Annotated in this window: 97 protein-coding genes, 1 pseudogene and 1 riboswitch (1 of these 99 running past the window's edge); of the genes and pseudogenes, 39 read left to right on the plus strand and 59 right to left on the minus strand. The window is 72.9% G+C overall.

The features are described 5' to 3' along the window. On the minus strand, window positions 1-144 hold the 5' end (the start) of the coding sequence (locus AAH979_RS21705; RefSeq protein WP_346259943.1) for a VOC family protein. Its footprint begins 246 nt before the window's first position; only the first 144 of its 390 coding nucleotides appear in the window; it begins with the start codon at window positions 142-144; its stop codon lies beyond the left edge, outside the window. Window positions 145-402: 258 nt separating this feature from the next. Here AAH979_RS21705 and AAH979_RS21710 point away from each other — a divergent pair, with 258 nt between their 5' ends. Then, window positions 403-2,631: a transporter substrate-binding domain-containing protein gene (locus AAH979_RS21710; protein ID WP_346259944.1), complete on the plus strand. Its 2,229-nt coding sequence runs from the start codon at window positions 403-405 to the stop codon at window positions 2,629-2,631. A 92-nt stretch (window positions 2,632-2,723) separates the two neighbouring features. After that, window positions 2,724-3,512: a hypothetical protein gene (locus AAH979_RS21715; protein WP_346259945.1), complete on the plus strand. Its 789-nt coding sequence runs from the start codon at window positions 2,724-2,726 to the stop codon at window positions 3,510-3,512. 50 nt (window positions 3,513-3,562) lie between these two features. On the opposite strand, the gene AAH979_RS21720 is transcribed toward AAH979_RS21715, so the two are convergent. Beyond that, the gene (locus AAH979_RS21720) at window positions 3,563-4,327 is read right to left on the minus strand and encodes a CDP-alcohol phosphatidyltransferase family protein (protein ID WP_346259946.1); all 765 of its coding nucleotides are present in this window, start codon (window positions 4,325-4,327) and stop codon (window positions 3,563-3,565) included. Window positions 4,328-4,506: 179 nt separating this feature from the next. On the opposite strand from AAH979_RS21720, the gene AAH979_RS21725 reads away from it, so the two are divergent. From AAH979_RS21725 to AAH979_RS21745, 5 genes are all read left to right on the plus strand, one after another. Further along, complete coding sequence (locus AAH979_RS21725) at window positions 4,507-5,481, plus strand: zinc-binding alcohol dehydrogenase (protein WP_346259947.1); 975 nt, start codon at window positions 4,507-4,509, stop codon at window positions 5,479-5,481. A gap of 43 nt (window positions 5,482-5,524) precedes the next feature. Further along, window positions 5,525-5,923 (plus strand): 6-carboxytetrahydropterin synthase, encoded by a 399-nt coding sequence (locus tag AAH979_RS21730; RefSeq protein ID WP_346259948.1) that lies wholly within the window; start codon window positions 5,525-5,527, stop codon window positions 5,921-5,923. A gap of 50 nt (window positions 5,924-5,973) precedes the next feature. Next, window positions 5,974-7,155, plus strand: a complete 1,182-nt coding sequence (locus AAH979_RS21735) for a glycosyltransferase family 4 protein (protein ID WP_346260030.1) — start codon at window positions 5,974-5,976, stop codon at window positions 7,153-7,155. Continuing rightward, a complete protein-coding gene (locus tag AAH979_RS21740; protein WP_346259949.1) occupies window positions 7,148-8,008 on the plus strand; it encodes a class I SAM-dependent methyltransferase in 861 nt (286 codons plus the stop codon). Before AAH979_RS21735 ends, AAH979_RS21740 begins: the two co-directional genes overlap by 8 nt. 143 nt (window positions 8,009-8,151) lie before the next feature. After that, on the plus strand, window positions 8,152-9,279 hold the full coding sequence (locus AAH979_RS21745) for a lysylphosphatidylglycerol synthase transmembrane domain-containing protein (RefSeq protein ID WP_346259950.1): 1,128 nt from the start codon (window positions 8,152-8,154) through the stop codon (window positions 9,277-9,279). Window positions 9,280-9,374: 95 nt separating this feature from the next. Here the strand turns inward: AAH979_RS21745 and AAH979_RS21750 are convergent, their stop codons facing one another. Next, window positions 9,375-10,067, minus strand: coding sequence for a dihydrofolate reductase family protein (locus AAH979_RS21750; RefSeq protein WP_346259951.1), 693 nt, complete (start codon window positions 10,065-10,067; stop codon window positions 9,375-9,377). A gap of 227 nt (window positions 10,068-10,294) precedes the next feature. On the opposite strand from AAH979_RS21750, the gene ribA reads away from it, so the two are divergent. After that, on the plus strand, window positions 10,295-11,002 hold the full coding sequence (gene ribA / locus AAH979_RS21755; protein ID WP_346259952.1) for a GTP cyclohydrolase II: 708 nt from the start codon (window positions 10,295-10,297) through the stop codon (window positions 11,000-11,002). A 94-nt stretch (window positions 11,003-11,096) separates the two neighbouring features. Here ribA and AAH979_RS21760 read toward each other — a convergent pair whose 3' ends face one another. The 5 genes from AAH979_RS21760 to AAH979_RS21780 are packed head-to-tail and all read right to left on the minus strand — an operon-like array spanning window position 11,097 to window position 13,363. Continuing rightward, the gene (locus AAH979_RS21760) at window positions 11,097-11,714 is read right to left on the minus strand and encodes a suppressor of fused domain protein (protein WP_346259953.1); all 618 of its coding nucleotides are present in this window, start codon (window positions 11,712-11,714) and stop codon (window positions 11,097-11,099) included. Continuing rightward, window positions 11,680-12,126, minus strand: coding sequence for an HNH/ENDO VII family nuclease (locus AAH979_RS21765; protein ID WP_346259954.1), 447 nt, complete (start codon window positions 12,124-12,126; stop codon window positions 11,680-11,682). The genes AAH979_RS21760 and AAH979_RS21765 overlap by 35 nt, the downstream gene beginning before the upstream one ends. Further along, window positions 12,119-12,601, minus strand: coding sequence for a hypothetical protein (locus AAH979_RS21770; protein WP_346259955.1), 483 nt, complete (start codon window positions 12,599-12,601; stop codon window positions 12,119-12,121). Before AAH979_RS21770 ends, AAH979_RS21765 begins: the two co-directional genes overlap by 8 nt. A gap of 10 nt (window positions 12,602-12,611) precedes the next feature. Then, window positions 12,612-12,947, minus strand: coding sequence for a hypothetical protein (locus AAH979_RS21775; protein ID WP_346259956.1), 336 nt, complete (start codon window positions 12,945-12,947; stop codon window positions 12,612-12,614). Then, window positions 12,944-13,363, minus strand: coding sequence for a YbaB/EbfC family nucleoid-associated protein (locus AAH979_RS21780; protein WP_346259957.1), 420 nt, complete (start codon window positions 13,361-13,363; stop codon window positions 12,944-12,946). The genes AAH979_RS21775 and AAH979_RS21780 overlap by 4 nt, the downstream gene beginning before the upstream one ends. Before the next feature lie 342 nt (window positions 13,364-13,705). Here AAH979_RS21780 and AAH979_RS21785 point away from each other — a divergent pair, with 342 nt between their 5' ends. The 6 genes from AAH979_RS21785 (at window position 13,706) to AAH979_RS21810 (ending at window position 20,633) form a co-directional block, all read left to right on the plus strand. After that, window positions 13,706-14,686: an acetylxylan esterase gene (locus AAH979_RS21785; protein ID WP_346259958.1), complete on the plus strand. Its 981-nt coding sequence runs from the start codon at window positions 13,706-13,708 to the stop codon at window positions 14,684-14,686. Further along, the gene (locus AAH979_RS21790) at window positions 14,679-15,401 is read left to right on the plus strand and encodes a hypothetical protein (protein ID WP_346259959.1); all 723 of its coding nucleotides are present in this window, start codon (window positions 14,679-14,681) and stop codon (window positions 15,399-15,401) included. The genes AAH979_RS21785 and AAH979_RS21790 overlap by 8 nt, the downstream gene beginning before the upstream one ends. Window positions 15,402-15,572: 171 nt before the next feature. Continuing rightward, window positions 15,573-17,210: a S8 family peptidase gene (locus tag AAH979_RS21795; RefSeq protein ID WP_346259960.1), complete on the plus strand. Its 1,638-nt coding sequence runs from the start codon at window positions 15,573-15,575 to the stop codon at window positions 17,208-17,210. A gap of 27 nt (window positions 17,211-17,237) precedes the next feature. Next, entirely contained in the window at window positions 17,238-18,563 is a 1,326-nt protein-coding gene (locus AAH979_RS21800; RefSeq protein WP_346259961.1) for a hypothetical protein, read from the plus strand. 141 nt (window positions 18,564-18,704) lie between these two features. Further along, window positions 18,705-19,223, plus strand: a complete 519-nt coding sequence (locus AAH979_RS21805) for an ATP-binding protein (RefSeq protein ID WP_346259962.1) — start codon at window positions 18,705-18,707, stop codon at window positions 19,221-19,223. Between the two features lie 90 nt (window positions 19,224-19,313). Continuing rightward, window positions 19,314-20,633, plus strand: coding sequence for a phosphodiester glycosidase family protein (locus AAH979_RS21810; RefSeq protein WP_346259963.1), 1,320 nt, complete (start codon window positions 19,314-19,316; stop codon window positions 20,631-20,633). Window positions 20,634-21,030: 397 nt separating this feature from the next. Here the strand turns inward: AAH979_RS21810 and fusA are convergent, their stop codons facing one another. The 8 genes from fusA to AAH979_RS21850 form a co-directional block, all read right to left on the minus strand. Continuing rightward, complete coding sequence (fusA, locus tag AAH979_RS21815; RefSeq protein ID WP_346259964.1) at window positions 21,031-23,130, minus strand: elongation factor G; 2,100 nt, start codon at window positions 23,128-23,130, stop codon at window positions 21,031-21,033. 534 nt (window positions 23,131-23,664) lie between these two features. Beyond that, window positions 23,665-24,507 (minus strand): carbohydrate ABC transporter permease, encoded by an 843-nt coding sequence (locus tag AAH979_RS21820; RefSeq protein ID WP_346259965.1) that lies wholly within the window; start codon window positions 24,505-24,507, stop codon window positions 23,665-23,667. After that, window positions 24,497-25,450: a sugar ABC transporter permease gene (locus tag AAH979_RS21825; protein ID WP_346259966.1), complete on the minus strand. Its 954-nt coding sequence runs from the start codon at window positions 25,448-25,450 to the stop codon at window positions 24,497-24,499. Before AAH979_RS21825 ends, AAH979_RS21820 begins: the two co-directional genes overlap by 11 nt. After that, complete coding sequence (locus AAH979_RS21830; RefSeq protein WP_346259967.1) at window positions 25,443-26,747, minus strand: sugar ABC transporter substrate-binding protein; 1,305 nt, start codon at window positions 26,745-26,747, stop codon at window positions 25,443-25,445. Before AAH979_RS21830 ends, AAH979_RS21825 begins: the two co-directional genes overlap by 8 nt. A gap of 263 nt (window positions 26,748-27,010) precedes the next feature. Beyond that, window positions 27,011-27,979: a superoxide dismutase gene (locus AAH979_RS21835; RefSeq protein WP_346259968.1), complete on the minus strand. Its 969-nt coding sequence runs from the start codon at window positions 27,977-27,979 to the stop codon at window positions 27,011-27,013. 89 nt (window positions 27,980-28,068) lie between these two features. Next, the gene (locus AAH979_RS21840; RefSeq protein ID WP_346259969.1) at window positions 28,069-28,737 is read right to left on the minus strand and encodes a hypothetical protein; all 669 of its coding nucleotides are present in this window, start codon (window positions 28,735-28,737) and stop codon (window positions 28,069-28,071) included. A gap of 46 nt (window positions 28,738-28,783) precedes the next feature. Next, window positions 28,784-29,575 (minus strand): response regulator transcription factor, encoded by a 792-nt coding sequence (locus tag AAH979_RS21845; protein WP_346260031.1) that lies wholly within the window; start codon window positions 29,573-29,575, stop codon window positions 28,784-28,786. Further along, the gene (locus AAH979_RS21850) at window positions 29,563-30,888 is read right to left on the minus strand and encodes a histidine kinase (protein ID WP_346259970.1); all 1,326 of its coding nucleotides are present in this window, start codon (window positions 30,886-30,888) and stop codon (window positions 29,563-29,565) included. The genes AAH979_RS21845 and AAH979_RS21850 overlap by 13 nt, the downstream gene beginning before the upstream one ends. A gap of 129 nt (window positions 30,889-31,017) precedes the next feature. On the opposite strand from AAH979_RS21850, the gene AAH979_RS21855 reads away from it, so the two are divergent. The 4 genes from AAH979_RS21855 to AAH979_RS21870 are packed head-to-tail and all read left to right on the plus strand — an operon-like array spanning window position 31,018 to window position 34,847. Continuing rightward, entirely contained in the window at window positions 31,018-31,608 is a 591-nt protein-coding gene (locus AAH979_RS21855; RefSeq protein WP_346259971.1) for a PH domain-containing protein, read from the plus strand. Beyond that, window positions 31,605-33,236, plus strand: a complete 1,632-nt coding sequence (locus AAH979_RS21860; protein ID WP_346259972.1) for a PH domain-containing protein — start codon at window positions 31,605-31,607, stop codon at window positions 33,234-33,236. Before AAH979_RS21855 ends, AAH979_RS21860 begins: the two co-directional genes overlap by 4 nt. After that, on the plus strand, window positions 33,218-33,988 hold the full coding sequence (locus AAH979_RS21865; protein ID WP_346259973.1) for a DUF998 domain-containing protein: 771 nt from the start codon (window positions 33,218-33,220) through the stop codon (window positions 33,986-33,988). The genes AAH979_RS21860 and AAH979_RS21865 overlap by 19 nt, the downstream gene beginning before the upstream one ends. Window positions 33,989-33,998: 10 nt before the next feature. Next, window positions 33,999-34,847: a hypothetical protein gene (locus AAH979_RS21870; RefSeq protein ID WP_346259974.1), complete on the plus strand. Its 849-nt coding sequence runs from the start codon at window positions 33,999-34,001 to the stop codon at window positions 34,845-34,847. 324 nt (window positions 34,848-35,171) lie between these two features. Here AAH979_RS21870 and AAH979_RS21875 read toward each other — a convergent pair whose 3' ends face one another. From AAH979_RS21875 to AAH979_RS21915, 9 genes are all read right to left on the minus strand, one after another. After that, window positions 35,172-36,173: a hypothetical protein gene (locus tag AAH979_RS21875; protein WP_346259975.1), complete on the minus strand. Its 1,002-nt coding sequence runs from the start codon at window positions 36,171-36,173 to the stop codon at window positions 35,172-35,174. A 16-nt stretch (window positions 36,174-36,189) separates the two neighbouring features. Next, window positions 36,190-37,161 (minus strand): hypothetical protein, encoded by a 972-nt coding sequence (locus AAH979_RS21880; RefSeq protein WP_346259976.1) that lies wholly within the window; start codon window positions 37,159-37,161, stop codon window positions 36,190-36,192. 46 nt (window positions 37,162-37,207) lie between these two features. Then, window positions 37,208-38,188 carry a phosphoglycerate dehydrogenase gene (locus tag AAH979_RS21885; protein ID WP_346259977.1) on the minus strand — a complete coding sequence of 327 codons (981 nt, stop codon included), beginning with the start codon at window positions 38,186-38,188 and terminating at the stop codon, window positions 37,208-37,210. Next, on the minus strand, window positions 38,185-39,690 hold the full coding sequence (gene xylB / locus AAH979_RS21890) for a xylulokinase (RefSeq protein WP_346259978.1): 1,506 nt from the start codon (window positions 39,688-39,690) through the stop codon (window positions 38,185-38,187). The genes AAH979_RS21885 and xylB overlap by 4 nt, the downstream gene beginning before the upstream one ends. A gap of 3 nt (window positions 39,691-39,693) precedes the next feature. Beyond that, complete coding sequence (locus AAH979_RS21895; RefSeq protein WP_346259979.1) at window positions 39,694-40,701, minus strand: ABC transporter permease; 1,008 nt, start codon at window positions 40,699-40,701, stop codon at window positions 39,694-39,696. Continuing rightward, entirely contained in the window at window positions 40,701-42,251 is a 1,551-nt protein-coding gene (locus AAH979_RS21900; RefSeq protein WP_346259980.1) for a sugar ABC transporter ATP-binding protein, read from the minus strand. Before AAH979_RS21900 ends, AAH979_RS21895 begins: the two co-directional genes overlap by 1 nt. 20 nt (window positions 42,252-42,271) lie before the next feature. Further along, window positions 42,272-43,309, minus strand: coding sequence for an ABC transporter substrate-binding protein (locus AAH979_RS21905; protein WP_346259981.1), 1,038 nt, complete (start codon window positions 43,307-43,309; stop codon window positions 42,272-42,274). A 32-nt stretch (window positions 43,310-43,341) separates the two neighbouring features. After that, a complete protein-coding gene (locus tag AAH979_RS21910; RefSeq protein ID WP_346259982.1) occupies window positions 43,342-43,938 on the minus strand; it encodes a glucose-6-phosphate isomerase family protein in 597 nt (198 codons plus the stop codon). A 604-nt stretch (window positions 43,939-44,542) separates the two neighbouring features. Beyond that, complete coding sequence (locus AAH979_RS21915; protein ID WP_346259983.1) at window positions 44,543-45,334, minus strand: GntR family transcriptional regulator; 792 nt, start codon at window positions 45,332-45,334, stop codon at window positions 44,543-44,545. A gap of 99 nt (window positions 45,335-45,433) precedes the next feature. Here AAH979_RS21915 and AAH979_RS21920 point away from each other — a divergent pair, with 99 nt between their 5' ends. Continuing rightward, complete coding sequence (locus AAH979_RS21920; protein ID WP_346259984.1) at window positions 45,434-45,805, plus strand: VOC family protein; 372 nt, start codon at window positions 45,434-45,436, stop codon at window positions 45,803-45,805. Window positions 45,806-45,874: 69 nt separating this feature from the next. Here the strand turns inward: AAH979_RS21920 and AAH979_RS21925 are convergent, their stop codons facing one another. Both AAH979_RS21925 and AAH979_RS21930 read right to left on the minus strand, forming a co-directional pair. Next, window positions 45,875-48,127: a beta-L-arabinofuranosidase domain-containing protein gene (locus AAH979_RS21925; protein WP_346259985.1), complete on the minus strand. Its 2,253-nt coding sequence runs from the start codon at window positions 48,125-48,127 to the stop codon at window positions 45,875-45,877. A gap of 324 nt (window positions 48,128-48,451) precedes the next feature. Further along, window positions 48,452-49,225: an IclR family transcriptional regulator gene (locus AAH979_RS21930; protein ID WP_346259986.1), complete on the minus strand. Its 774-nt coding sequence runs from the start codon at window positions 49,223-49,225 to the stop codon at window positions 48,452-48,454. A 184-nt stretch (window positions 49,226-49,409) separates the two neighbouring features. Between AAH979_RS21930 and AAH979_RS21935 the strand changes: the two genes are divergently transcribed. Continuing rightward, on the plus strand, window positions 49,410-49,697 hold the full coding sequence (locus AAH979_RS21935; protein ID WP_346259987.1) for a hypothetical protein: 288 nt from the start codon (window positions 49,410-49,412) through the stop codon (window positions 49,695-49,697). Between the two features lie 235 nt (window positions 49,698-49,932). Here AAH979_RS21935 and AAH979_RS21940 read toward each other — a convergent pair whose 3' ends face one another. Next, window positions 49,933-50,406 carry a GNAT family N-acetyltransferase gene (locus AAH979_RS21940; RefSeq protein ID WP_346259988.1) on the minus strand — a complete coding sequence of 158 codons (474 nt, stop codon included), beginning with the start codon at window positions 50,404-50,406 and terminating at the stop codon, window positions 49,933-49,935. Window positions 50,407-50,587: 181 nt separating this feature from the next. Between AAH979_RS21940 and AAH979_RS21945 the strand changes: the two genes are divergently transcribed. Continuing rightward, window positions 50,588-51,592: a M20/M25/M40 family metallo-hydrolase gene (locus AAH979_RS21945; RefSeq protein ID WP_346259989.1), complete on the plus strand. Its 1,005-nt coding sequence runs from the start codon at window positions 50,588-50,590 to the stop codon at window positions 51,590-51,592. On the opposite strand, the gene AAH979_RS21950 is transcribed toward AAH979_RS21945, so the two are convergent. The 5 genes from AAH979_RS21950 to AAH979_RS21970 form a co-directional block, all read right to left on the minus strand. Then, a complete protein-coding gene (locus AAH979_RS21950; RefSeq protein WP_346259990.1) occupies window positions 51,585-52,241 on the minus strand; it encodes a hypothetical protein in 657 nt (218 codons plus the stop codon). The two genes, AAH979_RS21945 and AAH979_RS21950, sit on opposite strands and share 8 nt — an antisense overlap. A gap of 352 nt (window positions 52,242-52,593) precedes the next feature. Beyond that, window positions 52,594-53,133, minus strand: a complete 540-nt coding sequence (locus AAH979_RS21955) for a hypothetical protein (protein ID WP_346259991.1) — start codon at window positions 53,131-53,133, stop codon at window positions 52,594-52,596. 250 nt (window positions 53,134-53,383) lie between these two features. Next, the gene (locus tag AAH979_RS21960; RefSeq protein WP_346259992.1) at window positions 53,384-53,911 is read right to left on the minus strand and encodes an O-acetyl-ADP-ribose deacetylase; all 528 of its coding nucleotides are present in this window, start codon (window positions 53,909-53,911) and stop codon (window positions 53,384-53,386) included. Between the two features lie 96 nt (window positions 53,912-54,007). Beyond that, on the minus strand, window positions 54,008-55,027 hold the full coding sequence (locus tag AAH979_RS21965) for a hypothetical protein (RefSeq protein WP_346259993.1): 1,020 nt from the start codon (window positions 55,025-55,027) through the stop codon (window positions 54,008-54,010). Window positions 55,028-55,030: 3 nt separating this feature from the next. After that, a riboswitch (cyclic di-AMP (ydaO/yuaA leader) is annotated at window positions 55,031-55,164 on the minus strand. A gap of 253 nt (window positions 55,165-55,417) precedes the next feature. Next, window positions 55,418-56,446: an SDR family oxidoreductase gene (locus tag AAH979_RS21970; protein WP_346259994.1), complete on the minus strand. Its 1,029-nt coding sequence runs from the start codon at window positions 56,444-56,446 to the stop codon at window positions 55,418-55,420. Window positions 56,447-56,655: 209 nt separating this feature from the next. Between AAH979_RS21970 and AAH979_RS21975 the strand changes: the two genes are divergently transcribed. Beyond that, entirely contained in the window at window positions 56,656-57,366 is a 711-nt protein-coding gene (locus AAH979_RS21975; RefSeq protein WP_346259995.1) for a polysaccharide deacetylase family protein, read from the plus strand. A 76-nt stretch (window positions 57,367-57,442) separates the two neighbouring features. On the opposite strand, the gene AAH979_RS21980 is transcribed toward AAH979_RS21975, so the two are convergent. Together AAH979_RS21980 and AAH979_RS21985 are read right to left on the minus strand one after the other, a co-directional pair. Beyond that, window positions 57,443-58,564 (minus strand): glycosyltransferase, encoded by a 1,122-nt coding sequence (locus AAH979_RS21980; RefSeq protein WP_346259996.1) that lies wholly within the window; start codon window positions 58,562-58,564, stop codon window positions 57,443-57,445. 174 nt (window positions 58,565-58,738) lie between these two features. Continuing rightward, window positions 58,739-59,284: a hypothetical protein gene (locus AAH979_RS21985; RefSeq protein WP_346259997.1), complete on the minus strand. Its 546-nt coding sequence runs from the start codon at window positions 59,282-59,284 to the stop codon at window positions 58,739-58,741. Window positions 59,285-59,622: 338 nt separating this feature from the next. Here AAH979_RS21985 and AAH979_RS21990 point away from each other — a divergent pair, with 338 nt between their 5' ends. Then, window positions 59,623-59,934 carry a hypothetical protein gene (locus tag AAH979_RS21990; RefSeq protein WP_346259998.1) on the plus strand — a complete coding sequence of 104 codons (312 nt, stop codon included), beginning with the start codon at window positions 59,623-59,625 and terminating at the stop codon, window positions 59,932-59,934. A gap of 40 nt (window positions 59,935-59,974) precedes the next feature. Here AAH979_RS21990 and AAH979_RS21995 read toward each other — a convergent pair whose 3' ends face one another. The 3 genes from AAH979_RS21995 to AAH979_RS22005 all read right to left on the minus strand — a co-directional run bounded on the left by AAH979_RS21995 (window position 59,975) and on the right by AAH979_RS22005 (window position 62,644). After that, the gene (locus AAH979_RS21995) at window positions 59,975-60,448 is read right to left on the minus strand and encodes a ribose-5-phosphate isomerase (protein ID WP_346259999.1); all 474 of its coding nucleotides are present in this window, start codon (window positions 60,446-60,448) and stop codon (window positions 59,975-59,977) included. Window positions 60,449-60,628: 180 nt separating this feature from the next. Then, window positions 60,629-61,903, minus strand: a complete 1,275-nt coding sequence (locus AAH979_RS22000) for a DUF1015 family protein (RefSeq protein ID WP_346260000.1) — start codon at window positions 61,901-61,903, stop codon at window positions 60,629-60,631. 111 nt (window positions 61,904-62,014) lie between these two features. Beyond that, on the minus strand, window positions 62,015-62,644 hold the full coding sequence (locus tag AAH979_RS22005) for a disulfide bond formation protein DsbA (RefSeq protein WP_346260001.1): 630 nt from the start codon (window positions 62,642-62,644) through the stop codon (window positions 62,015-62,017). Window positions 62,645-62,863: 219 nt separating this feature from the next. On the opposite strand from AAH979_RS22005, the gene pepN reads away from it, so the two are divergent. Together pepN and AAH979_RS22015 are read left to right on the plus strand one after the other, a co-directional pair. After that, window positions 62,864-65,416, plus strand: a complete 2,553-nt coding sequence (gene pepN, locus AAH979_RS22010; protein ID WP_346260032.1) for an aminopeptidase N — start codon at window positions 62,864-62,866, stop codon at window positions 65,414-65,416. Between the two features lie 166 nt (window positions 65,417-65,582). Continuing rightward, window positions 65,583-66,146: a Uma2 family endonuclease gene (locus tag AAH979_RS22015; protein ID WP_346260002.1), complete on the plus strand. Its 564-nt coding sequence runs from the start codon at window positions 65,583-65,585 to the stop codon at window positions 66,144-66,146. Between the two features lie 40 nt (window positions 66,147-66,186). Here AAH979_RS22015 and AAH979_RS22020 read toward each other — a convergent pair whose 3' ends face one another. From AAH979_RS22020 to AAH979_RS22035, 4 genes are all read right to left on the minus strand, one after another. Continuing rightward, window positions 66,187-66,552 (minus strand): DUF5130 family protein, encoded by a 366-nt coding sequence (locus AAH979_RS22020; protein ID WP_346260033.1) that lies wholly within the window; start codon window positions 66,550-66,552, stop codon window positions 66,187-66,189. Between the two features lie 64 nt (window positions 66,553-66,616). Continuing rightward, window positions 66,617-66,895, minus strand: coding sequence for a hypothetical protein (locus AAH979_RS22025; protein ID WP_318395077.1), 279 nt, complete (start codon window positions 66,893-66,895; stop codon window positions 66,617-66,619). Between the two features lie 204 nt (window positions 66,896-67,099). Continuing rightward, window positions 67,100-68,380 carry a kynureninase gene (gene kynU, locus AAH979_RS22030; protein WP_346260003.1) on the minus strand — a complete coding sequence of 427 codons (1,281 nt, stop codon included), beginning with the start codon at window positions 68,378-68,380 and terminating at the stop codon, window positions 67,100-67,102. A 101-nt stretch (window positions 68,381-68,481) separates the two neighbouring features. Further along, on the minus strand, window positions 68,482-69,384 hold the full coding sequence (locus AAH979_RS22035; RefSeq protein WP_346260034.1) for a tryptophan 2,3-dioxygenase family protein: 903 nt from the start codon (window positions 69,382-69,384) through the stop codon (window positions 68,482-68,484). 180 nt (window positions 69,385-69,564) lie between these two features. On the opposite strand from AAH979_RS22035, the gene AAH979_RS22040 reads away from it, so the two are divergent. From AAH979_RS22040 to AAH979_RS22050, 3 genes are all read left to right on the plus strand, one after another. Further along, window positions 69,565-70,017: an Lrp/AsnC family transcriptional regulator gene (locus AAH979_RS22040; RefSeq protein ID WP_346260004.1), complete on the plus strand. Its 453-nt coding sequence runs from the start codon at window positions 69,565-69,567 to the stop codon at window positions 70,015-70,017. A gap of 152 nt (window positions 70,018-70,169) precedes the next feature. Next, window positions 70,170-70,691, plus strand: coding sequence for a hypothetical protein (locus AAH979_RS22045; protein WP_346260005.1), 522 nt, complete (start codon window positions 70,170-70,172; stop codon window positions 70,689-70,691). Window positions 70,692-70,705: 14 nt separating this feature from the next. Next, complete coding sequence (locus AAH979_RS22050) at window positions 70,706-71,533, plus strand: class F sortase (RefSeq protein WP_346260006.1); 828 nt, start codon at window positions 70,706-70,708, stop codon at window positions 71,531-71,533. 114 nt (window positions 71,534-71,647) lie between these two features. Here the strand turns inward: AAH979_RS22050 and AAH979_RS22055 are convergent, their stop codons facing one another. Next, window positions 71,648-72,181, minus strand: coding sequence for an HNH endonuclease (locus tag AAH979_RS22055; RefSeq protein WP_203861391.1), 534 nt, complete (start codon window positions 72,179-72,181; stop codon window positions 71,648-71,650). Window positions 72,182-72,561: 380 nt separating this feature from the next. Between AAH979_RS22055 and AAH979_RS22060 the strand changes: the two genes are divergently transcribed. From AAH979_RS22060 to AAH979_RS22070, 3 genes are all read left to right on the plus strand, one after another. Then, a complete protein-coding gene (locus tag AAH979_RS22060) occupies window positions 72,562-73,581 on the plus strand; it encodes a mechanosensitive ion channel family protein (RefSeq protein WP_346260035.1) in 1,020 nt (339 codons plus the stop codon). Window positions 73,582-73,957: 376 nt separating this feature from the next. After that, on the plus strand, window positions 73,958-75,334 hold the full coding sequence (locus AAH979_RS22065) for an MFS transporter (protein ID WP_346260007.1): 1,377 nt from the start codon (window positions 73,958-73,960) through the stop codon (window positions 75,332-75,334). Between the two features lie 91 nt (window positions 75,335-75,425). After that, window positions 75,426-75,857: a globin gene (locus AAH979_RS22070; RefSeq protein WP_346260008.1), complete on the plus strand. Its 432-nt coding sequence runs from the start codon at window positions 75,426-75,428 to the stop codon at window positions 75,855-75,857. A 25-nt stretch (window positions 75,858-75,882) separates the two neighbouring features. On the opposite strand, the gene AAH979_RS22075 is transcribed toward AAH979_RS22070, so the two are convergent. The 4 genes from AAH979_RS22075 to ettA form a co-directional block, all read right to left on the minus strand. Beyond that, window positions 75,883-76,506 carry a YbjN domain-containing protein gene (locus AAH979_RS22075; protein ID WP_346260009.1) on the minus strand — a complete coding sequence of 208 codons (624 nt, stop codon included), beginning with the start codon at window positions 76,504-76,506 and terminating at the stop codon, window positions 75,883-75,885. A 131-nt stretch (window positions 76,507-76,637) separates the two neighbouring features. Continuing rightward, on the minus strand, window positions 76,638-77,396 hold the full coding sequence (locus tag AAH979_RS22080; protein WP_346260010.1) for a hypothetical protein: 759 nt from the start codon (window positions 77,394-77,396) through the stop codon (window positions 76,638-76,640). A 47-nt stretch (window positions 77,397-77,443) separates the two neighbouring features. Further along, window positions 77,444-77,947 carry a thioesterase family protein gene (locus tag AAH979_RS22085; protein ID WP_346260011.1) on the minus strand — a complete coding sequence of 168 codons (504 nt, stop codon included), beginning with the start codon at window positions 77,945-77,947 and terminating at the stop codon, window positions 77,444-77,446. Beyond that, window positions 77,940-79,616: an energy-dependent translational throttle protein EttA gene (gene ettA, locus AAH979_RS22090; protein ID WP_346260012.1), complete on the minus strand. Its 1,677-nt coding sequence runs from the start codon at window positions 79,614-79,616 to the stop codon at window positions 77,940-77,942. Before ettA ends, AAH979_RS22085 begins: the two co-directional genes overlap by 8 nt. Before the next feature lie 330 nt (window positions 79,617-79,946). Between ettA and AAH979_RS22095 the strand changes: the two genes are divergently transcribed. Next, window positions 79,947-81,347 (plus strand): trehalose-6-phosphate synthase, encoded by a 1,401-nt coding sequence (locus tag AAH979_RS22095; RefSeq protein WP_101367673.1) that lies wholly within the window; start codon window positions 79,947-79,949, stop codon window positions 81,345-81,347. 11 nt (window positions 81,348-81,358) lie between these two features. Beyond that, on the plus strand, window positions 81,359-83,953 hold the full coding sequence (gene otsB, locus AAH979_RS22100; RefSeq protein WP_346260036.1) for a trehalose-phosphatase: 2,595 nt from the start codon (window positions 81,359-81,361) through the stop codon (window positions 83,951-83,953). Window positions 83,954-84,074: 121 nt separating this feature from the next. Here the strand turns inward: otsB and AAH979_RS22105 are convergent, their stop codons facing one another. The 4 genes and pseudogenes from AAH979_RS22105 to cobC all read right to left on the minus strand — a co-directional run. After that, the gene (locus tag AAH979_RS22105) at window positions 84,075-85,298 is read right to left on the minus strand and encodes a WD40 repeat domain-containing protein (RefSeq protein WP_346260013.1); all 1,224 of its coding nucleotides are present in this window, start codon (window positions 85,296-85,298) and stop codon (window positions 84,075-84,077) included. Window positions 85,299-85,511: 213 nt separating this feature from the next. Beyond that, complete coding sequence (cobA, locus tag AAH979_RS22110; protein ID WP_346260014.1) at window positions 85,512-87,026, minus strand: uroporphyrinogen-III C-methyltransferase; 1,515 nt, start codon at window positions 87,024-87,026, stop codon at window positions 85,512-85,514. A 2-nt stretch (window positions 87,027-87,028) separates the two neighbouring features. Beyond that, window positions 87,029-88,111: a nicotinate-nucleotide--dimethylbenzimidazole phosphoribosyltransferase gene (gene cobT / locus AAH979_RS22115; RefSeq protein WP_346260015.1), complete on the minus strand. Its 1,083-nt coding sequence runs from the start codon at window positions 88,109-88,111 to the stop codon at window positions 87,029-87,031. Then, window positions 88,111-89,208: pseudogene (gene cobC / locus AAH979_RS22120) on the minus strand (Rv2231c family pyridoxal phosphate-dependent protein CobC); the annotation flags it as partial. The gene cobT and the pseudogene cobC, both read right to left, overlap by 1 nt. Here cobC and AAH979_RS22125 point away from each other — a divergent pair. Both AAH979_RS22125 and AAH979_RS22130 read left to right on the plus strand, forming a co-directional pair. Continuing rightward, on the plus strand, window positions 89,131-89,601 hold the full coding sequence (locus AAH979_RS22125) for a hypothetical protein (RefSeq protein WP_346260037.1): 471 nt from the start codon (window positions 89,131-89,133) through the stop codon (window positions 89,599-89,601). The pseudogene cobC and the gene AAH979_RS22125 overlap by 78 nt on opposite strands. Beyond that, window positions 89,598-91,763: a transglycosylase domain-containing protein gene (locus tag AAH979_RS22130; RefSeq protein ID WP_346260016.1), complete on the plus strand. Its 2,166-nt coding sequence runs from the start codon at window positions 89,598-89,600 to the stop codon at window positions 91,761-91,763. Before AAH979_RS22125 ends, AAH979_RS22130 begins: the two co-directional genes overlap by 4 nt. A 20-nt stretch (window positions 91,764-91,783) precedes the next feature. Here AAH979_RS22130 and AAH979_RS22135 read toward each other — a convergent pair whose 3' ends face one another. Together AAH979_RS22135 and AAH979_RS22140 are read right to left on the minus strand one after the other, a co-directional pair. Continuing rightward, window positions 91,784-92,365 carry a GNAT family protein gene (locus tag AAH979_RS22135; RefSeq protein ID WP_318394962.1) on the minus strand — a complete coding sequence of 194 codons (582 nt, stop codon included), beginning with the start codon at window positions 92,363-92,365 and terminating at the stop codon, window positions 91,784-91,786. Between the two features lie 266 nt (window positions 92,366-92,631). Further along, window positions 92,632-95,154: a cobyrinate a,c-diamide synthase gene (locus AAH979_RS22140; protein WP_346260017.1), complete on the minus strand. Its 2,523-nt coding sequence runs from the start codon at window positions 95,152-95,154 to the stop codon at window positions 92,632-92,634. A gap of 202 nt (window positions 95,155-95,356) precedes the next feature. Here AAH979_RS22140 and AAH979_RS22145 point away from each other — a divergent pair, with 202 nt between their 5' ends. After that, window positions 95,357-96,193, plus strand: coding sequence for an SURF1 family protein (locus AAH979_RS22145; RefSeq protein WP_346260018.1), 837 nt, complete (start codon window positions 95,357-95,359; stop codon window positions 96,191-96,193). Between the two features lie 216 nt (window positions 96,194-96,409). Continuing rightward, window positions 96,410-97,030, plus strand: coding sequence for a hypothetical protein (locus tag AAH979_RS22150; RefSeq protein WP_346260019.1), 621 nt, complete (start codon window positions 96,410-96,412; stop codon window positions 97,028-97,030). Window positions 97,031-97,050: 20 nt separating this feature from the next. Here the strand turns inward: AAH979_RS22150 and uppS are convergent, their stop codons facing one another. The 3 genes from uppS to AAH979_RS22165 all read right to left on the minus strand — a co-directional run bounded on the left by uppS (window position 97,051) and on the right by AAH979_RS22165 (window position 100,060). Next, the gene (gene uppS, locus AAH979_RS22155; RefSeq protein WP_346260020.1) at window positions 97,051-97,827 is read right to left on the minus strand and encodes a polyprenyl diphosphate synthase; all 777 of its coding nucleotides are present in this window, start codon (window positions 97,825-97,827) and stop codon (window positions 97,051-97,053) included. 50 nt (window positions 97,828-97,877) lie between these two features. Next, on the minus strand, window positions 97,878-99,776 hold the full coding sequence (locus tag AAH979_RS22160; protein ID WP_346260021.1) for an ATP-dependent DNA ligase: 1,899 nt from the start codon (window positions 99,774-99,776) through the stop codon (window positions 97,878-97,880). A 77-nt stretch (window positions 99,777-99,853) separates the two neighbouring features. Next, window positions 99,854-100,060, minus strand: coding sequence for a hypothetical protein (locus AAH979_RS22165; protein ID WP_346260022.1), 207 nt, complete (start codon window positions 100,058-100,060; stop codon window positions 99,854-99,856). Between the two features lie 184 nt (window positions 100,061-100,244). Between AAH979_RS22165 and AAH979_RS22170 the strand changes: the two genes are divergently transcribed. Continuing rightward, the gene (locus tag AAH979_RS22170; RefSeq protein ID WP_346260023.1) at window positions 100,245-101,942 is read left to right on the plus strand and encodes a hypothetical protein; all 1,698 of its coding nucleotides are present in this window, start codon (window positions 100,245-100,247) and stop codon (window positions 101,940-101,942) included. 182 nt (window positions 101,943-102,124) lie between these two features. Here the strand turns inward: AAH979_RS22170 and AAH979_RS22175 are convergent, their stop codons facing one another. The 3 genes from AAH979_RS22175 to AAH979_RS22185 form a co-directional block, all read right to left on the minus strand. Continuing rightward, window positions 102,125-103,486, minus strand: coding sequence for a dipeptidase (locus tag AAH979_RS22175; protein ID WP_346260024.1), 1,362 nt, complete (start codon window positions 103,484-103,486; stop codon window positions 102,125-102,127). A 52-nt stretch (window positions 103,487-103,538) separates the two neighbouring features. Continuing rightward, the gene (locus AAH979_RS22180; protein WP_346260025.1) at window positions 103,539-104,702 is read right to left on the minus strand and encodes a M48 family metallopeptidase; all 1,164 of its coding nucleotides are present in this window, start codon (window positions 104,700-104,702) and stop codon (window positions 103,539-103,541) included. A gap of 105 nt (window positions 104,703-104,807) precedes the next feature. Further along, entirely contained in the window at window positions 104,808-105,410 is a 603-nt protein-coding gene (locus tag AAH979_RS22185) for a hypothetical protein (protein ID WP_346260026.1), read from the minus strand. Window positions 105,411-105,458: 48 nt separating this feature from the next. Here AAH979_RS22185 and AAH979_RS22190 point away from each other — a divergent pair, with 48 nt between their 5' ends. After that, a complete protein-coding gene (locus AAH979_RS22190; protein WP_346260027.1) occupies window positions 105,459-105,869 on the plus strand; it encodes a rhodanese-like domain-containing protein in 411 nt (136 codons plus the stop codon). Window positions 105,870-105,970: the final 101 nt, after the last annotated feature.

Raw genomic sequence — 105,970 nt, forward strand, 5'->3', positions numbered from 1 at the left:
GAATCCGTACTCGCCCGGCGCGGAGACCGCCTCGGTGGCGGCGTCGCCGACGCCGAACCGCCAGCCGAAGAGTTCACCGTAGTAGCTGCGGAGCGCCGCCGGATCGGCGCCGATGATCTCGAAGTGCACCACCTGCTGTCCCATGATCTTCCTTTCCAGGTCACGATGTCGCGCCCTCGGTCGTCGGCGCGGCGGCACCCTTGGGGCACCACGCAGCAGAGGTCGGAGCCGCCATCCCGTTCTCGACCTCCGTCGCCGGAACCCCGTCCTCGCCGACGGCGCCACGACCGCGACAGCGCATCAGGCCGGGACGGCCGGGGACTTCCTCGGCCGTCCCGGCGTCGGGGACGTCCGGCGCGGGCCGGACGTCCCCGGCCATCGACGGCCGACTAGGCTGCCGGGGTGGCGGACGGAGGGTTCCGGCTGAGTGTCGACTACGGCACGTCGCACACCGTGGCTGTGCTGCGCTGGCCGGACGGGCGTACCCGTCCGCTGCTGTTCGATGGGTCGCCGCTGCTCTCCTCGGCCACCTGTGTCGAGGACGGCGGCACGGTCCTGTCCGGTCAGGACGCCACCGGCGCCGCCCGGCGGTGGCCACAGGGCTTCGAGCCGTACCCGAAGCGGCGCATCGGCGACGGCACTGTGTGGCTCGGCAACCGGGAGGTCTCCGTCACCTCGCTGGTGGTCGCCACGCTGGCCCGGGTCGCCGACGAGGCCGCCCGGGTCGCGGGGCCGGGCTGGCCCGGATCCGCGCTGCTCACCGTGCCCGCCACCTGGGGGCCGACCCGGCGGGCGCTGCTGGTGGCCGCCGCCGTCGAGGCCGGCCTGCCCGAGCCCCGGCTCGCCGCCGAGCCGGTCGCCGCCGCGAGCTACCTGGTGGGGGCCGGTGAACTGGCCGTGCCGGCCGGTGGTCACGTCGCCATCTACGACCTCGGCGCGGGCACCTTCGACGCGACCGTGGTCCGCCGCACCGCGACGGGCGGCTTCACCGTGCTGGCCACCGACGGACTGCCGCAGACCGGCGGGCTTGACCTCGACGCGGCGCTCGTCGGGTACGTCGGTCGACTGCTGGCGGACCGCGATCCGGTCCGGTGGCGGCGGCTGACCGCACCGGACGACGACACCGACCGCCGCGCCGCACTGACCCTCTGGGACGAGGCCCGCCGGGCGAAGGAGAGCCTGAGCCGGACCTCGGTCGGTTACCTGCACGTCCCGCTCTTCGACGAGTCGGTGCCGGTCGGCCGGGAGGAGTTCGAACGACTGGCCCGGGTGGTGCTGGACCGGACCGTCGAGGTGACGGTGGCGGCGGTCCGCTCGGCCGGCCCCGGAGCGGGACCGGCCACGATCGTCCTGGTCGGGGGTGCGAGCCGGATCCCGCTGGCGGCCACCCTGCTGCACCGGGCCCTCGGGGTGGCGCCGGTCGTCACCGAGCAGCCGGAACTCGTGGTGGCCGAGGGTGCCCTCTCGGTGCCGCCGGACGACATGCTGCCGGCCGGCCCGGCCACACCACCGCCCGGCCCACCGGCCCCATCGCCGCCCGGCCCACCACCGACCACCCCTCCGGCCCCATCGCCGCCCGGCCCACCACCGACCACCCCTCCGGCCCCATCGCCGCCCGGCCCACCACCGACCACCCCTCCGGCCCCACTGCCCAGCACGTCCACTCCGGTATCGGGGGCCGATCCGTCGACCGCCGTCACGGTCCGGTCGGTGCCTACGGGCCGGTCGGTGCCGTCCCGGGGACGCGGCCGGGTCCTGCTCGCCGGGGTGCTCGTGCTGGCCGTGCTGACCGTGCTGGCCGTCGCCGTGGTACTGCGCCCGTGGGACCGGCCCGGCGGTCGGGCCGCCGACCCCACGCAGCCGACGCCGACCTTCGCCGACGGCACCACGATGCGACGATTGCAGGAGGCGCGGCGGATCACGATCGGCAGCAGGTTCGACCTGCCCGGCACCGGTTACCGCGAACCGGACGGGACCATGACGGGATTCGACGTGGAGATCGGCCGGCTGATCGCCACCGAACTCGGCCTCGACCCCGCCGACGTGCAGTGGACGGAGGCTCCGTCGACGGTCCGGGAAGAGCTCATCGAGCAGGGCCGGGTCGACCTCGTCATCGCCACCTACACCATCACCGAGGCCCGCACCCAACGGGTCGCGTTCGCCGGGCCGTACCACCTACCGGGGCAGCGACTGCTGGTACGCGCCGACGAGACCACGATCACCGGCCCGGAGTCGCTGCTCAAGGGCCGCCGGACCTGCACCGTCACCGGAACTCCACACGGCAGCCAGCTCGAAGATCAGCTCGGTGGCCAGTCGTTGGCGCTGACGTCGCTCGGCACCTACCAGGAGTGCGCGGAGCGGCTCGCCGCCGCCGGGGTCGACGCGATCGCCGGGGACGGACCGACCCTGGTGGGCCTGGTCGCCGGCAACACCGCGCGGTTCCGGCTGGTGGGCCCGGCGTTCGCCCCGCAGCCGTACGGGATCGGCCTGCGCCGGGGTGACGAGCCGTTCCGGGCCTGGCTCGCCGAGACGTTGCAGCGGATCATCGCCGACGGTCGCTGGCGGGCCGCCTGGCAGGGCACCCTCGGCCGCTACGACGAGCAGGAGCCGACCGTTCCCGAGGTCCGCTGAGCGTCCCGGTGCCGGACGCGCCGGAACATTTCCGGCGACCGCTCCGGGCGAGCCGCGACCGCCGGAGCGGATCCCGGCCGAGAATGCAGGACATGTCGACGGTATCCGCGAGGCCGGACGGTGCGACCTGGTTGCCGCCCCGAGCCGGATCCCGGCCGGGGTCGGCCGCGAGGCCGCTCGCCGCCGGCTCGAACCTGGACTACTACCTGGTCCAGCCCGACAACCGGGACTTCGCCGGCCCGGCGGGGATCCTCGTCGAGGAGTTCCGGTTGGACGAAGACCATTCGGCGGTCCGGCTCGACAGCACCGGGTGGACGGCAGGCGGCTCCCGCTGGCAGGGCGCCTCGGCGTTCAGCCGGGGCATACGTACCGACGCCGCACTGCGTGACCGGGTCGTCGGCGCCAACCGGCAGGAAGTCGAGTTCGTCTACCGCCATCTCGGCGGGGGCGAACTGCCGGGCGAGGAGGTGCTGCGCGGATACTTCGACGCCGGCATCCGGCTGCCCACCTCCGCACCGCTGCGGCTGAACCCGGGCCCGGCCACCGCCGGCTTCGCCGAGACCCGGGTCTACCGGGTCTTCTTCACCGCCGGGCTCGACGCGGACGGCCTGACCGGACTGCTCGCCACTTGGCGGATGACGCCCGGGCACGGCACCACCGGCGTCCTGACCGGAGTCGCCGGCACCGCTCGACGCCGGATCGGCGCCGACGCCTTCACCTGGGAACTGCGCCGGATCGGTGCCGGCGCCGCCTGGTGCCTGGACCTGACGGCCGACCTGGCCGGCAGCCGCGACGACGCCGTCGGTCCGCTGCTGCGCGAGCTGACCACGGCGGCCAGGATGGCGGGGCTGATCCCGGTGACGACCGAGCGCCTCCGCTGACCGTCCGTCACCTGCGGCCACGACGGACCGCGCGGACGGGTGGGAGATGTTCAGCGGAAACCGGCCGGCGCCGGGTCTCGGTGGCGGGCCCGCCACAGCCAGCCGACGTCCCGGCCGAAGGACCAGCAGAGCAGCGCCAGCGCCAGCCCGACCGAGGCGTACGCCAGCGACCCGGGCAGCAGGCCGGAACTCGCCACCGCGAGCACGATGCCCTGCATCGCGGCGACAGTCTTCCGGGAGAACCGGTGCGGCAGGGCCGCCTTGAGCCACGGCAGCGCCCAGGCGGCCGCGACGAAGGCGTACCGGAGGGCGCCGATCGCGAGTACCCAGGCGCCGAGGGACTGCGCGAGATAGGCGCTGAGCACCAGGATGAGGAAGGCGTCGACCTCCATGTCGAACCGGGCGCCGAGCGCGGAGGTCGTGCCGGTACGCCGGGCGACCTGACCGTCGACCCAGTCCAGCGCCAGCGCCACCCCCGCCACGGCGACCAGCAGCCCCACCGGGGCCGGCGACCAGAAGGAGGCCGCCACCAGCGCGGTCACCCCGCCGACCAGGGTGGCCCGGGCCAGGGTCACCTGGTTGGCCGCGCCGAGCATCCGGGCGCCGGACCGACGCATTCCACGGCCGAGCAGCAGCCAGGTGACCACCGCGTACGCCGAACCGGCCAACCAGCCGGCGGGGCCCAGCCCGACCGTGGCGGAGAGCGCCGCCAGCAGGACGAACTGGACGGCCAGCCCCACCGCCGGCCCGTCCACCTCCGCCGCCGAGCCCACCTGGACCGGTACGGGGCGGCCGCCGACGAGCGGCGGGGACACTGTCCGGTGCCGCGCGGGACGCAGACGGACCAGGGATGTTGCGATCGGGTGATCACTGACAGTCAACGTTCCTCCGTCACGGTTTGGCACGATCAACGTGCCGCGTATCGTTGCCGCTGCCCACCCCCGTGGAAACGGAAAACGTCCGCGTTCGGTTCATCGCGCCGGGAAAGGAGTTGATGACAGTGCGTGCCCGGGCCTTCTGGCTTGCCGCACCCGGCAGGGGCGAGATCCGGCCGGTGCCGCTGGCGCCGCCCGGTGCCGACGAGGTGCTGGTCCGCACCCTCCACTCCGGGCTGAGCCGGGGCACCGAGACGCTGGTCTTCGCCGGCAAGGTGCCACCCAGCCAGTACGCGACGATGCGCGCCCCGTTCCAGGACGGCGACTTTCCCGGCCCGGTGAAGTACGGCTACCTCAACGTCGGGCTCGTCGAGGCGGGACCGGAGCACCTGGTCGGCCGTACCGTCTTCTGCCTCTACCCGCACCAGACCCGGTACGTCGTGCCGGCGTCGGCGGTCACCGTCGTACCGGACGGGGTGCCGGCGGCCCGGGCGGTGCTCGCCGGCACCGTGGAGACCGCGGTGAACGCGCTCTGGGACGCCGCTCCCCTGGTCGGCGACCGGATCGCGGTCGTCGGGGCCGGGATGGTCGGCAGCGCCGTCGCCGGGGTCCTCGCCCGGTTCCCCGGCGCCCGGGTGCAACTGGTCGACGCGGATCCCGGCCGGGCGGGCGTCGCCGCCGCGCTCGGCGTCGACTTCGCGCTGCCCGCCGAGGCGGCCGGCGACCGTGACCTGGTGGTGCACGCCAGCGCCACCTCGGCCGGGCTGACCCGATCGCTGGAGCTGCTCGCCCCGGAGGGCACCGTGGTCGAACTGAGCTGGTACGGCGACCGCCAGGTGAGCGTGCCGCTCGGCGAGAACTTCCACTCCCGCCGACTGGTCGTTCGGAGCAGTCAGGTGGGCACGGTGTCACCGAACGTACGCGGACGGCGTACCTTCGCCGACCGGCTCGGGCTCGCCCTGGAACTGCTCGCCGACCCGGCCTTCGACGCCCTGATCACCGGCGCGTGCGACTTCGAGGAGCTGCCGGAGACACTCCCCCGGCTGGTCAGCGGCGAGCTGCCCGCCCTGTGCCACCGGGTCGACTATCCGTAGCTGCCACCGCGCATCCCGAGCGGAAACACCAGGAGGAGAATCCTTGTTCAGCATCACCGTCCGTGACCACATCATGATCGCGCACAGCTTCCGGGGTGAGGTCTTCGGCCCGGCGCAGAAGCTGCACGGGGCGACCTTCGTGGTGGACGCCACGTTCCGCCGTCCCGAACTCGACGCGGACAACATCGTCGTGGACATCGGGCTGGCCTCCGCACAGTTGGCCGAGGTGCTGGGCGAACTCAACTACCGCAACCTGGACGACGAGCCGTCACTGTCCGGGATCAACACCTCGACCGAGGCGCTCGCCCAGATCATCGCCGACCGGCTGGCCGACCGGGTGCACGCGGGCTCGCTCGGCGCGGGGGCGCGCGGGCTGACCGGGATCACCGTCACCCTGCACGAGTCGCACATCGCCTGGGCCAGCTACGAGCGGACCCTGTGACCGAACCGGATCCCGGCTGGCCGGGTGCGTCCGGAGACGGCGCCGGCGCGGTGAGCGCCGGGACCGCGTACGTGGTGCTGCCCGGTGACATCGACGATCCGGGCACCCCGAGCGGCGGCAACCACTACGACCGGCAGGTCATCACCGGGCTGACCGGGCTCGGCTGGCAGGTACGCGAACTCGCCGTACCGGGGAGTTGGCCCCGGCCCGCCGAGGCCGAGCGGGTGGCGCTGGCCGCCGCGCTCGCCGGCGTACCGGACGGCGCGGTGGTGCTGCTGGACGGGCTGGTCGCCTGCGGGGTACCGGAGGTCGTCGGTCCGGCAGCCGTTCGGCTCCGGCTGGCGGTGCTGGTGCATCTGCCGCTGGCCGACGAGACCGGGCTGCCGCCCGAGGTGGCGGCCCGGCTCGACGAGTGGGAACGGCGGACCCTGCGGGCCGCCCCGGCGGTCGTGGCGACCAGCGCCGGCACCGGGCGCCGGCTGGTGGAGCGGCACGGGCTGCCCGCCGCGCGGGTGCACATCGTGCCGCCCGGGGTCGCGGCCGCACCGCTGGCACCCGGTACGGACGGCGCCGCGAGCCTGCTCTGCGTCGCCTCGGTCATCCCGCGCAAGGGGCACGACGTACTGGTCGAGGCGCTGGCGGCGATGCCGGACCGGCCCTGGACCTGCCGCTGCGTCGGCCCCGTCGACCGCGATCCGGACCACGTCGACCGGCTGCGCCGGCTCGCCGGGGCGGCCGGGCTGGCCGACCGGATACGGTTCGTCGGGCCGCGTACCGGCACCGAGCTGGCCGCCGACTACGCCGCCGCCGACCTGCTGGTGCTGGCGTCCCGGGCCGAGCCGTACGGCATGGTCGTCACCGAGGCGCTGGCCCGGGGCATTCCGGTGCTGGGCAGCGCGGTGGACGGGCTGCCCGAGGCGGTCGGGCGGACGCCGGACGGCGCCGTACCCGGGCTGCTGGTGCCGCCCGGTGACCCGGCGGCGCTGGCCGGGGCGCTGCGCCGCTGGTTCGACGAGCCGGAGCTGCGGCACCGGCTCCGGGCCGCCGCCCGGGATCGCCGGGCCGACCTGCCCGGCTGGGAGGTCACCGCCGCTCGCCTCGGCGGGGTGCTGCACGCGCTGGCCAGGCAACCGGGACCGCCGCGGCAGCCAGCACCGGCCGGGGACGATCCGTCACCACGGGCCGGGGACGATCGTGGGAGGACCGCAGAAGTGAAGGGAAACCATGACTGAGCGCGGCGAGGGAACCGGGCAACCCGACGGCGGGGGCGACGATTCGCCGTACAGCCTGGCCTGGCTCGGCCTGCGGGAGCCGGCCGACGCCCGGGCCCGGGCCAGTGAGCTGGTCGAGCCGCTGCGCGGCCTGCCGACCGGCACCGGTCCGACGGTGATCCGGGACCTGGGCTGCGGCAGCGGTTCGATGGGGCGCTGGCTCGCCGGCCGGCTGCCCGGTCCGCAGCACTGGGTGCTGTACGACCGGGAAGCCGGGCTGCTCGACCACGCCCGGGACCACCTGCCGGCCACCGCCGCCGACGGCTCGCCGGTCAGCGTCCGGACCCGGGAGTGCGACCTCACCCGGCTGACCGCCGACGACCTCGCCGGGGCGTCGCTGGTCACCGCGTCCGCCCTGCTCGACCTGCTCAGCCTCGCCGAGGTGGAACGGCTCGTCACGGCCTGCGTCGACGCCGGCTGCCCGGCGCTGCTGACCCTCTCCGTGCTGGGCGAGGTGGAGTTCTCCCCGGCCGACCCGCTCGACGCCGAGATCACCGCCGCGTTCAACGCGCACCAGCGGCGCAGTACCGGCGGCCAGCGGCTGCTCGGCCCGGACGCCGTGCAGGCGACCGCCGAGGCGTTCCGCCGGCTCGGGGCGGAGGTGCGGGTCCGGCCCAGCCCGTGGCGGCTCGGCCCGGCGGAGGCGGAACTGACCGCGCAGTGGCTGCGCGGCTGGGTGGCGGCCGCCGTCGAGCAGCGGCCGGAGCTGGCCGCCCCGGCCGCCGGCTACCTGGAGCGTCGGCTCGGCGCCGCGACCGCCGGTGAGCTGCGGGTGGTCGTCGGGCACGCCGACCTGCTCGCCACGTACCGATGACCCCGTACCGAGCCGCTCGCCGCGAACGGATGAACCGCAGCCCCGGTTGCCTCGTATAACTGGCGAGAACCGACCGAAGGAGGCTGGCGGATGTGCAGGGCGAGGACGGCACGGCGGGGAGTTCCGGCGGACCGGGCGGCGTCGTGAGGCGTACGTGCTGGGCCTGGGCCCGACTGCTCGGCGGTGCCGCCATCCTCGGCTTCCTGCTGTGGCGGCTCGGCACCGGGGCGTTCCTGGACGGGCTGCGGGTGATCGACGCCGGCACCCTGCTCGCCGCGCTGGGGATCGGACTGCTGACCACGGTGTTCAGCGCCTGGCGCTGGTGCCTGGTGGCCCGGGGTCTCGGCATCCGGTTGCCGCTGGGCAGGGCGATCGCCGACTACTACCGGGGGCTCTTCCTCAACGCGGCCCTGCCGGGCGGCGTACTCGGGGACGTGCACCGGGCGGTGCGGCACGGCAAGGACGTGGACGACGTCGGCCGGGGTGTCCGGGCCGTGGTGCTGGAGCGCTCCGCCGGGCAGATCGTGCTGCTCACCGTCGGAGTGGTGGTGCTGCTGCTCGCCTATCCCGCCCCGCTGCTGGCCCGGGCCGGGCTCGGCCGGACCGGACCGCTGGTGGCCGCCGTCCTGGGGGCGGCCGGGGTGCTCGGTCTCGCCGGCTGGCTCGTCCTGCGGTCGCGACGGCGGCTCGACCGGCTCCGCCGCCGGGACGGGCAGCCTCCCGTCGCCCGGCGGGACGGTCCCGCTCCGGACGGCACCGACCCGGACGAGGCCCGGCTCGCGGGCTCGCGGTGGGTCCGGGCGTGCCGCACCGCCGTCTCCGACGTACGGCTCGGGCTGCTCGCCCGGCACAGTTGGCCGGGGGTCGCGCTCTCGTCCGCCGTGGTGCTGGCCGGACATCTCGGCACGTTCGTCGTCGCGGCCCGGGCCGCCGGGTCGTCGGCGCCGCTCACCCGGCTCGTACCGCTGATGTTGCTCGCCCTGATCGCGATGGCGCTGCCGCTGAACGTCGGCGGTTGGGGGCCCCGGGAGGGCGTCACCGCCTGGGCCTTCGGCGCCGCCGGGCTGGGCGCCTCGCTCGGCCTCACCGTCGCCGTGGTGTACGGGGTACTCGCCTTCGTCGCGAGCCTGCCCGGCGCGGCGGTACTGGTCGCGCGCTGGATCGGCCGGCTCCGCACGACCAGGACACCCGCCGCCACCGGTACGCCCGCCGCGACCGTGCCTGCCAACCGGGCGGCGCCCCGGCTCCGGCTACCCCGAGCGGTCGCGTGACCGGCGGCACGACCTGCCGCACGCCCTGCGCCGCCCCGGCCGGCCAGGCGGCTGTGCCCGCTCGCGGCCGGGTCGCTGCGCGCCGCGCTGACCGGTCACGTCGCGGCGAACCGTTCCGAGAGGGCGTAGCGCAACAGCACCACGTCGCCGATCTGGCAGACCTCGGCCAGCTCCGCCCGGCGGTCGGGTCCCCACGGGAACCGGCCGTCGCCGACGAAGCGCGGCGCCCGGGAGTCACCGACGAAGAAGGGCGCGACCACCAACTGCAACTCGTCGGCGAGTCCGGCGGTGAGGAACTGGGTATGGATCGTCCCGCCACCCTCGACCATCAGCCGAGCCACGCCCCGGGCGTGCAGGTCGGCCAGCACCAGTTCGAGGTCGACGGGATCGCCGCTGTCCACCACGGTCGCCACCTCGCCGAGGCGCTTGCGCGCTTCGTCCAGGCTGGCGCTCGCGCAGTAGACGAGCTTGTCGATGTCGCCGGTGACGAAGAACCGGGCGGTCGGGTCCAGGTCGGCCCGGCCGGTCACGGTCACCTTCATCGGGGTCGGCCGCAACCCCCGGGTCACCCGCTCGGCCCGGCGTTGCGGCGACCGGACCAGCAGGCGCGGATTGTCCTGCCGGACCGTACCCGCACCGACCAGGATCGCGTCGCATTCCGCCCGTACCGCGTCGACCCGGTCGAAGTCGGCGTCGTTGGAGAGCAGCAGCCGCGCCCCGGTGGCGTTGTCCAGGTAGCCGTCGATTGACATGCCGCAGCTGAGCAGTACGTACGGCCGGTCGCCCACTGATCGCACCTCTCCGTCGATGAACAGCCCGCGCGGTGGATCAGTCTTCCGCATCGTCGGCGCCCGTCCCCGCCGGCCTCGCCCCGATGCCCGTCGGGTGGCCCGCATCGGATGACCACGCACCGGGTACCAGCCTCCGCGCTCTTTCGATGCGCTCGCGGGCAGACCTCCGACAGAGGCACCCTAGATCGTCAGGGCGTACGCACCGACCCCAAGAGGGAGAACTGATGCCGCACACACCGCCCCAGGTAACCACCGCCGAGGCGCCCGAAACGCTCACCGCGCCCGGGCCGTTTCCGGCCGCCGCCGTGCGCCGGCAGGTGACCGTACCGCTCCGCTTCGCCGACGGCTACACCGCCACCGCGCGGGTCTTCACCTTCGACGGGCTGGTGGACGGCCGGGAGCATCTCGCGCTCGGTCTGGGCGACTGGCGGGGCAGGCTCGGCCAGTCCGTCAACGGCGCACCCGCGCCGCTGGTGCGGCCGCACAGCGAGTGCATGACCGGTGACGTGTTCGGCAGCCAGCGGTGCGACTGCGGCCCGCAACTTCGGGAGGCGGTCGAGCGGATCAGCGACCATGGCGGGTTCCTGCTCTACCTGCGGCAGGAGGGCCGGGGCATCGGGCTGTACGCGAAGCTCGACGCGTACGCCCTGCAGGACGTGGGGCTGGACACCTACGAGGCCAACGTGGCGCTCGGGCACGGCGAGGACGAGCGCGACTACACGGTGGCGGCGCAGATGCTCCGTACGCTCGGCGCGGACCGGATCGCGCTGCTGAGCAACAACCCGGACAAGGCGGAACAACTCGGCCGGCTCGGTGTGCAGGTCGCCGAGCGGGTCCCCACCGGGGTGCATCTGTCCGCCGCCAACGCCCGATATCTGAAGACGAAGGCCAACCACACCGCGCACACCATCGACCTGCCGCTCGCCGACTGAGCGGCGGTCCCGGGCTGGCCGGGGCACACCCCGTCCGGCCACCTGCCGACCGCGGGTCCGCCCCGGCCGGGAGGGCCCGGTCGCGGCCGGCGGCTCAGACCACCGGGGCCCGGTCGAGGTCGGTGATGTCGATCTCGTGCCGTTCGAAGAGTTCCTCCAGGGCCTCGGGACCGTTCTCCTCGGCGAAGTCCGCCTCGCTCTCGCTGACCGGTACGGCGAGCAGCCAGGCCACCGTCCTGCTGCCGACCACCATCGAGCCGAACTCCCGCTCCCAGAGATAGGGGTCGGTGAGGAAGAAGTGCGGTAACCGGGTGTCCGGCAGGTGCATGCGCAGCACCTCGCGGAAGCAGGCGCCCGGCTCCGGCTCCCAGCCGTCGTTGATCCAGAAGAACGCGGCGGTACTCAGCGCCTCGGCGAACTGCGGATGCAGGGCCGAGTCGGCGACGGCGAGCAGCTCGACGCCGAGCGGCGGGTCGACGTCCCTGGGGATGGCGACCTCGGAGAGGCCGATCGTGCAGTAGGCCGTGGTGTCCGGCCAGGGGTGGTCGGTGGAGTGCAGGATCGCCACCCTGCTCGCCCCGTCGGCGTCGAGGTATTCGACGACCCGTGGGCTGCCACCGAAGACCGCCGCGACGGTCTTCGCGATCACCTTGTTCTCGTTGCTGACGTTCGGCATGTCACGGCCCCAGGTAGTCGTCGGTATGGTCCTCACCTGCGTGACCTCGGTTCGACGATGGTAGCTCCGGCCGATAGTGCGACGGGTCGTTGTGCTCGTCGAGGAACTTCTTGCGGCCGATCCGCCGCCGGCGTGCGCTGGCCTGGTGCTTGCGGAACTCGTACCCGGGCTTGTGCCCCATGTCCCAGCGTGCCCACCGACGGATGACCTTGCCGGTCAACGGGTCCCGGACTTTGCCGTCCGGGCCCTTGTTCGCCTGCCACACCTTGTCGCGTACGCCCCGGCGGAAGGTCTTCGGCCGGCGGTAGGGATCCCGGCGCAGCTTGGCGCGTACGCTCTTGGCGACCGGCGGCAGCTTCTCGCCGTCCCGGACGACCGACCGGAGCGACCGCATCACGCCCTTGGCGGCGGCACCGGCGAGTCGCCGGCGCACCCGGCGTCTAACCATTGGCGATCTTCATGATCGCCTCGTTGAGCAGCCAGTCCAGGGCTCGTCGCAACGCCTCGCGCAGCAGGGCGACCCCGGCGGCGGCCAGACCACCGGTGGCGATCGCCGCCGCGATGGCCAGCACGGTCAGGCTGGCCTGGGCGATGATGTTGAGCTTGAGCGCCAGGACGATGGCGGCGCAGGTCAGCAGCCCGGCACCGACGATGTCCGCCCCGGTGGCACCGCCGGCCAGCCGCTGGGCCGGCGCGGCGTCCCTGGTCCAACTGGTCCGGAACACGTCCGCCGCCTCGGCCTGGGTCGCCGTCCAGACGCCGGCCGCCGCGCTGTTGGCGGCCTTCACCTCGGTGTCGAGTTGGCTCGACAGGCCACCCCAGGCCCGGCCCAGCTCGAACAGCTTGGTCTCGTCGCTCTCCGGCCAGTGGAAGCCGATGGTGGCGAGGAGCTCCACCAGGCTGGGCGGCAACTGGATCCCCATCGCGGGCTCCCTAGGGCTGGGGCCACCCCTGGCTGTCCAGGAGGGCGCGGGCTGCTGCCTTACTGTCCTGATCGGACTCTTCGAAGAGGAACGCCACGATGTCCAGCCGCTCGACGTACCCGTCGATGGTGTCGAGGTTGGAGGTGTAGCAGTTCATCACCATCGCGTGCGCGCCCTGGTAGACGTCGGCGATGGTGGCGCCCAGCTCGTCGTTGCCCCACGGCGCGCCGATGGAGTCCAGCCGCTGCTGGAACGTCTGGAGCAGGGCGTCGGTCCGTTCGACGACCCCGGCGAGTTCGTCGGCGGCGTTGCGCAGCCCCTCCGGCGAGACCTCGGTCGTCGTCACCGGGTCCGCCGCTCGATCCGGGCCATGGCGTCGCTCAGCGAGTCGGTGATCGCCCGCATGTTCCGCATGCCCTCCTCGCGGACCTCGCGGAGCTGTTCCGCCAGGGCCGCCGGGTCCACCGCGAGGGCCGCGGCGGCCGTCTCGTCGTCGGAGCGTGCGGCGAGCCATGCCTGGTTGAACGCCCGCGCGATGCCCTCGGCCAACTGATCGGCCCGCAGCCCCATGGCGTCGTCGGCCAGCCGGATCTCGTCCACCCGCCCGTCGGCGGCGAGCCGCACCCGTACCCGGCCGTCGAGCGCGCTGCCGGTGGTCGGCTCCCGATTCGCCTGCTGCCGGTCACGGGCCGCGTCCGCCTCGCGCTGGACGGACTCCATCAACCGGTCGAGGTCACCCAACACCTGCCACAGATCAGACAATCCACGCCTCCCCACCCGTGCCGGCGATGGAGGCAAGGCGCGTGCTGCCTCCACCGGGACCTCGAACCTAACGGGCCATCGATACCGGGGCAATCGTCAATACCGGCGCTTCGCACCCGGAGGCGGCGCCCGGTCCATCCCGGGCGGCGGACGCGGGCGGCGGCCGGCTCCGCTCCCCGGCGGGCGGGTCCGCTCCCGGGTACGCCGGCCGGGACACGGCCGACCAGCCGGTGGCCGGCACCGGCCCGGACGTTACCCTCCGGCTTCGGGACGCCCCGGCTCGCGGCCGGGGCCGCCGGCCGGGCCGCACCCCCGGCCCGCGACAACGAGAGGAGACGGGCCATGCTTGTCGACTGGCCGCTGGACCGGTTGCGCGACTACCTGCCGGAACGCGACGAACCGGCAGACTTCGACGCCTTCTGGGCGAAGACCCTGGGTCAGGCGCGGGACGCCGGCACCCCGGCACGGTTCGAGCCGTACGACGCCGGTCTGTCCACGGTGGAGGTCTTCGACATCACCTTCTCCGGCTTCGCCGGCCAGCCGGTACGCGGCTGGTTCCTGCTTCCCCGGCACCGTACCGGCCGGCTACCCTGCGTCGTCGAGTACATCGGGTACGGCGGCGGGCGCGGGCTGCCGCACGAGTGGCTGACCTGGAGCGCCGCCGGCTACGCCCACCTGGTGATGGACACCCGGGGCCAGGGCAGCAACGGTTACCTGGTCGGCGACACCCCGGACCCGGACCCGGTCGGCCTGCCGCAGACCCCCGGCTTCATGACCCGTGGCCTCAGCGATCCGTCGGCCTACTACTACCGCCGGGTCTTCACCGACGCCGTCCGCGCCGTGGAGACCGCCCGGGCACATCCCCGGGTCGACCCGGACCGGGTGGCGGTGGCCGGCACCAGCCAGGGCGGTGGGATCAGCATCGCCGTCTCCGGCCTGGTCGACGGGCTCGCCGCGGTGCTGCCGAACGTGCCGTTCCTCTGCCACTACCGGCGGGCCACCGAGATCACCGACGCCCTGCCGTACCACGAACTGGTGACGTATCTGCGGACCCACCGGGGCGACGTCGAGCAGGCGTTCCGGACCCTCAGCTACTTCGACGGGGTCAACTTCGCCAGCCGGGCCGACGCCCCGGCGCTCTTCTCCGTCGCCCTGATGGACGCGGTCTGCCCGCCGTCGACGGTCTACGCCGCCTTCAACCACTACGCGGGCGAGCAGAAGGACATCACGGTGTGGCCGTACAACGGGCACGAGGGCGGGGCGGGTTTCCAGTTCCCCCGCCAGGCCGAACTGCTCCGCCGGCTGTTCGGCGACCGTGGGTAGCCCGCAGCGGAGGGTCGCCGGGCCGGCCGCCGGGTACGGCGCCGCCTTCGACCGGCTCTTCGCCCGGGGCCGCGACGCCGTGCTGGCCGGTACCCACTACCGCGACTCCCCGCCGGTCGACGGCGGCCGGTGGGGACTCTCGGTGGTGCTGCCGCCGGATCCGCCGTGCGCCGCCCGGCTGGCGGCGGTGACCGCCGAGGCGCTCGCCGTGGCCGGCCCGGACCACTGGCCGACGGGCGCGCCGGAGGCGGCGCACTTCACGGTACGGGCACTCGAGGCGCACCGGAGCAGCGTGCCGGACGGCGACCCGCTGGTGGTCCGGGCCGGCTCGGCGCTGCGCCGGGCCGCCGCGGCGTGCCGGCCGGTACGGCTGGCCCTGCGCGGCCTGACGCTCACCCCGTCCGGTGTGATGGCCTGCGCCTATCCGGTGGACACGGCGCCGGACGAGTTCGCCGCACGGCTCGCCGTCGACCTCGGCGAGGACGCCTGGTTCGAGGCCGACTTCACCCGGGACATCTGGTACGCCACCCTGGTCCACTTCACCGGGCCGCTGCGCGATCCGGTCGCACTGGTCGACTGGGTGGCCGCGCGCCGTTCCGCCGACCTGGGCGACGCGGCCGTCGATGCGGCCGAGTTGCTGCGCTTCCGGTTCAACGGGCGCCAGCCGGTACGGGTACCGCTGGCCGGCGCGCCCTTCGGCACCGGTACCGGGTAGCGGAGGCTCCCCCCGCCCGACCCATCGTGGCCGTATGATTACCCAGCTCCCCGACCGGTCGACGACGACCCCTCCGCAGCACGGTCGACGACGACTGTCAGATCCACGTCCGCCGCTTTTCCTCCGGCCGCCCGTGAGGAAACGATGGTCAGGAAGTCACGGGAGGAATCGATGGACTCTGACAGCGCCGACCCGGGCCGCCCGGCGGAACCGCTGCCCGCCGAGTTCGGCTCGGCCGAGCAGAACGCCGACGGCGGCGACCGGGCCAGCCCGCTGTCGCCGGTGCCCACCTCTCCCAGCCTGGTCACCGACTCGGTCATCGCCCGGCCGTTGCAGGAGCGGATGCGGTCCTCCGGCGACGAGCCGATCGGCGTGGTGATCGAGCTGCGTACCCGCTATCTGGGCGGGGTGCGCCGGGCACAGGCCCGGGTCCGGGAGCTGATCCGGCAGGTCGCCGACGCCGAGACGCCGGTCTGGCCGATCGGCTCGTACGTCAGCAGCGCCCTCACCGCCGCGCAGATCCGCGCCATCGTGGCCGCCGACACCGAGGAGGCCGAGGAGGTCGCCCAGGAGCAGGCGGAGCTGGAGGCCGGGCTCGCGGAGCAGGCGGCACGCTCCGGCCCGGCCACCGAGGAGCCGTCGGCGTCGACGGTCGGCGCCGGCCCCGCCCCGCGCTCGGCAATCCACCGGATCTGGCCCAACTTCGAGGTCCAGCCGCTCATCCACCGCTCGGTGGTGACCACCAAGTGCCAGGCGGCGCACCGCGCCTTCAACGCGTACGGCCAGGACATCGTCTGGGCGGTGCTCGACTCCGGCATCGACGAGGGGCACGCGCACTTCCAGCGGCACGGCAACCTGGCGCTGACCCCGCCGCTGGCGCACCGCTCCTTCGTCGGCGACAGCGACGCCGACGCGACGAAGGACCTGGCCGGGCACGGCACGCACGTGGCCGGGATCCTGGCCGGCGAGCAGATCGTCGGAGACGACGAGAATCCGCTGACCGCCGCCACCTTCTACCAGCCGGACGCGGGCGACGTGCGTACCGAGCGGCTGCGTCTGCGGTCGATCAGCGGGATGGCGCCGCGCTGCCGGCTGCTCTCCTGCAAGATCCTCCGAGACGACGGCTCCGGTGACATGGCGGCGGTGCTGGCCGCGCTGGAGTACATCCAGGAGCTCAACGACTACGGCCGGGAACTGCTGGTGCACGGGGTCAACCTGTCGGTCGGCTACCCGTTCGACCCGACCTGGTTCGCCACCGGGCTCAGCCCGATCTGCCGTGAGGTCGACCGGCTGGTGCAGTCCGGCGTGGTCGTGGTGGCGGCGGCCGGCAACACCGGGTACGGCTACGTCATCGACGCGGGTGGCCGGCGGATGCGCACGGCGTTCGACCTGACCATCAACGACCCGGGCAACGCCGAACTGGCCATCACGGTCGGCGCCACCTCGTGCCGGCCGCACGCCTCCGGCGTCTCCTACTTCTCCTCCAAGGGCCCCACCGGGGACGGCCGGGCCAAGCCGGACCTGGTGGCGCCGGGCGAGCGGGTGATCAGCGCCGGTGCCGGCCGGCTGCTGGAGCAGGCGCTCGCCAGCGTGCCCGGCGCGACCTACGTGGAGAACTCCGGCACCTCGATGGCGGCTCCGCACGTCTCCGGCGTGGCGGCCGCGTTCATGTCGGTGCACCAGGAGTTCATCGGCCGCCCGCACCGGGTCAAGCGGGCGCTGCTCGACTCCGCCACCGACCTCGGTCGGGACCGTTCGTTCCAGGGCCGTGGGCTCGTCGACGCGATGCGGGCCCTCCAGTCGGTCTGACCCGTCGCCAACCGATGAGGTGTTGAGATGCACTTTCCGTACGCGGAGGTGGAGATCCGGTCCACCGGCGCGATCCACGACGACGCCCAGCGGCGGGCCGCGGTTGACCTGGTCGCCTCCTCGGGCGCCACCGACGTACTCGTGCTCTGCCACGGCTGGAACAACGACATCCCGCAGGCCCGCCGCCTCTACCAGCGGCTCACCGACAGCCTGGCGGCGGTGCGCCCGGCGGTGCCCGGGGCAGCGTCCCGGACCCTGGCCGTGGTCGGCGCGCTCTGGCCGTCGATCCGCTGGTCGGACGAGGACGAGGTGGCCGGCGGCGGGGTCGCGGTCGGCGACGAGGCCACCGCACTGATCGGGGCGATCGCCACCCGGGTCGAGGATCCGGCCCGGGCGGCGCTGCTGACCCGGCTGGTGCCGAGGCTGACGGATTCGGCCGAGGCCCGCCAGCAGTTCCTCGACGCCCTGCGGGAGCAGATCCCGCCGCAGCCCTCCCCCGGCGGCACGGAGCCGTCCCCCGGCGCCCCGGAGGTGGACGAGGATCCGCCGCCGGCGGCGCTGCTGCACGGCGACGCGGAGACGGTCTTCCAGGCGGTGGGTGGTCCCGATGTCGACTTCGGGTTGCCCGAGCGGGCCGGCGGCGCGGCCGACACCACGACCGGCGGGGTCGCCGACCCGGCGGTCGGCGGGGCGGCCGGGTTCGGCTTCGACCTCGACAGCGTGCTGGCCAAGGCGCGCGGGGTGTTGAACATGACCACCTACTACACGATGAAGGACCGGGCCGGGAAGGTCGGCTCCGGTGGCATCGCCGCGCTGCTGCCCGAGCTGGCCGGGGCGTCGGCGCCGGGCGTACGGCTGCACCTGGCCGGCCACTCGTTCGGTGCCCGCGCGCTGGCCGCCGCCGCGGTACGACAACCCCGGCTGCACTCATACACGCTGATGCAGGGTGCGTTCAGCCACCACGCGTTCGCGGTGGACTTCAACGGCCGGGGCGAGAACGGGCTGTTCCGGCCGCTGCTGGCCGATCGGCGGTTGGCCGGGCCGATGCTGGTCACGCACACGGTCAACGACCGGGCGGTCGGCCTGGCGTACGCGGCCGCGTCCCGGCTCGCCAGGCAGGCCGGCGCCGGCCTGGGCGACGCCGACGACCCGTACGGCGGGATCGGCCGCAACGGGGCGTTGAAGACGCCCGAGGTGATCCAGCCCGGCGTCGAGCTGCTGGATGTGGGCGGCGGCTACCAGTTCCAGCCGGGGCGGGTGTTCAACCTGAAAGCGGACAGGTTCATCAGCTCGCACGGCGACGTCAGCGGCCAACAGGTCGCCTACGCTCTGTACTGTGCCATCAGCAGTTAGTGATGACAGGTGCGTGAGCCTCCCGGAGCGACGGTTCACGCTCGGCGGGGGGCCGAAATCCCGGTCGTCTTTGATTGACTCGGCCACCGGTGGGTACGGTCCGCGCTGTACCCTGACGGGTCCGGTGACCTTGGAGGCGCCATGACGGACGGTCCGTTGCACGATCAACGGACGGAGACACAGTATGGGCCCCTGTTGCTCCAGGCCGACTTCGACGCGGCACAGGTCGCCGACGTGCGACGGACGCTCACCGAGCGCCTCCTCGCGGCCGGCCTGGCCGGGGAGCGGCTCGACGACTTCGTGACCGCGGTCAACGAGGCGATGACCAACGCGGTCCGGCACGGCGGCGGACGAGGCGAGCTGCGGATCTGGCGGCGGCAGCAGGTGGTCTGTGAGGTCCGGGACCACGGGAGGGGCTTCGCCGACCCGCTACCGGCCATCCCGACCCGCCGGCCCCGGCCATCCGCCACCGGCGGGATGGGGCTCTGGCTGGCCCAGGAACTCGCCGACTCGATCGAGGTGCACAGCGGTGCCGACGGCGTCCGGGTACGGCTGACCATGGCCGTCACCTACCCGGCCGAGGTACCGGCGGCCTCCGGGCTGGACGGCGTGGCCGGCTCCGGCGGCCCGGGTCCGGCCCAGATCGACCGGGCGGGGTAACCGGTCGTCAAGTTGATGTTCGTTTGACCTCGATCACCTCGGCCGGAAGTCTGGCTGGTGTTTCCCCGTCACGATCCGGAGGCACCGGCGTTGCTCTCAGCCGACCGTTCCCGCCCACCGGCGCTGCTCGCGTCCGACCGTTCCCGCCCACCGGCGCTGCTCCGGTCCGACCGTTCCCGCCATCCCCGTAAGCTGCTGGCCGCGTCGGCCCTCGGCCTCGCGCTGGCCCTGGTCAGCGGCGCCACCCCGGCCGTCGCCGGTCCGGCCGCCGGCACCCTGCCGGCGATCTCGGCGGCGCCCGGCACCCTCGCGCCCGGAGTGACCTACCGGGAGTTCACCCGGCCCACCGCCGGAGTCGAGGTGCCGCTCCATCTCGTCGAGGTGGACCTGCGCAATCCCCTGGTCACGGTGGACCTGATCACCGCGGGAGCGGTCGCCGCCCGGGCACCGATCTCCGCGCAGGCCGACAGCCGGCGGGCGATCGCCGCGGTCAACGGCGACTTTTTCAACATCAGCAACACCCAGCCCGGGGTCGAGGTGACCGGATCAGCGGTCGGCCCGGCGATCTCCGGTGGGGACGAGCTGAAGGCGGCCGTACCGAACGGGCAGCGGTTCGGCCCGGGGCTGCCGCCGGGTACGGCCACCTCCGATGTCCTCGGGGTCGGGGTGGACCGGGTCGGCCGGCTCGCCCGGGTCAGCCTGAAGGGCACGGTCTCGGCCGGCCGGGACCGGTTCCCGGTCACCGGCTTCAACCAGTACGCCCTGCCGGTGGGTGGGGTCGGGGTGTTCGACAGCGACTGGGGCGGCGTCTCCCGCAAGCGGTCCACCTGTGGCACCGACACCGACCGTGCAGCGCCGTGCAGCACCGACACGTACGAGCTGAGCGTCCGGCACGGCCGGGTGGTCCGGACCGGCATCGAGCCGGGTACCGGGGCGATCGCCCGGGACACCGTGGTGCTGGTCGGCCGGGAGCAGGGCGCCCAGGCGCTGCGCCGGTTCGAGGTCGGCGACCGGGTACGCGTCGACTACGACCTGGTGCCGGACACCCGGCTGCCGTTCCGGTTCGCGGTCGGCGGGTTCCCGATCCTCCAGGACGGCGAGCCGCTGGCCGGACTGGACGGGCGGACGGCCGCCATCCGTACCGCCGCCGGGGTCAGCGCCGACGGCCGCCGCCTCTTCCTGCTGGCCGTGGACGGCGCCGGACCCGGCCTGACCATCCTCGACCTGGCCCTGACCCTGCGTGAGCTGGGCGCGGCCGGCGCGGTCAACCTCGACGGCGGCGGCTCCACCACCCTGGTCACCCGGACCGTCGCCGAGCCCGCCGTCGAGGTCCGCAACCACCCGTCCGGCGGTGCGGAACGGCCGGTGCCCAACGGCATCGGAGTCTTCTCCCGGCTGGACTCCCGGTAGGCGACGGTCGTTCCCGGCTGCCACCCGCCCGCCCGACCCGTGGCCATATCCGGGTAACCACGAAGGGGCTGCGCCGCCACTGCCTGCGCAGCCCCTTCCCCCCGTGGTGCTACCCCCGGAATGCGGGGACTAGCGGAGGAAGTCGGCCAGGCCCGCGAGGTCGTCGGTGTTGATGTGGTCGACGTCGGCGGCCCGGGCGGGACAGCCGCGGGTGGGACAGCGCCGGCCCCGCCCGTACCTCGGGCGGGGCCGGCATCGAGCCCCCACGGCCCAGCCGGACGAGTCAAGCCGCCACTGCCTGCCACCGGCGGCCCCGTCAAGCCACCGGCGATCGGCGTCAGGCCCCGGCAAGCCACCGGATCGGCGTCAGGTCCCGTCGGGCCACCGGCGGTCGGCGTCACCGGGGTGACGAGCCGCCGTGGATCGCGCTCGGCATCGGGCTGTAGCCGGCGGCCCGGGTGCTGAACGTCCCCCGGCCCTGGCTGCGGCTGCGCAACCGGGTCGCGTAGCCGAACAGTTCGGCCAGCGGTACGGTCGCGGTGACCACCACCGTGCCGGCCCGGGCGATCGAGCCGACGACCCGGCCGCGCCGGGCAGCCAGGTCACCCAGCACCGCACCGACCGCGTCGTCCGGCACGGTCACCGTCACCTCGACCACCGGTTCCAGCAGGACCAGCTCGCTGGCCTGAAGCGCCGCCCGCAGCGCGAGCCGGCCGGCCGTCCGGAAGGCCAGCTCCGAGGAGTCCTTCACGTGAGTGGCACCGTCGGTCAGGGTGACCCGCAACCCGATCACCGGGTGGCCGCCGAGGGGCCCGTCGGCGAGTGCGTCCCGGCAGCCGGCCTCGACCGCCCGGACGTACTCCTTCGGGACCCGGCCGCCGACGACCGTCGAGGCGAACTCGAAGTCCGGTACGTCGCCGCCGCCCGCCGCCGGGGCACCGTCCAGCGGCGCCACGTCGAGGACGACGTGCGCCCACTGGCCCGCGCCACCGTCCTGCTTGACGTGCCGGTACACCAGTCCGGTCACGCCACGCACCACGGTCTCCCGGTACGCCACCTGTGGCCGGCCGACGCTGACCTCCAGCCCGGCGTCCTGCCGGATCTTCTCCACGGCCACCTCCAGGTGCAGCTCTCCCATCCCGGAGAGCACGGTCTGGCCGGTCTCCGGATCGGTCCGGACGGCCAGCGACGGGTCCTCCTCGACCAGCCGGGCGAACGCCGAGGCCAACCGCCCGGTGTCGGTGCTCCGGCGCGCCTCGACGGCGACCGAGACCACCGGGTCGGCGGCGGTCGGCGGTTCGAGCAGCAGCGGCGCCTCCGGGGCGCAGAGCGTCGCGCCGACCCGGGCCGACTTCAGCCCCACCACCGCGACGATGTCGCCGGCCACCGCCCGGTCCACCTCGGTGTGCCGGTCGGCCTGCACCCGCAGGATCCGGCTGATCCGTTCGGTACGCCCGGCTCCGGCGTCCAGCACCACGCCTCCCTTTCCGACGCTGCCCGCGTAGACCCGCAGGTAGCTCAGCCGGCCGGTGCCGGTCGAGTTGACCTTGAACACCAGCGCGGTGAACGGCGCCGCCGGGTCGGCGGGCCGCTCCCGCAACTTGCCGCCGGAGGTGCTGCCACGCACCGCCGGGACGTCCAGCGGCGACGGCAGGTAGCCGACGGCCGCGTCGAGCAGCGGCTCGATGCCCCGGTTCCGGTACGCCGAGCCGCAGAGCACCACCAGGCCATCCCCGGTACGGGTCAGCTCCCGCAGCGCGTCCCGGAGCGTCTCGGCGGCCAGCGTCGACCGTTCGCAGTACTCCTCCAGCGCGCCCGGGTGCCGCTCGGCGACCGTCTCCGCCAGTACCCGGCGACGCCGCTCCGCCTCCGCGCGCAGGTCCTCCGGGACCGGGCCCTCGACGGGCGTCTCCCCGTCAGCCCAGACCAGCGAGCGCATCGTGACCAGGTCCACCACGCCGGTGAAGCCCTCCTCCCGGCCGATCGGCAACTGCACCACCAGCGGGGTGACCCGGAGCCGGTCGCGGATCGACCGGACCGCCGTGTCCAGGTCGGCGCCGGCCCGGTCCAGCTTGTTGACGAAGGCGATCCGGGGTACGCCGTGCCGGTCGGCCTGCCGCCACACCGACTCGCTCTGCGGCTCGACCCCGGCGACACCGTCGAAGACCGCGATCGCGCCGTCGAGCACCCGCAGGGCCCGCTCGACCTCGTCGGCGAAGTCGACGTGTCCGGGGGTGTCGATCAGGTTGATCCGGTGACCGGCCCATTCGCAGCTCACCGCGGCGGCGAAGATGGTGATACCCCGACTGCGCTCCTGGGCGTCGAAGTCGGTGACGGTCGTCCCGTCGTGCACCTCGCCGCGCTTGTAGGTGGCTCCGGTGGCGTAGAGGATCCGCTCGGTGGTGGTGGTCTTGCCGGCGTCGACATGGGCGAGGATGCCCAGGTTACGCAGCCGGGTCAGGGGGTGGGAAACGGGACGGTGCAGCTCGGTACGCACGGCCGATGGCCTCTCTGGGTGGTCTGTTCGTCTCGGACTGCGCGATTTCTCCGGACGCGGCCGGGCAGGATGCGGCCAGGCGGGAACTCCCCGAGCCGGCAGCCTGGTCCGACCGACCGCCGCGACCGCCCGTGACGGCGTCGCGGGACCGGATCGGGACGGGACGGGTCGATGCCGGAAGCCGGCATCGACGTGCGCCAGGATGGTGCCGGCCGACCCCGGCGACGGCCGGGAGCGGCGAACGGCTCAGGGGTGCGTCACGGATCTCCGGTGCGGCCGCGCGGGCCGGCGCCGGACGTCAGGAAGACGCCAGGATCACCCGGTGCAGCGACTGGGGAATGACGACAGCGGTGCGGTAGCGCACGGCCGGCTCCCCTCACTCGTCGTCGCACGCGTCCGGCCCGGATAGGCCAAGATCGCGCTGGGCTGGTCACGAGTGTACTGAACGGATCCTCGGCGCACAGCCCGGTTTTCCGGGGTTCCTGATCACGACGGTGCACGGACGGACCAGGACGCAGAGACCGGACGGCTGGGTCACTTCACCGCCCCGGCGGTGAGGCCCTGGACCAGGAAGCGTTGCAGCATCAGGAATCCGGCCGCGACCGGGACGCTGACCACCAGCGAGGCGGCCATCACCTGGTTCCAGTAGACGCCGGCCTGGGTGGAGTAGAGCTGTAGCCCGACCGGCAGGGTCCGGCTCTGCTCGCTGGTCATGATCGAGGCGAAGAGCACCTCGCTCCACGCCGTCACGAAGGCGTAGATGGCGACCGCCACGATCCCCGGGGTGGCGACCGGCACCACCACCCGGAGCAGCGCGCCGACCGGCCCGGCACCGTCGACCAGGGCCGCCTCGTCGAGTTCCCGGGGAATCGAGTTGAAGTAGCCGACCAGCATCCAGATCGAGAACGGCAGCGAGAAGGTCAGGTAGGTGATGACCAGGCCGAGCCGGGAGCCGTACAGGGTGATGCCGGTGAGCTGGTCGATGTTGACGTAGATCAGGAAGAGCGGCAGCAGGAAGAGGATGCCCGGGAACATCTGGGTGGAGAGCACGGTCACCGAGAAGAGGGCCCGGCCGGGAAACCGGAACCGGCTGATCGCGTACGCGGCGAAGACCGCGACCAGCACCGAGCAGACCGCGGCGGCGGTGGAGACCAGCAGGCTGTTCACGAAGTACCGGCCCAGCGGGATGGTCCGCCAGATGTCGGCGAACGGGCGCAGCGTCAGCTCGGTCGGCCACCAGCGGAACTCGCCCTGCACGTCCCGCAGCGGTTTCGCCGCCGAGGTCGCCATCACGTAGAGCGGCAGCAGCACGATGGTGGTGAAGAAGACCAGGCCCACCCAGCGGACCCAGCGGAACCAGCGGGGCTCAAACAGCACGGCGGCGCCTCCGGGCGGTCAGCAGCAGATAGCCGGTGGTGAGCAGGAGCAGGAAGAGCAGCAGCAGCACGGACATCGCCGAGCCGAGCCCGAAGTTCCAGGTCACGAAGGAACTCTGGTAGATGTGCACCGAGATCAGGTCGGCCTGGTCCGGCGTCGCCGCGCCGAACAGCACGAACGGGGTGGTGAAGTCGTTGAAGGTCCAGAGGAACAGCACCAGGACCAGCACCAGGTTGACCGGTCGCAGCATCGGCAGGGTCACCCGGCGGATCTGCTGGCCCGGCCCGGCACCGTCGATCGCCGCCGCCTCGTAGAGGTCGGTCGGGATGTTCTGCATCCCGGCCATGATGATCAGGAAGGCGAACGGCCAGTGCCGCCACACCGAGACCATCACGACGGCGACGAAACTGCGGTCGCCGAGCAGCCAGAACGCCCGGTCGTCGGTGAGGTGCAGGTTCTCCACCAGCAGGTGGTTGAGCATCCCGTTGTCCCGCTGGAGCAGGAAGTTCCAGGCGATCACCGCCGCGTACGCGGGCAGCGCGTACGGGACGAGGAAGAGGGTGCGCAGCAGTCCCCGGCTGCGCATCGGGCGCTGGAGCAGCAGGGCGGCCACGAAGCCGAGCAGCCACGAGCCGGCGACCACCAGCAGGGCGTACGCCAGGGTGGTCCAGAGCGAGCGCAGCAGCGAGGCGCCGATCGCGGAGTCGATGTCCAGTGCCACCCGGAAGTTGCGCAGTCCCGCCCAGGGTGCCGCCGACCAGTTCCGGATGTAGAACTGGGTCAGCTCCCGGAAGCTCATCCAGACGCCGACGGCCATCGGCACCAGGTGGACCAGCAACTCCAGGGCAAGCGCGGGCAGCAGCAGCAGGTACGCCAGGCCGGGCCGGTGCCAACCGGCACCGGCCCGCCGTGCTGCCCCGGTCGGCCCGGGGCGGTCAGCCACCGGTACCCATCTCCTGCTGGGCCTTTTCCAGCGCCGCCGCGACCTCCGGCTCGCCGACCGGCTGTCCACTGGCGACCTTGGCGAACAGGTCCCGCATCGCGCTGCCCACCGTGGTCTCGAACTGGCTCTCCTCGGGCACCTGCGGCAGCGGCCCGGCGGTGTTGGCGAGCACGTCCTGGAAGACCTTGATCTGCGGGGTCTGGAAGGCCGGGTCGGAGTAGGCGTCCTTGACCACCGGCAGCGACCCGAACGCCTTGTTGAGAATCTGCTGCTCCGCGCTGCTGGTCAGGAACTTCACCAGTTCCAGCGCGCCGGCCTTGTTGTCGGTGTTCTTGAAGACCGAGACGTTGATCCCGGCCACGTGACTGTTCACCCGCTTGCCGCCCGGCGGCAGCGGGTCGGCGATCGGGATCGGCGCGACGCCGTACTCGTCGGGCTTCATTCCGGCGGCGGCGAGTACGCTCACCGCGTTGCTCTGCCAGAGCAGCATCGCGGCCTTGCCCTTGGCGAAGTCGCCGATCGGCTGGGTCGGCGTGCTGTACTCGGCGTTGCTGGGGTTGGCGATCTTGTCGGTCGCCATGAAGTCGATGTACTGCTTCACCGCCATCACGTGGTGATGCCCGGTGAACTGCGGCTTGCCGGCGCTGTCGAAGAACTCCGCGCCGTGCTGCTGGCCGAAGATGAAGGCGTGGTGCGCGTTCTCGGTGTAGCTCGCCCCCTCCACCGCCAGCCCCCACTGGTCGCCCTTGGTCAGCTTCTTGCCGGCGTCGACGAACTCGGTCCAGTTCTTCGGCGGGCTGGTGATGCCAGCCTCGGCGAAGAGCCGCTTGTGGTAGAAGAGCCCGTACGCCAGGCCGTAGAGCGGCACCGAGGTCGGTGGCTGGCCGGCCGCGCCGGTCGCCGCGAAACTCGGCCCGAGGAACCGGGTCGGGCCCCCGAGCGGCTCCAACTCGGCCGACTCGAACGGCAGGAAGGCGCCGGTGGCCTGCAAGGAGGCGGACCAGGTGTTGCCGATGTTGAGCACGTCGGGGCCCTGCCCGGAACTGGTGGCGGCCAGGATCCGGTTGAGCAGGTCCGGCCAGCCGATCACCTCGAGTTCGACCTTGATGCCGGTCTGCTGTTCGAACTTGTCGAGTTCGGGTTGCAGGATCTTCCGGTCTTCGTCCAGGCTCGGCCCCTGGTTGCTGGCCCAGTAGGTGAGGGTCTTCCCGTCACCGCCGCCGTCGTCTCCGCAGGCGGCCAGCGGCAGCAGCACCAACACCGCCGCCGCGGTCGCGCCGACCTTCCGAAACCGCATGTCTACCCCCAGGACACCATCGACGAAGCGACCGGCGGGTGGGCCCGATCGCCATCGATCAATAGAAATCTATCTAATGATGTGTGTCAAACCCCTCGGGATCTGGCCCGGACCGGCCACGCCGCGGCACACCGGCGGCGCCGCACGGGGTGGCGGCAGCACACCGGCGGGCGCTCCGCAGGAACGGCGACGCCGCCGGCGAGCGGGTGCTCACCGGCGGCGTCGGAGCTGAATGTCGGAGCTGAATCCGGTACGGCTGATCGCTACGGCTTCGGGATGGCCACCGCCGTGTAGGTGGTCTCCGGCGTCGGCGGGGTGCTGAACCGCGCGTTCGGCAGGTAGAGCCGGTTGCCGTACGAGGCGACCGTGGTCGGGATGTCGAACCGGGGATCGGTCAACCGCGCGACGACCCGCCCGGAGCGACCGTCGGAGGTCAGGCGCAGTACGGCCACCGTGTTGAGCCGGTTGAGCACGGCGTACAGGGTCCGGCCCTCCAGCAGCAGCCCGTCGCCGTTGGTGAGCAGTTCCCCGCCCAGGTCCACCTGCCGGGCCACCCCGGAGGACGGGTCCACCCGGAACAGCAGGCCGGTGTTGGACTGCACCACCAGCAGCGCCCGGCCGTCCGGCGTCCGGCAGATGCCGTTGGCGTTGTTGCCGGTGGTGTAGACGATGTCCCCGGTCAGCGGCAGCCCGCGTACGCCGCCGCGCCGGCCGGTCGGCACGACGTACAGCACCGGATTCTGCGAGTCGGTGAAGTACGCCGAGTGCGGGGTCAGCACCACGTCGTTGACGAAGCTGGTGCCGGTGGTGAAGGTGAGGTCGGCGAGCAGCTTGCCGCTCCAGGCGTCCACGATGCGGCCGGTGCCGGCCGTGCCGCCCGCGACGAAGAGCCGGCCCCGACCGTCCAGCTTCAGCCCGATCGACGGGAAGCCCGCTCCCGGCCCCTGGCTGAGCACCCGGCCCTCGCCGGTCGCCAGGTTGACCCGGTAGATCGAACCGTCGGCCCGGGAGCCGAAGTACGCGAACGGCAGCGCGCCGATCGTGATCCCCTCCGGCATCCAACCGTCGGGCAGGTCGAACGTGTCGGGGAACCGCTTCCCGGGGCGCCCGCCCGGGGAATGCGCGCCCGGGGAATGTGCGCTCCGGGAATCTGCGCTCGCCTTCTCCGGAGTGCCGACCGCGGCGGCTATCCCCAGCGCGGCGAAGCCGGTCAGGACATTACGTCGGATCATGGGCGTGTCTCCATCCGTACTCCTGAGTGTGTCGCAGTGCCGGAGGGCACTGGTCGCGCGGGAAGACACGCACGAACGGATCGACGGGTTCAACTGTCGCCGAGATCGACCGACTTTCGGGACAAGGTTGCGGCGGTGTGGAGCCGGCGGGCCGCCTCGGCGCGCTGCGCCGTCACCTCGGTGTCGGGTTCCGTGTCGTCGTCCCCGGACCTGATCAGCGCGAAGAGAGCCGGGTGGGTGGAGACCTCGGGGCGGCGACCGGCGTACCGGAGCAGGGTGTTCGCGGCGTGGTATCGGACCAGGTAGTGGCGCTCCCGTACCGCCAGGGCCAGCGCGTCGACCAGTCGCGGGGTCGGGGCGAACCCGGCGAGCGCGATGGCCGCATCGATCCGGTCCCCCCAGTGCGCCCCCTCGGCCAGCACCGACGCGACCGGCTCGGCCCACGACTCGTCGCCGGTCAGTACGCGCAGGGCCTGGGCCACCCGGACCAGGAACGTGCCGGACGCGGCCGGCAGCGCGGCCCGGAGCAGCGCCTCGGCGCCGGGCGGGGCCAACCCGTCGCCGGCCAGCGCGGCGATCGACTCGGCCGCCAGCGAATCACGGGCGGCCATGCCTGCGTCGAGCATCCGGGCCACGACATCCGGCTCGTCCCGGGCGACGGTCAGCAGCCGGGTGAAGTCCGGACCGTCGTGCCAAACCAGGTACGGATCGCCGAAAACGTCACGCCGCCAGTCCGGCCACTTCTCGCCCCTGCCCACCGTTACCTCCCTGCTCTCCCTGCGCCAGCGCTCGGGCGCGTACCGCCTATTCGCCGCCCGCGTCGTGGGCGAGCAGCGCGAGCTGGATCCGGTTGTCCAGGTCGAGCTTGGCCAGCGCGCTGGAGACGTACGCCTTGACCGTGCCGACCGACAGGAACAGCCGGTCGGCGATCTCGCCGTTCGACAGCCCCTCCGCCACCGCGACGGCGACCGCCCGTTCCCGTTCGGAGAGCAGCCCGAACCGCTCCCGGGCCCGCTGGTGTCGCTGGTCCGGGCGGCGGTGCGGGGCGACGCCCGCCACGTGGTCGATCAGGGTACGGGCCACGGTCGGGGAGAGCACCGGCTCACCGGCGGCGGCCCGGCGTACCGCGTCGACGATCTGCTCCGGCGGGGTGTGCTTGACCAGGAACCCGGCCGCGCCGTTGCGGAGCGCGTCGAGGATCGTCGCGTCGGCGTCGAAGGTGGTCAGCACGATGACCTCCGGACGCTGCCCGGATCGGGCGGTGATCGCCCGGGTCGCCGCGATGCCGTCCAGCAGCGGCATCCGGACGTCCATCAGCACCACGTCCGGGCGCAGCCGGGTCACCGCGTCGGCGACGTCGGCACCGTCCGCCGCCTCGCCGACGACCTTGATGTCGGGCGCGCCGCCGAGCATCAGCCGCAGGCCGGTCCGGACCAGCGCGTCGTCGTCCACGAGCAGTACCCGGATGGCCGGTTCGGCACCCGGCGCGGGCGAGTCGACACCCGGCGCGGCCAGCTCAGCATCCGTGGCGGCCAGGTCAGCATCCGTGGCGGCCGGCTGACGGCCCGGTGCGTCGCCCGGAGTCATGCCGGCCAGGGTAGCCGGGTGGAGAGCCGGAACGTCCCGCCGACCACGCCGTGCTCGATGGTTCCGCCGTCCAGGGCCAGCCGCTCGGCGAGCCCGGTCAGCCCGGCACCGGCCCCGGGCAGGTCGGCGGCCGAGCGCGGGGACGGCAGCGGATTGGTGATCGTGGCGACGACACCGGTGCCCGGGTCGACCTCCACCCGTACCGTCACCTCGGTCTGGCCGGCGTGTTTCCGGGCGTTGGTCAGTCCTTCCTGGACAGTGCGGTAGACCGTACGCTGCACCGCCGGCCGGAGTGACTCGGCGGCACCGGGTGCGCAGACCATCTCGAACGCCACCCGCTGCCCGGCCGCCTGTGCCTCCTGGACCAGTCGGAAGATGTCGGCCAGCCTCGGCTGCGGCGCCGACCGGTGCGGCGCCGGCTGTTCGGCCGTGCCGGCTTCCGGCTCCGGTCCCCCGCCGCCACCGTTCCGGTCGCCCCGCTCCGGCCGCAGTACGGCGAGCACGTCGCCCAGCTCGACGAGGGCCTGCCGGGCGTTGTCCCGGATCACCTCGATCGCCCCGCCGACCTCTCCCGGCTTGAGCGGGGCACCCGCCCCTGCGTCGGCCTGGGTTGTCCGGTACGCCAACGCGCCCGCGTGCACCGAGATCAGCGAGATCCGGTGCGCCAGTACGTCGTGCATCTCCCGGGCGATCCGCTCCCGCTCCGCCCGGCGGGCTCCGGCCAGCCGGCGCCGGTGTTCGTCACGCGCCCGGTCGACCTCCCGGCGCAGGTTGGCGATGAGTTCCCGCCGGGCCCGGACCGCGATCCCCCAGCCGAGCGGCACCAGGTACATCAACAGGATCAGCGTGAGGTACGCCCACCGGGTGACGCCGGGCGGCGGATTCTCGTAGCCGAACAACAGCGAGGGCACCAGGTGCAGCACGGTGACCAGGGTCGCCGGCAGCCAGTTGCGGTGCACCGCGACGGTGAGTACCGCGACCAGGGCCGCGCCGAGCCCGGTCGACGCCAGCGCCAGTACCAGCACCATCGCGACGCCGAGGAGGATAGGAAAGCGCCGCCGCCACCACAGGGCCAGGCAGCCGACGGCACCAACCCAGGGGTCGATCGTGACCATCCAGCCGGGGATCGCGTCGACGTAGTGCAGCGGTGCGCTGCGCCAGGTCCACGCCCAGAAGAGCACCGCCAGGCCGAACAGCACGGCATCCACGAGCCAGTCCCGGACGGTGCGTTGTGGCTTGTCACTGAGGTCGGCGTGGGCGGTCCCGGCTGGCGCGGCGGTCCGGCCTCGACCGGGCCACCGAAGGCGTCGGGCCAGCTCCATGCGCCGAGCGTACAAACGGCCGGCCCGCCGCCGGTCTGGTCGACCGACCAACAGTCCTGGCCAGCCGACCAGAACCGATAGCCGACCGACGGCGGCGCCCGGCCGGGTCCGCACCGCAATGTCTAAAGGATGGGACAGCAGCAACCGCACAGCGGCCGACCGCCGACCGCCCCGACGACCGCACCGCCGCGTCCGGTTGAGCCCGCCGAGCCAGGCAAGGGGGCGGTGGTCGGGTCGCTGGGATTGCGCCCGCTCCGGCACCGGGTCGACCGCCGGGCCGTCGGCTGGTGGAGCACCCGGGTGATCCTCGGCGTCGCGCCGCTGGTCACGCTCCTGTCCCTCGGGTACGGCGTGCTGCCCGCCGCCCGGAGCTGGCTCGGCCCGATCCTGGTGATCGTGGTACCGGCCTGGTTGGCGTACCTGGTCGTGGTGCCGTCCTGGCGGTACGCCGTACACGGTTGGGAGGTCACCCCGGAGGCCGTGTACGCGGTGTCGGGGTGGTTCGTCCGGGAGTGGCGGGCCGCCCCGATCTCCCGGATCCAGACCGTCGACACGGTCCGGGGGCCGCTGGAGCAGTTCTTCGGACTCGCCACGGTGACCGTGACGACGGCCTCGGCGAGCGGCCCGGTCGTACTGGTGGGACTCGACGCGGACCTCGCCGCGCGAACCGCCGGACGGCTGACCGAGATCGTCCGGCAGACGGCAGGGGATGCGACATGACCCCGGCCCCCGAGACGGCTCCACCGTCCGAGACGGCTCCGGCGGGCGACACGACCCCGGCGGCGGAGACCCCGTGGCGGCGGCTCGACGCCCGGATCATCTGGGTCGACGGGCTGTATGCGCTGCTGTCGCTCGTACCCGCCGGGTTGGCTCTGCTCGTCACCGACGAACCGCACGCCTCGACGCTGATCCCGGTGCTCGCGGTGGCCGTGGGTGGGGTTGTCGGCGCGGCCCGGGACACGCTGCGCTGGGTCAAGACCCGGTACCGGCTCACCGAGGAGCTGGTGGAGCTCCGCACCGGCCTGCTGGTCCGGCGCTACCGCGCGCTGCGCCGCGAGCGGATCCGCACCGTCAGTACGACCGCGCGGCTGCGGCACCGGCTCGCCGGGCTGCGGGTACTCACCGTCGGGGTCGGCCAGCCGGGCGCGGCCGGGTACGAGGCGTTGCAGCTCGACGCGGTCACCCGGACGGTTGCCGGGGAACTCCGTCGGGAGCTGCTGGCCGGCTCGCCGGAGGTGGCGCCCGCTGGTGGTGAGGTCGACGATATCGACGGCGAGTCGCCTGGTGAGCGGGTCTTCGCCCGGATCCGCTGGTCGTGGGTCTGCTACAACGTGTTCAGCGTGTGGGCGCTGGTCACGGCGGCCGGGCTGCTCTGGGGCGGCTACTGGCTGGCGCAGTCGTTCGGGTTCGACGGGGCAGGGTTCGTCTCCGGGCTGCTCGACTGGCGGGCCCTCGGTCCGTGGCGTACCGGTGCGATCGCGGTCGTCGGGGTCGGGGTGCTCGGGGTGCTGGGCATGGCGGTCGCGTTCGTGGCCGAGAACTGGGCCTTCCGGCTGGTACGGGTCGACACGCCGACCGGCGCCGTGCTGCGTACGTCGCAGGGTTTGTTCCGGACCCGTGAGGTGAACCGGGACGTCAGTCGGCTGCGCGGGGTGGAGATTTCCGAGCCGCTGCTCTGGCGCTGGATGGGGATGGCGGACACCAACGTCATCTCGACCGGGCTGACGATCTGGAGCATGACGCCGGCCACCACGATCCTGCCGCGCGGCCCGATCGGCGTGGCGCGGTCGGTGGCGGCCCGGGTGCTCGACCTCGACGCCGGGGCGAGCCCGTTCGCCGTACCGCCGCGTCGGCATCCGCCGGCCGCGCTGCGGCGGCGGATCGGCTGGGCGGTGCTGGTCACGGTCGCTGTCATCGGGCTGCTGGCCTGGCTGGGCGGTCTCGTTGCGGCGCTGCCCTCGTGGAGCTGGTTGGTCGGGGCGGCGGTGTTGCCGTTGGCGCTGGGCGCGGCGGTGGTGGCGTGGCGGGCGCTCGGGCACGGGATCGTCGGCGATTACCTGGTGGTCCGGTCCGGGTTGGTCAGCCGGAGCACGGCGGCGCTGTCCCGGCCGGCGGTGATCGGCTGGCGGCTGCGCCAGTCGGTGCTGCAACGACGCCTCGGCCTGGCCACCCTGACCGCGACCACCGCAGCCGGCCACGGCCAGTACGCGGCGGTGGACATGCCCGCGGGGAAGGTGGTCGCCTTCGCCGAGCAGGTGGTACCCGGCCTACTCGCCCCGCTGGTTGCTGATCCGCTCCTCGGGGTGGACGTGTCACCTCTGGAGGAAACATGTCACCGCGTCGGCTGACCCGAGTGTCGCTCTGGTGTGGAGTGGTCGGGCCGCCGCTGTTCATCCTGGTGTTCCTGGTCGACGGCGCCACCCGGGCCGGCTACGACCCGACGTACCACCCGGTGAGCGCGCTGAGTCTCGGCCCGCGCGGGTGGATCCAGATCACCAACTTCGTGTTGACCGGGCTGCTGCTGGTCGGTTTCGCCGTCGGGCTGCGCCGCGCTTTGCGCCCGGGCCGTGCCGACCTTTGGGGGCCGCTGGCGGTTGGCGTGTTCGGGCTCGGTCTGCTGCTCTCCGGCGTCTTCGTGATGGACCCGGCGCACGGCTATCCGCCCGGTGCGCCGTTGGACGGGATCGCCACCAGTCTGCCGGGCGTACTGCACGACAACCTCGGCATCGTGGTGTTCGTGTCGGTGCCGGTCGCCTGCTTCGTACTGGCCCGCCGCTCCGCCGGCCGCCCGACCGGTCGCGGCTGGGTCGGGTACGACCTCCTGACCGGACTCGCCGGCCTGGCCCTGTTCGGCACCTTCGGTACGGCGTGGGAGGCCGACCACCCGTCGACCGGCCTGATCCAACGCCTGATGATCGCCGTCGACTGGGTCTGGATCACCGTCCTCGCACTCCGGCTACTCGCCCTCGTGCCTCCTGGCAACCTCGACTGCTCCCGGCAGGCCGGGCCCCCGTCAGATGCGAAGCTCTCTAAGAGCCGGCACAGGCGGTCGTCGTGGGCCGCCCCAAATCGAGGGGCGGTCGGGCCGGGCGATGCCTAGGGTGTGACCGATGGCAACCGACGATCCGGCAGCGAAACGGTGGCCTAGCCTGGGCAGCTGGGCCGATGTCGACCCCGCACGGTACCCGTTCGACCCGGACGGCGTGTTGGCCGTCGTGCGGGCCCTGGCGCCCCAGGTTCCACCCGCGGTGTCGCCGAAGATGCCGCTGCTCGGGCAGCCCGAGGCGTGGGACAAGTACCGCGCCGACCGCGAACTGGCGGCCCGGTGGAACGACGCGATCACCGACATCTTCGTCGACCAGTACGGCGACTGGGCGTTCGGCTGGCACTGGTCCCCCGGCGTGGACGACTATTCCGACGAGCTGACCAGGACCTGGGACTTCTGGAGGCCCATCTCCACCTCACCGGAGGAGAGTCTGCGCCTGGTCGCCGCCGCTCTCGTCGAGTGGCGACGTTGGCTGGAGGAGTTGGCCGAACGGTTCGACAGGTTCCTGCCGGCGCTGCGGATCGACGGCTCGGCCGGGCGGGATGACCTGGTCGCGGTCTGGGAAGCGGCGATCACCCACCTGCTGATCGGCACGGTGAGCCGGATCGAGGACGAGGACGGATGGCAGGGCTGGTGCCACCGGGTCCTCACCTGGTTCCTCACCGCCGCCGGCCTACCGCAGGAACGGAGCGAGATGCTGGTCGGCAGCGCGGTGGACGCGCGCTTCGACGGCTGGGTGGCGCTGACCCGCGCCGACATCGCCGACATCGCCGAGCGACTGGCCAGAGAGATCGCCGAGCCGGGGAACAGGGCGATTCCGCGTACGGGCCAGGGCGGCGACGACTGGCCGGACACCTGGCCGGACGGGTGGCCGTCGTGGCGCGCGACGAACCTGCCCCGCCCGCACAGCTAGGGCGCCGCCGGGCACCAGGGCAGGCTGCCGGGGTTACGCACACCAGCTCAATACCGAGGGCAGAGGAGGAGCCCGGATCGGTCGAGGTCGCGCAGCCGCTCCCGGATCCGTTCACCCCTCGGTGAATCGAGCTCCTCCAGGACGGGCAGTCGCCAGAATCAGAGGGGCGTTCTTGAGGAATGTCGTATGTCGACGGCGCGCCGCCCAGCTTCCGGAGCCCGGCCGATCTCTTCGTTGATGGTGGCCCCTTACCCGTCGATACGGGCTCGCGTATACCCGCAGCAGGACTGCCACACCGTGGCCCTGCTGGCTCGGACGTGACAGTCAGCTGGTGGTGCCCCAGGTGAGCACACGGGCCGGCGCGTCGACCAGTATCCGGCGTACGACCTCCGGGCCGAGTCGCGCCCGCAGCCGGGGCAGGAACCGATCCGGCAGGTACGCCAGCCCCGGCATCCCGCCGTACCCGACGTACCGGCTGCGGCGGGCGACGTCGCCGCCGAGCAGCAGGTGTCCGGCCATCCCCTCCCCGCACACCGCCTCGATCAACTCGATCAGCGCGCTGTCCGGCCGCTCCCGGTGCCGGGCCATCCCGTCGTAGCCGAGGTACGCGCCCCGCTGGGCGAGTTCCACGTGCAGCCCCGGATCCGGGTTCCGATCCGCGTGCGCCAACACCACCCGCCCCGCCTCGACACCGTCCGCACCGAGCAGGTCGAGCACCTCGTGACCAGCACTCCCGTGCTCCAGATGCACCATCACCGCAGCACCCGTCGACCGGTGCGCAGCAGCCACCGCCCCGAGCACCCGCCGCTCGAACGGACTGATCGACCAGTACCCGATCCCCGCCTTGAGCAGCCCGACCCGCACCGGCCGCCCCTCCGGGTCCAGCGCCACGCCCGCACCACCGGAAGCGTCCGGCGCGATCGCCGTACCCCCAGATCTTGATCCGATGTCGCGGACCGGGCAGCCGTCGACCAGATCCGCCCGGAACCGCGCGGCAAGGTCTGCCTCCGAAGCGGTGACCAGCGGATGGTCCGGACCGTAGTGCGCCTCCCGGTGCGCGCCCGTCGTCGCCACCACCCGCATCCCGGTGGCGGCGCTGATCCTGGCCACCGCCGCCGGGTCGCGGCCCAGCCCCACCGGGGTCGCCTCGACCATCGCGGTGATGCCGGCCGCGAACAGCAGCCCGGTCTCCATCCGGCTGGCCGGCTCGTCGTCCAGCTCGTCGCCGGGCAGCAGCGGGGTGACCTGGAACAGGTGCTCGTGGTAATCGGTCGGGCCGAGCAGCTCCGGCGGGACGTCGCCGAGCACGGTCCGGACGAAGCTCACCACGTCACCCCGCTGATCACCGCACCGCCTCGGCCGCCACCGACAGCCGCCGCACCGTCGCCGGATCCACCGGTACGTCGAAGATCTCGGCGATCGCCTGGCTCCAGCCGTGGATGAAATACCGCCAGCCGTCGACCACGGTCAGCCCGCGCTCGTCCTGCTGCGTAACGGCCTGGTGCAGGAACTCCAGGCTGCCCCGGTAGTTGAAGTCCCAGGCGTAGCCGTGCCGGGGCAGCCGGACCCCGGGCGGCAGCGGCGTCCCAGGCCGATCTTTACCGAGGCCGGTCGCGTTGACCACCAGGCTGCCGTCCGGCGCCGCGTCGAGCAGCCCGCCGACGTCGCCGGGATCGGTGACCGGCAGGTACCCGACGAGGTCGGTCGGCAGGCCGCCCCGCTCGACGACGCCACGCAGGTGGGCCAGCCGGCTCGGGTCGGTGTCGGTGCAGACGATCCGGCGCGGCCGGTCGGCCCGCTGGCCGAGGTACCAGACCAGCGCGGTCCCGGCGCCGCCCGCGCCCAGGCAGACCACCTCCGCCCCCGTCGCCGCGAAATGATCGTCCGGCAGGAAGTCCTGCACGGCGAGCCCGGCGGTCAGCGGGTCCTTGGCGCCGCCGCGCAACCGACCGCCGCGCTTCGCGATGCTGGAGATCTCGCCGCAGAGCTGGGCGAAGTCGTCCACCTCGTCGAAGAGGTCGTGCGCCGCCTGGTAGAGCCGGAGCTTGTGGGTGGTCACCAGCGCACCCAGGTGCGCCGGGTCGTCCCGGATCCGCTTGACCAGGTCTCGATATTGCGCGTCGTCGGCGTCCAGCGGCAGGTCGTGCCCGACCAGCCGGTCGGTCGGCAGGCCGAGGATCTCCGCCCACCTCGGGAAGACCCGGTTGATCGACGAGCCGCCGGTGGTCACCCCGACGAAACCCATGTAGCCGGCGCCGTCCGACCCCCCGCCGAACGATCCGGCACGTCCATCCCCGTCAATCCGCGCGTCCACCGCTGCCCCCCTTGTCTCTCGCCCCGCTGGTCAGTTTCCCGACCACTTACCCCGAACCCGACCAGCCGGCAGTCCGGACCGGATGCTTCGGAGGATCGCCGCCGAGTACCGCCAGCAGGTCGGCTACGGCGAGCGAGCCCATCCGGTCGATCGCCTCCACGGTCTGCGCCCCGAGGTGCGGAGTCAGGACAACCCGGTCGGCCACATCCTCGGCGAGCAGCGGCGAACCGGCACCGGTCGACTCCGTGTCCAGGGTGTCGGCGGCGTACCCGGCGAGCCGGCCGGTACGCAGCGCCTCGGCGAGGGCCGGCTCGTCGACGAGGTCGGCGCGGGCGGTGTTGACCAGGAGCAGCCCGTCCCGGGCCCCGGCCAGCCACCCGGCGTCGACCAGCGGCCGGCCGCCGCCGGGGGCGTGCAGCGAGACCGCCGTACACCGGGCGGGCAGATCGGCCAGGTCCGCCGGTTCGGCACCCGCCGCCCGGATCGCCTCCGCGTCCACCATCGGGTCGTACGCGAGCAGCTTGGTGCCGAACCCGCGCAGCCGGTCTGCCACCGCGCGGCCGATCCGGCCGTACCCGACGAGCCCGACCGTCGACGAGCCGAGTTCCCGGCCCCGGGACACGCTCCACTCGCCCGCCCGGACCCGGCGGTCCCCGGCCGGGATGCCGCGCAGCACGGCGAGCAGCAGTCCGATGGTCAGGTCGGCGACCGCCTCGGTGTTCGCCCCCGGGGTGTTCGTCACCACGACACCGTGCGCCGCCGCCGAGGTCAGGTCCACCGCGTCGACCCCGACGCCGTGCCGGGCCAGCACCGCCAGTCGGGGAGCGGCGGCGAGGTGCGCCTCGGTCACCGGCGCGGTGCCGGCGATCCAGCCGACAGAGTCGGCCAGCAGTGGACGCAGCTCGTCGAGCCGGTGGTCGGTCGGGCCGCGTACCACCGTCAGGCCGGCGGCACGCAGCTCGCCGAGCAGGTCCCGGAAGCCGGACGAGAACGACCGGGAGGTGACCAGTACGTTCCGCTCGCTCATGCCGACTCGCCGCCCCGGTCCGCGTTCCACGGCTCCAACCGCCGGTACGCGTCGAGGAAGATCGCGTGCCGCCGCCGGTAGTCGGCGTGCCGGGCCGGATCAGGGGTGAACTCGGCGGTGACCTCGGAGAGATCCCGGGCGGCACCGAAGTCGTCGACCAGGCCGAGCCCGACCGCCGCCGTCACCGCCGCACCGAGGCTGTTCGCCTCCTCCACTATGGAACGTCGCCGGACCGTGGCGCCCCAGACATCGGCGAGGATCCGCAGCCAGGCGTCGCTGGCCGCGCCGCCGCCGATCGCGTCCACCCGGTCCACCGGTACGCCGTGCTCGCGGAACGCGTCGACGCAGGTGAGCAGGTTGAACGCCACCCCTTCCAGTACCGCCCGGACCAGGTGCGCCCGGTCGTGGTGCCGGCGGAGCCCGACGAACGCCCCGGCCGCGTCCGGATCCCAGTACGGGGACCGCTCGCCGAGCAGGTGCGGCAGGAAGTAGAGCCCGTCCCCGGCAGCCGTTGCGGTGTCGGCCGCCTCGACGAGCCGGTCGAACCGGTCCCGGTCGCCGGCCGGCTCCAGCACGTCGGCGATCCACTCCAGCGATGCCCCGCCGGCCTGCATGGTGGCGGTCGGCACGTAGTGCCCGGGTACCACGTGGTCGAAGGTCATCGTCCGCATCGCCGGATCGTGCAGCGGGCGCGGCGCGGCCAGCGAGACCCAGGACGACGAGCCGAGATAGCAGTACGCGCCGTCGGCCGGCGAGACGACTCCGGCGCCGACCGCCGCCAGTGGCCCGTCCCCGCCGCCCATCAGCACCGGTGTACCGGCCCGCAGCCCGGTCGCCTCCGCCGCCGCCGTGGTCACCGTGCCAACCACGGCGGTGGCGGGGACGATCTCCGGCAGCAGTGCCGGATCGAGCCCGGCAGCGCCGAGCACCACGTCCGACCAGGTCCCCCGCTCCTGGTCGTACGCGTTCGTGGAGGAGGCGTCGGACGGGTCGGTGGCGAGCCTCCCGGTGAGCCGGTACACCGCGTAGTCCTTGGCCAGGCAGACGTGCCGGACCCGACCGAACACCTCCGGCTCGTGGTCGCGGACCCACATCACCTTGGTTATCGAGTACGTCGGGTTGAGCCGGTGCCCGAGCAACCGGTACGCCCGCTCCGCCCCGATCCGCGTCACCAGCTCGGCACACTGCGCGCCGCTGCGGGTGTCCGCCCAGATGATCGACGGCCGGACCGGCTCGTACGCCTCGTCCAGCAGCACCGCGCCCATCATCTGCCCGGAGATCGCCAGCCCCCGTACCTCGGCCGGTTCCACGTCGTGCCGGGCCAGCAGTTGCCGGGTCGCGTCGGCCAGCGCCGTCCACCAGTGCGCCGGATCCTGCTCGGCGATGCCGCCGGGGGCGTACCGGGTCGGGTAGGTCACGGTGACCGCGCCGACCAGCGCGCCGGTGTCGGTGTGCAGCGACGCCTTGTCGCCGGTGGTGCCGAGGTCGTGCGCGATCAGCATCGCTCACGCCCCCCGCCGGACCCGGCGGCGGCCCTGCAACTGGTCGACCCCCACCGCTACCAGGATCAACGCCCCGATCGCCACCTGCAACCAGAACGGGTCGATGCCGAGCAGCGTGCCGCCGTTGTTGAGCAGCCCGACGATCAGCGCCCCGACCAGGGCACCGAGCGCGGAGCCCCGGGCGCCGAAGAGGCTCGCCCCGCCGATCACGCAGGCGGCGATGGCCTGGAGTTCGTAGCCGCTGCCGGCAGTCGGCACCCCGTTGCCGAGCCGGGAGGCGAGCAGCAGGCCGCCGAGCGCGGCGAGCGTACCGGCCAGCGCGTAGACGCTGAGCAGCACCGCCCGGACCGGTACCCCGGTCAGCCGGGCCGACTCGGGGTTGGAGCCGACCGCGTAGATGTAGCGGCCCCAGATGGTCCGCCGCAGCCCGAAACCGACCAGCAGTGCGATCAGCACGGTCAGCCAGATCAGGTTGGCGACGCCGAGGAACTCGCCCCCGGCGATCGAGGTGAACGAGCGCGGCAGCGGCTGGATGGTCCGGCCGTCGGTGTAGAGCAGGGTGAGCCCCCGGGCCATGCCCAGGGTGCCGAGGGTGACGATGAACGGCGGCATCTTCAGGATCGCCACCAGTATCCCGTTGACCAGCCCGATCGCCGCCCCGGCCAGCAGCGCGAGCACGACGGCGAGCAGCACGGATCCGCTGCCGGCGGTGTCGAAGACCGCCTTCGCGGCGATCACTCCGGACAGGCCCACCACCGAGCCGACCGAGAGGTCGATGCCGGCGGTGAGGATCACCAGGAGCTGCCCGATGGCGATGATCGCGTAGATCGAGACCTGGCGTCCGAGGTTGTCCAGGTTGGTGCCGGTCAGGAAGGTGTCGGTGGCCAGGCTCAACCCCAGGACCAGGAGTACGAGTACCGGCAGCCCGCCGAAACCCCGGCCGAGCAGGCTGCCCAGCCCGAGCACCTCCGGTCCGGCAGCCTGGGTCACTTCTCTGTCTCGGGTGGTCATCAGGACTCCAGAGGGGCTTGCGGGGACTTCGGGGCCGACAGGTCGGCGGCGGAGATCGGCGGGCTGGTGAGCCGGAGGATTCCCTCCTCGGTCGCCTCGGCAGCCGGCAGTTCGCCGACGACCCGGCGCTCGCGTACCACGACGATCCGGTCGCAGAGCCCGAGCAGCTCCGGCAGGTACGACGAGACCGCCAGTACGGCGATGCCGGTCCGGGCCATCTCGGCGATCGCCTGGTAGATGTCGGCCTTGGCGCCGACGTCGACGCCCTTGGTCGGCTCGTCCAGCAGCAACACCTTCGCGCCGGTGGCGAGCCAGCGGGCCAGCAGTACCTTCTGCTGGTTGCCACCGGAGAGCGAGGTGACCGGATCGTCGAAGGAGCCGTACTTCAGGCGCAGCCCCTCGACGGCCTGCCGGACGTGCCGGTGCTCCCGGCCGCCGCGCAGCACCGGTCCGCTGGCGACCCGGCCGAGGCTGGCGATCGAGACGTTCGCCTCGATGGAGAGTTCCAGCAGCAGCCCGGACTCCTTGCGGTCCTCGGTGAGCAGCGCGACGCCGTGCCGGGCCGCCGCCCGGGGCGAACCGGCGGGGATCGGCGTCCCGTCAACCCGGACCTCACCGCCGTCAACGGGATCGGCACCGAAGACCGCCCGGACGATCTCCGAGCGGCCGGCGCCGAGCAGCCCGGCCAAGCCGACGATCTCGCCCTGGTGCACGGTCAGCTCGACGGGCGCGGCGAAGCCGGGAATCCGCAGGTCGCGTACCTCCAGCCGGGGCGGGCCGATCTCGTGCCGCTCGCCCGGATAGAGGTTCTGCACCGGGCGGCCGACCATCGCCTGGATCAGCGAGTCGTGGTCGTAGTCGGCGATCGGCCGGGTCGCCACCAGCCGGCCGTCGCGCAGCACGGTGACCCGGTCGCCGACCTCGAACATCTCCTCCAGCCGGTGGGTCACGTAGAGCACGGTGTGCCCGGTGTCGCGCAGCGCGGCGACCCGCTCCAGCAGGGCCGCCGCCTCCCGTTCCGACAGTGCGGTGGTCGGCTCGTCGAAGATCACCAGTTTGGCCCGGGTGCCGAGCACCCGGGCGATCTCGACGAGCTGGCGGGTGGCGGTGGGCAGGGCGCGTACCGGCTGGTCCGGGTCGAGGTCGGCCAGGCCGACCCGGTCCAGATGGTCCAGCGCGGTACGCCGCTGCGCGGCCCGGTCCACGATGCCGAAGAACCGGCGCGGAAACCGTCCCATGGTCAGGTTGTCCAGCACGCTGAGGTCGGGCAGCAGGCTCAACTCCTGGTAGACCACGCCGATCCCGGCGTCCCGGGTCTGCCCCGGGGACGGGCGCGGCCCGAGCGGCACCCCGGCGACCGAGTACTCGCCCCGGTCCCGGGCCACCGCGCCGGTCAGCACCTTGATCAGGGTGGACTTGCCGGCCCCGTTCTCCCCGGCGAGGCAGTGCACCTCGCCGGGGAGCAGGTCCAGGTCGACGTCGCCGAGCGCCGTCACCGGCCCGTACGTCTTGGTGACCCCGCGCAGCCGCACCACCGGCTCGTCGCTCATCACACCTCCCGAGGTCCGGGTCAGTCCTTGGTCTTCGGCGGGTTCAGCAGGGACTGGAGTTCCTCGGCGTCCACGTTGGACTTGTCCACGAGTACGGCGCCCGGGTCGAGCCGCTGCGGCGCGTTGCTGCCGGCCACCGCCATCGCCGCCTCGACCACACCCTGATAGCCGAAGAAGAACGGGTTCTGTACGACGATCGCGTCGATCCCGCCGGACCGTACCGCCTCCACCTCGGCCGGGTCGGAGTCGAACGCCACCACCGCGACCCGGTCGGCGGCGCCCTTCTCCTGCACCGCCTTTGCGGTGCCGACACCCGAGGTGTTGTTGTCGGCGAAGATGCCGGCCAGGTCCGGCTCCCGGGTCAGCGCGTCGTTGACCTGGCCGACCGCCTTGTTCAGGTCGTTGTCGTTGACCAGGGTCTGCACGATCGTCGCCTGCGGGCACTTCTCGGCGAGCCCCTGCTTGAAGCCCTCGAACCGGTCGATCAACACCTGTACGCCGGAGACCGCCGACTCGTGCAGCACCTTGCCGTTCGGCTTGCCGGCCTGGGTGATCAGCTCGCAGAGCCGCTGCCCGGCCTGGGCGCCGGCCTTGACGTTGTCGGTACCGATGAAGCCGTCGCTCTTGGTCTGCACCGCGTTGTCGACGACGATCACCTTGATGCCGCTGGACCGGGCCCGGTCGATCACCCCGTTGAGCGCGGTGGAGGAGTTCGGCGCCAGCACGATCGCCTTGGCGCCGCGCGAGATGGCATCCTCGACCAGACGTACCTGCGGTTCGATGTCGGCCTCCGAGGTGGGGCCGAACAGGTCGAGTTCGACGCCGAGGTCGCTGCCGGCCTTCTTGGCGCCGGCCAGCATCGACTGCCAGAACTCGGACTCGGTGGCCTTGACGATGACGTCGATCTTCGTACCGGCGATCGCCGCCGTACCGGCGGCCCCGCCGCCGCCGTCGTCGTCCGAGCCGCCGCCAAAGGCCCGGCCGGCGACGACGCCGACGGCCAGGGTGACGACCGCGGCGAGCCCGGCCGCGCCGAGTGAGACGCTCTTCGTTGCCATGTGGTCTCCTATCCGTGGAAGCTGGCGGTGGCTCAGGGCTTGCCGGCCGGGGCGCCGAACGGGACGAGGTCGAGGCCGCCGGAGTCTGCGGCCCGGCGGGCCCGCAGACCCATGCCGTGCTCGACCACCCAGCCGTAGTCGTGTCCGGCGCTGCCCGGATAGACGGCGAGGAACCGGTACGGCTCGTCGCCGACGTTGACACTGCGGTGCGCCCAGCCCGGCGGGATGTAGCCGATGGTGCCGGGGCGCATATCCAGCCACTCGGCCCGCTCGCCGTCGAAGAGCAGTAGGCCGCCGTGGCCGGACAGGCCGAGATAGATCTCGCCCTGCGGGTCGGGGTGCTGGTGTCCCTTGGTCATCCAGAACTCGCCGCCGGTCTCACCCGGATAGATCGTGGTGATCGACTGCGGCAGCTCCCGGGGCACCTCGGGCACGGGTGAGGAGACGACGGTGTAGACCGCCGGATCGCCGTCGGCGACCGCCCGCGCCCAGGCGTCACCGTCGGCGAACAGCCCTTCGAGGTCGGACATCCGCCGGGTCAGGACCTGGCCCTGCGGCTCCAGCGTGGCGTTGTCGGCGCCGAAGCTGATCGCGAAGGGCTGGATCGGCGGGGTCGCGCTGGTACTCACGTCGTCTCCCGTTTCGGTCGCGTTTCGGGATACTGTCGTCCTGTCATTACAGGATGTCAAGGGTTGCTGCTCACGGAATCCGGCGGGCGCCTCCGCGCGCCTCCGCGCCGGACGCCGACCGGCCCCACCCTCCGGCGCACACTGTCGAGCTGGGTGCACAGACGGGGCGGGACATCCGGACAAGCGTCCGGATGGGAGATCTGATCGTTCGGGAGCCCGATTGCCGCCGGCATCCTGCTCGCGTTCGTCGTCGCCATGTCCCGGCGAATCCCGCCGCCCCGGCGAATCCCGCCGCCCAGCAATGCCGGACCCCAGCGAATGCCACCGCCCGGCGAATCCCGCCGCCCAGCGAATCCCGCCGCCCAGCGAATGCCGCGCCCCAAGGGAATGTCACGGCCTGGCGGCGAGCCAGGGTCGGGCCGCGCCGGCAGCCGATCCGTGGGCGCACGAACGGGGCAGCTCGACAGGCGCCGGGACGGACAACCGCAGCCCGAGACCACCGCTGCCCAGACCACACGGCTGCCCAGACCACCGCCGCCGGGACCCGTTTGTGCCCAGATCGCTGCCGCCGCCGACGCGCCGAGCCAGCCAACTCGGCGGACGGTCAGGCCTTGACGAGTACGAGCGGAGTGCCGGCCCGGCCACTCGTCGTGGCCCGGGTCAACTCCACCTGGAACCGGCTGCGGTCCCCCCGGTGCAGCGCGAGGAAACTCTCCACCGGGCGGCCGGACTCCCCGATGCTGATGCTGCGCAGCGCGAGCACGGGATCACCGCGCCGGATGCCGAGCAGCCTCGCCTGGGCGGCACTGGCCACCGCCGCCTCGACCGAGCGCACCCCCCGGACCAGCCGCACCCCATAGGACGCTTCGAGCACCTGATAGAGCGACCGGTCGCTGAGGTCCTCATCGACGAGTCCCGGCGCGAGACCGGCCGGCAGGTGTGTCACGGTCCAGACCCACGGCTCGTCGTCGACGAAGCGCAGCCGTTCCAGGTGGATCACCGGCTCGCCCGGCGCGATCTCCAGGTCGGCGGCGACGGCGGCGTCCGCCGGCAGCACCTCGGCCCGGCGTACCTCGCTGCGCAGGTGGCCGCCCCGAGCGGCGACGTCCTCGAACAGCCCGGTGAGGGACTGCACCAGCCCTTCGGCGGTTTTGGGATGCGCGACGAAGGTGCCCCGGCCCTTCACCCGCTCGATGACGCCCTCGTTCTCCAGGTCGGTCAGGGCCTGCCGGACGACCGTACGGGAGACGTCGTACTTGGCGCACAGCTCGTGGTCGCCGAGCAGGCGGTCGCCCGGTTGCCGGCGGCTCCGCTCGATGTCCCGGACGATCAGTTGCTTGAGCTGGTAATACATCGGCAGCGGCGAGCCGCGGTCGATCCGGTCCCCTGCCTGCATGTCATGAGAGGATAACAGGCAACGGCGCACGGCAATGCCGCCCGGACACGCGACCACGAACCGGGCGGGGATGTCGTACCCGCGCCCTACGCTGGCCCGATGGACTGGAAGATCGAACTCATCCCCGTTCCGGTGACCGACGTCGACCGGGCCAAGGCCTTCTACGAGAAGGTGGGGTTCAACGCCGACCACGACCACAGGGTGCACGAGGGCTTGCGGTTCGTGCAGTTGACCCCGCCCGGCTCGGCCTGCTCGATCGTGATCGGCGACGGCATCACCGACAAGACGCCCGGCACCCAGGAGATCCAGGTCGTGGTGGCCGACGCCGAGGCGGCGCGCCGGCAGTTGGGCGAAGCAGGCGTCGAGGCGAGCGAGGTCGACGCGCAGCCGTGGGGGAACTTCGTCTATTTCCGCGACCCGGACGGCAACCGCTGGTCGTTGCAGGCGATCGAGTCGCGCCCGAACGGTTAGGCCCCGCCGCCACGCGGTTGGACCTGACGCCACGCCCTCCGGCGTGGCGTCAGGTCGTCGGAAACCGGGTCAGGACTTCAGCTCGTCCTCGGCGTTGCCGGCGGCGGTGATGATGGCCCAGCGTTCGTCCCGGGTGATCAACCCCGCCTGCACCCACTCGGTGGAGACCCGGGAGACCCTGGTCATGAACTGGCTGTGGTTCTTGAACGGTGCCGCCGCCCAGACCTCGTCGAGGAGCGACCTACCGTCGGCCCGCTCCCGGTTCGGCACACCGGAGTCGTGCGTGCCGAAGACGACCGTCGGTTCCGAGCGCCGGAAATAGACGTGGTGCGCCTGGGTGTCGCCGACGTAGAGCGGTCGCAGCGTGTGCTCGTTGGTGGTGAAGGTGCCGTCGCCGGCCGGTACGACCGCCCGGGACAGGTCACCGGCGAGGGTGTAGCGCCGGTAGAACGAGAAGTCCCGGAAGGTGTTTCCGGTGCCGAGCGCCGGCAGCAGCACCGGGCCGTTGAAGATCGCCTGGACGTCCGGGTCGTCCAGCGCCTTCTCCAGCCGGAGTACGAACGGGATGGTCACCTCGATGGTGTCGCCCGGCTTCCAGTTCCGCTGGATGCTCAGGTAACTGCCCGGGGTGACCGCGCCCTTCCGGGCCACGCCATTGATCTTGACCGAGAAGTCCTTCGCCCAGCCCGGCACCCGGAGCCGGATGTCCAGCTTCCCCCGGCCCTGCACCGTCAGCTTGCTCTGCTCGCTGCGCGGATAGTCGGTCTCCTGCCGGATGATGAACCCGTTCGCCTCCCAGGTCAGCACCGAGGCCACGTAGAGGTTGACGTAGAGCGTGGAGTTGTCGGCGGACCGGAAGTAGACCGACTCCTGGTACTTGGTGTGGTTCTCCAGGCCGGAACCGCCGCAGCAGGTGCCGGTGTTGCCGTAGCCCCGGGTGCTGCCTGGGGTCAGCGGCAGGAAGTAGGTCACGTTCGGGGTGGTGGTGCTCTCGGTGTCCCGCTTGGACCCGAGGATGTGGTTGAGCAGGGTGCGCTCGTAGTACTCCATGTAGGTCGGGTCCGGGTCGTGGAAGAAGAGGTTCCGGGCCACCTTGAGCAGGTTGTACGACGTACACGTCTCGGCGCCGTTCCCGGCGATCGACCCGGCGATGTTCCCCCTCGGCTGGAACAGTTCGGCGTTGGTGTTCGCCGGCAGGTCCGGGGTCGCCGGCCAGGTGCCGCTGGTGCCGCCGTGCGCGTACATCCGGTGCGGCACCACCATGTGCCAGAAGTTCTCCGCCGCCGCGTGGTACGTCTCCTCGGCCCCCTGGTCGAAGACCCGCAGGTAGCCGACGAACTGCGGCACGTGGGTGTTCGCGTGCAGCCGGGTGATGATGTCCCGGTCCTCGACGCAGGCGTCGAAGAGGGACTGCCGGTTGTCGAAGCACTTCGCCGTGTCGAGATACTTCGCGTCACCGGTGAGGGCGTGCAGGTCCGCCATCACCTCGTTCATCCCGCCGTACTCGCCCGCGATGTAGATGGCCCACATCCGGTTCAGGGTCTCCCGGGGCAGCACCGAGAGCCGGCTGTGCACCCAGTCGCCCATCGCGGTCACCACGGCCAGCGCCTGCGCGTTGCCGGCCAGCAGGTACGCGTCGAGCAGGCCCCGCATGATCTTGTGACAGGTGTAGTACGGCGCCCAGATCGTCGGGTACGTGGCGAAGGACTCCAGCCGGACGAACTGGTCCTCCGGATAGGCGGCCAGGAAGCCGGGGTGGCTGTACTTCCCGCTCGCCGCCATCGCCGCCTGGCAGGCGGCCAATTCGGCGACGATGTAGTCCACCTTGTCCTGGAAGAGCGCGTCGCCGGTGGAGGCGTACGCCTGGGCGAAGGCGGTGATCAGGTGCCCGCTGTAGTGGCCGCGCAGGTTGCCGGTGGCGTCGTCCCAGCCGCCCGGCGGGCTCGACCCCTCCGGCAGCGGCAGCCCGGCGGTGACCCGGAAGTTGTGCAGCACCCGGTCGGCCGGGTACGCCCGGAGCAGGTTCAGCACCCGGTCCCGCTTCTCGGCGAAGAGCGTACCGTCGAGCAACTCGACCTGGTCCAGCCCGAACGGCTTCACCACCCAGCGCGGGTTGCGGTCGTAGAAGTCCCCCTGGGACAAGGTCGCGGCGGTCACCGCAGCCCCGTCCGGTACGGCGGCGGCGCGGGCCGGCGCCGCTGCGGCGGGCGCGGCCGAGGCCGCGCCGACCGGCAGTTGGGTCGCGGCGACGGTGCCGGCGGTCACCGCGCCGACGGTCCGCAGGAAACGGCGACGGTCAAGTGCGTGCTGGTCTGCGACCACTGTCAACCTCCTCGGTGGTGGCTCTGGTGTCTCCGGTGCCCGCCGCCGCCGATCTCGGCGCGGCAGGCACCGACGTGCTGGCTGACTTCCGATCCGTTGCGGCACCTGACGTCCCGGGGTGCTCGGTGACGCCTCGTCACCTCTCGGCAGGTCGGTGCCGATGTGATCGCTAACATTCAACCAGAGACATGGCCGGCCATGATTGCGACAGTTGTCGAAATTCCCGGCCCCGATCGACCACCGAAAGTCCGGCGATGGTCTCGTCGGCGTCCGACCCGAAGTGCCGGTGGACCAGCCGTGAGCCGGTCGACGGAACACCTCTGGTCAGCGGTAGAGGCTCTCGCTCAGCTCCTTCGCCGCCTCCCGGAGCGCCTCGACGGCCCGGCTCACCCCTTCCGGCCCCATCCGGGCGGTCGGGCCGGCGATGGTCAGCGAGGCGACCGGGATGCCGCTGCGATCCGGCAACGGTACGCCCACCGCCACCAGCCCCGGCTCGCTCTCCCCGTGGTTGACCGAGTAGCCCTGCGCCCTGGCCTCGGCCAACTCCTCGAACAGGGTGGCCCGGTCGGTGTTGGTCGCCTCGGTCACCTGCTCCAGCTTCTCGTGCGGATAGAGCCGCTGCACCGCCTCCAGCGACATGCCGGCGAGCAGCACCTTGCCGCCGGACGAGGCGTGCGCGGGCAGGCTGACCCCGGCCCGGGACGCGACCCGGACGGCGTTCGCCGACTCGACCGAGTCCACGAACCGGACGTGGTTGCCCTCCAGAATCTGCAGGCTGGCGGTCTCGCCGGTCGTCGCCACCAGACGCTCCAGGTACGGCCGGGCCTTGCGCCGGACGTCGAGCTTGGACAGCGCACCCATCCCGACCTCGATCAGCACCGGCCCCGGGTGGTACGCCCGGGTGGTCGGGTTCTGCGCCGCGAAACCGCGGTAGACGAGCATGGCCAGCAGCCGGTGCGCGGTGGAGCGGGCGACGTTCAGCTCCTCGGCCGCCTCGGCGACCCGGATGCTCGGTTTGGTCTTCAGCAGCAGCAGGAGCCGCAGGGCGTGGTCGACCGAAGCGATGTGATACGGCGGAACGGCCGACTCATTCTTCATGGCGGAATAATAGTCAGGGCCTTACTACTGTGCAGACTCGCGACGTAGGTTTCTGCCAGAAAGCACCGGCCACCCGCGCTACCCACGACCCGGCGACGCGTTCGAGCGCCAGCACCGGGGGTGCTCCGCAACTCCGGCGCCGATCCCGTGAACATCGCGCCGTTGGTCGATGGGAGATTGTTCCATGTCATTGGCCGACCCGGTAGGACCCGGCCGGCGAACTGACCGGCGCGAGGCCGTCAGCTTCACCATCGAGCTGCCGATCGCCGGCAACATCACCACCACTCACCACCTGGCCAGCAGCATGAAGCTGCTCGCCGAGACCGACGGGCTCGCCGGCCGGCTCCGGGCCGAACCGGCGCTGATCCCCCGGTGTTCCGGTTCACCGGCGACAGCATCCCGTCCGCAGCACCAAATCGTTCGGTCACTACGCGACGCCGGGCAGTTGACCCGACGGCCGACCGGGGAGTAGTCGGTGCGTGGACTGTCGAGCTGGGTGCACAGACGGGGCGCGGAAGCCGGGGTTGCCGAGACGGCGCATGAGGTGCCGCTCGGGTCGACCGGCCGGCGGGGGGGGTCGGGGCCTGGACAGCCCGGGACCGTGGGCGCACAAGCGGGGCAGCTCGACAGTCCGCCCGGCAGATACCCCGACCCCACACCACCTCGCACCCGACCCGACGTCAGGAGATCGCCAGAAAGACGGGGCACTAGTCCAGGCGCAGCAGGGTCTCCTCGATCTCGGCCTGCCGCGCGTTGGCGAAGGAGGTCTCGACTCCGACGACCTCGAACCCGGCCCTGCGGAGTACCCGAAGCGAGCCGGCGTTGTCGCTGGCGACCCGGGCATGCAGCGGCCGGGCGGTGACCAGGTCGAGCAGGAGCGCCAGTGCCGCGCTCGCGATGCCGCGCCCCCAGGCCGCCCGGTCGATCCAGTAGGTGATCTCGGTGTCGCCGTCGACGACGAAGCTGCCGATGCTGCCGACCAGCGCGCCGTTCCAGGTGACTGCCCGCAGCACCACGTCGGCCGAGGCGCGCAGCCGGGCCAGCCGCGCGTCGAAGGCCGCCCGGTCGTCCGGATCGTCGACCGTGAAGGCCGCCATCCGGACCGACGCCGGGTCACGCGACTGCGCGAAGAGCGCGTCGAGGTCCGCGTCCCGCACCGGCCGCAGCGCGACGATTCCCATGCCGGCCTCCATCCCCCTGGTCGCCCTGGCTCGGCCAGCAACCTAACAGCGGGCACCGACACCGACCGGCCATCCGCTCCGCGCCGCCGACCTGCGGTGCCGTGCCGGGATGGATTGCGGGTTGCGGCGGGCAGCCATGATCGCAGGAGACGGTACCGGCGACGTTGCCACGGAGGCATGGATGGTCCTCACCGCCCCGCCACGACTGCGCCCCCTGCCACCCGCGATGGCCGAACGGTTGGCCACGGTACGGACCGGCGTTGACGAGGCGCGGCTGCGCCGGCACGTGGAGCGGCTGGACGTGCCGCGCGGTCGCCACCACGCGGCACCGGCGATGACCAGGGCCGAGTCGTACGTGGCCGGGGAGCTGGAGCGGGCCGGCTGGCGGGTCGCTCGACGCGAGTTCACCGTGCCGGGCGACTCGGTCTCCGGGGTGAACCTGCTCGCCGAGCCGCCGGCCGAGGAGGGCACGGACCCTCGCCGGCCGACGGTGCTGATCGGCGCGCACCTGGACACCGTGCCGGGCAGTCCCGGGGCCGACGACAACGCCTCCGGGGTGGCCTGCCTGCTGGAACTCGCCCGGATACTGCCGGAACTCGGACTGGCCCGGCATGTCCGGCTGGCCGTCTTCGACGAGGAGGAGACCGGGCTGCACGGCTCGCGGGCGCTGGCCGGCGAGTTGGGTACGCTCGGCCGCCCCGCCGCGGTCGTCGTCTTCGAGTGCATCGGGTTCTACTCGGCCCTACCCGGCAGCCAGGTGCTGCCGCCCGGTGCCGGACTGGTCTATCCGGGACAGCGCCGCCGGATCCGGCAGCGCGGCTGGCGCGGCGACTGGACGCTGGTGGCGTACCGGCAGTCGGCGGGGCGGCTGGCCCGGCTCTTCGGCGAGTGCCTGACCCACCTGGCCGGACCCGGTACGGCGCTACTGGCCCGGGACGCGCTCGACCTGCGCCTCGCCGGCCCGCTGCTGCGCCGGTACGTGCCGACCACCGAGCACTTCGCCCGCAGCGACCACCAGCCGTTCTGGGACATCGGCGTACCGGCGATCCAGATCACCGACACCGCCGACTTCCGCAACCCGTACTACCACCAGCCCACCGACACCCCGAACACCCTCGACTACCACCGGATCGCCGACATCGCCGCCGCCACCGCCGTAAGCCTCGCCGGCCTCGGCATCAGGTGAGCCGACCGGGCGTCGTGTCGCTCGCCCCGAACTGGCCGTCGGGTCGGGTCGGAAGGTCGGCGTGCAGCCGGGCCAGTTCGGTTGCGCTGCCGATCCCGGCACGGAACGACGGATGTACGACGTACTCCCGGATCGCCGAGGCGAGGAAGTCGGGTTGGACGTTCAGCTGCCCGACCGGCAGTTCGTCGCTACGCGGTGGGCGGCCTGGCCACGGATGCCAGCCCCGGCGGTAGAGCGTGATGCGGGGGCTGACCGGTGCCGGTCGCGGTGGCCCGCCGGGCGCCAGGTCGTCCCAGCCGATGGTGGTGTCGCCCCGGGCCCCGTGCACGGAGATCCCGGTCGGGTCCAGCACGAGACCCGCCCGCTGGAGGAACGGCGCGGCCAGCGCGCACCCGACGATGACGGCGAACACGGCTCCGTGGTAGGTCTCGGACGGCCAGTCGTTGAAGCCGAGCCCGTCCCGCGCCGGTCCACCCTCGACCACCACCAGCCCTGCGGCACCCCAGAGAGACACGATCGTCAGGACGCCCTGCAAGCGGGGGAACTCCGCGACGACGAACCGGCGGGCCGCAGTTTCGATTTGGAAGGTGGCGGGACGCCGTCGCAGCGGCGCGACGACCCGGGTGAGGACGACGAGCGGCGCTACCACGGTGAGGACCAGCGCCAGCAGGTGGAGCAGCAGGCCCAGGCCGGAGGGCTTGATCCGATCTGGTCACCGGTTCCAGCCACCAGGTCACCGCGAACCGGCTCAGGAAGGCAAGGATGCCGAGCGCCAGGGCAGCGGCCCGGAGCACGCCGGATGACATGATCGAAGGGTAGCGAGGCTGGTCAATGTCGCAGGACGAGTCGCGGACCCGCTGCCCGACGGCCCGCCCAGGTCAGCGGAGTACGCGACGAGGGGTGGCCAGGGTCACCTTGGCGGCCGCCGAGAGAAGCGGACGACGACCGTTCCCTTGACGTACTACCGGAAGATCGACGGCAGTGGCCGATCGATACGCCAATTACCCCGACACCTGACCGCCGTCCGGACCGGACGGTAGCCCGTGCTCGGCGTGCGGTCCGTGGTCGGCGACCTGGGCGTCGAACCACGCGTGCAGAGCACGCAACAGCTCCGGCTCGGTCGTCCGGTAGTCCAGTCGTGCCCCGGCGGGCAGCTCGGAATACTCGATCCCGATCCGGCCGGCGCCGGCCCGCAACTCCGCCAGCCCCGGCATCTCGGTCCCGTGGATCCGGGCCGGGTCGGTGAAGTCACCCCGGCGGAACCGCTCGGCTTCCGCCCGTAGGTGTTTGCGGACCAGAGCCACCTGCCGCCGCTCCACCGGCTCGTCCGCGGTGACCGTCTGATGGCCGCCGTCGGCGGTGGGGGTGAACCGGTGGGTGGTGCGTTCGAGGTCGAACGGCATGACCTCGCGACCGCGTTCGGCGACCTCCGCCTGTCGCCGGGCGTCGGCGGGAGCGCCCTCGTCACGCCCCCGGTCGACGACGAACAGTACGGCGGCGGCCACCGCGAGGGCAGCCAGCCCGGCGGTGCAGCCCAGCACGACCCGGCGGCGTCCCGGACGGTACGAAGTGGGTCCGTGCTGGTCATCGGCTTGTCAGTGGTCATCGGCAGCCTCCGCGAGTCGTCGCACGGCGGCCAGGATCGCCGGCCGTTCGTCGGGTGGAATCCGGTCGAGCAGCGCGGTGAACCGGGCCTCCCGGGCGGCGGCGAGCCGGTCGGCCGCGCGGCAGCCCTGCGTGCTGAGGGTGAGCCAGACTCCCCGGCCGTCGCCGGCCGCCGGACGGGGGCAGTCAGCCCGGCGGTGCGGCCGGGTTCGACCGGTCGAGGGCCGCCCGCAGCAGCGTGCCGGTCTGCTCGTCGAACGCGACCAGCCGGATCGTCTCGACCGCCGAGGGTGTGGACCGGAGCGTGTCGACCGCTATCCGCGCCGCCTGGTCGGCCGGAAACCCGTAGACCCCGGTGGCGATGGCCGGAAAGGCCACGCTGCGCGCGCCCACCTCGTCGGCGACCGCCAGACAGCGGCGGTAGCAGGAGGCGAGCACCTCGGCCTCGCCGTACCCGCCGCCCTCCCAGACCGGGCCGACGGTGTGGATGACGTGCCGGACCGGCGGGTCGAGGTCGAACGCCGGGGTCGCCACCGCCTCGCCGGGCGCGCAGGGGCCGATCGCCCCGCCCGCCTCGGCCAGTCGGGGCCCGGCCGCCCGGTGGATGGCACCGTCCACGCCACCGCCGCCGAGCAGCGACTCGTTGGCCGCGGTGACGATCGCGTCCACGCGCTCCCGGGTGATGTCGCCCCGGACGACTTCGATGACGGCCATCCGCCGATGATGCCAGCCGGCGCGCGACATGTCCGCCCAACGCGACCGCCCCGTCACCTGGCGGGCAGGTGACGGGGCGGTCGGGGTGGCTCGGGCCTACAGCATGGAGACGTGCACGTGGTCGGTGTGGTCACTCGGACCGCTGTAGGAACTCCAGCCCTCGTCCGGGAACCAGATCTCCTTGTACCAGATCACGTAGAGGATGCCGAGCCGGTCCGCGTTGCGGATCAGGAACGCGGCCAGGTCGTTGCCGTACTTCATCTGGTCGTCGTTGGCGGCCCGGCTGAAGCCGGAATTGCGCAGCGACCAGTCGCAGGCGCGGCCCTTCGGATGCTCGAACGGACCACCGGGCCGGAAGCAGCCGACGAACCTCTTGAAGCCCGCCCGGCGCACCTCGTTGTACATGTGCAGCGTCCGGGCGGTGATGCAGCCGCCGGTGGTCGGGTCGTCCCGGTTGCAGGGCAGCCCCGGGAAGCCGTCCGCCATCCCCGGCCCGGGCCGGGCGACCGGCGAGGTTGCCGCCACCAGACCCTTGTCGGGGCGCGAGTTGCCGCCCACCAGGGCGAGCGCCTTCTTCGCGTCCGACTGCTGCTTCTTGATGATCTTCTCTTGCGCGGCCTGCTTGGCGACCTCCTCGTCGATCGCCTTCTTGGCCGCGCCGACCTCGTCCCGCGCCGCGTTGAGCGCCCGGAGCTTGCTGTTGTTGAACAGGTTCAGCTCGTTGAGCGCCGAAGCCCGCTCCATGAACGAATCGGACGAGTCGGCAGAGCCGTTGCTCAGCAGCATCGCGATGGCGCTGAGCTTGCCGCTGCGGTAGGACTCGGCCGCGATCTCGCTCGCCTCCGGAGTGAGTGCCGCCAGCCGGGCCTCCGCCTGCTTCAACTGGTTGCCGAGCTGCTGCTGCCGCCGCTGGGACTTGGTGCGTTCGGCCTTCGCTTCGGCGAGCCGCTTACCTGCGCTGGCGAGCACGTCCCCGAGCACCGGCGAGTCGGCCTCTTCCTGAGGGGCCGGTTTCGGCGCGGGCGCCGCCGACGCCTCCGACGGAACCACGACCAGAGCTGCGGCGGTGAGCAGTGCCAGGGCAGTCGCCAGCCTTCGGCGTAGGGGTGCCCTCACATGTATCCCTTCCGTCGGCCGCCGACCGGGTTAGCTGACGGGTTCGGGATGGAAGTGGTCCCTACCGCTGTCGCGGATTCACCCCAGGGGTGCGTGGGTCCCCGGCTCGCCGTGTGGCGATTAGGCGGCGATCAGCGCCGGACCACGCGGTATCCGGCGGCTATGAACGGCAGACAGCATACCCGGTTTCACTTCCGGAATGGCAAGACCCGTTCGCGGCTAAAGGCGTTGCGAGACAACGACTATCAGTAATCACCGCGTGTCGGACGCATCGAAGGACGTGCTTTGCCCGCCATTATCGACTAGCTGCTGTCGGCTATTTACCAAGCGCGTTCCCACCCGTCCGACGTGCGGAAACACGTCCAGGTTGGTCGGTGGGTGATTCTCCGGTCACCGCCTGCGCCAGGGCGTTGTGCCGAACAGCACACCGGCCACGGTACCGGCCGAGAGGAGACCCGCTGTCACCGCGCCCCGGTGCTGGGACAGCCAGAGTTGCGGACTCCGCGCCCGGTACGGCGTGTCGAACGCGCCGTGTGCGCCCGGGTCCGCCCCGGTGCCGTCGTCGACCGGGTGCCAGAGGTTGGCCGGTCGGCTCCGGTCGGCTGGCTGCTCCGTCTGCTGGCCGGAGTACCCGGTCCGGGCCAGGTACCGGTCGAGCAGCCCGGGCAGGCACCGGTTGCCGAGGATGGTGCCGACGGTCGAGGCGCCCACCCAGTACTCCCGCCGGCCCGGCCGGTCGGCCGCGTACATGACGGCCCGGGCCGCCAACTCGGGCTGGTAGATCGGTGGTACCGGTCGGGCCCGGTTGCGCAGCCGGGACAGCACCCAGTCGAACTGCGGGGTGTTCAGCGCCGGCAGGTGCACCATGGTGAGCCGGACCGGGCTCCGGTCGTGCAGCAGTTCACAGCGCAGCGACTCGGTGAACCCGACGATGGCGTGCTTCGCGCCGCAGTACGCGGACTGCAGCGGGATCGACCGGTAGGCCAGTGCCGACCCGACCTGCACGATCGTGCCGGTCCCGCGCGGCAACATCCGGTCGAGCGCGGCCCGGGTGCCGTGGACGTACCCGAGATAGCAGACCTCGGTCACCCGCCGGAACTCCTCCGGCCCGATCTCCGTGAAGGGCGCGAACACCGAGGCCATGGCGTTGTTGACCCACAGGTCGATCGGCCCGAGTTCGCTGGTCGCCCGGTCCGCCGCCGCCTCGATCTGGCGGTGGTCCGCCACGTCGGTCTCGATCGGCAGCGCCACACCCCCGGCCGCGCGGACGTCCTCGGCCGCGCCCCGCAAGCCGCTCCCGCCCCGGGCCAGCAGGGCGAGCCGCATCCCCCGGCGGGCCAGCAGCCGGGCCGTCGCCCGGCCGACCCCGGCACTCGCTCCGGTGATCACCGCTACCCGCGCCGCAGGTCGCCCGCGCATCCCGCTCCCCCGTCCCGAACCTCCCCGGATCGCCGGGCGCCGGCTACCCGGCCGAAGCTCCGGCAAACTCCGCCGATCGGGCAGGGCGGCACGGAACGCGGAAGGCGCCGGAGACCGGAGCAACCGGGGCAGGCCACCCGTCCGGGTGAGGATGAACACCGGCCGCGCGGGTAACCGCGTCCGCGATGGTGCGGCGGGTGGAGGAACGAGTGCGCGGACGCGCGGTACCGGCGACGACCGTCGGTGCCGCGCTGGCCGCCCAGGTGGTGCCGGCAGTGACGGTGCTGCCCGGGGTACGGCTGCGGTTCTTCCCCCGGCTGAGCGGGCGCGGCTCCCCCGGGCACGTCGCGCTCACCTTCGACGACGGCCCCGACCCGGCCTCCACCCCGCTCTTCGTCGAGACCCTGGCCGCGCACCGGACCCGCGCAACGTTCTTCCTGCTCGGGTCGATGCTGGCCCGGGCACCGGAGCTCGGCCTGGACCTCGCCGCCGCCGGGCACGAGGTGGCGGTGCACGGCTGGGCGCACCAGAACCTGCTGCTCCGCGGCCCGCACGCGACCTACCGCGACCTGGCCCGGACCCGCGAGCTGATCGGTGCGGTGACCGGCCGGGTACCCCGGTTCTTCCGCCCGCCGTACGGGGTGTTCAGCGCCGCCGCCCTGATGGCCGCGCGCCGGCTGGACCTGACCCCGGTGCTCTGGACCTGCTGGGGGCGGGACTGGACCCGGTCGGCGACCCGCTCCTCGGTACTCGACACGCTGCGCGGCGGGCTGGCCGGTGGCGGCACGGTGCTGCTGCACGACTCCGACTGCACCTCCGCGCCGGGTGCGTGGCGGGCCAGCCTCGCCGCGCTGCCGTACCTGCTGGAGGAGTGCCTCCGCCGGGGCTGGCGGGTCGGCCCGCTCGGCGAACACGGCTGATCCGCCGCCCGCGATCGCCTCCGGGACAGGGCGGCCCCGACCGGCGCGCCGAGTGCGACGCGCCCCGGGAGCGTGCTCAGCCCACCCGGTCGGTCACCTCACCGGGCACCGCCTCGGCGCGGCTGCCCGGTAGGGCCGGTACGGCCGGTACGGCGGTGCTGGCCGCCCGCCGCGCGCCGGCGAGCGGGTGCCGGGCCCGGGTCACCACGCCGGCGTGCGCCCGCCGCGCCGCCTGGAGCGCGGTGAAGAGCCCGTACGCCCCGCGACCCACCAGCCGGTGCTTGAGCCCAGCCGCGCCGCCCGGCGGCTGGTAGCCGGCCGGTGGCAGGTGGGCCCGGTACCGGGTGACGATCTCGGCGAAGAACTCGCGGCGGCGGCTCGGCGGCACCCGCCGGGGATGGCCGAGCACCTGCAACAGGTGCCAGATCATCCGCTGGAAGATCCGGTGTCGCAGCTCGGCAGGCACCGCCGGGTCGGCGTCCAGGCCGGCCAGGACACGGTCCCAGTGCGCGAAGACCTCGAAGTGCCGCTCGCTGACCGTAGCGGTGATCGCCCCCTCCGGGCGCTGCCGATAGGCGTAACAGCACCGGTCCAGCAGGGTGATCCGCCGCGCGGCGAGCATCAGCGGGAAGCTGAACGAGACGTCCTCGTACCAGCCGGGGCCGAAGGTGAGACCCAGGTCGAGGAGGAACCGGCGCCGGATCACCTTGTTGCAGGTGATGTGCAGCACCGACAGCAGGGCCGGTCGCTCCCCCAGCGTGAACGTCTCCGGCACCGGACTCCCGGCGCCGACCTGGGAGAGCGACAGGTGCCGGGTCCCGCCGTTCGGGTAGTACCGGGTGTACGCGGTGACCAGCAGGTCGGGCCGGGTCCGGGTCAGCCGCTCGGCGACGGCACTGAGGCTTCCCTCGGGCAGCCAGTCGTCGCCGTCGACGAACCAGACGTACTCGCCGGTGGCCCGGGACAGGCCGGCGTTGCGGGCCGCCCCGAGCCCCTGGTTGCGGCCGAGGGTGACCACCACCAGCCGGGAGTCGCGTTCGGCGTACCGGGCCAGGATCGCCGCGCTGCCGTCGCTGGAACCGTCGTCCACCGCCACCAGCTCAAGGTCGCGGAAGGACGTGTCGAGAATGGAGTCCAGGCAGTCGGCCAGGTACTCCCGCACCTGGTAGACCGGGACTATCACGCTGAGCAGGGTCACCGTGGCAACCTCCGGTGGAGGACGGAGACCGAATAGTAGCGCCGAGTAATCGACCGCCACGCGCTCAGTAACTATCGAGTGACCAAATTGTGATTTGTCGCTTCGATCAACACCTGTCCGGATCGGCCGGTGGACCGGACCGGCGGCCCCGGCCGGTCACCCGCACGGCCCCGCTCAGAGCCCCGCCACCCAGTTCCACAGGTCGACGACCCACTCGGTCTGGCGCAGGTACGCCACCCCGACCCCGGCCAGGAAGAGCCCGGTGACCAGGTGCGCGCCCCGGGCACTGCGGCGTACCCGGCCGAGCTGGCGCTCCCAGACCACCCGGCCGACCAGCCGGGCCAGCGCGAAGAGGCCGACCGCGACGAAGAGGGTCAGCACGAAGGTGACCACCGGACTGGTCAGGTCGCCCCGGGCCGAGATCGCCCAGATCCCCCAGCAGACGAAGGCGAAGAGGCCACCCAGCATGCTCCAGTGCCGTCCGATGCGCAGCTGCCGCCAGTGGTAACCCGGCGGGAGCTGCTGCCGCTCCTGCTCCGCCACCGGCCACCCGGTGCCGGTCGGCTCGTGCGGCGCCTCGGGCTCGGTACGCGGCCGCGGCACCCCGACCTGCGCCACACCCCGCCGGAAGCCCTCGGGCCCCGGCGGCATCCCCGGTCCCTCCGCACCGGGCGGCATCTCGACGGTCCGCTCGGCCCAGGGCTGCGTCTGGTCTGCCATCTGTCCTGTCCTCCCCATCGGCTCGGGCCCGGAACCCGTCCCAGTTCCGAGGGTAGCCAGCCGGTACACAGCGCGCCGAGCCAGCATCGACCGGTGCCGCCGCCTTCGGCCGGCACCCCATACCGCCCGCCCGGCGAGCTTCCGATCCCGCGACCGGCATGGCACCGGCCGGTAGGGTCAGCACGTGACCGATCCGCGCGAGGTCCTCGGCCGGCTCGAACCTGCCGCTGAGGACGCCGACGAGCGGAGCGAGGAGGGGACATGACCGAGCGGAGCGAGGGCATCAGCCAGCCCAGGCTCGCAGGTCATGACGCCGACGAGCGGAGCGAGGAGGGGGCATGACCGATCCGGAACGTCGGCGGCGGAGGCTGCGCCACGACCCGTCGAGCGGTGGCGGCGGCCAGCCCGGGGAGGGCCGTCGCGGCGGAGACCCGGGCATCGGGCCGGGAGCCGGGGACGACCGGGACGCGGAACGCGGCCTGCGCGGGCTGATCGGCTCGGGCGCCTCCCAGGTGAGTGTCGGGGCGGCGATGCGGGCCCGGGACGCGGCCCGGCCGACCGAGGCCGACCTCGCCGAGGCGGCCGAACGGCTGGTGCTGGTCCGGCGCAACTGGGTGCCCCGGGACGAGCTGCCGCGCGGCGGCCGCTGAGCGCCCGCCGCCGGCCAGCGGGGCGGGCGGCTCGGCCCCGCTACGACGCCGGCAGCGCCGGCAGCGCGCCGGAGCGCTCGTACTCGGCGACCTGCCCGATCCGCCGCGCGTGCCGCTCGTTGCCGGAGAACGGCGTGGTGAGGAACGCCTCCACGATTGCGGTCGCCTCGTCCAGGGTGTGCTGGCGAGCACCGATCGCGACCACGTTCGCGTCGTTGTGCTCCCGGGCGAGCTGGGCGGTCTCGACATTCCAGGCGAGAGCCGCGCGTACCCCGGCCACCTTGTTGGCGGCGATCTGCTCGCCGTTGCCCGAACCGCCGATCACCACGCCCAGGCTGCCCGGGTCGGCCACCACCCGGGCGCCACTGTGCAGGCAGAACACCGGGTAGTCGTCGTCCGGGTCGAAGAGGAACGGCCCGACGTCCACCAGTTCGTAGCCCTGCTTGGCCAGATGGTTGGCCAGGTGCACCTTCAGTTCGTAGCCGGCGTGGTCGGATCCCAAGTAGACGCGCATACCGCGCAGTCTGTCAGCCCGCCACGGCCACCCGCCGGCAGGCACGGCGAGAGCCGGACAGATCACAGCGTGATCCGGCCGGAGCAGAGGCCACCCGGGCGCCCGACACAGCCTCCAGGCGCCCGCCGCACGGCCCGAAGCCCTACGCCGTCAGCCCGGCCGCCGTCAGCCCGCCCGCCGTCAGCCGTGTGGCGCCTCCGCCGCGTCCCGGCCGAGTTCGGCCAGGACCAGCCCGGCCCGGGCCTTCGGGGTGAACCAGGTGCTCTTCCTGGGCATCTTCTGCCGGGCCAGGTTGACCGCGACGAAGTCCTGCACGGTCACCGGAGCGATCAGGACCGCCAGCTCCGCCCGGCCCGCGTCGACCTCGCCGACCAGCCAGCGCGCCGGATAGTCCCCACCGACGTACGTGATCCGCTTGTCGCCGGGGTCGAGTCCGAGCGCGTCCCGCAGCAGCACCCGCTCGACGAGTGCGTGGTCCAGATTCTCCACTCCGCCACCGGAGCCGGCGGGAAGCGTGACGGCATAGGTCGTGCCGGCCGCGTAGAGCTGGATCGTGCCGCCGGAGTCCGGCACCGCCGCCGGACCGGGCACCGGCTCGACCTGGGCGCCGGCCGCGCGCAGCCGGTCGAGCAGTTCGTCCGGGGTACTGGTCAGCTCGCTGACCAGCCGGTTGTACGGCTGGATCGCCACCGAGGCGGGTGTGGTGATCACCGCGAGGAACCGGGGCAGCTCACCGATCTGCGCGGCCAGGCTGCGGTGGTTGCCGTCCGCGACGACCAGCTCACCGGCGCCGGCCAGCGCCAGCAGCTCGTCCTGGCCGGGCCCCGGCCCGAGCAGCCAGATGGCGTGGGTACGCCCCGCCTGGTCGGTGTCGGTCGCGGCCGGCGGACCGGCCGCCTCGGTGGCCTCGGCCAGCGCCCGGTGCAGTGCCTCGCCGGCGTTCCGTCCCGGACCGTCCTCGCCGCCGGTCTCGCCGCCGCCGGCCCGGTTGCCGGTCTGGAGCAGCAGCACCGGCGAGAGGAGATGGCCGGTCGCCTCGGCCAGCGCCACCCGCTCGCGCACCTTGGCGATGAAGACGTCCTCGTTCCGGATCACCAGCCCGGGCTCGTCCGCGCTGGTGGAGATCTGGTCGGTGTCGACCATGGCAAATATCCCGTAACCGGGCTCGTCGCCGGGCGCGGTGATCCGGTAGAGCACCACGACCTGCTCGGCCGGGGTGTAGCTGCCGTCGGCCCGGGCCTGGGCCAACCGGGCGATCGCGTCGGGCAGCGCATCGGTGAAGGACCGCCCGAGGCTCTCCGGCGCCCGGTGCGGCATCTCGATCGCGAGTGCGCTGGCTGGGTTGTCCCGGATGATCGCCGTGATCTCGGCGTCGTCGGCGAACTCGTCGTAGTTCTGGGCGCCGGTGCCGCCAGTGGTGACCCAGGCGCGGGTGATCGGATGCACGACCGTCATGTGCGGGAACGCTACCGGCGGTGTCGGACCCGGCGTACGGATACCCCGACCGTTTCCACCCCGTGGGCGGCCCGGCCCGGTGGCGTACCGGCCGGGCCGCCCGGGGTGCGCTCAGTCGAAGCTCGGTGCCTCGGTACGGGTCCGCTTCAGCTCGTAGAAGCCCGGGGTGCCGGCGACCAGGAGTACCCCGTCCCAGAGCCGGCCGGCCGCCTCGCCCTTCGGGGCCGGGGTGATCACCGGGCCGAAGAACGCGACGGTCTCCCCCGGCACCGGGCCGGGAGCGTGGATCACCGGCGTGCCGACGTCCTGGCCGACCGGCTTCATCCCGGCGTTGTGGCTGGCCCGCAGTGCCTCGTCGTACTCGGTCGAGTCGGCGGCGTCGGCCAGCGCCGGGTCCAGCCCGACGTCGGCCAGCGCCGCCCGGTACAGCTCCGGCCCCCGGTCCTCCTTGGCGAGGTGGATCCGGTTGCCGAGCGCGGTGTAGAGCTTGGCGACCGCCTCGGAACCGTGCCGCTGCTCGACCGCGATGCAGATCCGCACCGGGCCCCAGGCGGTCTTCAGCCCCTCCCGGTACTGCTCGGGAAGGTCCTCCCGGCCCTCGTTGAGCACCGAGAGGCTCATCACCCGGAACCGGATGTCGACCGCCCGGACCTTCTCCACCTCCAGCAGCCAACGGGAGGTGATCCAGGCCCACGGGCAGATCGGGTCGAAGAACATGTCTACGGACGCGCGCTCGGACACGGCGCGACTCCCTTCGTCGTCGGGGAGGCCGGAATCGGCGACACCGTTACAGATCTTCACCCCAGGGACCCGCCACCGACAGCGGGATGAGACCGTGACCTGGAGCACCAGTGGCAATCCCGCCGGCATGAAACACTCGACGTCGAGCCGTGGGGATGGCTCGACGCTGTCAACGGAGATAGCCAGCGGGAAGACCGGATGGAGATTCACGTGCCAGGAGTGCGTAACCTGACCCAGGTCGAGGCGACGGAGCGGGGTCGTCTGCTCGACGTCACCGGCTATGACATCCGCCTGGACCTGTCGTCCGCCGGGCAGGGCGCGGACGGCCGCACCTTCCGTTCGACGACCGAGGTCCGGTTCCGGTGCGCCGAGCCGGGCGCCGCTACCTTCATCGAGGTGGCCGCCGATTCGGTACGCGCCGCGACGCTGAACGGCGCCCCGGTCGACCTCTCCGGCTGGTCGGCCGAGGACGGTCTCACCCTGACCGGTCTGGCCGCCGAGAACACCCTGGTCGTCGACGCCGACTTCCTCTACTCCTCCAGCGGTCAGGGGCTGCACCGCAGCGTCGACCCGGTGGACGGCGAGACCTATCTCTACAGCCAGTTCGAGACCGCCGACGCGCAGCGGGTCTTCGCCTGTTTCGACCAGCCGGACCTGAAGAGCGTCTTCACCTGGCACGCGACCGTGCCGGCACACTGGCGGGTCATCTCCAACATGCCGCTGCGCGCCGAGGAGCCGGCCGGCGCCGAGACCAAGACGGTCCACTTCGCCGAGTCGGTCCGGATGAGCACCTACATCACCGCGCTCTGCGCCGGCCCCTACCACGAGGTGCGGTACACCCACGACGGTGTCGACCTCGGCTACTTCTGCCGGACCAGCATGGCCCCGTACCTCGACTCGGCGGACCTGAACCTGATCACCACCCAGGGCTTCGACTTCTTCCACCAGCAGTTCGGGGTCCGCTATCCGCTGCCGAAATACGACCAGGTGTGGGTGCCGGACTTCAACGCCGGCGCGATGGAGAACTTCGGCTGCGTCACGCACGCCGAGGCGCACTACCTGTTCCGGTCCCAGGAGACCGACTTCGAGTACGAGCAGCGGGCCAACACGATCCTGCACGAGCTGGCCCACATGTGGTTCGGCGACCTGGTCACCATGCGCTGGTGGAACGACCTGTGGCTGAACGAGTCGTTCGCCGAGTGGGCCAGCCACTGGGCCAACACCAACGCCACCCGGTTCGCCGACGCCTGGACGACCTTCCTCTCCATCCGCAAGAACTGGGGCTACCGGCAGGACCAGCTCTCCTCCACCCACCCGGTCTACTGCGAGATGCCGGACCTGGAGGCCGTCGAGGTCAACTTCGACGGCATCACGTACGCCAAGGGCGCCAGCGTGCTCAAGCAGCTCGTGGCGTACGTCGGTGAGGCGCCGTTCCTGGAGGGCCTGCGCAGCTACTTCGGCAAGTACGCCTGGAGCAACGCCACCTTCGACGACCTGCTCAGCGAGCTGGAGGCGGCCTCCGGCCGGGAACTGCGCAAGTTCGCCGCCGAGTGGCTGGAGACCTCCCAGGTCAACACGCTCCGCCCGGAGGTGTCGATCGGCCCGGACGGGACGTACGAGTCGGTGGTGGTCCGGCAGGAGGCGCCGAGCGAGCACCCGACGCTGCGTACGCACCGGATCGGGGTGGGCCTCTACGACCTGCGGGACAACCGGCTGGTCCGGCGGGACCGGATCGAGGTCGACGTCGCCGGCGAGCGTACCGAGCTGTCCCCGCTCACCGGCGTGGCGGCGCCGGACGTGCTGCTGCTCAACGACGACGACCTGACCTATGCCAAGCTGCGGCTGGACGAGCGGTCGATGGCAACGGTGGTGCGGCACATCGCCGGGTTCGAGTCGTCGCTGGCCCGGGGCCTGTGCTGGGCCGCCGCCTGGGACATGGTCCGGGACGCCGAACTCTCCGCCCGCGACTACGTGGCGCTGGCGCTGGCCGGGCTGCCCGCCGAGACCGACATCAACCTGGTCACCGCGACGCTGCGGCAGGTCTCCGCCACGCTCACCTCGTACGCTGCGCCGGAGTGGGCGCCGACCGGTTGGGCGCACTTCGCCGGTACGGCAGCGACCGCGCTGCGCGCCGCCGAGCCGGGTAGCGGCCTGCAACTGGCCTGGGCCCGGACCTACGCCTCGGCGGCCCGCAGCGACGAGGAACTGGCCGTGCTCCGGGGCTGGCTGGACGGTGCCGAGGTGCCGGACGGGCTGACCATCGACACCGAGCTGCGCTGGACGGTGCTGCGTGCCCTGGTCGCGGGAGGCGTGGCGGGGCGAGCCGAGATCGACTCCGAGCTGGCCACGGACCGCACGTCGAGCGGCGAGCGGGAGGCCGCGCTCGCGCACGCGCTGCTGCCCACCGCCGAGAACAAGGAGACGGTGTGGCGCACCCTGACCGGGGACGAGGCGCTGCCGAACTGGCGGCACCGGGCGCTGCTCCAGGGCTTCCAGCATCCGGCGCAGGTCGAGCTGACCGCACCGTACGCCGAGCGGTTCTTCCAGGTCGTCGCCCAGATCTGGAAGAAGCGGGACAGCGAGCCGGCGCAGGAGTTCGTCATGCTGGCCTACCCGGCATACCAGATCACCGAGGAGACCATCCGGCTGACCGACGCCTGGCTGGCCGAGCCGGGACATCCCGCGCCGCTGCGCCGGCTGGTCGCCGAGGGCCGGGACGGAGTAGTGCGGGCGCTGAAGGCCCGGGCCAAGGACGCCGCGTCACCGTCCTGACCTCACCGCCGAACTGACCGCCGCCGGGCGCCGGATCCGATCCGGCGCCCGGCGCCGTCGTCACGCCCGGAAACGATTCGGGTACCGGCCGCCGGCTCGGGCCGGGCGGTGCGGGACGACCGCCGGCTGGTCCGGGCCGTTAGGCTTCCCGATGGAGGTGGATTCGATGGCCCAACCACGCTACGAGTGGCATCCGCCCGAGCAGGGGTGGACCGAGGACGATCTGCGCACCCTGCCTGCGGACGGGCACCGGTACGAGATCATCGACGGGAGCCTCCACGTGACCCCTCCAGCCGACTTTCAGCATCACGAGCTGGCTGACGAGATCCGCGCCGCCCTACGCGCCGCCGCCCCGTCGAAGTGGCGGGTGATCCGCGAGATCGGTCTACGGGTACCGGGCGGCAACGCGATCCCGGACATCACGGTGCTGCGACCGAGCGCGCCGCAGGACGCGATGTGGGCTGATCCGGAAGACGTGGCGCTGGTGGTCGAGGTGGAGTCGCCGAGCAGCCGCCGGCACGACCGGTTCACCAAGCTGGGCCTGTACGCCGAGGCCGGCATCGAGTCGTACTGGCGGATCGAACGTGCCGAGCGGGGCCCGATCGCCCACCTCTATCTGCGCGCTCCCGCCGGCCACTACGAGCTGCACCGGTCCGTTCCGCCTACCGGCACGGAGCTGGTCGAGCTGCCGTTTCCGGTCCGGGTCACCCCCGGCACCTGGCTGGCCTGACCGGCCCACGAGCCGAGCGGCAGCCCGGACGAGCGCGCCGTCAGGCCGAGCGGCCAGCCCGGGTGGCGAGCTGGTCCAGGCCGCTGACGATGCCGCCGGTGAGGTCGCCGCCGCCGAAGGCGGCCACCATGGAGAGCGCGGCCAGCTTGGCGTCCCGGTCCGGAATCCGCTTGCGGGCCTCGGCACCGGTCACGATCTCCAGCACCCGCTGGTTCGGCGAGAGCGCGACCAGGACGGCGCGGGCCGGGTCGGCCAGCTCCAGGAGCAGCCGCTGCGCGTGTTCGCGTACCGGTTCGGTCAGCGGACCGACGTAGACGGTGAAGACCAGGCCGGTGGACTCGTCGGCGATCCGCAGCGCCTCGTCGATCCGGAGGAGCTGGCGGGTGGTGAACGGCCCGTCGAGCACGTTCGGCCGGGGGGTGGCGCTCGGCCCGACCTCGGCCTCGGGCCGTTCGGCCGTCGCCACGCTCTTACCAGCGGTCACTTGCGCCCCCTGTCACGCCAGCGCGCTTCGGCGCGCTGATGGTCTCGATCTCGCCGCTGGTCAGCGCCCGGGCCTCCGCGCCGGCCGGCAGCGCGGTCCGGGCGGACTCGGTCAGGTGCTCGGGCGAGGAGAGGAACCAGACCGGCGTGAACTCGAAGGGCCGCCCCGGGCGGTACCGCCGGGCGTTACGGCCGCTCTTGCCGGCCCGGGCCAGCACGGTGATCACGAGCACCGCAGCGGCCGGGATGGCAACGAAGACCAGCAACGTGTCGGAAACAGACAACCTCAACGCCCCCAGGCGAAAACGGGATCATCGTGCCGGTCGGCGCAGGAGACGACCTTGTCCACCCGACCGACCCGGTCGCCGTTCACGGTATCGGAAACCGACGCCCACCAGTTCTCGGGGTGCCGATCCGGCCCGCTCGCGGTCGCCCGGGGCCTGGCCGGGCGGGCTGGCGGACGGTCGGGATCACGCCTCGTCAACGAGCCGAGCCAGCGCCTCGGCCGCGCGCCAGCAGTCGTGGTACGTCGAGTAGAGCGGGACCGGGGCCAGCCGGATCACGTCCGGCTCCCGGTCGTCGACGAGTACCCCGTACTCCTGGGACAGCCGCTTGGTCAGCGCGGCGGCCCCGCCCCGGCCGATCCGCACGGAGAGCTGACAGCCGCGCCGGGTCGGCTCGCGCGGGGTGAGCACGGTGAGCGGCCGGCTCGGGGTGAGCTGGTCGAGCAGTCCTTCGAGGTAGCCGGTCAACCGCTCGCTGCGGGCCCGCAGCGCGGGCATTCCGACCTGCTCGAAGATGGCCAGGGCGCTGCGCATCGGCGCCATCGCCAGCACCGGCGGGTTGGAGATCAGCCAGGCCTCCACGGTGGCCGGTGGCCGGGAGACCGGGGCCATCTCGAACCGGGTCGCCTCGTCAGTGCCCCACCAGCCCTCGAACCGGTCGACCGCCGGGTCGCCGAGGTGCCGCTCGTGCACGAACGCCCCGGCCAACGCCCCCGGACCGGAGTTCAGGTATTTGTAGGTGCACCAGGCGGCGAAGTCCACGTCCCAGTCGTGCAGCGCCAGCGGCACGTTGCCGGCCGCGTGCGCGAGGTCCCAGCCGACCAGGGCGCCGGCCCGGTGCCCCGCCCGGGTGATCTCCGGGATGTCCATCAGCTCGCCGGTCAGGTAGTTGACCCCGCCGAGCAGGACCAGCGCCACCCGCTGCCCCTCCCGGTCGAGGTAGTCGACCACGTCCTCGGTACGCAGGGTCTCCTCGCCCGGGCGGGGACGCAGCCGGACGACGGTCTCGTCCGGGTCCAACCCGTGGTGCCGGGCCTGGCTGCGCACCGCGTAGCTGTCCGACGGGAAGGCGGCGTCCTCGATCAGGATCCGGTCGCGCCCCGGCGTCGGTCGGTAGAACGACACCATCAGCAGGTGCAGGTTGACCGTCAGCGAGTTCATCACCACGGTCTCGGCCGGCAGCGCACCGACCACCGACGCGCTCGGCCCGGTGAGTGAGCGGTAGGACGGTACCCAGGGCCGGTCACCCGCGAAGTGGCCGGAGACCCCGAGCCGGGCCCAGGTCTCCAGCTCGGCGTCGAGATCGGCCCGGGCGGCCCGGGGTTGCAGTCCGAGGGAGTTGCCGACCAGGTAGGCAGTCTCGGCGTACCGGCCGCCCTCGGCCGGTGGCACGTGGAACAGGTGCCGGTGACCGGGGTCGGCCTCGTCGCGGCGCCGGGCCGCCTCCTCCTGCTCCGGGGTGGTCATCCGCTCATCACTCCTCTGTCGCTCGCCCTCGGCACCCGGGGCGGTACTCCTCGGTCGCTCGCTCCCGCACGCCCCGGGGGCGGTAACGGTAACGGCCCGCGCTACATGTCCGTCCGGGCGGCCCACAGCTCGGGGAAGACCTCCCGAGCCATGCTCCGGCGCAGCCAGGCCGCGCCGGCCGACCCCCCGGTGCCGACCTTCGCGCCCATGGTCCGGCGTACCGCCTTGAGGTGCTGGTGGCGCCAGTCGTCGAACTGCTCGGCGATCTCCACCAGAGTCTCACCCAGTTGTCGCAGGTGGTTGTCCGGCCCGGTGTCGGCGTAGATCTCCACCCAGGCGGCGGTCAGCTCGGCGCTCGGCTCGGCCTCGGCGGAGAAGTCCCGGTGCAGCAGCGCCTCCGGCAGCGCGAAGCCCCGGCGGGCCAGCAGGGCGGTCACCTCGTCCCAGAGGCTCGGCGCCCGGAGCGTCTCGACCAGGTCGGCGTAGACCCTCGGCTGCCGGTGGAACGGCCGGACCAGGGTGGCGGACTTCAGCCCGAGCAGGAACTCCAACTGCCGGTACATCGCGGACTGGAACCCGGAGCCCTCACCGAGCAGGTTGCGGAACCGGTTGAAGTCCGCCGGGGTCATCCAGCGCAGCCCCCGCCAGGCCGCGTTCAGCCCCTCCAGGTGCAGGGCGGCCCGGTGCAGCGGGGCCAGCGCGGCCCAGAGGTCGTCGGCGCGCAGCCGCTGCCGCGCCTCGCGCAGCTCGAAGCAGGTCAGCCCGAAGTACAGCTCCATGATCTGGCTGACCATCAGGAACGACATCTCACCGGGATCCCGGCTCAGCGGCTGCTGGAGGCGGTGCAGCGTACTCGCGTGCACGTACGCGTCGTACGGCGTCCGCTCGACCGGTTCCAGGGTGGGCTCGCCACCGTTGGCCGCCGCCCGGGCGGCCCGCTGCGCGGCGTTCGCCGGGCGTACCCGGGGTCGGCCGGGTCGCCGCTGCCGCTGGGTCCTCTCCACCGTCGCCTCCGTTCCGTTACGCGCTACCGTCATGATCTCTCCGCCCCGCCGCCGAACGGAATGCCGGACCAACGGCGGTACCAGGCCAGATCCGGCGGTTGTGTGGTTCGGCGCCGGAGTGGCTTAACGTTTGAAAGGTCGATCCGGGATTCGCGATCATGTCACGGAGAGTGAGCGGTTATGGACGAGATGGACTGGGCACTGCTGCGGGAGCTCCAGGCCGACGCCCGGCTCTCGTTCAGCGAACTCTCCCGCCGGGTCCACCTCTCCCCGCCGGCCGTCGCCGAACGGGTCCGCCGGCTGGAGGAATCCGGCGTGGTGACCGGGTACCACGCGCACGTCGACCTGGCCCGCGCCGGCCGGAACGTGGTCGCGATGATCCGGATGTCCTGTTACGGGGCACGGTGCATCCTCCGGGACCCGGAGGTGCCGGACTGGCCGGAGATCCTGGAGATACACCGGATCACCGGGGACGCCTGCAGCATGCTCAAGGTCGCGGCCGAGTCGATCGAGGCGTTCGAGCAGGTCATCGACCGTCTCGCCCCGTACGGGCAGCCGTCGAGCACGATGGTGCTCTCCAGCCCGCTGGACTGGCACCCGGTGCTCCCGATTCCACCGGCGTCAAGCGGCTGACCAGGGCGTTCGTCCGGTTGTCGGCCCACCCGGGAGCGTGTGCGCGGCGGGTCGGTGGGAACACGTTCCCCGACGGGACGGGTCGGGCACCCGACCGCGCGGCGGACGCGACGGGTGCCCGGCCGACGGATGCACCGCCGGGGAGGGAAGTCATGCTCACTGCCAAGGTCGTCGGCCGTACGATCGCCGCTGGCGTCACCGTCGCCGCCCTGGTCCCCGGGCCGCTGCTCGGGAACGTGAGCGCGGTACAGGCCGGGCCGAACACCTTCGTGGAGGTCACCCCGAACACCGCCCAGGCGGGTAGCCGGGTCAACATCCGGGCGAGCTGCGACGGCGCGAACAACCAGCAGGCGACGGTGCACTCGGACGCGTTCGGTCGGGTGATCGTACGCCCCGACAACGGCTTCCTCACCGCGTCGGTGACGATTCCGGGCAGCAAGGCGCCGGGGGCGTACGCGGTCAACCTGAGCTGCCAGCAGAACGGCAACAACGCGACCACCACGCTGACCGTGGTGAACATGAGTCAGGGCAGCCAGGGGCCGGCCGCTGGTGGCGGCGGTACGGCCGGCGGCCCGGGCGGGGTGCTGATGATCGCCGGTGGTCTCGGCATCGTCGTGCTCGCGATCGGGTTCGGGGTGGCCGGCCGGCGGCGGCGTACCGAACCGAGTAGCTGACCTGCGGACCGGGCATGTTCCGCTTCCCCGCGGGCGATGGCACGTGGCGGGGTCGGACCGGCCGGTGGTGGGCGCGTACCGGCCGGTGGCGGCGCCGCACGGCCCGGCTCGCCCGGCAGGCCACCGCGGCGAGTATCACCAGCCCGGATCCGGCCGACGGCACCCCGCCAGGCACCCTGGACGCCGCACCGCCCCGGCCGGCCCGGCGGACGAGCCGGCGCCGGTGGGCCCGCCGCCCCGGGCCGGTACCCGTGATCACCCTGCTGCTGGGCCTGCTCGTCACCCTGTTCGGGGTGCAGAGCGTCACCGGGATCACCCTGCTGCCCAGCGGAATGCCGTTCGGCGCTCCGGCGCCGCCCCGGAAGTTTCCGGTGCTGGAGTCGAGCCCGCCGGTCGGGATCGGCATCCGGTCGCTCGACCTGACCGCACCGGTCCATCCGGTCGGCGTCGCTCCGGACGGCACCATCGAGGTACCGGCGTCGGACCGGCGCGACGAGGCCGGCTGGTACAGCCAGAGCCCGACCCCGGGCCAGTACGGACCGTCGGTGATCGTCGGTCACGTCGACACCCGGACCGGGCCGGCCGTCTTCCACGACCTGGCCGGGCTGCGCCCCGGCGCCAAGATCGAGGTCGACCGGGAGGACGAGTCGGTGGCGGTCTTCGAGGTCAACTCCGTCAAGCGGTTCAACAAGTCGGAGCTGCCGGTCGACCGGGTCTACGGCGACTTCAGCCGGCCGTCGCTCCGGCTGATCACCTGCGGCGGCCGCTGGGTCGGCGGCTCCACCGGGTACGCCGACAACGTCATCGTCTTCGCGTCCCTGGTCTCGGCCCGGCACACCTGAGCCCCGCGCCGCACCTGCCGCACCGGCGGCCAGCCCCGTCGCACGTCGCCACCCTGCCGCACCGTCGGCCGGCGTCGTCGCGGCGGTCGTCCGCCAGCGGCAACGTTCGCCGACTCAGGCCGCCTCGGCCTCGCGCAGGTCCAGCCAGTCCGCCCAGCGCGGGTCCGGCGCCCGGTGGCCGAGCACCCGCCACGCGATGCCCTTCGGCGCGGCCGGCAGCGAGTGCAGCCGCCAGCCCAGTTCCGCCGGGGTCTTGTCGCCCTTGGTGTGGTTGCACTTGGCGCAGGCCGCGACGACGTTCTCCCAGGCGTGCCGGCCACCCCGACTGCGCGGGAAGACGTGGTCGATGGTCTCGGCCGGGCCCCGGCAGTAGACGCAGCGCCAGTTGTCCCGGGCGAAGATGGCCCGGCGGGAGAGCCCCACGTGTGTCCGGTACGGCACCCGGACGAACCGGGTCAGCCGGACCACCGACGGCACCGGCAGGGAGTTGCGGGCGCTGTGCAGGATCCCCTCCCCGTCCGCCACGCAGACGGCCTTGGCGGAGAGAACCAGGATGGCGGCTCGACGCACTGAAACGACACACAGCGGCTCATAGGTCGCATTGAGCACCAACGCTCCGGAGCCCACCGTGGGTCGTATGTCAGGCATCGCGCTCACCCTCTCGGTTGTTTCTCGTCCGCTCCCTCGCCCGCCCGGTGCCGGCCCCACCCCCGGTGCCGGTCGGCAGCAGGCACCGACCGCCGCCAAGACCACGGCCGACGCCGGCAGATCACCGGCGTCCGTGCGCCAATAGTCCCCGATAGCTGGCGCGATTGCACGTACTAATCCGGGGTCCCGCAGAAAGCTCTCACGTCCCGTGGCAAGATGACCGGTTCCGTCCCGTCACCCCGTCCGACGGCGCCGCGGACGCCAGCCGCGGGAGGGGGCGTCCGCCACCTGCCGGCGGGTCGGCCGAGACCGCCGGACACCGGTACGGTACGAAGGCAGTCGTGAACCCCGCGACGCTGATCACTGCCGCCGTGCTCGGAATGCCGCAGCCGGAGACGCCGGAGCCCAAGCCGAGTTGCCTGGACAACCCCGTCTGCGACCAGGTCTGGCGGGTGACCAAGTCGGCGTGGTTCGCCGAGGGGAGCAACCTCTTCCTGATCAAGCCGGCCACGATCGTGCTGATCCTGCTGGTGGCGATCCTGCTCCGCTTCCTGCTGCACCGGACCATCAACCGGCTGGTGCGGAGCACCTCGGAGAGCCGGATCCCCGCGGTGCTCCGGCCGCTGCGCGAGCGGATCCCCAGCGCCGCGCCCGACCCGCAGGCGGTCGTACCGGAACGGCGCCGGCAGCGGGCCGAGGCGATCGGCTCGGTGCTGCGCAGCATGACCACGGCGGTGGTCTTCGCGATCGCCGTGCTACAGATCCTCAGCGAGCTCAGCTTCGACCTGGCCCCGCTGCTGGCCAGTGCCGGCATCGCCGGCCTGGCCCTCGGGTTCGGCGCCCAGACGCTGGTCAAGGACCTGCTGGCCGGGCTCTTCATGCTGCTGGAGGACCAGTACGGGGTCGGTGACACGGTGGACCTCGGCGAGGCGACCGGGGTGGTCGAGGCGGTCGGCCTGCGGATCACCACCGTCCGGGACGCCCGGGGGGTGGTGTGGTACATCCGCAACGGCGAGATCATCCGGGTCGGCAACAAGAGCCAGGGCTGGGCGATGGTCGTGGTGGACATGCCGATCGGCTTCGCCCGCACCGAGGAGGCCACCGCGGTGCTGCGGACCGCCGCCGCCTCGGTCGCGGTCGACCCGGAGCTGGCGCCGGAGCTGGTGGAGCCGCCCGAGGTGGTCGGGGTCGAGCAGATCACCGTGGACGGGTCGGTGATCCGGACGATCGCCAAGACCACCGCCGAGGGGCAACTCCCGGTCTCCCGGGAGCTGCGCCGCCGGCTGGCCGAGGCGCTGGACAACTCCGGCATCACCGCCGGCATCGCGGCCACCAGGATGTTCCCCCGGCCGTCGACCCCGCCGGCCGACGGGGAGACCGGCCAGGGTGGAGCGACCTGAGCCGCCGGATGTTTCGCCACCCAGCGCGATCGGCCGGTCGGCGGAGCGCGACCCGGCGCCCCGCCGAGCGGCGGAGCCACCGCCGTACGGGTCGGCGCCGGGTACGCCGGACGGTGCCGTAGACGTACCGGACGGCCCCGGTGGGGGGCCGGCTGTCAGGGGTCGCGTACCGAGCGGGCGGTCGGGTATCGTCCGTTCGACCAGTCGGAGATGCGACGATCTATCCGTTCGCCCTAGCCAGTCGTCATACGATCGGGCAGAATCCAGAACTAGCTCCCTCCCGGAGCGTGACGAAGACCTTGCTGATCCGAACGTCTGACGTTCCCGGCAGCCCCATCACATTTGGTCAGCGGTCGAGAACGATGGAGGCCCACCGGTGTCCGAAGAGACACACACTCCCGAGCGGCCGGCAACCTTTCGGGAAGTGTTCGCCCAGCGTGAATACCGGGCGGTCTTCGCGGCCACCGTACTGACCTGGACCGGCGACTATCTCGCCAAGGCCGCCGTCACGCTGTTGGTCTACCAGCAGAGCGAGTCCGTCGCCCTCTCGGCGGCCGCCTTCGCCACCAGCTACCTGCCGTGGCTGATCGGCGGTCCGCTGCTCACCACCCTCGCCGACCGGTACCCGTACCGGACGGTCATGGTGATCTGCGATCTCGTCCGGCTGCCGCTGTACGCGGCCATCGCGATCGACGGGCTGGAGACGCCGGTCATCCTGGCGCTGCTCTTCGCGGCGACCCTGGCGAATCCGCCCAGCCAGGCGGCCCGGTCCGCGATGCTTCCCCTGCTGCTCACCGGGGACCGGCTGGTCGTCGCGCTCTCCCTGCACGGCAGCACGGCACAGGCGGCACAGGTCTTCGGCTACGCGGCCGGGGCCGGCATCGCCCTCTACAGCCCGGCCCTGGCCCTGCTGCTCAACGCCGCCGCCTTCGGCCTCTCCGCGTTGATCATCTGGTTCGGCGTCCAGCACCGGCCCGCCGTGCCGCCCGAGCAGGGCCGGCGGAACCTGCTCCGGGAGACCGGCGCCGGCTTCGCCCTGGTGTTCGGCACTCCGGTGCTGCGAGCCATCGCGATCATGGTGTTCTGCGCGATGCTGTTCGCGATCGTGCCCGAGGGGCTGGCCGCGGCCTGGGCCACCAAGTTCGCGGGTGCGGGCGCCGACCGGAGCGCCACCCAGGCACTGATCATGGTCGCCGCACCGGCCGGTTTCATCCTCGGTGGCCTGCTGGTCGGCCGGGGCCTCCGGCCGGACCTGCGCCGATCCCTGGTGCGGCCGTTCGCGGTGCTCGCCCCGCTGGCCCTGGTGCCCGCCCTGTTCGACCCACCGCCGGTGGTGGTCGCGCTGCTGGCGGCGGTCGCCGGCTTCGCGGTCGCCGGGCTGATGCCGGTGACGAACGGGCTGTTCGTACTCGCCCTGCCGCACGGCTATCGGGCCCGGGCGAACGGCGTGATGAACACCGGCGTACAGGTGATGCAAGGCGTGGCGGTACTCGCCACCGGCCTGCTGGCCGAGCGGTTCACCATCCCCCGAGTGGTGGGGCTGTGGAGCGCCGCCGGAGTGCTGCTGATGCTGTTGCTGGCCCTGCGCTGGCCGCAGGCCGAGCGGTTCGACGCGGCGATCGCGGAGGCCCGGCGCCGATCCGCCGACCGGGAGGCGGCGGTCGGGCCGACCAGGCCGGGGCAGCGGCCGGCGCGTACCTCCCCGCCCAACCCCCGGCCGCCCTCCTCCGAGGCCGGCATCGGCGCCGTCTGAGCCGCCGCACCGGCTGCGGTGTGAGCGAGCCCGCACCGGGGGCACGGCTCCGGCTGCGGTCGATAGCCGAGCCGGATGGCAGGATGGAGCGGTGAATCCCGCAGGTGAGCGAGAGCAGACCCGCCCGTCGCCGACCTTCTACTCCGAGATCGGCGGCGAACCGACCTTCCGGAGACTGGTCGACGAGTTCTACGCGGGCGTCGCCACCGATCCGGTGCTCCGCCCGATGTACCCGGAGGCGGACCTCGGCCCGGCGGCGGAACGGCTCACGCTCTTCCTGATCCAGTACTGGGGCGGCCCGAACACCTACTCGGCGCAGCGCGGCCATCCCAGGCTCCGGATGCGGCACGCGCCGTTCCGGGTCGGGCCGGTCGAGCGGGACGCCTGGCTGCGGCACATGCGGCGGGCCGTGGACCGGCTGGAGCTGTCGCCGGAGCAGCACGAGACCCTGTGGCAGTACCTCGAACGGGCCGCGTACTTCATGGTCAACACCATGGACGAGACACCCGGGCCGGCGCAGTGAGCGGTGGCCCTGGCGGGGACGCTCCCTAGAGCAGCGCGCCCTCGTCGTGCAGCCAGTCGACGAAGGTGGTCGCCACCGCGGCTCCACAGTCCAGCATCTCGACGAGCAGGGCGTCGTGCGCGCCGGCGCTCAACGGCACCTGCAACTCGGCGTAGATGGGTAGCTGGCCGCGTTCGGTGGGGTCACCGACGTACGCCTTGCAGAACCGGCGGGTGTGGTTCCACTCGTTGACCACCCGGTAGGCCCGGTCGGCCCAGTCCGGCGGGACCGTGGAGTGTGGACGCGCCCGCATGACGAGGATCTCGTCGTCCGGCCCCTCCAGGGCGAACAGCACGGCGTGCCGCTCCCACATGGCCAGCAGGCTGCCGTCGCCGTCGGCGAGATAACGCACGTCGAGCAGGTCCAGCGCGTCGCCGACCCGACGGAGCGTCACCGGCGCGATCACCGGGGGGATCTCCCTGATCGAAGCCCGATCCCCGGGCCGGGAGTCCCGGTCGCCGGCCCTGGTCTCGGGTTCCGGCCGGGAGTCGTGTTCCGGCTCCCGGGGCGCCGGCGGCCCGACCCGGACGGCACCGTCCGACGGGATCCTGCTTCGAGTTTCCGGCTCGCCGCCACCGGCGTGGCCGGGGCGCCATGACCACCACGGCATCGCTTGAGCACCTCACTCCCCAGCGGATCCACATGCCTACGTTGCGTTGGATCCGAGGCCCGACGGTACCCGTACAGCCGGCTCGAAGCACCCCCCCAACTGCAGCCCCAGGACGGATGGACCATGCCTCATCAACCGTTCGGGTGATCACGCGCCGGTTTTATCGCAAGCTGGCTGACTTTCTGTGACCATGCCACTCCGAATGGTGCAGCCAATCCGACCCAACGACCCATGATCCGCACCTGTACGGCATCCTGCCCGGGCGGGCCGGAGGAACCGAGAAAGCCCATCCGGACGATGGCCTGGACCAGCCGTTGAGAGACCTCGATTCGGCCGGCGTCACGTATCGGGTCGGTGCCGGCGGCACCGCGGTCGGGTACCGGATCGGTGCTCGACGGGGGCCCGGTCACCACCACCGCGACGTGGTCGAGCAGGGCGTCCCGGACCGCGCGCTGGCCCACCGCCCGGCCGGCGACGCCCCCACTGGCCGCGCCCCGCAGGGTGTCCGCCGCCGCGGCCGCGATCCGGCGCAGCTCGGCACCGGCGATCGTCTCCAGCACCGTGCCGGGCCCACCGGGCACCGGCCACCGCCAGTCGGCGTCCCGGCGCCGCGGCAGCGCCGCACCACCTCGGCCGAGTTCGGCCAGCAGCTCGGCGGCGGAGACCGTGGCATCGCCGGGACCGGCCCCGGCGACCACCCGGCCGACCAGCACGCCCCAGGGCAGCCGGGCCCAGAGCACGGTCCGGTCCGGGCCGCCGGCCGCCGCGCCGGGAGCCCCGGAGCGGAGCCGGACCACCGCACCCGGGTCGAGCCGGGTCAGCCGGGCCAGAAAGGCACCGGCGTCCGGCCGGCCGGAGAGCCCGTGCCCGTTCCCGTTCCCGGGCGCCACTCCCGCACCACCGGTAACCTTCCCCGCACCGGGCACCGTGTCGCTCCCTACGCCGGCTTGTCCCGGGCCGCCGGCTCGACCAGATAGCGCCGGAGGAACTCCTGCTCCTCGTCGGTCAGCCGGCGGGGCCGCTGCCGCTCCAGGTCGAACGGCACCAGTACCGACCGGGCCCGGCTGGCCAGCACCGTACGGTCGAACAGCTCGTAGCCGATGGTGAACCGGGACTGCCGCAGATCCTCGACCCACATCTCGATGTGCACCGTCGGGGCGCTCTCGGCGGTGGCCGGATCGAGCGTGTACTCGACCGGGCGCAGGTAGTCGATCTCGTGCCGGTAGATCACCACGCCGTCGGCGAACGAGCCGACTCCCCAGGCCCGACCGCCGGCGAACATCAGCGCCACCCGGGCCTCCTCGTAGAGGGTGAGGAAGCGGGCATTGTTGACGTGCCCGTACGCGTCCAGGTCGGACCAGCGCAGCGTGCAGTCGTAGCCGAACCGCCGGCTGTCGAGCTGCTCCGCCTGCGCCGGCCGGGCCTGCACCGGACTAGTCACGGGTGAGCTTGCGGTAGGTGACCCGGTGTGGCCGGGCCGCCTCGGCGCCGAGCCGGTCGATCTTGTTCTTCTCGTACGCCTCGAAGTTGCCCTCGAACCAGAACCACTTCGACGGGTCCTCGTCGTCGCCCTCCCAGGCCAGGATGTGCGTCGCCACCCGGTCCAGGAACATCCGGTCGTGCGAGATGACCACGGCGCAGCCGGGGAACTCCAGCAGCGCGTTCTCCAGCGAGGAGAGGGTCTCCACGTCCAGGTCGTTGGTGGGCTCGTCGAGCAGGATGACGTTGCCGCCGATCTTGAGGGTCAGCGCCAGGTTGAGCCGGTTGCGCTCGCCGCCGGAGAGCACCTTGGTCGGCTTCTGCTGGTCCGGACCCTTGAACCCGAAGGCCGCCACGTACGCCCGGGAGGGCATCTCGACCTTGCCCACCATCAGGTGGTCCAGCCCGTCCGAGACGACCTCCCAGACGGTCTTGTCGCCGGCCAACCCCTGCCGGTTCTGGTCGACGTACGACAGCTTGACCGTCTCACCGACCTTGACCGAGCCGGCGGTCGGCTGCTCCAACCCGACGATCGTCTTGAACAGCGTGGTCTTGCCGACGCCGTTCGGACCGATGATGCCGACGATGCCGTTGCGGGGCAGCGAGAAGCTCAGGTCCTCGATCAGCACCCGCTCCCCGAATGCCTTGCGCAGCCCGTGCGCCTCGATCACCGTGCTGCCCAGCCGCGGGCCCGGCGGGATCTGGATCTCCTCGAAGTCCAGCTTCCGGGTCTTCTCGGCCTCGTTGGCCATCTCCTCGTAGCGGTCCAGCCGGGCCTTGGACTTGGTCTGCCGGGCCTTGGCGTTGGACCGGACCCACTCCAGTTCCTCGCTGAGCCGCTTCTTCATCTTGGCGTCGCGGCGGCCCTCGACGGCCAGCCGGGCGGCCTTCTTCTCCAGGTAGGTGGAGTAGTTGCCCTCGTAGCCGACGGCCCGGCCGCGGTCGAGTTCGAGGATCCAGCCGGCCACGTTGTCGAGGAAGTACCGGTCGTGGGTGATCGCCATGACCGTGCCGGCGTACTTGGCGAGGTGCTGCTCCAGCCACTGCACGCTCTCCGCGTCCAGGTGGTTGGTCGGCTCGTCCAGCAGCAGCAGGTCGGGCGCTTCCAGCAGCAGCTTGCAGAGCGCGACCCGGCGCCGCTCACCGCCGGAGAGCTGGGTGACGTCGGCGTCCGGCGGCGGGCAGCGCAGCGCGTCCATCGCCAGTTCGAGCTTGGAGTCGACGTCCCAGGCGTCGGCGTGGTCCAACTCCTCCTGGAGCTGCCCCATCTCGGCCATCAGCTCGTCGGAGTAGTCGGTGGCCATCTGCTCGGCGATCTTGTTGAACCGCTCCAGCTTGGCCTTGGTCTCCGCCACCGCCTCCTCGATGTTGCCGAGCACGGTCTTGGCGTCGTTGAGCGGCGGCTCCTGGGCGAGCAGCCCGACGGTGTAGCCGGGCATCAGCCGGGCCTCGCCGTTGCTCGGCCGGTCCAGGCCCGCCATGATCTTGAGCAGGCTGGACTTGCCGGCGCCGTTCGGACCGACCACACCGATCTTGGCCCCCGGCAGGAAGCTCAGCGTCACGTTGTCCAGCACGACCTTGTCGCCGTGCGCCTTGCGCGCCTTCTCCAGGACGTAGATGTACTGGGCCACGGTGCGGCCTACCTCCCACGGATGTGATGTCCCCGGATGCCGTGTATACGACCGACCACGACGTCGGGCTTGCTGTGGACCGCGGTGTCGGGTCACGCCGGCCACGCGGTGCGGCGGAAACGCCATCGTCAATCCTGACAGGTCCGGCCCGCCCCGCCCACATCACCCTCCACCGGAGCCTCCGCCGGGCAGGTCGGGTGGCCATGATCACCTTTGGGTTTCTCCGTCGCGTCCCGGAGGGCAGTACTTGTGGCACTGGGGGTTAGGCACCGCAGCTACGCTCAGTACGCTCAGCGGTGGACACCCGTCATCACCGGAGGTGCACTGATTGTGACCGTACGTAGCTCGTTCGTGGTCGTTGCGAATCGCCTGCCGGTCGACGAGGTGACCACCCCCGAGGGACGCCAGTGGCGGCGTAGCCCGGGGGGACTGGTCACCGCCCTGCATCCGGTGCTCGCCCAACACCAGGGCACCTGGGTCGGCTGGGCCGGCGGAGTGGGCGCCGCGCCGGAGCCGTTCGACCTGGAGGGGATCCGGCTGCACCCGGTGCCACTGAGCGCCGAGGAACTCGAACGCTACTACGAGGGCCAGTCCAACGCCACGATCTGGCCGCTCTACCACGACGCGGTGGAGACTCCGGCCTACAAGCGCCGCTGGCGCGAGGCGTACCGGCTGGTGAACGCCCGGTTCGCCGAGGCCGCGGCCGAGGTGGCCGCCGAGGGGGCGACGGTCTGGGTACAGGACTACCAGCTTCAGCTCGTGCCGGCGATGCTCCGCGAACTCCGGCCCGACCTGCGGATCGGCTTCTTCCTGCACATCCCGTTCCCGCCGATCGAACTCTTCATGCAGATGCCGCTGCGCGCCGAGGTGCTGCGCGGGCTGCTCGGCGCCGACCTGGTCGGCTTCCAGCAGCGGTTGGCGGCGCAGAACTTCGTCCGGCTGGCCCGGCACCTGCTCGGCCTGCGCTACGAGGGCCAGATGATCCAGGTGGACGGCCGGCAGGTCAAGGCCGGCGCGTTCCCCATCTCGATCGACGTCGCCGAGATGGAGCGGATGGCCGTCGACCCGGCGGTGCAGGCCCGAGCCAAGCAGATCCGCACCGAGCTCGGCGACCCGAAGACGGTGATCCTCGGGGTGGACCGGCTCGACTACACCAAGGGGATCGAGCTTCGACTCAAGGCGTTCCGCGAGTTGCTGTCTGACGGAAAGTTGACAGTTCCGGACGCGGTTATGGTGCAGGTTGCTACGCCAAGTCGGGAACGGGTGGAGCACTACCAGGCACTCCGGGTCAAGGTGGAACGCGAAGTTGGTCGAATTAATGGCGAATTCGGCCGGGTCGGTGTACCGGCCGTCCACTACCTCCATCAGTCGTACAGTCGCAGTGAACTGGCCGCGCTCTACTGCGCGGCCGACGTGATGATGGTGACCCCGCTGCGAGACGGAATGAATCTGGTGGCCAAGGAGTACGTAGCAACGCGCGCCGACTCGGGCGGCGCCCTCGTGCTCAGTGAGTTTGCCGGCGCCGCCACCGAGCTGCGCCAGGCATTCCTCTGTAACCCGCACGATCCGGACGGAGTCAAGGACGCGCTGCTGCGCGCGGTCCACGTGGACAAGGTCGAGGCCCGGCGCCGCATGCGCATCATGCAGCGCCACCTGCGTACCCACGACGTCGGACACTGGGCCCGGTCCTTCCTCAACGAGTTGGGTGTACCCGAGACGGAGGACGAGTGAAGTCCGGCTCCCTGCTCGACGGGGGTCCCCGCACCCTCGACTCGATCGACCCCGAACTGCGGGCCGCGATCGGCCGGATCGCCCGGGTACCACAGCTTCTGGTCGCCTGCGACTACGACGGCACGCTCGCGCCGATCGTGGAGGACCCGACCAGGGCGGTGCCGCTGCCCGAGTCGGTCGCCGCCGTACGCGCGCTGGCCGCCCTGCCGCAGACCACCGTCGCCGTGGTCTCCGGGCGGGCCCTGCGCGACCTGGCCACCCTCTCCCGGCTGCCCAGCGAGGTGCACCTGGTGGGCAGCCACGGTTCCGAGTTCGATATCGGTTTCGTGGAGCGGCTCTCCCCCGAGCTGATCGAGGTACGCACCCGGCTCCGCAACGAGCTGCGCCAGATCGTCGCCGGCCGGGCCCGGGTGCGCCTGGAGACCAAGCCGGCCAGCATCGCGGTACACACCCGGGGCGCCGACCCGGAGCTGGCCGCCGAGGTGATCGCGGCGGTGGACGCCGGCCCCGCCGTCTGGCCGGACGTCACCGTGACCCGGGGCAAGGAGGTGATCGAGCTGTCGGTGATCCCGACCAACAAGGGCACCGCGCTCGAACAGCTCCGTACCCAGCTCTCGGCGAGCGCGGCGCTCTTCCTCGGCGACGACGTCACCGACGAGAACGCCTTCGCCAAGCTGCACGGGCCGGACGTCGGCATCAAGATCGGTCCGGGCGAGACCCGGGCCGCGTTCCGGATCGACGAGCCGGTCGACGCCGCCCGGGTGCTCGGACTGCTGCTGGAGGTACGCCGGAACTGGCTCTTCGGCGAGCGGGCGGTACCGATCGAGCGACACTCGATGCTGGCCAACGGGCGTACCGTCGCCCTCGTCACCCCGGAGGCGAGCCTGAGCTGGCTCTGCCACCCCAAGCCCGACTCGCCGGCCATCTTCGCCGACCTGGTCGGCGGCAACCCGGCCGGCTACTTCAGCATCGCCCCGGAACGCGGCGGCCTGCCGCTCGGCCAGCGCTACCGGCCCGGCACGATGACCGTGGAGACCCGTTGGCCCGGGCTGACCGTCACCGACTGGCTGGACCGGCCGTCCACCGACGGCGTGCCGAGCGGCTCGGCGGTGATCAGCGGCGACTCCACCCTGATCCGGGTGCTCAGCGGCGCCGGCCGGGTCCGGCTGGACTTCGCACCCCGCCCCGAGTTCGGCCAGGTCGCGGTGCAGCTCCAGCCGCTCGGCGACGGGCTGCTGGTGCTCGGTTCCAACGAGCCGATCGCGCTCTACTCCCCCGGCGTCGAGTGGGAGATCGTGAACGACGGCGGATACGAGACCGCCCGGGCGGTGGTCGACCTGGCCGCCGCCGGTGGCCAGATCACCTGCGAACTGCGGTTCGGCTCGCACAGCCTGGACCACCACCGGGTGCCGGTGCACGAGCGGCAGGCGATGGCCGAGCAGCCGTGGCGGGACTGGGTCGCCGGGCTGCGGCTGCCCACCTCCGCCCGCGACCTGGTCGGGCGGAGCGCGCTGACCCTGCGCGGCCTGGTGCACGAGGCCAGCGGCTCGATCCTGGCCGCCGCCACCACCTCGCTGCCGGAGGAGCTGGGCGGGGTACGCAACTGGGACTACCGGTACTGCTGGCTGCGGGACGCCGCGATGACCGCGCGGGCGCTGGTCGACCTCGGCTCGCTGAGCGAGGCCGAGGGCTTCCTGCGCTGGGTCGACGGCTGTGTCGAACGCACCGGCGGGCATCCGGAGCGGCTGCACCCGCTCTACACGGTCGACGGCTACGAACTCGGCGCCGAGGCGGTCATCGACACCCTGCCCGGGTACGCCGGCTCCCGGCCGGTCCGGGTCGGCAACCTCGCCAACCACCAGCTCCAGCTCGACGTCTTCGGGCCGATCGCCGACCTGCTGGCGGCCGTCGCCGACCTGCGCGGCGAGGTACGCGACACCGAGTGGCGGGTGCTGGAGAACATGGTCGAGGCGGTCGCCCGGCGCTGGCACGAGCCCGACCACGGGCTCTGGGAGGCCCGGCTGCCACCCCGGCACCACGTCTACTCCAAGGTGATGTGCTGGATGACCGTGGACCGGGCGCTGCACGTGGTGCGGCGGCACGGCGACGGCGACCGGCCGGAGTGGGTCGAGCTGCGTGACCGGATCGGGCACAACGTGCTGGAGTTCGGCTGGCACTCCGGGGCCGGCGCCTACACGGTGGCGTACGGGGACGAGGAGATGGACGCCTCCTCGCTCTGGATCGGCCTGTCGGGGCTGCTGCCCGACGACGACCCCCGGTTCCTGGCCACCGTGCTGAAGGTCGAGGCCGACCTGCGCAGCGGTCCGGTGGTCTACCGCTACCGGTGGGACGACGGGCTGCCGGGCCGGGAGGGCGGCTTCCACATCTGCACGGCCTGGCTGATCGAGGCGTACCTGCGTACCGGTCGGCGGTCCGACGCCGAGGAACTGTTCACCCAGATGGTGGACACGGCCGGCCCGACCGGCCTGCTTCCGGAGCAGTACGACCCGATCTCCGAGCGCGGCCTGGGCAACCACCCGCAGGCATACAGCCACCTCGGCCTGATCCGCTGCGCCCTCCTGCTGGACGACATGGTCAAGTCCTGACCGGTACGCCGCTGCCGTGGACCGCGCGGAGTCGCGTCCACGGCAGCGGCGGCGTGGTCGTCCGGCGAGCGCCGGCCGACCGCTCGGTTTTCGTGAAACGGCTCAGAGTTTGTGGAACGGCTCAGAGTTTGTGGACGGTGATGCGGCGGCCATCGGAGCCCGCGGCCACCAGGCTCCCGTCGTCGGAAAAGGCGAGATCGTGGAACCACTGATTCCGCCATCCGCCATTGCCCCGCAGCCGTACTCCGCTCGGCTCCCGGTCGGCGGCCGTGAACAGGTCGACGGTCTCACAGCCGGTTGCCAGGAACCTGCCGTCGGCAGAATAGCGCCAGAGATGGAGCGGGGACCATTCGGACCGATCCTCATCGGGAAATGTCCAGGCCAGGTCTCCCGACTCCAGGGAAATAGCGCGCAGCCCCGCTGAGACGTCCCCGATCAGCAGCGTCTCGGATGGATCAAAGTCAATATTGCCGAAGTGGTCGGAGACGGGAATCCGCTGTACCAGCCGCCGCCGGTCAACGTCCCAGATCTCTAGCTCGTGCGGCTTGTCCAGCGTCCCGCGATCGACTCGGAACAGCGCCAGTCGGCGTCCAGAGGATGAAAGTGCGCCGGCCCCGTAGTGGGTCGGTGATTCGGTCGACACCTCGAACAGGGTCGCACCCCCGGCATCGACCACCCGGGCACGACCGCTCAAGGAGCCGGTATTGCTCAGCCAGCCGGTGTACTCCATCAGCAGCAGGCGCCGGTGGGACCCGTCGAAACCGTGCCGGGCGGAACCCACGGCGAATCCGTCCTGGCAACTGACCAGGAGCCGACTTGCGCCGGTGGCCAGGTCCAGCCGCCAAACCTCCTTTTCCAACAGGTAGACGACACCCGAGCCGTCATGTTCGAAGTACGTGGCGTGCACCTTGGAACGGTGCCGCACCCCGCTTCCGGGGATGGAATGCACCAGGCGCCGGAGGCCGGTCGCGACATCGATCAGACAGATCTCGGTCGCGGATTCGTCCCGGAGCCCGATGACGGCAAGCAGGGTGCCGCCATCCGGATGCAGATCGACGCCGTGCAGATAACGGTTCGGGCCGACCAGGCACTCCAGCACCGCCTCACCCGGCGCCACGGCGTCCCGTTCACGGACGATCACGAACCCGCGCCCCAGCCGCTTGTCGACCTCAGCCGCCAGGGCGTCCCGGGCGCCATCCTCGGTGTAGAAATCAACGGCGCTCTCCCGGGCCTTGCCGCTGCCGGCCCAACTCGCCCTGGTCAGCCGCGATCCGACACGCCCCAACCGGCAGTATTTGCGCTTCACCGGATCAGGAAAGGTCAACAGAATCTGATCTTCAGGCACGCAGCGATGCTAACCACTACGTACGACGGAGACGACGACAGTCGCCGGCCCGCCCCCCTTCGGCGCTTCGGGCCGGGGCGGGGCAGGGCGGATCCGCGAGCCTGGGAGGGTCAGGACGGCAGGCTCACCGTGGCCGGGGTGCTCTCGTGATTGGGCAGCAGTTGTCCGACCGAGTGGTACGTTCGGTCAGTCTGATCGACGCGTGACGATACTTCAATCGTTCGGGGTGGCGGAGCTGCCGGTGCTGGCCGGAACTCCGGCCAGCGTGGTTGCCACGTCGCCGAAGACCACCACCGCCGGGGGGCGGAAACCGGCCGCGAGCGCCTCCGCCGCGACCGCGTCCAGGGTCGACCGGAGCACCCGCTGACCGTCGGTCGTACCCTCCTGCACGACTGCGGCAGGAGTGCTCGCCGACCGTCCGTGTGCCCGCAGCGCGGCGGCGATCGCCGGCAGGTTGTTCAGCCCCATCAGCACGACCAGGGTGCCGCGCAGCCGGGCCAGCACCGACCAGTCGACCAGGGAGTCGGGATGCTCCGGCGGGAGGTGCCCGGAGACCACCGTGAACTCGTGCGCCACGCCCCGGTGGGTCACCGGGATGCCGGCCGCCGCCGGAGCCGCGACCGAACTGGTCACCCCGGGGACCACGGTCACCGGTATCCCGGCGGCCGCACAGGCCAGCGCCTCCTCGCCACCTCGACCGAAGACGTACGGGTCGCCGCCCTTGAGGCGGACCACCCGGGCGCCGGCCAGGGCCCGGTCCACCAGTACCCGGTTGATCTCCTCCTGCGCGGCGGCCGGCCCGTGCGGGATCTTGGTGGCATCCACCAGCTCGACCTCGGGCCGCAACTCGTCGAGGAGCAGCCCGGGGACCAGCCGGTCGGCGACCACCACGTCGGCCTCGGCGAGCAGCCGCCGGCCGCGGACCGTGATCAGTTCGGGGTCGCCGGGACCCGCGCCGACCAGCGCGACCCGCCCGACAGGCCGTTCCGGCCGACCGGTGGAGACCGCCGTGTCCGCCGCCAGGCCGTCGGCGCCGGTCCGCTCCGGCGGCACGCCGGTGCCGCCACTGTGGCCGCTGTCATCACTGTCGCCACTGTGACCGGCGGTGCCGGGGGCGCCGGGGGCGCCGGTGCCGGGGACGCCGGCAACCGTGCCGCCCGGCCCGCCGCCGTCACCGTCCCGCACACTGCCGTTCAGCGTGCTCCCCTCCACCGGTGCGGCGCCGTCGGGCGCGGACCCGTCCGGTGGGGGCAGCAGCGGCGGCTCCGCCGCGACACCGGAGAGCGATCCGGCGATCAACTGCTCCCGGATCGCGTCCCTGACCGCCACGGCCCGACGCGGGTCACCCCCGCCGAGCACGGCGACGGTGAGCGGGCCGTACCGGGTGACCGCCGGGGTCCAGGCGGTCGCGGCGTCGCGGTCGTCGGCGCGTACGCAGAAGATCTGCCGGTCGAGCGCGGCGGCGCTGACCGCCTCGGCGGCGGCCGGATCGTCCACGGCCACCTGCACCAGCCAGGCCCCGTCGAGGTCGCCCGGCGCGAACTCCCGGGCGACCCACTCCACCCGGCCCGCGTCGACGTGTGCCCGCAGCGCCGGGGTCAGCTCGGGGGCGACCACCACCACCCGGGCCTCCGCGTCCAGCAGCGCCGGCACCCGCCGGGTCGCCACCGCCCCGCCACCGACCACCAGCACCCGCCGGCCGGCGAGCCGCAGCGCAAGCGGATACATGATCATTTCTCCGACACTCCCGCCGCGTCGAACGTGGCCACCTCGTGCAGTACCCGCACCGCGCTGGCGACCACCGGATAGGCAAGCAGGGCGCCGGTGCCCTCGCCGAGCCGTAGGCCCAGATCGATTATCGGCAGCAGGCCGAGCCGGTCCAACCCGGCGGTCGCGCCCGGCTCGGCCGAGCGGTGCCCGGCGACCATCGCGCCGACCGCGTCCGGGGCGAAGGCGGCCGCCGCGAGCGCGGCGGCGACCGCACTCACCCCGTCCAGCAGCACCGGGACACGCCGTGCGGCACCGCCCAGGACGAAGCCGGCCAGCGCCGCGTGCTCCAGCCCGCCGACCGCGGCCAGCACCCCGAGCGGATCGGCCGGATCGGGTACGTGCCGGGCCAGCGCCGCCCGCACCACAGCCACCTTCCGGGAGTACGTGGCGTCGTCGATCCCGGTGCCCCGTCCGGTCGCCTCGGCCGGGTCGATTCCGGTGAAGGCGGCGATCAGCGCGGCGGCTGCCGTGGTGTTGCCGATCCCCATGTCCCCGGTGACCAGGATCCCGGCGCCGGAGTCGAGCAGTTCGTGTGCCACCCGAACGCCGGTCTCGACCGCGCTGCGTGCCTCGTCCCGGGTCAGGGCGGGTTGCACGCTCATGTCCCGGCTGCCGGCCCGGACCTTCGCGCTGACCAGCCGGGGAGCCGGCCGCGCCGACCGCTGCGCCGGCACCACCGGCCGAGCCAGCGGGGTGGCCACCCCGACGTCGACCACGGTCACCGTGGCGCCGGTCTGCCCGGCGAACGCGTTCACCACCGCGCCACCGGCCAGGAAGTTGGCCACCATCTGCGCGGTGACCTCCTGCGGCCACGGGGTCACCCCCTGGGCGTGCACCCCGTGGTCGGCCGCGAAGATCGCCACCGCGGCGGGCTCGGGCAGCGGCGGTGGACAGGCGCCGGCCAGCCCGGCCAGCCGGATCGAGAGTTCCTCCAGGGCGCCCAGCGAACCGGCCGGCTTGGTCAGCCTGGCGTGCAGGTCGTGAGCCGCGGCCATGGCCGCCTCGTCGAGGGGACCGATCTCGGCGAGGGTGGCGTCCAACATTATTCCTCCAGGATTCCGGCCAGCGCGGCCACGAACAGGTCGGTGGTGGCAGTGTCCCGTACCGCGAGGCGCAGCCAGTCGGGGCCCAGCCCCGGAAAGGTGTCTCCCCGGCGTACCGCGAAACCCCGGTCGCGCAGGGCCAGCCGTACCCGCGCCGCCCCGGGCAGGTGCACCAGGACGAACGCGCTGGCCGGGGTGCCCGCGACGCGTACCCCGGGCAGCTCGCCGAGCCGCCGGACCAGGTACGCCCGCTCGACGGCGAGCCGCGCGGCGATCCGGCGCTCCGCCTCGACCGCACCGGGCGTGGCGCAGGCCGCCGCCGCAGCGAGCGCGGGGGTCGAGACCGCCCAGAGCGGTTGTACCGCCGCCAACCGCCCGACCAGCTCGGCCGGAGCGAGCAGGTAGCCGATGCGGAGTCCGGCCAGCCCCCAGGTCTTGGTGAGGCTCCGCACGACGACCAGCCCCGGCAGGTCGCGCCGGCTCGCCAGGGACTCGGGTTCGGCTGCTCCCCCGGCCGCTCCTCCGGAGCCGATCCCGACACGTCCGGCCCCGGCGGGCCCGGTGTCGATGCCGATGGTGGAGTCGGCGAACGCCTCGTCGACGACCAGTACCCGGCCGGGGCGGGCCAGGCCGGCCAGGACGTCAGCCGGGTGGAGTACCGAGGTGGGGTTGGTCGGGTTGCCCACGAAGACCAGGTCGGCGTCGGCCGGTACCCGGTCGGGGTCCAGCCGGAAGCCGGTCTCCGCCGGCAGCAGCACCCGCTCGACCCGGTGTCCTGCCGCCCGCAGCGCCGCCTCCGGCTCGGTGAACTGGGGATGCACGACCACCGGTCGGCGCGCGCCGCGCAGTGCCTGGGCGAGCAGCACGAACCCCTCGGCGGCCCCGGCGGTCAGCAGCACCTCGTCGACCGCCCGGCGGTGCCGGGCGGCGACGGCGGCCCGGGCCGGGGCCGGGTCGGGATAGGCGGTCAGCGTCTCCAGCGAGGCGACGATCGGTTCCCGCAACCAGGCCGGCATCGGGTGCCGCTGGACGTTGACCGCGAGATCCACCAGACCGGGAGCGAGTTCGACGTCGCCGTGGTGGCCGAGATCGGGCTCGTGCCGGCCGAGCTGGTCAGGCTCGTGCCGGCCGAGCTGGTCGGGCCCGTGCCGGCCGAGCTGGTCGGGCCCGTGCCGGCCGAGCTGATCGGGCCCGTGCCGGCCGAGCTGATCGGGCCCGTGCCGGCCGAGCTGATCGGGCCCGTGCCGGCCGAGCTGATCGGGCCGGTGCTGGTCGAGCTCGTCGGGCCCTCGCGGGCCGGGATCGGGCCCGACGGATGGCGGTGCGGCTGCGGGCCGAGGCATGGGCATGATCCTGCCGGGCGGCCGGCGGCGGCGGCCAGCGGGCGCCCCGGAACGGATCGGGAATGGTCGAACCGGCGGTCCGAAGGCTCGCACATTCGCGAATCTTTATCATGTTTTACCGAGATTTATCCTAGCTTGGAAACGTGACCAACCCCACCACCCGCCCTGCCCCTGGTCGACTCGTACCCCTGCTCCGTGCCGGCCTGATCGCCGGCGTGGTCGTCGCGGCGGCGCTGTTCCCGTTCGTCGCGGTCGGTGGGCTGGCCGCCAAGGCCGGCGCCGACCTGGTGGAGAAGACCCCGGCCGATCTGCTCGCCTCGGCGCCGGCACAGACCAGCTACGTCTACGCGGCCGACGGGACGACCCTGATTACCACCTTCTACGAGGAACACCGGCGGTACGTGCCGCTCTCCCAGATGTCGCCGTACATCCAGCAGGCGATCGTGGCCTCGGAGGACTCCCGGTTCTACGAGCACAACGGGGTCGACCCCAAGGGCGTGCTCCGGGCGTTCGTCGCCAACCAGCAGGCCGGCGGGGTGTCCCAGGGCGCCTCCACGCTGACCATGCAGTACGTCCGGATGGCCCTGCGGGACAGCGCCAAGACCCCGATTGAGGCGCGGCAGGCCACCGAGCAGACGCCGCTGCGCAAGCTCCGCGAGATGCGACTCGCCCTCGACCTGGAGAAGGAGACGACAAAGTCGCAGATCCTGGAGCGCTACCTCAACTCGGCCTACTTCGGCCACCGGGCGTACGGCATCTACTCGGCGTCGGAGATCTTTTTCTCCAAGTTGCCGAAGGACCTCACCCCGGTCGAGGCGGCCACCCTCGCCGGGCTGGTGAAGGCGCCGACCACGTACGACCCGGCCAGCTCGGACCGGAAGGCCGCCACCGACCGGCGCAACTACGTACTCGACCGGATGCAGGCGATGGGCTACCTGTCCCCGCAGGCCACGGCGGCGGCGAAGGCCGAACCGATCCAGCTCCGCCTCAGCAACCCGCCGAACGACTGCATGTCGGTGCCGGAGGAGCACAACAGCTGGGGCTTCTTCTGCGACTACCTGAAGGCCTGGTGGGCCGCACAGCCGGCGTTCGGCAGCAACTCCCTGGAGCGCCTCGACAAGCTGCGCCGGGGCGGCTACACCATCGTCACCAGCCTGGACCCGAAGATTCAGGAGGTCGCCGACGAGCAGGTACAGGCCGGAGAGTCCAACGGCAGCCCGTACGGACACGGCCTGGTCGCGGTCGAACCCGGCACCGGGTACGTCAAGTCGATGGCGGTGAACCGGACCTACTCGCTGGACCAGGACGAGAACGGCCCGCACTCCGACCCGAGCAAGCGCACCCGGATGAAGGGCAACTACCCGAACACCGTGGTCCCGCTGCTCGGTGGCGGCGACCTCCCCGGCTACCAGGCCGGATCGACGTTCAAGATGTTCACCATGCTCGCCGCGCTGGACGCCGGGCTGCCGCTCAGCACGGCGTTCAACTCACCGCACCGGTTCGTCTCGATCTACCCGGACGGCAGCGGTGGCCCGACTGACTGCGGCGGCTACTGGTGCCCGTCGAACGCCAGCGGGGCGATGAGTGGCCACCAGACCATGTGGTCCGGCTTCGGCAAGTCGGTCAACACGTACTTCGTCTGGCTGGAGCAGAAGGTCGGCGCCGAGAACGTGGTCCGGCTGGCCGAACGGTTGGGCCTACAGTGGCGTACCGACATCGACAAGCGGCAGGCGTCGCCGAGCCAGGCGAACAAGTGGGGCTCGTTCACCCTCGGGGTCTCCGACGTCACCCCGCTGGAGATGGCCAACGCGTACGCCACGGTCGCCGCCGAGGGACGGTTCTGCGAGGCGCTGCCGGTCACCTCGATCGTCGGGCCGGACGGCACCCCGGCGACGTACCGGACCGGGGCCGGGATGGATCTGGAGATCGCGCTCCCCCGGTGCAGCCAGGAGGTCGGCGCCGACGCGGCCCGGGCCGCCACCGACGCCGCCCGGTGCCCGACCGGGGACACCCCGGCCCGGGGCTCCTGCGGCGGCTGGTCCACCGCCGACCGGGTCCGGGGCATCGTCGGTCGGCCGGTGGCCGGCAAGACGGGTACCACCGACAGCGACCGGGCCGCCTGGTTCGTCGGCTTCACCCCTGAACTGGCCGCCGCGAGCTTCCTCTCCGACCCGGACAGCCCGATGAACCCGGTCGGTTCGGGCCCGGCGAACAAGCCGATCGACGCGGTCGCCGGATTCCTGAAGGGCGCGCTGAAGGATCAGCCGGTACGCCAGTTCAATCCGCCCTCCGCGGAGATGACCGGTTGACCGGGCGAGGGCGCACAGCCTCAGTGGCCGGGTGAGTGCAGATCGGCGGCGACCAGGGACCAGACCTCCAGGTCGACCCGGCCGCTGTGCACGTACCCGGCGTTGCGCAGCAGCCCCTCGTAGGTGAACCCGGCCTTCTCGGCGACCCGTCGAGACGCGGTGTTGCCGGGTGCCACCCGCAGCTCGAGGCGCTGGAAACCGTGCTCCAGGATCAACGCGACGGCAATCGCGTCGACCGCCTCCGCCGCCATGCCGAACCCGCGCGCCTCCGGCGCGATCGCGTACGACACCTCGGTGACCCGGCCTCCCCAGTCGGTACGCTTGGTCCACAGGCAGCCCACCAGCCGCTCGTCCTCGCGCCGGATCACGCCGTAGTGGTCGCCGTTACCGCTGTCCCGCCGTTCCTGGGCCATCTCGGTGCACCAGGCGTCGGCGTCGATCTGTCCCAGTTCGCGCTGGAACGGCAGCCAGCGCTGGGTCTGCTTGTCGGCGAAGATCACCGAGACCGCCTTCGCGTCCGACCCCCGCAGCGGTCGTACGTGCACCCGTGGCGTCGACACGGTCAGGGTCGGAAAGCGGCGCACCGCCACCTCTCCGCTCATGCCGCCGACTCTCCCCGCTCGCCGCCGGACCGCCTCCCGACCGTGCTCCTCCGGCCCGGCTCGCTGCCGATCCGGCCGTGCCGAACCGCCCATCCGGTCACAACCGCCACCTCATCTCGGCTCATGCCCGCCACCGGCCCGACATCATCCGCGACGCCCGCGCACGCCGCTCGCCCCGGATGCTCCCCATGGACGCCGGCCTGGACGCTCCGCACAAACGCCGGCCCCGGTCCGCGGGCACGCCGCCGGCCGGGTCGTCGACCGGATCACGGCACCGGTCCACCGGCCGGGCTGCTCGGCACGGCACCGGCCACCGGCTCGGACCCAGCCGCCTCGCCCGGTGCGGCGACCTCCGCCGCCGCCACGGTATCCGTCCGGCTCGCCCCGGGCGCCACACCCGAGCCGTCACCGGCCCTGACCGGCACTGGCCGGTCGGCGGTACCTTCCGGCACCGGTTGCTCGTCGACGGGTACCGGCCTCGGACGTGGCGCGGGCGCGGCCACCGGTCCGGGAGCCTCGCCCCCGCCAGTCGGCCTCGGCCGGGCCTGCGGTGCCGGTCCTGCCCCGGGCATGCCGGTGGCCGACCTCGGCGCACCGGACGGCGGAGGGCTGGTCGCTCCCTGGGGTGGACCGCCGGCCGGGCCGGAGGCCCGTTGGCCGGCAGACGGTCCGGCCGGCGATGCCGGCGCGGCTGAGGGTGGCCCGGCAGGTCGCGGTCGAACCGGTGCGCCAGTCGCCGGGCCGGGGCCGGCGGCCCTCGGCGCCGGGGCGCCCGGCGGAACCGCGCCCGGCCGGATCGGAGCGGGCTGGGCAGCGCCGCCAGACGGCGCGGCGCCACCGGCCGAAGCAGGACCGCCAGCCGGAGCACGACCACCAGCGGGACCAGAGCCACCAGCAGGACCAGAGCCACCAGCCGGAGCAGGACTGCTAGCCGGAGCACGACCACCAGCCGCAGCAGGACTGCTAGCCGGAGCACGACCACCGGGTGGCGCGGCACCACCGGACGCGGTGCCGGACTCCGATTGCCGGGGCGTGACCGCATCCGGACCGACCGGAACGGCAGGTCGGCCAGCAGCGGACGGCGAGACCGGAGCGGACGGACCGGCCGGTGCCGGAGGTGCCACCGGAGCAGCCGGTCCGACCAGGCCCGACGGGGAGACGGAGGCCGGCGGGGAGACGGAGGCCGGCGGGGAGACGGAGGCCGGCGATCCGACCATGCCTGGTGACACCGGTGCGGTGGGATTGACCAGGCCCGCTGGCGAGACCGGAGCGGACGGCGAGACCGGACCCGCTGACGGCGCCGCGGCGGCCGGCGCAACCGGGACGGCCGGTGGCACGGCAGCCGGACCGGCCGGGGCAGGCGTACCGGCCGGGGCGGGCGTACCGGCCGGGGCGGGCGTACCGGCCGGGGCGGGCGTACCGGCCGATGCGGCGGCGGCGACCAGGCGGCTGGCGATCACCGGGCTACTAGCCCAGTGCAGCGTCAACTGGGAGGCGTGCACCCGGCGCCAGACGAAGCCCTCCGGCGGGCCACCGCCCCAGCTCCACGCCGGGGTCTGCCCGGCGCGTGGGGTCAGTACCCCGCGATGCTGCTTGTAGCCGACCACCCGGGCGCCGAGCCGGGCCACCGGAGTGTCCGCCCGTGCCGTCGCCTCGCGGTAACCGACCACGGTGCGGTCCAGGCTCGCCCCGACGGCGTCCAGCACCCCGCACATCGGGCGCCCGTCGAACTCCCGGGCCAGCCAGAGCAGCCCGGCCCCCTCGGCGATCACCGGTCGACCCGTACGGGCCAGTTCCGCGACCGCGATGCAGAGCCGGCGGTTCGCCGACAGCTCCTCGGCGTACGTCTCGGGCAGCGCACCGCCGATAACCAGGGCACCGGTACCCGCCGGCAGCACCTCGTCGCGGAGCGGGTCGAAGGCGACCACCTCGGCACCGGCCGCCGCCAGCAGTTCAGCGGTCTCGGCGTACGAGTACGACAGGGCGGGCCCGCCGGCCACCGCCACCACCGTACGGGTGACCGGCGCCTCGCCGACCGGGCCCAGCTCGGCGAGCGCCTCCGCGGCCGACCAGGCGGTCACCGGCACCCGGGGCGCCGAGCGGGCCAGCGCCAGCAGCCGGTCGAGGTCGACGGCTCCGGCGATCGCCTCGCCGAGCCGGCGCACCCCCCGGTACGCCTCCACGCCGCGCTGCATCACCGGCACCACACCGTGCTGCCGGGACGGCAGGACGGCGGGCAGGTCGCGTCGGCGCAGCGCCCCGAAGACCGGTACGCCGATGTCGTCCAGCGCGTCGCGGAGCAGTTGCTCGTGTCGGTCCGAGGCGACCCGGTTCAGGATCACTCCGCCGAGCCAGAGCATCTCGTCGTACGCCCGGAAGCCGTGCGCGAGCGCGGCGACCGACTGGCCCATCGAGCCCACGTCGACGACCAGCACCACCGGGGCCCGCAGGGTGGTGGCGATCGCGGCGGTCGAGTCGACCTCGGGCCGGCCGGCCAGGCTGTCGAAGAGCCCCATCGTGCCCTCCACCACCGCGATCTCGGCGTCGGCGGAGCCGTGCGCGAAGAGCGGGGCGATCCGCTGCGAGCCGACCAGCCGGGGGTCGAGGTTGCGGCCGGGCCGTCCGGCGGCGAGGCCGAGATAGGCGGCGTCGGTGTGGTCGGGGCCGACCTTGAACCCGGCGGCGTCCAGCCCCCGGGCGGCGAGCGCGGCGAGCAGGCCGACCGCGATGGCGGTCTTGCCGTGTCCGGACGACGGTGCGCTCACCACTACGCGCGGCGCGTCGATCATGGTCGGCTCCTCGGGGCGCGGTCACCGCCCCCGTGCGGGCGGTGCGGAGGTTCTGGTGCGGACGGTGGTGGTGCGAGGGACGGCCCGGCCCGACCCGTCGATCGAACCGACGCGCGTGAGGATACCCGGCACCGCGCGCCGCGCCGGCCCGCCGAGCCGGCCACCTGGCAAACCGGCGGGACCGCCCGGGTAGCCTCGTGCTGTGTACCGGTTCCTGCTCACGCCCCGCTGGCTGGGCATCCTCGCGCTGACCCTGGCCGCGGCCACGGTGATGGTGCTGCTCGGCAACTGGCAGTTGAGCCGCTATCAGGAGCGGGCCGCGATCAACGAGCGGATCGACGAGACCGCGACCCTGGCGCCGGTACCGGTGGACCAGGTGCTGCCCCGGCCGGATGGCGCGGCCGGCACGGTCGGGCAGGCGCCGCCGGCCGGCGCGGCCTGGACCCGGGTCACCGTGACCGGGCGGTACGACAGCACGAACGTGATCCTGATCCGCAGCCGTACCGTCGAGAGCAGGGTCGGCTTCGAGGTGCTCACCCCGCTGCGGCTGGCCGACGGCAGCGCCGTCCTGGTGGACCGGGGCTGGATTCCGCCGGCCGCCGGCGGCAGCGCGCTCGCCCGACCCGAGATCCCCGCCGTACCGTCCGGTGAGGTGACCGTGGTGGGCCGGGTGCACCTGTCGGAGAGCAAGCCGGACGCCGTCACCCGGCGGGACGGCCGGATCGAGACCCGGCGGATCGCCGTACCGGCGCTGGCCCGGGATCTGCCGTATCCGATCTACTCGGCGTACCTGCTGCTGGACGAGCAGACCCCGGCCGCCGACCCGGCCTTCTCCGCGATACCGATCCGGCACGAGAACGACTGGCAGAACGGCGGGTACGTCGTCCAGTGGTGGCTCTTCGCGCTGCTGACCCTGGTCGGCTTCGGCTGGGCGGCCCGCCGGGAGGCGCGCGGCGACACGCCGGACGGCGACGGCAGCCGGGACCGGGCCGGTCAGGACCGGCTGGACCAGCCGGCCCCGGCCACCCCGAGCCCCTGAGCGCCCGAGCCCTTGAGCGCCCGAGCCCCTGAGCGCCTGAGCCCCTGAGCGCCTGAGCCCCTGAGCGCCGCCGGCGATCCCGTCGTTCCCGCCCGCGCCCGTCCCGGCCGACCACCGTGCCGGCATCGCCGTACCGGGCGCACCTCGGGGTGGCGGCGGTCACGGTCCGGGTTAAGGTCTGCGGAACGGCCGGTGTGGCACTGGGGAGGAGCCGGCATGAGCGTGAACCCGAGCGGAGCGCCGGACGTACCTCCGCCACCACCGACCGATCCGTGGCCGACCGACGCCTCGGTCTCGCCTGGCTATCCGCCACCGTCCACCCCGGAGGACCCGCCGACCCCGACTCCGGGCTATCCCGGGCAGCCCTATCCGGTCAGCGGGCAGCCCTATCCGGGTGCGCCACAGCCCTATCCTGTGCCGGCGTCGCCGTACCCGGGCGGGGGCCAGCCGGGCGGGGGTACGCCGTGGTCACCCCCGGTACCGCCGGAGCCGGTGGTCGCGCAGATCGGCGAGATCGCGGTCACCTCGTCGACGGTACGCACCCCGAGTGGCGACCTTCCGCTGGCCGGCTCCCAGTGGCACGTGGCGGACTACTGGCAGAGCGAGCAGAAGACGCCCACCTGGGCAATCGTGGTGGCGGTGGTCGGCTTCTGCGTGCTGACCGTGTTCAGCCTGCTGTTCCTGCTGATCAAGGAGACCGTCCACCGTGGAACGGTGCAGGTGACGGTGACCAACGGCCTGCGGCAGTACGTCGCCCGGATCCCGGTCACCGACCAGTTCCAGGTCCAGCAGATCCACCAGCAGGTCAACTACGCGCGGTCGCTGGCCGCGATCTGACCGCCGGTCGAATGCGGCGGTCAGGCGCCGTACCGGCGCTGCCGGCCGGCGTACGACCGCAGGGCGCGCAGGAAGTCGACGTACCGGAAGCCGGGCCAGTACGCGTCGCAGAAGTACAGCTCCGAGTAGGCCGCCTGCCAGAGCAGGAAACCGGACATCCGCTGCTCACCACTGGTCCGGATGATCAGGTCGGGGTCGGGCCTCCCCTGGGTGTAGAGGTGTGCCGCGATGTCCTCGGCGCTGAGCCGCTGGGCCAGTTCCGCCGGGGTCGTACCCGCCCGCGCCGCCTGGTCCAGCAGGGAGCGGATCGCGTCGACGACCTCTGCCCGGCCGTCGTAGCCGACCGCGATGGTCAGGTGGAACCGCGCCCCGCGGTCGGCGGTCGCGTCCCGGGCCAGCTTCAGCGCGTGCCGGGTCGAGTCGGGCAGCGTGTCGAGCCGCCCGGCCAGGTGCAGCCGCCACCGGCCGGGACGTTCGGCGAGCCGGGCGGCGACGATCCGCTCGACCACCTCCATCAGGTACCGGACCTCCTCCGACGGCCGCTTGCGCAGGTTGTCGGTGGAGGCGACGAAGATCGTCACGTGTTCGATGCCGAGGTCGGCGCACCAGCCGAGCACCTCGTCGACGTGCTCCGCGCCGTACCGGTGGCCAACGCTCGGGTTCTCGAAGCCCTGTTTCCGGGCCCACCGCCGGTTGCCGTCCATCACCATCGCCACGTGCCGGGGCAGCGACCCGGTGACCAGTTGCGCCCGCAGGTGGCGGGCGTAGAGCCGGTAGAGCGCGTTCCGGAAGATCATTGCCGAACCGTAGCAACCGGTGACCAGGCGGAGTGGGACCCGCGACGGCGTCAGTCGGGGCGCCGACCTGCGTGGATGGCCCGTACCGTATCGATGGTGTCCGCCTCCGCCGCGGTCTTGTCGTCGCGGTATCGCAGCACCCGGGCAAAGCGCAGCGCCACGCCGCCCGGATAGCGCGGACTGCTCTGCACCCCGTCGAAGGCGATCTCCACGACCTGCTCGGGCCGCACCTGGACCACCCAGTCGCCGCGCTCCACCGCCAACTCCTGGAACCGCTCGGTCTGCCAGCGCAGCAACTCGTCGGTCAGCCCCTTGAAGGTCTTGCCGAGCATCACGAAGCCGCCGGTCTCGGGGTCGCGGGCCCCGAGGTGCAGGTTCGACAGCCAGCCCTTGCGCCGGCCACTGCCCCACTCGACGGCGAGCACCACGAGGTCGAGGGTGTGCCTCGGCTTCACCTTGACCCAGGCGGCGCCCCGCCGGCCCGCGTCGTACGCCGCCTCCGGCGCCTTGACCACGATGCCCTCGTGCCCCGCGTCGACTGCGGCGGCGAACGCCGCCGAGGCCTGCTCGACGGTGTCGACGGTGATCCGCTCGACGAGCTGCGCTGGCGAGACGGTGCGGGCCAGCGCGGCCCAGCGCTCGTGGCCCGGCGCGTCGAGCAGGTCGACGCCGTCCAAGTGCAGGATGTCGAAGAAGTACGGCGTCAGCACAACCCCGCCGCTGGTGTTCGCCGCCGCGACCACCGACGGGGCGACCGTCGCCGGACGCTCCGGCCCGGGGATCTCGGCGGGCGCCGATCCGGAGGTGCCGATCCGGGGCACCTCGGAGATGTCCACCGGCCCCACCGACCGCACCGACCCGGCCGTCGACGGCGCGACCGGCGCCGCGCCGAAACTCCGGGTGCCGCCCCCGTCGGCGTCGGCGCCGCCGCCCGCACCGGTGGCAGCTCTCCACTCGCCCGACACGCCGTCGACCGCTCCCGCCACGCCTGGCGCGTGGTCAACGAGTTCCGCCGCCTCGCGCCCGGTGCGGTCGGCCTCGGTGGCCCCGGTGTCGCCCGGCGCGCGGCCGACCTCGTCGCGGACGGCCCGGCGGGCTCCCCTGGTGGCCGCCCGACTCGCGGTCTCCTGGAACGGCCGTGGCCGGCCGGAGGCGTCGAGCGCGATCGCCTCGCCGTCCAGCACCAGCTCGCGGGCCGGCAGCGAGCGGACCGCCGCCACCACCTCGGGAACCCGCGAGGTGATCTCGTCGAGGCTGCGGGTGAAGACCGCGATGTCGTCGCCGGAGCGGTGCACCTGGATGCGGATGCCGTCGAGCTTCACGTCGACCACCGCCGGCAGCCCGACGGCGGTCAGCGCCTCCTCGACCGATGCCGCACTCTGCGCCAGCATCGGCGCGAGCGGACGGCCGACCTGCAACGCGAACCCGGTCAGCGCGGCCGAGCCGCCGGTGAGCGCGGCCGCCGCGACCGTCTTCAGGTCACCGGCGAGCAACAGGGCCCGGCGGACCGCCGGCAGCGGCACCTCGGCCGCCCGGGCGACTGCCTCGGCCAGCAGGCCGGCCTGGGCGCCCTGCCGCAGCTCCCCGCTGAACAGGCCGAGCAGCAACCGCCGCTCCTCGACGGTGGCGGCGCCGAAGAGGGCGGCCAACAGCTCGCGACGGCGCTGCTGCGAGCCCGCTCCGCGCACCTCGGCGAGCTCGGCTATCGCCGCGTCGACACCGGCCACCGTCAGGATCGGCTGCTCGGCCGCCGGTGGCAGCTCGCGGAGGCTGGCGTAGCCGACTCCGGTCTGCCGCTGGCGCAGCTCTCCGGCCAGGTAGCCCGAGCCGGCGACGAGTTCCTCCGGGGCGAGCTTGCGCAGCGCCTCGGCGAGCAGCTCGACCTTGGCCCGCCGCCCGGAGGTGGCGGCGACGGCGGCGGAGGTGGCTGCCAGATCAACGAAGCGCACGGCTCCATCCTGGCAGCCACCGCCGACATATTTCGGCCGGCCCGCCCTCGTCCCCCGGCTGAGCTGGGCGGGGACGGTCAGGCCGGGGCAGGCTCCTCGATGCGCAGGCCACGGGCACGCACACCGTCTGCCACCCGGGCGAGGGCGGCGTCGAGCGCGCAGAGAACGGTGGAAAGCTCGCCGAGCTGGTCCCGGAGCGCATCCTCGGACCACGCGGAGACGTCGACGTCCCGCAGCGCACTGACCGCGGCATCGAGCCGCGCGATGGCCTCGTTCGTACTCATGTTCGAAATCTTACCGCCCCGACGATCCCGCCGGGCGCTTTCTCCGCTTTCTTCCGGCGGACCTCCGCTGGCGGGACGAGTGGGCTATCTTTCGACTACGGACATCCGTCCTCTGTCCACACTCCCCTCCGGCCAGACGCGGTCCGTTCCCGGACCCGGGCTCCGGCGAGAACCCCGGAGAGTCATGACGAACGCCTTCCTCCGCCCAGGCAGCCGGGTCGGCGCGGCTGCCGCCGCAGTGCTCGCGACGCTCGCCCTCACCGCAGCGCCCAGCCCGGCGCACGCCGCGGCGCAGCCACAGTTGCAGATCTCCAGCACCGCCGACGCGACGATCGACACCGCCGGCGCCGCCATCGGCTTCCACCTCCGCAACACCGGGGACGCACCGGCCACCGCGGTCAGCGCGATCTACGACGCCCGCTCCACCACCGGCGACATCATCTTCTCGGTCCCGTCCGGCGACGAGGACTGCCGCCAGTCCGGCAAGGCGGTGGACTGCCAGCACGGCGACCTGGCGCCGGGCCAGGAGCGGCTCGTCCGGCCGATCATGCTGCGCAGCACCGAGGACGCCCGGCCGGGCCCGGCGGGGATCGTCCGGGTCAGCGTCTCGGCCCAGGGCCCGGACGGCACGGTCTCGACGACGTACGAGCTTCCGGTGAGCGTCCGGGCCACCGGCTCGGGCCTGGTGGCCGAGGTCGACGACCTCGGTTCCGCGCAGCAGCGGGTCGGCGGCGGCGACCGCAGTCCGCTGCACGCCACCGTGTTCAACTTCGGAAACAGCACGCTGCCCGGCTTTCGGCTGACGATCACCCTCCCGCTCGGGGCGACCTTCGCCGAGCGCTACGGAGACTGCGTCTACGGCGACGACCTTCCCGGCGATCCACCGACCGGCTACGTATACGGCCCGCAGCAGGTGACCTGCCAGATGCACCTGATCCTGGAACCCGGTGCCGGGGTCGCCTTCTCCGATCCGGCATCCGGCGACGCGGCGTTCAACGTCGTCTTCGGCAAGAACCTGCCGGGGCCCGCCGAGGAGACCGGCCGGTTCGAGGCCGGCGAGTTGACCGAGCCGCTCCCCGAGGCCCAGCGCCGGGCCGGAGCGCGGGACGGCACGTCGCTGGCCGGCAAGCTCGCCGAGTTGCGAACCAGGACGGAGCAGCGGGCCGGGACCGGGCAACAGTCCCCGGTCAAGCCTCGCACCCCGGAACAGGCCGGCGGGAGCGAGCAGCGGACCACGCCGGGCCGGCAGGCCACGACCGGCGACGCCGGCCCGGCCCGGGTGGCCGCCGGGGCCGGGCCCAACGTCGCCGAGTTCAGCATCTGGACCAAACCCAACAACCACGATCTTGAGGTACGCGCCACCTCGGTCACCGGCTCGGTCGGTGACACCGTGGAACTGCCGTACACCATCACCAACCACGGGCCGTCGGACGGCGGCGCCGCCTGGCGGATCGTCGCGCCGAGCGGCACCGTGCTGCTGCCCAGCCCGTGGTGCACCTTCCGGGACGAGCAGGGTGAGCCGGTCGCTGAACTGACCGAGGTCGACTGCGGCACCGAGAGCCAGTGGCCGGCGACCGCCTCCGGCGAGGGCGTGGTGTCGTCGGTCGCACGGGTGAAGATCAAGTCCGCGCCGGGCACGAACGGCACGATCACGATCCGCAGCCTCGGCCCGTCGACGGAGACGGGTCCGAAAAGCAACACCGCCCAGCTCCTGATCAACGAGCCGGGCGGTGGTGGCGGCGCGGACGACGACGGGCTCCCGATCACCGGGGTCCGGACCGGTCCCATCGCCGCCGTCGGCGGCAGCGCCCTGCTGCTCGGTGCGGTGCTGCTGCTACTCGGCCGGCGGCGCCGGTCGACGACATCCCCGCCCGCCGAGTAACCCGTACGGGCGCCACGCAGGCGTGTCGACGCGTCAGGGGGTCGTGACCGGCGAATCCGGTCCGGCCCCCTTGACCGTCCGACCCCCTTGACCGTCCGACCCCGACCGTCCGACTCCGGGGTCCGGCACGCCCGGTCCCGACGGGGAAACCCGCGCGGTCGGGCCGGGCAGCTCAGGTCAGGTCAGCCGGCGGCGGCCTCGGCGACCTTGGCCAGCAGCAGCGCCTCGGCCAGGCAGACCCGGGCGAACTCCCCCAGGTGCAGGCTCTCGTTCGGCCCGTGCGCCCGCGCGTACGGGTCCTCGACGCCGGTCACCAGGATCGCGGCGTCCGGAAACATCCGGCGGAACGTCTCGATGAACGGAATGGAACCGCCGACACCCATGTCCACCGGCTCGACGCCGTCCCAGGCGGTCCGGAAGGCGGCCCGGGCCGCGTCGTACATCGGGCCCGAGGCGTCGATCACGCAGGGCTCGCCGTCGTGTTCCAGGGTCACGGTGACGCTCGCCCCGTGCGGGGCGTACCGGCGCAGGTGCTCGGTCAGGGCGGCGTACGCCTTCGCCGCCTGGTCGCCCGGGGCCAACCGGACGCTCAGCTTGGCCTTCGCCGACGGGACCAGCGCGTTCGGCGCCTCCGCGGTCGGCGGTGCGTCCAGCCCGATCACCGAGATCGCCGGCTTGTTCCAGAACCGGTCGGTCAGCCGGCCGGTGCCGATGAACGAGACCCCGTCCAGCATCCCGGCCTCGGTGCGCAGCCGCTCCTCCGGATAGTCGACGGCGGCCCCCGCCGTGCTGACCAGCCCCTCCACCGCCACGTCGCCGGCCGGGTCGTGCAGGGTGGCGAGGAGCTGGCAGAGCGTGGTCAGCGCGTCCGGTACGCCCCCGCCGAACATGCCGCTGTGCACGGCCTGGGAGAGGGTACGGACCTCCACGAAGCAGTTGACGATGCCGCGCAGCGAGGTCGTCAGCGCGGGTACCCCGATGTCCCAGTTACCGGAGTCGGCGATCACGATCACGTCGGCGGCGATCTCGTCCCGGTGCTCGGTGAGGAGCCGCTCCAGCGAGTCGGAGCCGTACTCCTCCTCACCCTCGACGAAGAGCACCACGCCGACCGGCAGCGCGTCGCCGAAGGCCCGCAACGCGGCGACGTGGGCCAGCACCCCGGCCTTGTCGTCGGCGGCGCCCCGTCCGTAGAGCCGGCCGTCGCGCTCCACCGGCTCGAACGGGTCGCTCTGCCAGAGGCTCAGGTCGCCGACCGGCTGCACGTCGTGGTGCGCGTACAGCATCACGGTCGGTGCCCCGGGCGGCGCGGGACGCCGGCCGATCACCGCCGGCTGGCCGCCGGACCGGACCACCCGCACGTCGAGGGAGCAGCCGCGCAGCAGCTCGGCGACCGCCTCGGCGGAACGCTCGACCTGGGAGTGGTCGAAGCCGTCGAAGGCGATGCCGGGGATCCGGACCAGCCGCTCCAGGTCGGCCCGTACGCCGGGCAGCTCGCGCTCGATCGCGGCACGCAGTTCGGACTCGGTGCGGATAGTCGTGGTCATGGAAAAGATCGTAGGCGGCGTCGAGCAGGCGTGATCGGCCGAGTCCCGGGTGCTACCGGGCTTCCCCGGCCGGAGGTTCCGGTGCGTCGCCGTCGGCGTCCGGGCCGGCGGGACCGGTCGGGCCCGGCTTGCCGCTCCGGCGGGTACGGCCGGCGGCCCGGGCAGCGGCCTCACCCGCCGCGTTCATCCAGGAGCGGGCCCGGCCCGCGCTGCCGCCGGCCCACTCACCGAGGTCACTGGCGCCGTCGCCGAGCCGGCGCAGCAGACCGACCAGCGGGTCCTGGGAGCGTCCGAAAGCCTCCCGGTACGACTCCGCCGCCGCCTTGATCTCGGCGGACACCGAGGTCAGGTCGTCGTCCTCCCGGCGCGGATAGTCGCCACCGAGCAGTCGGGCGTACTCGCCGGAGTCGACCCACCTGCGCAGGTCCGCCGCCCGGGCCACCGGCACCGGGTGGGTACTCCAGGCGGTCATCCGGATCTTGTGCAGGCTGTCCCGGAGGTCGCCACCGCCGTCGTACTCGGAGGCCTGCTCCAGGAAGGCGGCCGTGTCGATCTGGCTCAGGTCGCCGCCGCCGGCCAGCTTCATCAGCACCCGCAGCGCCGCCGCCGGGTCCTGGCCGGCGAGCAGCCCGGCCCGGTCACCCGACAGCTCCGCCTTGCGCCACCACTCCAGCATCGCGGCGATGATCGCCCGGAGGGCGAGCGCACCGACCGGCAGCCAGCTCAGGTTGGCCGCCCACCGGGTCAGGATGGTCAGGATGGTCTTGTAGACGGCGTGCCCGCTCCCCACGTGCCCCAGCTCGTGGCCGAGCAGGAAGCGGAGCTCGTCGTCGTCGAGCTGGTTGACACAGGCCGAGGTGATCACGATGAACGGCCGGTCGAGACCGATCGCCTCACCGGTCAGCCAGGGCGACTGGGTCACGAAGAGTTCCGGCAGCTCGGCCACGTCCAGCGCGGCGCCGGCCTCGGCGTAGAGCCGGTAGACCCGCGAGTACTGCCGGTGGTCGACCCGGATCGCGGCGGCCAGATAGGAGAGCCGGAAGCCGCGTTCGTTCCACATCCCGAAGAACGCCTTGACCACGTCGTCGAAGCCGCGCAACTCGCGCAGCGCGGTCAGTGCGCCGCGGTCGGCCGGATGTTCCCAGGCCCGGGAGCTGATTCCGCCGAGTACCACCCGCCGTCGGGCGGGAGTGCCACTCGTACCGCCTGCCGTCATGGTGTCCCCCTGCGTCGGCCTGTCCTGCCGATCGTGCCGCAGCGATCCGGATACGTCCATAAGCGGACCAGGGTCAGTCCGTCACCGGAGCCGGAGGTCGGTCCGTCACCGGAGCCGGACGAAGGCGGCGCCCTCCAGCGCCGAGCCGGCGGCACCGTCCACCACCAGGTCGGCCCGCTCGGCGGTACGGTCCGCGGCGAAGTGCGCCCGCTCACCGCGACGCCATACCGTGAGCTGAGCTGCCAGCGCGGCGCCGTCCCGGGCCAGGGTACGGTCCCGGCACAGCTCTGCCGGTGCGGTCACGAAGACCGCCAGGCTCAGCTCGGCGGCGATCACCGCGCGGGCGCTGGAGACTCCCTCGACGATCACCACCGGGGCGGGCGGCAGCACCGTCCAGCCCGGCCCGAAGCTGCCCCGGGCCCAGTCGTACCGGCGGTACCGCGCCGGCCGGCCGGCGCGGAGCGGGGCGAGTACCCACTCCTCCAGGCGTGGCCAGAAGGTGAACTGGTCCGCCCAGCCGTCGAGCAGGTCGTCGGTGTGCAGCACCGGTGTGGCGGCGTCGAGCGCACCCGCCAGCCGGCTGGCGAAGACGGTCTTACCGGCTCCGCTCGGCCCGTCGACCGCGACCAGTCGGGTCCGCCCCAGCCGGGCCGGCTGGCGCAGGATCCGCGCCGCCAACTCGGCGTACGACTCGACCACGGGTGACATCCGGCCGACCCTACTCCCGGCTGAGCTGGGTCGGGAGACAATGATCCAGTGTCGGATCAAGATCGGGGCGTCGCCGCGCTGCTGGCTCGCGCCCGTGCCGGGGTACGCCGCCTGACGCCGCTGGAGACGCTCGCGGCGGCCCGGCGCGGGGCGCTGCTGGTGGACACCCGTACCGATCCGCAACGGGCGGAGCAGGGCGAGCTGCCGGGGGCGCTGGTGATCGACCGCACCGTGCTGGAGTGGCGACTCGATCCGGCGAGCGGGACGCGGATCCCGGAAGCGGCCGGCTACGACATCGAGATCGTGGTGGTCTGCCGGCAGGGCTACAGCTCCAGCCTGGCGGCGGCCAGCCTCCGGTCCCTCGGACTGTGGCGGGCGACGGACCTGATCGGCGGCTTCGAGGCCTGGCGGCGAGCCGGGCTGCCCTGTGCCGACGACCCGGCCGACGTGCGGAGGTGACTCCGCCGCACGTCGACGCGCCAGACCCGAGCCACCTGCCGGCGGGGTGACCGGCCGGGCGGCACCTGCCGTCGGCGTCACCGGCCGGACGGCACCAGCCG

Source organism: Plantactinospora sp. ZYX-F-223 (assembly GCF_039649625.1).
GTDB lineage: Bacteria > Actinomycetota > Actinomycetes > Mycobacteriales > Micromonosporaceae > Plantactinospora.

Bases quoted from the DNA above. Each gene is read 5' to 3' on its own strand.
- AAH979_RS22185 (WP_346260026.1), bottom strand. From the start codon at position 105,410: ATGTCACCCGTGGTCGAGTCGTACGCCGAGTTGGCGGCGCGGATCCTG.
- AAH979_RS22075 (WP_346260009.1), bottom strand. From the start codon at position 76,506: ATGCCGTGGTGGTCATGGCGCCCCGGCCACGCCGGTGGCGGCGAGCCG.
- AAH979_RS21990 (WP_346259998.1), top strand. From the start codon at position 59,623: ATGACCGATCCGGAACGTCGGCGGCGGAGGCTGCGCCACGACCCGTCG.
- AAH979_RS22040 (WP_346260004.1), top strand. From the start codon at position 69,565: ATGGACGAGATGGACTGGGCACTGCTGCGGGAGCTCCAGGCCGACGCC.
- AAH979_RS22000 (WP_346260000.1), bottom strand. From the start codon at position 61,903: ATGACGGTCGTGCATCCGATCACCCGCGCCTGGGTCACCACTGGCGGC.
- AAH979_RS21945 (WP_346259989.1), top strand. From the start codon at position 50,588: ATGGTCCTCACCGCCCCGCCACGACTGCGCCCCCTGCCACCCGCGATG.
- AAH979_RS21805 (WP_346259962.1), top strand. From the start codon at position 18,705: ATGACGGACGGTCCGTTGCACGATCAACGGACGGAGACACAGTATGGG.
- AAH979_RS21905 (WP_346259981.1), bottom strand. From the start codon at position 43,309: ATGGCAACGAAGAGCGTCTCACTCGGCGCGGCCGGGCTCGCCGCGGTC.
- AAH979_RS21985 (WP_346259997.1), bottom strand. From the start codon at position 59,284: ATGGCAGACCAGACGCAGCCCTGGGCCGAGCGGACCGTCGAGATGCCG.
- AAH979_RS21865 (WP_346259973.1), top strand. From the start codon at position 33,218: ATGTCACCGCGTCGGCTGACCCGAGTGTCGCTCTGGTGTGGAGTGGTC.
- AAH979_RS22060 (WP_346260035.1), top strand. From the start codon at position 72,562: ATGCCGCAGCCGGAGACGCCGGAGCCCAAGCCGAGTTGCCTGGACAAC.
- AAH979_RS21870 (WP_346259974.1), top strand. From the start codon at position 33,999: ATGGCAACCGACGATCCGGCAGCGAAACGGTGGCCTAGCCTGGGCAGC.
- cobA (WP_346260014.1), bottom strand. From the start codon at position 87,026: ATGTATCCGCTTGCGCTGCGGCTCGCCGGCCGGCGGGTGCTGGTGGTC.
- AAH979_RS21915 (WP_346259983.1), bottom strand. From the start codon at position 45,334: ATGCAGGCAGGGGACCGGATCGACCGCGGCTCGCCGCTGCCGATGTAT.
- AAH979_RS22015 (WP_346260002.1), top strand. From the start codon at position 65,583: ATGGCCCAACCACGCTACGAGTGGCATCCGCCCGAGCAGGGGTGGACC.
- AAH979_RS21895 (WP_346259979.1), bottom strand. From the start codon at position 40,701: ATGACCACCCGAGACAGAGAAGTGACCCAGGCTGCCGGACCGGAGGTG.
- AAH979_RS21855 (WP_346259971.1), top strand. From the start codon at position 31,018: ATGGGACAGCAGCAACCGCACAGCGGCCGACCGCCGACCGCCCCGACG.
- AAH979_RS21900 (WP_346259980.1), bottom strand. From the start codon at position 42,251: ATGAGCGACGAGCCGGTGGTGCGGCTGCGCGGGGTCACCAAGACGTAC.
- AAH979_RS21800 (WP_346259961.1), top strand. From the start codon at position 17,238: ATGCACTTTCCGTACGCGGAGGTGGAGATCCGGTCCACCGGCGCGATC.
- AAH979_RS21860 (WP_346259972.1), top strand. From the start codon at position 31,605: ATGACCCCGGCCCCCGAGACGGCTCCACCGTCCGAGACGGCTCCGGCG.
- AAH979_RS21920 (WP_346259984.1), top strand. From the start codon at position 45,434: ATGGACTGGAAGATCGAACTCATCCCCGTTCCGGTGACCGACGTCGAC.
- kynU (WP_346260003.1), bottom strand. From the start codon at position 68,380: ATGACCACCCCGGAGCAGGAGGAGGCGGCCCGGCGCCGCGACGAGGCC.
- AAH979_RS21770 (WP_346259955.1), bottom strand. From the start codon at position 12,601: ATGGGGATCCAGTTGCCGCCCAGCCTGGTGGAGCTCCTCGCCACCATC.
- AAH979_RS22150 (WP_346260019.1), top strand. From the start codon at position 96,410: ATGAGCGTGAACCCGAGCGGAGCGCCGGACGTACCTCCGCCACCACCG.
- xylB (WP_346259978.1), bottom strand. From the start codon at position 39,690: ATGCTGATCGCGCACGACCTCGGCACCACCGGCGACAAGGCGTCGCTG.
- AAH979_RS21715 (WP_346259945.1), top strand. From the start codon at position 2,724: ATGTCGACGGTATCCGCGAGGCCGGACGGTGCGACCTGGTTGCCGCCC.
- AAH979_RS22135 (WP_318394962.1), bottom strand. From the start codon at position 92,365: ATGAGCGGAGAGGTGGCGGTGCGCCGCTTTCCGACCCTGACCGTGTCG.
- AAH979_RS22175 (WP_346260024.1), bottom strand. From the start codon at position 103,486: ATGACCACGACTATCCGCACCGAGTCCGAACTGCGTGCCGCGATCGAG.
- AAH979_RS21930 (WP_346259986.1), bottom strand. From the start codon at position 49,225: ATGAAGAATGAGTCGGCCGTTCCGCCGTATCACATCGCTTCGGTCGAC.
- cobT (WP_346260015.1), bottom strand. From the start codon at position 88,111: ATGTTGGACGCCACCCTCGCCGAGATCGGTCCCCTCGACGAGGCGGCC.
- AAH979_RS22170 (WP_346260023.1), top strand. From the start codon at position 100,245: ATGACGAACGCCTTCCTCCGCCCAGGCAGCCGGGTCGGCGCGGCTGCC.
- AAH979_RS21995 (WP_346259999.1), bottom strand. From the start codon at position 60,448: ATGCGCGTCTACTTGGGATCCGACCACGCCGGCTACGAACTGAAGGTG.
- AAH979_RS21835 (WP_346259968.1), bottom strand. From the start codon at position 27,979: ATGATCCGACGTAATGTCCTGACCGGCTTCGCCGCGCTGGGGATAGCC.
- AAH979_RS21725 (WP_346259947.1), top strand. From the start codon at position 4,507: ATGACAGTGCGTGCCCGGGCCTTCTGGCTTGCCGCACCCGGCAGGGGC.
- AAH979_RS22045 (WP_346260005.1), top strand. From the start codon at position 70,170: ATGCTCACTGCCAAGGTCGTCGGCCGTACGATCGCCGCTGGCGTCACC.
- AAH979_RS21970 (WP_346259994.1), bottom strand. From the start codon at position 56,446: ATGCGCGGGCGACCTGCGGCGCGGGTAGCGGTGATCACCGGAGCGAGT.
- AAH979_RS21740 (WP_346259949.1), top strand. From the start codon at position 7,148: ATGACTGAGCGCGGCGAGGGAACCGGGCAACCCGACGGCGGGGGCGAC.
- AAH979_RS21830 (WP_346259967.1), bottom strand. From the start codon at position 26,747: ATGCGGTTTCGGAAGGTCGGCGCGACCGCGGCGGCGGTGTTGGTGCTG.
- AAH979_RS21940 (WP_346259988.1), bottom strand. From the start codon at position 50,406: ATGGGAATCGTCGCGCTGCGGCCGGTGCGGGACGCGGACCTCGACGCG.
- AAH979_RS21850 (WP_346259970.1), bottom strand. From the start codon at position 30,888: ATGGAGCTGGCCCGACGCCTTCGGTGGCCCGGTCGAGGCCGGACCGCC.
- AAH979_RS22050 (WP_346260006.1), top strand. From the start codon at position 70,706: ATGTTCCGCTTCCCCGCGGGCGATGGCACGTGGCGGGGTCGGACCGGC.
- AAH979_RS21795 (WP_346259960.1), top strand. From the start codon at position 15,573: ATGGACTCTGACAGCGCCGACCCGGGCCGCCCGGCGGAACCGCTGCCC.
- AAH979_RS21765 (WP_346259954.1), bottom strand. From the start codon at position 12,126: ATGGTTAGACGCCGGGTGCGCCGGCGACTCGCCGGTGCCGCCGCCAAG.
- uppS (WP_346260020.1), bottom strand. From the start codon at position 97,827: ATGATCTTCCGGAACGCGCTCTACCGGCTCTACGCCCGCCACCTGCGG.
- AAH979_RS21785 (WP_346259958.1), top strand. From the start codon at position 13,706: ATGCTTGTCGACTGGCCGCTGGACCGGTTGCGCGACTACCTGCCGGAA.
- AAH979_RS21960 (WP_346259992.1), bottom strand. From the start codon at position 53,911: ATGGCCGTCATCGAAGTCGTCCGGGGCGACATCACCCGGGAGCGCGTG.
- AAH979_RS22180 (WP_346260025.1), bottom strand. From the start codon at position 104,702: ATGACGGCAGGCGGTACGAGTGGCACTCCCGCCCGACGGCGGGTGGTA.
- AAH979_RS22055 (WP_203861391.1), bottom strand. From the start codon at position 72,181: ATGCCTGACATACGACCCACGGTGGGCTCCGGAGCGTTGGTGCTCAAT.
- AAH979_RS22140 (WP_346260017.1), bottom strand. From the start codon at position 95,154: ATGATCGACGCGCCGCGCGTAGTGGTGAGCGCACCGTCGTCCGGACAC.
- ribA (WP_346259952.1), top strand. From the start codon at position 10,295: ATGCCGCACACACCGCCCCAGGTAACCACCGCCGAGGCGCCCGAAACG.
- AAH979_RS22165 (WP_346260022.1), bottom strand. From the start codon at position 100,060: ATGAGTACGAACGAGGCCATCGCGCGGCTCGATGCCGCGGTCAGTGCG.
- AAH979_RS21935 (WP_346259987.1), top strand. From the start codon at position 49,410: ATGTCATTGGCCGACCCGGTAGGACCCGGCCGGCGAACTGACCGGCGC.
- AAH979_RS21885 (WP_346259977.1), bottom strand. From the start codon at position 38,188: ATGAGCGAGCGGAACGTACTGGTCACCTCCCGGTCGTTCTCGTCCGGC.